Origin of the sequence: Streptomyces millisiae, assembly GCF_031845425.1 — a bacterium.
Lineage (GTDB): Bacteria > Actinomycetota > Actinomycetes > Streptomycetales > Streptomycetaceae > Streptomyces > Streptomyces millisiae.
Genome location: NZ_JAVREM010000002.1, coordinates 1 through 113,593, shown reverse-complemented (window position 1 = coordinate 113,593; position 113,593 = coordinate 1). Strand labels below are relative to the sequence as shown.

At 74.2% G+C, this 113,593-nt stretch carries 96 protein-coding genes (1 of these 96 cut by a window edge); 60 read left to right on the top strand and 36 right to left on the bottom strand.

Features of this window, described 5'->3' with window-relative positions; translation table 11 throughout:
• The 6 genes from RNC47_RS02625 to RNC47_RS02600 all read left to right on the top strand — a co-directional run.
• Positions 1–143 carry the final stretch of a Gfo/Idh/MocA family protein gene (locus tag RNC47_RS02625; RefSeq protein ID WP_311595106.1) on the top strand. Its footprint begins 958 nt before the window's first position, so the window shows 143 of its 1,101 coding nt (coding positions 959–1,101); its start codon lies off the left edge, out of view; it ends in the stop codon at positions 141–143.
• A 226-nt stretch (positions 144–369) separates the two neighbouring features.
• Positions 370–612: a hypothetical protein gene (locus RNC47_RS02620; protein ID WP_311595104.1), complete on the top strand. Its 243-nt coding sequence runs from the start codon at positions 370–372 to the stop codon at positions 610–612.
• Positions 584–1,105 (top strand): DUF6879 family protein, encoded by a 522-nt coding sequence (locus RNC47_RS02615; RefSeq protein WP_311595102.1) that lies wholly within the window; start codon positions 584–586, stop codon positions 1,103–1,105. Before RNC47_RS02620 ends, RNC47_RS02615 begins: the two co-directional genes overlap by 29 nt.
• A 33-nt stretch (positions 1,106–1,138) precedes the next feature.
• The gene (locus RNC47_RS02610; RefSeq protein ID WP_311595101.1) at positions 1,139–1,987 is read left to right on the top strand and encodes a helix-turn-helix domain-containing protein; all 849 of its coding nucleotides are present in this window, start codon (positions 1,139–1,141) and stop codon (positions 1,985–1,987) included.
• 121 nt (positions 1,988–2,108) lie between these two features.
• Entirely contained in the window at positions 2,109–2,597 is a 489-nt protein-coding gene (locus RNC47_RS02605; protein ID WP_311595100.1) for a hypothetical protein, read from the top strand.
• A 77-nt stretch (positions 2,598–2,674) separates the two neighbouring features.
• Positions 2,675–3,343 (top strand): class I SAM-dependent methyltransferase, encoded by a 669-nt coding sequence (locus RNC47_RS02600; protein ID WP_311595098.1) that lies wholly within the window; start codon positions 2,675–2,677, stop codon positions 3,341–3,343.
• Positions 3,344–3,371: 28 nt separating this feature from the next.
• Here the strand turns inward: RNC47_RS02600 and RNC47_RS37550 are convergent, their stop codons facing one another.
• Complete coding sequence (locus tag RNC47_RS37550; RefSeq protein ID WP_394814692.1) at positions 3,372–3,542, bottom strand: DUF397 domain-containing protein; 171 nt, start codon at positions 3,540–3,542, stop codon at positions 3,372–3,374.
• A gap of 237 nt (positions 3,543–3,779) precedes the next feature.
• On the opposite strand from RNC47_RS37550, the gene RNC47_RS37545 reads away from it, so the two are divergent.
• From RNC47_RS37545 to RNC47_RS02560, 9 genes are all read left to right on the top strand, one after another.
• Entirely contained in the window at positions 3,780–3,854 is a 75-nt protein-coding gene (locus RNC47_RS37545) for a putative leader peptide (protein WP_394814695.1), read from the top strand.
• A gap of 116 nt (positions 3,855–3,970) precedes the next feature.
• The gene (locus RNC47_RS02595) at positions 3,971–5,035 is read left to right on the top strand and encodes an ABC transporter substrate-binding protein (protein WP_311595096.1); all 1,065 of its coding nucleotides are present in this window, start codon (positions 3,971–3,973) and stop codon (positions 5,033–5,035) included.
• The gene (locus RNC47_RS02590) at positions 5,032–5,877 is read left to right on the top strand and encodes an ABC transporter permease (protein WP_394814691.1); all 846 of its coding nucleotides are present in this window, start codon (positions 5,032–5,034) and stop codon (positions 5,875–5,877) included. Before RNC47_RS02595 ends, RNC47_RS02590 begins: the two co-directional genes overlap by 4 nt.
• Entirely contained in the window at positions 5,853–6,674 is an 822-nt protein-coding gene (locus RNC47_RS02585; protein WP_311595095.1) for an ABC transporter ATP-binding protein, read from the top strand. The genes RNC47_RS02590 and RNC47_RS02585 overlap by 25 nt, the downstream gene beginning before the upstream one ends.
• Positions 6,671–8,041 carry an LLM class flavin-dependent oxidoreductase gene (locus RNC47_RS02580; protein ID WP_311595093.1) on the top strand — a complete coding sequence of 457 codons (1,371 nt, stop codon included), beginning with the start codon at positions 6,671–6,673 and terminating at the stop codon, positions 8,039–8,041. Before RNC47_RS02585 ends, RNC47_RS02580 begins: the two co-directional genes overlap by 4 nt.
• Before the next feature lie 100 nt (positions 8,042–8,141).
• Positions 8,142–9,284: an LLM class flavin-dependent oxidoreductase gene (locus RNC47_RS02575; RefSeq protein WP_311595091.1), complete on the top strand. Its 1,143-nt coding sequence runs from the start codon at positions 8,142–8,144 to the stop codon at positions 9,282–9,284.
• Positions 9,281–10,066 carry an ABC transporter ATP-binding protein gene (locus RNC47_RS02570; protein WP_311595089.1) on the top strand — a complete coding sequence of 262 codons (786 nt, stop codon included), beginning with the start codon at positions 9,281–9,283 and terminating at the stop codon, positions 10,064–10,066. The genes RNC47_RS02575 and RNC47_RS02570 overlap by 4 nt, the downstream gene beginning before the upstream one ends.
• Positions 10,063–11,076 (top strand): aliphatic sulfonate ABC transporter substrate-binding protein, encoded by a 1,014-nt coding sequence (locus RNC47_RS02565; protein ID WP_311595087.1) that lies wholly within the window; start codon positions 10,063–10,065, stop codon positions 11,074–11,076. Before RNC47_RS02570 ends, RNC47_RS02565 begins: the two co-directional genes overlap by 4 nt.
• A complete protein-coding gene (locus RNC47_RS02560) occupies positions 11,073–11,828 on the top strand; it encodes an ABC transporter permease (RefSeq protein WP_311595085.1) in 756 nt (251 codons plus the stop codon). Before RNC47_RS02565 ends, RNC47_RS02560 begins: the two co-directional genes overlap by 4 nt.
• Here the strand turns inward: RNC47_RS02560 and RNC47_RS02555 are convergent.
• The 7 genes from RNC47_RS02555 to RNC47_RS02525 all read right to left on the bottom strand — a co-directional run bounded on the left by RNC47_RS02555 (position 11,809) and on the right by RNC47_RS02525 (position 21,313).
• Positions 11,809–13,422, bottom strand: coding sequence for a phytoene desaturase family protein (locus tag RNC47_RS02555; RefSeq protein ID WP_311595084.1), 1,614 nt, complete (start codon positions 13,420–13,422; stop codon positions 11,809–11,811). The two genes, RNC47_RS02560 and RNC47_RS02555, sit on opposite strands and share 20 nt — an antisense overlap.
• A 92-nt stretch (positions 13,423–13,514) precedes the next feature.
• Complete coding sequence (gene ssuE / locus RNC47_RS02550; RefSeq protein WP_311595083.1) at positions 13,515–14,066, bottom strand: NADPH-dependent FMN reductase; 552 nt, start codon at positions 14,064–14,066, stop codon at positions 13,515–13,517.
• A gap of 22 nt (positions 14,067–14,088) precedes the next feature.
• Positions 14,089–15,243 carry an LLM class flavin-dependent oxidoreductase gene (locus RNC47_RS02545; protein ID WP_311595082.1) on the bottom strand — a complete coding sequence of 385 codons (1,155 nt, stop codon included), beginning with the start codon at positions 15,241–15,243 and terminating at the stop codon, positions 14,089–14,091.
• A 56-nt stretch (positions 15,244–15,299) separates the two neighbouring features.
• Positions 15,300–16,511, bottom strand: a complete 1,212-nt coding sequence (locus RNC47_RS02540; RefSeq protein WP_311595080.1) for an SfnB family sulfur acquisition oxidoreductase — start codon at positions 16,509–16,511, stop codon at positions 15,300–15,302.
• Between the two features lie 367 nt (positions 16,512–16,878).
• The gene (locus RNC47_RS02535; protein ID WP_311595079.1) at positions 16,879–18,639 is read right to left on the bottom strand and encodes an ABC transporter ATP-binding protein; all 1,761 of its coding nucleotides are present in this window, start codon (positions 18,637–18,639) and stop codon (positions 16,879–16,881) included.
• Positions 18,636–20,465, bottom strand: a complete 1,830-nt coding sequence (locus tag RNC47_RS02530) for an ABC transporter ATP-binding protein (RefSeq protein ID WP_311595078.1) — start codon at positions 20,463–20,465, stop codon at positions 18,636–18,638. Before RNC47_RS02530 ends, RNC47_RS02535 begins: the two co-directional genes overlap by 4 nt.
• Positions 20,466–20,536: 71 nt before the next feature.
• Positions 20,537–21,313 (bottom strand): thioesterase II family protein, encoded by a 777-nt coding sequence (locus RNC47_RS02525; protein WP_311595077.1) that lies wholly within the window; start codon positions 21,311–21,313, stop codon positions 20,537–20,539.
• Positions 21,314–22,232: 919 nt separating this feature from the next.
• Here RNC47_RS02525 and RNC47_RS02520 point away from each other — a divergent pair.
• The gene (locus tag RNC47_RS02520; protein ID WP_311595075.1) at positions 22,233–23,513 is read left to right on the top strand and encodes an FAD-binding protein; all 1,281 of its coding nucleotides are present in this window, start codon (positions 22,233–22,235) and stop codon (positions 23,511–23,513) included.
• 73 nt (positions 23,514–23,586) lie between these two features.
• Entirely contained in the window at positions 23,587–23,829 is a 243-nt protein-coding gene (locus RNC47_RS02515; protein ID WP_311595073.1) for a DUF2630 family protein, read from the top strand.
• A 12-nt stretch (positions 23,830–23,841) separates the two neighbouring features.
• On the opposite strand, the gene RNC47_RS02510 is transcribed toward RNC47_RS02515, so the two are convergent.
• A complete protein-coding gene (locus RNC47_RS02510; protein ID WP_311595071.1) occupies positions 23,842–24,852 on the bottom strand; it encodes an ArsR/SmtB family transcription factor in 1,011 nt (336 codons plus the stop codon).
• 55 nt (positions 24,853–24,907) lie between these two features.
• Between RNC47_RS02510 and RNC47_RS02505 the strand changes: the two genes are divergently transcribed.
• Positions 24,908–26,272 carry an MFS transporter gene (locus tag RNC47_RS02505; RefSeq protein WP_311595069.1) on the top strand — a complete coding sequence of 455 codons (1,365 nt, stop codon included), beginning with the start codon at positions 24,908–24,910 and terminating at the stop codon, positions 26,270–26,272.
• Here RNC47_RS02505 and RNC47_RS02500 read toward each other — a convergent pair.
• Positions 26,217–27,206 carry a helix-turn-helix transcriptional regulator gene (locus RNC47_RS02500; RefSeq protein ID WP_311595068.1) on the bottom strand — a complete coding sequence of 330 codons (990 nt, stop codon included), beginning with the start codon at positions 27,204–27,206 and terminating at the stop codon, positions 26,217–26,219. The genes RNC47_RS02505 and RNC47_RS02500 overlap by 56 nt on opposite strands.
• Positions 27,207–27,303: 97 nt before the next feature.
• On the opposite strand from RNC47_RS02500, the gene RNC47_RS02495 reads away from it, so the two are divergent.
• Positions 27,304–28,422 (top strand): winged helix DNA-binding domain-containing protein, encoded by a 1,119-nt coding sequence (locus RNC47_RS02495; protein ID WP_311595067.1) that lies wholly within the window; start codon positions 27,304–27,306, stop codon positions 28,420–28,422.
• Between the two features lie 97 nt (positions 28,423–28,519).
• Positions 28,520–29,323 (top strand): TrmH family RNA methyltransferase, encoded by an 804-nt coding sequence (locus RNC47_RS02490; protein ID WP_394814690.1) that lies wholly within the window; start codon positions 28,520–28,522, stop codon positions 29,321–29,323.
• Here the strand turns inward: RNC47_RS02490 and RNC47_RS02485 are convergent.
• Positions 29,320–30,177: an AraC family transcriptional regulator gene (locus RNC47_RS02485; RefSeq protein WP_311595065.1), complete on the bottom strand. Its 858-nt coding sequence runs from the start codon at positions 30,175–30,177 to the stop codon at positions 29,320–29,322. The two genes, RNC47_RS02490 and RNC47_RS02485, sit on opposite strands and share 4 nt — an antisense overlap.
• 90 nt (positions 30,178–30,267) lie before the next feature.
• Here RNC47_RS02485 and RNC47_RS02480 point away from each other — a divergent pair, with 90 nt between their 5' ends.
• Positions 30,268–31,104, top strand: a complete 837-nt coding sequence (locus tag RNC47_RS02480) for an NmrA family NAD(P)-binding protein (RefSeq protein ID WP_311595063.1) — start codon at positions 30,268–30,270, stop codon at positions 31,102–31,104.
• 229 nt (positions 31,105–31,333) lie between these two features.
• Here the strand turns inward: RNC47_RS02480 and RNC47_RS02475 are convergent, their stop codons facing one another.
• The 3 genes from RNC47_RS02475 to RNC47_RS02465 all read right to left on the bottom strand — a co-directional run bounded on the left by RNC47_RS02475 (position 31,334) and on the right by RNC47_RS02465 (position 33,460).
• On the bottom strand, positions 31,334–31,588 hold the full coding sequence (locus tag RNC47_RS02475; RefSeq protein ID WP_311595061.1) for a hypothetical protein: 255 nt from the start codon (positions 31,586–31,588) through the stop codon (positions 31,334–31,336).
• Positions 31,589–31,751: 163 nt separating this feature from the next.
• Positions 31,752–32,966: an acyl-CoA dehydrogenase family protein gene (locus RNC47_RS02470; RefSeq protein ID WP_311595059.1), complete on the bottom strand. Its 1,215-nt coding sequence runs from the start codon at positions 32,964–32,966 to the stop codon at positions 31,752–31,754.
• Between the two features lie 17 nt (positions 32,967–32,983).
• Positions 32,984–33,460 carry an SCP2 sterol-binding domain-containing protein gene (locus RNC47_RS02465; protein ID WP_311595057.1) on the bottom strand — a complete coding sequence of 159 codons (477 nt, stop codon included), beginning with the start codon at positions 33,458–33,460 and terminating at the stop codon, positions 32,984–32,986.
• 106 nt (positions 33,461–33,566) lie between these two features.
• Between RNC47_RS02465 and RNC47_RS02460 the strand changes: the two genes are divergently transcribed.
• Complete coding sequence (locus RNC47_RS02460) at positions 33,567–34,235, top strand: TetR/AcrR family transcriptional regulator (RefSeq protein WP_311595056.1); 669 nt, start codon at positions 33,567–33,569, stop codon at positions 34,233–34,235.
• On the opposite strand, the gene RNC47_RS02455 is transcribed toward RNC47_RS02460, so the two are convergent.
• Positions 34,218–35,057 (bottom strand): MaoC family dehydratase, encoded by an 840-nt coding sequence (locus tag RNC47_RS02455; protein ID WP_311595054.1) that lies wholly within the window; start codon positions 35,055–35,057, stop codon positions 34,218–34,220. The two genes, RNC47_RS02460 and RNC47_RS02455, sit on opposite strands and share 18 nt — an antisense overlap.
• Position 35,058: 1 nt before the next feature.
• Positions 35,059–36,372 carry a 3-oxoacyl-ACP reductase gene (locus RNC47_RS02450; protein WP_311595052.1) on the bottom strand — a complete coding sequence of 438 codons (1,314 nt, stop codon included), beginning with the start codon at positions 36,370–36,372 and terminating at the stop codon, positions 35,059–35,061.
• A 70-nt stretch (positions 36,373–36,442) separates the two neighbouring features.
• On the opposite strand from RNC47_RS02450, the gene RNC47_RS02445 reads away from it, so the two are divergent.
• The gene (locus RNC47_RS02445) at positions 36,443–37,777 is read left to right on the top strand and encodes an acetyl-CoA C-acetyltransferase (protein WP_311595050.1); all 1,335 of its coding nucleotides are present in this window, start codon (positions 36,443–36,445) and stop codon (positions 37,775–37,777) included.
• 8 nt (positions 37,778–37,785) lie between these two features.
• Positions 37,786–39,678, top strand: a complete 1,893-nt coding sequence (locus tag RNC47_RS02440) for an AMP-dependent synthetase/ligase (RefSeq protein WP_311595049.1) — start codon at positions 37,786–37,788, stop codon at positions 39,676–39,678.
• On the opposite strand, the gene RNC47_RS02435 is transcribed toward RNC47_RS02440, so the two are convergent.
• From RNC47_RS02435 to RNC47_RS02420, 4 genes are read right to left on the bottom strand one after another with little or no spacing between them, the layout of a single operon-like run.
• Entirely contained in the window at positions 39,663–40,850 is a 1,188-nt protein-coding gene (locus RNC47_RS02435) for an acyltransferase family protein (protein WP_311595047.1), read from the bottom strand. The genes RNC47_RS02440 and RNC47_RS02435 overlap by 16 nt on opposite strands.
• A gap of 33 nt (positions 40,851–40,883) precedes the next feature.
• A complete protein-coding gene (locus tag RNC47_RS02430; RefSeq protein ID WP_311595045.1) occupies positions 40,884–41,480 on the bottom strand; it encodes a dTDP-4-dehydrorhamnose 3,5-epimerase family protein in 597 nt (198 codons plus the stop codon).
• Between the two features lie 14 nt (positions 41,481–41,494).
• A complete protein-coding gene (rfbD, locus tag RNC47_RS02425; RefSeq protein WP_311595043.1) occupies positions 41,495–42,424 on the bottom strand; it encodes a dTDP-4-dehydrorhamnose reductase in 930 nt (309 codons plus the stop codon).
• Positions 42,421–43,668, bottom strand: a complete 1,248-nt coding sequence (locus RNC47_RS02420) for a nucleotide disphospho-sugar-binding domain-containing protein (protein ID WP_311595041.1) — start codon at positions 43,666–43,668, stop codon at positions 42,421–42,423. Before RNC47_RS02420 ends, rfbD begins: the two co-directional genes overlap by 4 nt.
• A gap of 499 nt (positions 43,669–44,167) precedes the next feature.
• Between RNC47_RS02420 and RNC47_RS02415 the strand changes: the two genes are divergently transcribed.
• The 10 genes from RNC47_RS02415 to RNC47_RS02370 are packed head-to-tail and all read left to right on the top strand — an operon-like array spanning position 44,168 to position 64,652.
• On the top strand, positions 44,168–45,367 hold the full coding sequence (locus RNC47_RS02415; RefSeq protein ID WP_311595040.1) for a cytochrome P450: 1,200 nt from the start codon (positions 44,168–44,170) through the stop codon (positions 45,365–45,367).
• Between the two features lie 35 nt (positions 45,368–45,402).
• On the top strand, positions 45,403–53,148 hold the full coding sequence (locus tag RNC47_RS02410) for a type I polyketide synthase (RefSeq protein ID WP_311595038.1): 7,746 nt from the start codon (positions 45,403–45,405) through the stop codon (positions 53,146–53,148).
• Positions 53,145–58,229, top strand: coding sequence for a thioester reductase domain-containing protein (locus RNC47_RS02405; RefSeq protein WP_311595036.1), 5,085 nt, complete (start codon positions 53,145–53,147; stop codon positions 58,227–58,229). The genes RNC47_RS02410 and RNC47_RS02405 overlap by 4 nt, the downstream gene beginning before the upstream one ends.
• Positions 58,226–59,449 (top strand): cytochrome P450, encoded by a 1,224-nt coding sequence (locus RNC47_RS02400; RefSeq protein ID WP_311595034.1) that lies wholly within the window; start codon positions 58,226–58,228, stop codon positions 59,447–59,449. The genes RNC47_RS02405 and RNC47_RS02400 overlap by 4 nt, the downstream gene beginning before the upstream one ends.
• A complete protein-coding gene (locus RNC47_RS02395; protein WP_311595032.1) occupies positions 59,446–61,203 on the top strand; it encodes a fatty acyl-AMP ligase in 1,758 nt (585 codons plus the stop codon). Before RNC47_RS02400 ends, RNC47_RS02395 begins: the two co-directional genes overlap by 4 nt.
• Entirely contained in the window at positions 61,203–61,517 is a 315-nt protein-coding gene (locus tag RNC47_RS02390; RefSeq protein ID WP_311595030.1) for an acyl carrier protein, read from the top strand. The genes RNC47_RS02395 and RNC47_RS02390 overlap by 1 nt, the downstream gene beginning before the upstream one ends.
• A gap of 1 nt (position 61,518) precedes the next feature.
• Positions 61,519–62,568: a beta-ketoacyl-ACP synthase 3 gene (locus RNC47_RS02385; protein ID WP_311595028.1), complete on the top strand. Its 1,050-nt coding sequence runs from the start codon at positions 61,519–61,521 to the stop codon at positions 62,566–62,568.
• The gene (rfbB, locus tag RNC47_RS02380) at positions 62,555–63,574 is read left to right on the top strand and encodes a dTDP-glucose 4,6-dehydratase (protein ID WP_311595026.1); all 1,020 of its coding nucleotides are present in this window, start codon (positions 62,555–62,557) and stop codon (positions 63,572–63,574) included. Before RNC47_RS02385 ends, rfbB begins: the two co-directional genes overlap by 14 nt.
• Entirely contained in the window at positions 63,574–64,446 is an 873-nt protein-coding gene (gene rfbA, locus RNC47_RS02375) for a glucose-1-phosphate thymidylyltransferase RfbA (RefSeq protein ID WP_311595024.1), read from the top strand. The genes rfbB and rfbA overlap by 1 nt, the downstream gene beginning before the upstream one ends.
• Before the next feature lie 11 nt (positions 64,447–64,457).
• A complete protein-coding gene (locus RNC47_RS02370; RefSeq protein ID WP_311595022.1) occupies positions 64,458–64,652 on the top strand; it encodes a ferredoxin in 195 nt (64 codons plus the stop codon).
• Between the two features lie 48 nt (positions 64,653–64,700).
• On the opposite strand, the gene RNC47_RS02365 is transcribed toward RNC47_RS02370, so the two are convergent.
• Positions 64,701–65,291: a TetR/AcrR family transcriptional regulator gene (locus RNC47_RS02365; protein WP_311595021.1), complete on the bottom strand. Its 591-nt coding sequence runs from the start codon at positions 65,289–65,291 to the stop codon at positions 64,701–64,703.
• A gap of 197 nt (positions 65,292–65,488) precedes the next feature.
• On the opposite strand from RNC47_RS02365, the gene RNC47_RS02360 reads away from it, so the two are divergent.
• The 6 genes from RNC47_RS02360 to RNC47_RS02335 all read left to right on the top strand — a co-directional run bounded on the left by RNC47_RS02360 (position 65,489) and on the right by RNC47_RS02335 (position 76,561).
• Positions 65,489–67,702: an MMPL family transporter gene (locus RNC47_RS02360; protein WP_311595019.1), complete on the top strand. Its 2,214-nt coding sequence runs from the start codon at positions 65,489–65,491 to the stop codon at positions 67,700–67,702.
• 46 nt (positions 67,703–67,748) lie between these two features.
• A complete protein-coding gene (locus RNC47_RS02355) occupies positions 67,749–69,236 on the top strand; it encodes an MFS transporter (protein WP_311595017.1) in 1,488 nt (495 codons plus the stop codon).
• Positions 69,237–69,581: 345 nt separating this feature from the next.
• The gene (locus RNC47_RS02350; protein ID WP_311595015.1) at positions 69,582–72,413 is read left to right on the top strand and encodes a helix-turn-helix transcriptional regulator; all 2,832 of its coding nucleotides are present in this window, start codon (positions 69,582–69,584) and stop codon (positions 72,411–72,413) included.
• A gap of 258 nt (positions 72,414–72,671) precedes the next feature.
• Entirely contained in the window at positions 72,672–73,913 is a 1,242-nt protein-coding gene (locus RNC47_RS02345; RefSeq protein WP_394814689.1) for a glycosyltransferase, read from the top strand.
• Entirely contained in the window at positions 73,910–75,544 is a 1,635-nt protein-coding gene (locus RNC47_RS02340; protein WP_311595012.1) for a GMC family oxidoreductase, read from the top strand. Before RNC47_RS02345 ends, RNC47_RS02340 begins: the two co-directional genes overlap by 4 nt.
• Before the next feature lie 9 nt (positions 75,545–75,553).
• Positions 75,554–76,561 carry a Gfo/Idh/MocA family protein gene (locus tag RNC47_RS02335; RefSeq protein ID WP_311595010.1) on the top strand — a complete coding sequence of 336 codons (1,008 nt, stop codon included), beginning with the start codon at positions 75,554–75,556 and terminating at the stop codon, positions 76,559–76,561.
• 18 nt (positions 76,562–76,579) lie between these two features.
• Here RNC47_RS02335 and RNC47_RS02330 read toward each other — a convergent pair whose 3' ends face one another.
• On the bottom strand, positions 76,580–77,794 hold the full coding sequence (locus tag RNC47_RS02330; RefSeq protein ID WP_311595008.1) for a hypothetical protein: 1,215 nt from the start codon (positions 77,792–77,794) through the stop codon (positions 76,580–76,582).
• Positions 77,795–77,835: 41 nt separating this feature from the next.
• On the opposite strand from RNC47_RS02330, the gene RNC47_RS02325 reads away from it, so the two are divergent.
• The 3 genes from RNC47_RS02325 (at position 77,836) to RNC47_RS02315 (ending at position 80,517) form a co-directional block, all read left to right on the top strand.
• Entirely contained in the window at positions 77,836–78,528 is a 693-nt protein-coding gene (locus tag RNC47_RS02325; protein ID WP_311595006.1) for a TetR/AcrR family transcriptional regulator, read from the top strand.
• Entirely contained in the window at positions 78,525–79,334 is an 810-nt protein-coding gene (locus tag RNC47_RS02320) for a phosphotransferase enzyme family protein (RefSeq protein WP_311595005.1), read from the top strand. Before RNC47_RS02325 ends, RNC47_RS02320 begins: the two co-directional genes overlap by 4 nt.
• 103 nt (positions 79,335–79,437) lie before the next feature.
• The gene (locus tag RNC47_RS02315) at positions 79,438–80,517 is read left to right on the top strand and encodes a cellulose binding domain-containing protein (RefSeq protein ID WP_311595003.1); all 1,080 of its coding nucleotides are present in this window, start codon (positions 79,438–79,440) and stop codon (positions 80,515–80,517) included.
• Positions 80,518–80,538: 21 nt separating this feature from the next.
• On the opposite strand, the gene RNC47_RS02310 is transcribed toward RNC47_RS02315, so the two are convergent.
• On the bottom strand, positions 80,539–81,150 hold the full coding sequence (locus RNC47_RS02310; RefSeq protein WP_311595002.1) for a TetR/AcrR family transcriptional regulator: 612 nt from the start codon (positions 81,148–81,150) through the stop codon (positions 80,539–80,541).
• A gap of 115 nt (positions 81,151–81,265) precedes the next feature.
• Between RNC47_RS02310 and RNC47_RS02305 the strand changes: the two genes are divergently transcribed.
• Positions 81,266–82,129 (top strand): SDR family oxidoreductase, encoded by an 864-nt coding sequence (locus RNC47_RS02305; protein ID WP_311595000.1) that lies wholly within the window; start codon positions 81,266–81,268, stop codon positions 82,127–82,129.
• A 10-nt stretch (positions 82,130–82,139) separates the two neighbouring features.
• Here the strand turns inward: RNC47_RS02305 and RNC47_RS02300 are convergent, their stop codons facing one another.
• Positions 82,140–82,994, bottom strand: coding sequence for an NAD-dependent epimerase/dehydratase family protein (locus RNC47_RS02300; RefSeq protein ID WP_311594998.1), 855 nt, complete (start codon positions 82,992–82,994; stop codon positions 82,140–82,142).
• 179 nt (positions 82,995–83,173) lie between these two features.
• On the opposite strand from RNC47_RS02300, the gene RNC47_RS02295 reads away from it, so the two are divergent.
• Positions 83,174–84,400 carry a vanadium-dependent haloperoxidase gene (locus RNC47_RS02295; protein ID WP_311594996.1) on the top strand — a complete coding sequence of 409 codons (1,227 nt, stop codon included), beginning with the start codon at positions 83,174–83,176 and terminating at the stop codon, positions 84,398–84,400.
• A 118-nt stretch (positions 84,401–84,518) separates the two neighbouring features.
• Here the strand turns inward: RNC47_RS02295 and RNC47_RS02290 are convergent, their stop codons facing one another.
• A complete protein-coding gene (locus RNC47_RS02290; RefSeq protein ID WP_311594993.1) occupies positions 84,519–85,361 on the bottom strand; it encodes an oxidoreductase in 843 nt (280 codons plus the stop codon).
• Between the two features lie 231 nt (positions 85,362–85,592).
• On the opposite strand from RNC47_RS02290, the gene RNC47_RS02285 reads away from it, so the two are divergent.
• Together RNC47_RS02285 and RNC47_RS02280 are read left to right on the top strand one after the other, a co-directional pair.
• The gene (locus RNC47_RS02285) at positions 85,593–86,504 is read left to right on the top strand and encodes a helix-turn-helix transcriptional regulator (protein WP_311594991.1); all 912 of its coding nucleotides are present in this window, start codon (positions 85,593–85,595) and stop codon (positions 86,502–86,504) included.
• Entirely contained in the window at positions 86,501–87,349 is an 849-nt protein-coding gene (locus RNC47_RS02280) for an SDR family NAD(P)-dependent oxidoreductase (RefSeq protein WP_311594989.1), read from the top strand. The genes RNC47_RS02285 and RNC47_RS02280 overlap by 4 nt, the downstream gene beginning before the upstream one ends.
• Here RNC47_RS02280 and RNC47_RS02275 read toward each other — a convergent pair.
• Entirely contained in the window at positions 87,295–88,032 is a 738-nt protein-coding gene (locus tag RNC47_RS02275) for an SAM-dependent methyltransferase (RefSeq protein WP_311594987.1), read from the bottom strand. The genes RNC47_RS02280 and RNC47_RS02275 overlap by 55 nt on opposite strands.
• A gap of 60 nt (positions 88,033–88,092) precedes the next feature.
• On the bottom strand, positions 88,093–89,388 hold the full coding sequence (locus tag RNC47_RS02270; protein WP_311594985.1) for an alpha/beta fold hydrolase: 1,296 nt from the start codon (positions 89,386–89,388) through the stop codon (positions 88,093–88,095).
• 154 nt (positions 89,389–89,542) lie between these two features.
• Between RNC47_RS02270 and RNC47_RS02265 the strand changes: the two genes are divergently transcribed.
• The 3 genes from RNC47_RS02265 (at position 89,543) to RNC47_RS02255 (ending at position 92,327) form a co-directional block, all read left to right on the top strand.
• Entirely contained in the window at positions 89,543–90,670 is a 1,128-nt protein-coding gene (locus RNC47_RS02265) for a sensor histidine kinase (protein ID WP_311594983.1), read from the top strand.
• The gene (locus RNC47_RS02260; protein WP_311594982.1) at positions 90,667–91,344 is read left to right on the top strand and encodes a response regulator transcription factor; all 678 of its coding nucleotides are present in this window, start codon (positions 90,667–90,669) and stop codon (positions 91,342–91,344) included. Before RNC47_RS02265 ends, RNC47_RS02260 begins: the two co-directional genes overlap by 4 nt.
• A gap of 101 nt (positions 91,345–91,445) precedes the next feature.
• A complete protein-coding gene (locus RNC47_RS02255; RefSeq protein WP_311594979.1) occupies positions 91,446–92,327 on the top strand; it encodes a nuclease in 882 nt (293 codons plus the stop codon).
• A 37-nt stretch (positions 92,328–92,364) separates the two neighbouring features.
• On the opposite strand, the gene RNC47_RS02250 is transcribed toward RNC47_RS02255, so the two are convergent.
• Positions 92,365–92,994, bottom strand: coding sequence for a flavin reductase family protein (locus tag RNC47_RS02250; RefSeq protein ID WP_311594977.1), 630 nt, complete (start codon positions 92,992–92,994; stop codon positions 92,365–92,367).
• Positions 92,995–93,059: 65 nt separating this feature from the next.
• On the opposite strand from RNC47_RS02250, the gene RNC47_RS02245 reads away from it, so the two are divergent.
• Entirely contained in the window at positions 93,060–93,785 is a 726-nt protein-coding gene (locus tag RNC47_RS02245; RefSeq protein WP_311594975.1) for an ArsR/SmtB family transcription factor, read from the top strand.
• A 25-nt stretch (positions 93,786–93,810) separates the two neighbouring features.
• On the opposite strand, the gene RNC47_RS02240 is transcribed toward RNC47_RS02245, so the two are convergent.
• A complete protein-coding gene (locus tag RNC47_RS02240) occupies positions 93,811–95,247 on the bottom strand; it encodes a BNR repeat-containing protein (protein WP_311594974.1) in 1,437 nt (478 codons plus the stop codon).
• Between the two features lie 172 nt (positions 95,248–95,419).
• On the opposite strand from RNC47_RS02240, the gene RNC47_RS02235 reads away from it, so the two are divergent.
• Positions 95,420–96,316, top strand: a complete 897-nt coding sequence (locus RNC47_RS02235) for a TauD/TfdA dioxygenase family protein (RefSeq protein WP_311594973.1) — start codon at positions 95,420–95,422, stop codon at positions 96,314–96,316.
• A 4-nt stretch (positions 96,317–96,320) separates the two neighbouring features.
• Here the strand turns inward: RNC47_RS02235 and RNC47_RS02230 are convergent, their stop codons facing one another.
• Together RNC47_RS02230 and RNC47_RS02225 are read right to left on the bottom strand one after the other, a co-directional pair.
• Entirely contained in the window at positions 96,321–97,226 is a 906-nt protein-coding gene (locus RNC47_RS02230) for a glutathione S-transferase C-terminal domain-containing protein (protein WP_311594972.1), read from the bottom strand.
• Positions 97,227–97,595: 369 nt separating this feature from the next.
• Complete coding sequence (locus RNC47_RS02225; RefSeq protein ID WP_311594970.1) at positions 97,596–98,702, bottom strand: LLM class flavin-dependent oxidoreductase; 1,107 nt, start codon at positions 98,700–98,702, stop codon at positions 97,596–97,598.
• Positions 98,703–99,193: 491 nt separating this feature from the next.
• On the opposite strand from RNC47_RS02225, the gene RNC47_RS02220 reads away from it, so the two are divergent.
• Positions 99,194–102,355, top strand: coding sequence for a glycosyl hydrolase 115 family protein (locus RNC47_RS02220; RefSeq protein WP_311594968.1), 3,162 nt, complete (start codon positions 99,194–99,196; stop codon positions 102,353–102,355).
• 76 nt (positions 102,356–102,431) lie between these two features.
• On the top strand, positions 102,432–103,286 hold the full coding sequence (fdhD, locus tag RNC47_RS02215) for a formate dehydrogenase accessory sulfurtransferase FdhD (protein WP_311594966.1): 855 nt from the start codon (positions 102,432–102,434) through the stop codon (positions 103,284–103,286).
• A gap of 10 nt (positions 103,287–103,296) precedes the next feature.
• On the opposite strand, the gene RNC47_RS02210 is transcribed toward fdhD, so the two are convergent.
• Positions 103,297–103,902: a TetR/AcrR family transcriptional regulator gene (locus RNC47_RS02210; protein WP_311594965.1), complete on the bottom strand. Its 606-nt coding sequence runs from the start codon at positions 103,900–103,902 to the stop codon at positions 103,297–103,299.
• Between the two features lie 55 nt (positions 103,903–103,957).
• On the opposite strand from RNC47_RS02210, the gene RNC47_RS02205 reads away from it, so the two are divergent.
• Positions 103,958–104,821, top strand: a complete 864-nt coding sequence (locus RNC47_RS02205; RefSeq protein ID WP_311594964.1) for an alpha/beta fold hydrolase — start codon at positions 103,958–103,960, stop codon at positions 104,819–104,821.
• A 6-nt stretch (positions 104,822–104,827) separates the two neighbouring features.
• Here the strand turns inward: RNC47_RS02205 and RNC47_RS02200 are convergent, their stop codons facing one another.
• Complete coding sequence (locus RNC47_RS02200) at positions 104,828–105,826, bottom strand: bile acid:sodium symporter family protein (protein WP_311594963.1); 999 nt, start codon at positions 105,824–105,826, stop codon at positions 104,828–104,830.
• Between the two features lie 146 nt (positions 105,827–105,972).
• On the opposite strand from RNC47_RS02200, the gene RNC47_RS02195 reads away from it, so the two are divergent.
• Both RNC47_RS02195 and RNC47_RS02190 read left to right on the top strand, forming a co-directional pair.
• Positions 105,973–106,815, top strand: a complete 843-nt coding sequence (locus RNC47_RS02195; protein WP_311594962.1) for an aldo/keto reductase — start codon at positions 105,973–105,975, stop codon at positions 106,813–106,815.
• 111 nt (positions 106,816–106,926) lie between these two features.
• The gene (locus tag RNC47_RS02190) at positions 106,927–107,454 is read left to right on the top strand and encodes a GNAT family N-acetyltransferase (protein ID WP_311595584.1); all 528 of its coding nucleotides are present in this window, start codon (positions 106,927–106,929) and stop codon (positions 107,452–107,454) included.
• Here the strand turns inward: RNC47_RS02190 and RNC47_RS02185 are convergent.
• Both RNC47_RS02185 and RNC47_RS02180 read right to left on the bottom strand, forming a co-directional pair.
• Entirely contained in the window at positions 107,451–107,759 is a 309-nt protein-coding gene (locus RNC47_RS02185; RefSeq protein WP_311594960.1) for a 4a-hydroxytetrahydrobiopterin dehydratase, read from the bottom strand. The two genes, RNC47_RS02190 and RNC47_RS02185, sit on opposite strands and share 4 nt — an antisense overlap.
• Positions 107,760–107,797: 38 nt before the next feature.
• The gene (locus RNC47_RS02180; protein WP_311594957.1) at positions 107,798–109,882 is read right to left on the bottom strand and encodes a phage holin family protein; all 2,085 of its coding nucleotides are present in this window, start codon (positions 109,880–109,882) and stop codon (positions 107,798–107,800) included.
• A gap of 182 nt (positions 109,883–110,064) precedes the next feature.
• Here RNC47_RS02180 and RNC47_RS02175 point away from each other — a divergent pair, with 182 nt between their 5' ends.
• Positions 110,065–110,844, top strand: coding sequence for an MBL fold metallo-hydrolase (locus tag RNC47_RS02175; RefSeq protein ID WP_311594955.1), 780 nt, complete (start codon positions 110,065–110,067; stop codon positions 110,842–110,844).
• A gap of 5 nt (positions 110,845–110,849) precedes the next feature.
• Entirely contained in the window at positions 110,850–111,503 is a 654-nt protein-coding gene (locus RNC47_RS02170; RefSeq protein ID WP_311595583.1) for a DedA family protein, read from the top strand.
• On the opposite strand, the gene RNC47_RS02165 is transcribed toward RNC47_RS02170, so the two are convergent.
• Positions 111,500–112,534 carry an MBL fold metallo-hydrolase gene (locus RNC47_RS02165; RefSeq protein WP_311594954.1) on the bottom strand — a complete coding sequence of 345 codons (1,035 nt, stop codon included), beginning with the start codon at positions 112,532–112,534 and terminating at the stop codon, positions 111,500–111,502. The two genes, RNC47_RS02170 and RNC47_RS02165, sit on opposite strands and share 4 nt — an antisense overlap.
• A gap of 129 nt (positions 112,535–112,663) precedes the next feature.
• On the opposite strand from RNC47_RS02165, the gene RNC47_RS02160 reads away from it, so the two are divergent.
• Positions 112,664–113,467, top strand: coding sequence for a methyltransferase domain-containing protein (locus RNC47_RS02160; protein WP_311594952.1), 804 nt, complete (start codon positions 112,664–112,666; stop codon positions 113,465–113,467).
• Positions 113,468–113,593 lie beyond the last annotated feature (126 nt).

The following is a 113,593-nucleotide window of genomic DNA, read 5'->3' as shown; positions in this document are numbered from 1 at the left end:
ACGCGGCCGTGCTCTCCGCCCGCACCGACCGCCGCGTGCTGGTGGCCGAACTCCTCGACGCCGCCCACCGCGAGGCCCTGGCGGCCGCGGGCCCCGAGCGAGAGGCGCTCAGCTCCTGGCCGTCCGCGCGTACCCCGCAATGAGCCGGCTCGCCGCCAGGTACGCTCGGCGCCCCCGGCGGCGGGCGACACGGCGGTGACCCACGAGGGTGCGAGATCACGGCCGACCGCCCCTACCTCTGTTCGACTCCTCATGCTCTCCGCCACGGGCACGAGCCCCCCGTGCTGCTTCTGCGCTCTTGACGCCCTCCGCTGCGCTCGGTGACTGTCGTGCATGGCCCTGCAACTCTCTCGGAAGGCGAGGGCATCCATGGCTCTCCGGTTCATCGGGATCGACCCGAACACCAACGGCGGCAACTGCCCGGGGGTATGGATCGACGACGTGAAGAAGGAAGTGCTCTTCCAAAGCTGGAAACCCGACGCCGAGACGGAGGCGGCCTGCGCCGAGAACAGTCCGCTTCCGTCGTCGGAGGGTGTCGTCCGCCTCCCCTACCGCATGATCCAGCTCATCAGGAAGGCGTGTGATGAAGCCGAAGGCCCCCAGCTTCGATGAACTGCTGGCTTCCGCCCGGCACTCGGCCGTTCACCTGGAGATGAGGGACACGTATGCCGTGCTCGAGGAAGAGGAGGACCTGGCACTCTGGCACGCTGGCAAGTGGACCCACGATCACGCACGCGACGCCCTCGCCGACTGGTTCGCCCTGGTCTCTCGGACGGTCGGGCGCGGCGTTACCGTCCGCAGGGCGCGTATCGTCTCCGAGCCGGTCTCCGAGTACGTCAGGTTCGAGCATTTCACGACGCCACTGAACATCGAGGCCGGCGAGGATGTCCGCTGGCTGCCGCGCCGCCTGGCACTTGACATCCCCCTGCCGGCCGCCGACTTCTGGCTCATCGACGCTCGGCTCGTCCGCTTCAACCTCTTCTCGGGCGACGGTGACGCGGTCGAGCCCGTACTGAGCGACGACCCGACCGTCGCCTCGCTGTGCGCATCGGCCTTCGAGGCCGTGTGGCAGAAGGCTATTGTGCATGAGGACTACTACGTCTAGCCGCTCATCCCCCACGTCCGGACAGTCAACTCCATGCCCGTCTCCCCCTCGTCGAGCGTTCAGGAGGCCCACAAGGCCGTCGCCACCCGCCTCGGACACCTCCGCCGCGACGCCGGTCTCACCGGACGTGAACTGGCCATCCGATGCGGGTGGCACCCCGCGAAGGCGTCGCGCATCGAGAACGCCAGAACCCGCCCGTCGGACGCGGACATCGGCGCCTGGTGTCGGGCCTGCGGTGCCGAGGACCAGATCGCCGATCTCATCGCCGCCTCCCGCACCGCGGATTCCATGTATCGCGAGTGGCGCCACCTGCAGGGCACGGGACTGAAACGCAACCAGACGTCGGTCGTGCCGTTGTACCAACGCACCCGGCACATGCGGGTGTACTGCTCCAACGTCGTCCCTGGCCTGTTGCAGACACATGGCTACGCGGAGGCGCTGCTCGCCACCATCGCCGAGTTCGAAGGCACGGTGAACGACGCGACCGAGGCGGCGACGGCACGTGTCGAGCGTTCAAAGGTGCTGTACGACGGCACGAAACGCTTCGCCCTCCTCATGGAGGAGGATGTCCTCTACTTCCCTTTCGGCGATGCCGAGACGATGGCTGGTCAGCTCGGCTACCTGCTGACCGTGATGGCGCTGCCGACCGTCTCGCTGGGAGTGATTCCACGGACGGCGCCCCGACACATGTGGACACTCGAAGGCTTCCTGGCCTTCGACGACGCCCAGGTACAGGTCGAGACGCTGTCGGCAAACATCAACATCACCGCTCCGAGCGAGATCCGGCTGTATCTGCGAGCGTTCGAGCGCCTGTCCGGAATAGCCGTACATGGGGCAAGAGCCCGGGCGCTCATCCTGGACGCCATGGCCACGTTCGGGTGAACGTCAGCAATCTCGTGCAATATCCTCGCCGGCCGCGCACGCCTCTCCTAACGTGCTTGACACGGGCCCGTACCAACCAACCCTCGCACCTCCACACACCCAAGCCGGAGGCGAAAAGCACATGGGCACAGCCGTCGAAACGAAACCCCTGACCCGCGACCCTCAGATCATCCTGAACGCGCTTCGGGACCGCGTTCCCCACCTCATCACCGATGTCGGCGTCGACAGCCTCTGGGAGCGGGAAGTGCGCCTACTGCTCCGCGACAGCGTCGCCGTCCGGAGCCTCGCCGAACGCATCCTCGGCCAGGGCGTCGCGTATCTCGTCACCGCGATGGAGAACCCGGGCGTCGACATGGGAGTCGGCTACACCGTGGACCTCGGAGTCCATCAGATCATCCTCGACACGCCCCTCTACTTCGCCTTCTGCGACGAGTACAACCGAGGGGTTTACAAACACCACGCGCCGCTGATCGAGCGCCGGCGCGACGGCACCGTGCTGCGCACCGCCGAACTGCTTCGCAGGAGCGGCTTCGCGGTCGACGAGGAACTGTGGTCGGTGGACGCCTCCGACTGCTCACCCTGCGACAACCAGGTGCCCGACAGCCACTGATCCGATCCCCCGACGGTGTCCTGTCACCTCCAGTGAGAGACGTGGCAGGACACCGCCCCCATCGCCAAGGAAGCGTCTTGCCCGCCGAGCACAACATCGACCACGAACGTGAACTGTGGGACGCCTACGCCAGAAGCACCACGAGCAAGGTGTTCGACGCCGATCCCGACTTCGGCTGGACGCAGTACGCCGGGCACGGGCCGGGCCCCGAACTCCTCGGCGAACCGACGACCGTCCTGGAGATCGGCTGTGGCACGGGCCGGGCCCTCGCCTACCTGGCACGGCAAGGGATCAAGGCGACGGGAGTCGACCTGTCACCGGTCATGATCGAGAACGTCACCGAGCGCTGGGCACCGCTGGGCGCTCGGTTCGTGTGCTCCGAGGTCCTGGAACACCTACGGAGCAGCACCGAGACCTACGACGCCATCTACTCGATCTTCGGCGCCATCTGGTTCACCGATCCCGCGGAACTCCTACCGCTCGTCGCTGAACGCCTCAACCCCGGAGGGGTGCTGGTCTTCTCCCAGCCCCCGGCCATCCCGGGCGCCTACGGCCCGCAGGGCATGTACAAGGGCGGCTTCGCCGGCAGGGCGAGGTATACGTATCGCTACAGCTACACGCCGAGGAAGTGGGAGAGGCTACTCCTGAGGGCCGGCTTCCGCACCGCCGAGGCCCAGCTGCTTGACGCGCCCACCCCCGGCCATATCGGGACGCTGATCGTCCGCGCGGCGAAGGGCCGAACCTGATCTCTCCCAGGCCGGCATCGAGACGAGCTCATCCATCCCGCGTCCCGCCCCCTTCAGGAACGTGCGTTCTGGTCATCCTTGAGGTGAGTGACAAAGGTGGACCAGCCGCGCCGGTGAAGGTAAACGCGCCCCTCGCACGGTCCTTGGAGTCTCGAATGGCTATGCCGTTGTCGCCGAGCCGCCGGATCTCAACGCACATCCGTTGAGGTCTCGCGCCAGCCACGTTGCCGAAGCCGCTCGCCGCTGGGATCTCCGCGCGGCGCCCGCCAGCGCTGCGCGGCGGATTTCATGTTCCGTTCGCACGCGTTCATCGAGCCTTCTGACATCGGCGGATCCGCTTCGGATGTTGAAGCCGTGTTACACCGGCCCCACGTCGGAAACTCCCGCCCGTGCACGTCGTTGACCGTTCGCCCAGGTGTTCGCTACTTTCTCGGACATGCGGACCTTCGCCCAGCTCAGCCAGCGGCGCGCCGTCGATCTGATGCGCGTCGCCACCGCCATGTGTCGCTGATCTCTTCTTCTCCGCGTATTTCCCCCCCACGGATCCTCCCTTTCCGGCGACGCCGCGTTTCCGCCGCGTTCTCGCCGGCGTTCGGCTGTTCACGCACACGATTCCCGGGAACCACCATGCCCAGATTTGGACCCATCGCGCTCGCCGCCGCCCTCGTCGCTCCGCTGCTGCTCGCCGGCTGCGCCTCCGACGACGCGGAGGGCGGCGCGAGCGACGAGGAGTTGGCCGCGGCGGAGATTCCAGCGACCGTCGATCCCGAGACGACCCTGACCATCGGCACCCCGGAGGCGCAGGTCGCGCTGGAGCTGTCCGGGCTGATCGACGAGATCCCGTTCACCGTGGAGTGGGCCAACATCAGCGGCGGGCCGCAGTGCTCCGAGGCGTTCCGGGCCAACGCGCTGGACGTGTGCTCGGCGGCCGAGATCCCGTCGATCCACGCGCACTGGACGGGGCTCGACACCAAGCTGGTGGCGACGCAGTTCCGGCAGGACCCGGTCGAGCACCCGATCTACCAACTCGGCGTCGCGCCGGGCGCGGACGTCGACTCGCTGGAGGACCTGCGCGGCAAGCGCATCGCGTTCAGCCCCGGGCAGGCGCAGGGGGCGCTGGTCCTGCGGGTGTTGGACGCGGCGGGCCTCACCACGGAGGACGTGGAGCTCGTGGAGATCCCCAGCACCGGGGATGTGTACCCCACGGCGCTCGGCAACGGCGAGGTGGACGTGGCGCCGCTCGGCGGCGTCAACATCCGTCGCTACCTGGAGCAGTACGGGCCGGACGGCGGCACCACCTTCCACCACGGGCTGCGCGACGACCCGACCCACCTGTGGGTGCCGACGTCGGCCGTGAGCGACCCACAGAAGGCGGCGGCCATCCGGGAGTTCATCGGCCTCTGGGCGCGCGCGCTGACCTGGGCCGACGAGCATCCCGAGGAGTGGATCCAGGGCTACTACGTCGAGGACCAGGGGCTGAGCACCGAGGACGGCGAGTACCTGGTCGAGCAGAACGGGCACCCGGAGTTCCCGGCCGACTGGTCGGGCGCCATCGAGCGGCAGCAGCAGACCATCGAGCTGCTGGCCGCCGAGCTCGACCGCGAGTCGTTCGACGCCGGGACCCTGTTCGACCGGCGCTACGAGACGGTGGCGGCCGACGCCATCGCGGACGCGGAGGGTGGTGGGTCGTGACGGCGACCGAGATCCCGACGGCCACGCCGCGGGCGGCCGAGCCGCCCCCGGCGCCCCGGCGGCGCAGGCGGCGGCTCGGGCCCGGGCGACCCATCCGCTACGGCTGGGCCGTCGGACCGCTGCTGCTGCTCCTTATCTGGTCGGTCGGCTCGGCCGCGGGCTGGATCGACGAGCGGAACCTGTCGGCGCCCTGGGAGGTGGTGACGACCGCCCAGGAGCTGATCGAGGACGGCCGGCTCCAGGAGAACCTGTGGACGTCGGCACAACGCGCCCTGGCCGGGCTCGGGTTCGGGGTGGCGGCCGGCCTGGTGCTGGCCGTGATCGCCGGGTTGAGCCGGCTCGGCGAGGGGGTGATCGACGGCCCCGTGCAGATCAAGCGGTCCATCCCGTCGCTGGCCCTCATCCCGCTGCTGATCCTGTGGTTCGGCATCGGCGAGACCATGAAGATCGTCACCATCACCCTCGGCGTGCTGGTCCCGATCTACGTCCACACCCACAACGGGCTGCGCACGATCGACAGTCGCTATGTCGAGCTGGCCGAGACCGTGCGCCTCGGCCGGGTCGCGTTCCTGCGGCACGTGGTGCTGCCGGGCGCGCTGCCGGGCTTCCTGCTCGGCATGCGGTTCGCCGTCACCAACGCCTGGCTCGCCCTGGTGGTGGTCGAGCAGGTCAACGCCACCAGCGGCATCGGCTACATGATGGAGCTGGCGCGTACCTACGGACAGACCGACGTGATCATCGTGGGCCTGGTGGTCTACGGCCTGCTCGGGCTCGTCTCCGACGGCCTGGTGCGGCTCGTGCAGAGGAGGGCGCTGTCATGGCGACGCACGCTGGCGGACTGAAGGACGGCCTGAAGGGCGGCCTGACGACCGGGGCCGCGGTCCGGATCGAGGGCCTGGTCCGGGCGTTCGGGGACCGGCGGGTGCTCGACGCGCTCGACCTGACCGTCGCTCCGGGCGAGTTCGTGGCCCTGATCGGGCGCAGCGGCTCGGGCAAGAGCACCCTGCTGCGGGTGCTGGCCGGCATCGACCACGACGTGACCGGCTACCAGCGCCTGGACGCGCCCGAGAACGTCTCGGTGGTCTTCCAGGACGCCCGACTGCTCCCGTGGAAGCGGCTGTTGGAGAACGTGACGCTGGGCCTCGACGGTCCTGACGCGACCCGGCGGGGCCGCACCGCGCTGGCCGAGGTCGGCCTCGCCGGCCGGGAGCGCGCCTGGCCGGTGGAGTTGTCGGGTGGCGAGCAGCAGCGCGTGGCGCTGGCCCGCTCGCTGGTGCGGGAGCCGGAACTGCTGCTGGCCGACGAGCCGTTCGGCGCGCTGGACGCGCTGACCAGGATCCGGATGCACGCGCTGCTGCGGCGGCTGTGCGAGGCGCACCGCCCCGCGGTGCTGCTGGTCACGCACGACGTGGACGAGGCGATCGCGCTCGCCGACCGGGTCCTGGTGCTGGACGCGGGCCGGATCGCCGCCGACCTGCCGATCACGCTGCCCGCGCCGCGCGCGCCGGGCAGCCCCGCGTACGCGGCGCTCCGTGCCGACCTGCTGGCCCGCCTCGGGGTCGACGTCGAGCCGGCGGACGCCGACGGGCCGGACGCGGACCGGGGCGGCGTCGAGCCGGCGGAGGGCGGGACACCATGACCGGGACCGCCGAACGCCGGTTGCGGCTCAACCTGTTCATCTACCCGGGCGGCCACCACGAGGCGGCCTGGCGTTACCACGGCTCACGTCCCGACCGGCTTTTGGACATCGGCCTCTACCAGGAGCTGGCCCGCCGCGCCGAGGCCGCCACGCTGGACGCGGTGTTCCTCGCCGACGGGCCCTCGCTGCCGGACAACGTGCGCTACGCCAGCCGGTTCCGCCTGGAGCCGTTCACCTGGCTGGCGGCGGTGGCGGCCGTCACCAGCCGGATCGGGCTGATCGCGACCGCCTCCACCACCTACACCGAGCCGTACAACCTGGCCCGGCTCTTCGCCTCGCTCGACCACCTGAGCCGGGGCCGCGCCGGCTGGAACATCGTCACCACGGGCGCCCCGCAGGCGGCGGGGAACTTCGGCCTCGACGCGCACCCGGTGCACGCCGAACGGTACGACCGGGCACGGGAGTTCGTCGACGTGGTGACGAAGCTGTGGGACAGCTGGGAGGACGAGGCGCTGATCGCCGACCAGGCGTCGGGCGTCTTCGCCGACACCGACCGGATCCACCCGATCGACCACGAGGGCCGGCACCTGAGGGTGCGGGGCCCGCTCAACACGCCGCGCACCCCGCAGGGCCGCCCGGTCTACGTGCAGGCCGGCTCATCCGAGGACGGTCGCGGCTTCGCGGCCCGCTACGCCGAGGCGGTGTTCACCGCGCACCAGACGCTCGGTTCGGCGCGGGACTTCTACGCCGACCTCAAGCGGCGCGCGGCGGCGCTCGGTCGTGACCCCGACCGGGTGCTGGTGCTGCCGGGCATCAGCCCGTTCATCGGCTCGACGGAGGCGGAGGCACGGGCGCTGCGGGACGAGTTCAACGAGCTGACCCAGCCCGAGTACTCGCTGCAACTCCTCGAACGGCTGCTCGGCGTCAGGTTCGATGTCGCCGACCTCGACCGGCCGGTGCCGCGCGAGGCGATCGACACCGGCGGGGAGCGTGGCGCGTCCAGCCGCTTCCAGCTGATCGTCGACGTCATCGAGCGGGAACGCCCCACGCTGCGGCAGCTGTTGCACCGGCTCGCGGGGGCACGCGGCCACTGGGTGGTGGCCGGCACGCCCGAGCAGGTCGCCGACCGGATCGAGGAGTGGTTCACCGGCGGCGCCGCCGACGGCTTCAACGTCATGCCGCCCTGGCTCAGCGGCGGCTTCGACGTGTTCGCCGACGAGGTGGTGCCGATCCTGCGCCGCCGGGGCCTGTTCCGCACCGAGTACACCGGCACGACGCTGCGCGACCACTACGGCCTCCCGCGGCCGCGTAGCACGTTCGCCGGCCGGCGCGCGCCGCTGTCGACCACGGCGGCGCCCGCGCCCTGACCGGCCCGGGCGGCGGACGACCGCCCGGGCCGGCGGCCGGCCACCGATCCCCTCCGGTGTGCCGGCCGCCCACTCATCCGACGCAGCGAAAGGGTGTGCCATGTCCGCGCGGCCCGTGCCACTGTCCGTTCTCGACCTGGTGCCGATCAGCTCCGGCTCCACGGCCTCGGCCGCCCTCGCCAACACGGTCGATCTGGCGCGCCGCGCCGAGGAGTTCGGCTACCACAGGTACTGGATCGCCGAGCACCACCTGGCGCCCGGGGTGGCCGGCTCCCAGCCGGCGCTGGTGATCGCGCTGGTCGCCGGCGCGACGCGGCGGATCAGGGTCGGCTCGGGCGCCGTGCAGCTCGGCCACCAGACCGCGCTGTCGGTCGTCGAGCAGTTCGGCCTCGTCGACGCGCTGCACCCGGGGCGGATCGACCTGGGGCTCGGCCGTTCCGGACACCGCAAGCCGCCGTCGTACGGCGCCCGCCCGCCGGCGCCCCGGGCCGCACCGGCCGAGGCCCGCCGCGTCGGCACGCTGCTGATCCCGCGGCCGTTCGACCCGGCCGGGCTGCTCGACTCGCCCCGCTTCCGGCTCCACCAGGAGCTGCTCTTCCCGCCGGGCGCGGAACCCCGGGACTACGCCGCGCAGGTGGACGACATCCGGGCCCTGCTGGCCGGCGACTACCGCTCCCCCGAGGGCCTGGCCGCGCACGCCGTGCCCGGCGAGGGCGCGGAGGTGCAGTTGTGGATCCTGGGCAGCAGCGCCGGCGAGAGCGCCCGGGTGGCCGGCGAGCGCGGGCTGCGCTTCGCCGCCAACTACCACGTCAGCCCCGGCACCGTGCTGGAGACGGTGGCCGCCTACCGGGCGGCGTTCCGCCCCTCGGCCGACCTCGACCGGCCGCACGTGCAGGTCTCGGCCGACGTGGTGGTGGCGCCGGACGACCACACCGCACGCGAGCTGGCCGCCGGCTACGGCCCCTGGGTGCGGAGCATCCGCGCCGGCGGCGGCGCGCGCCCGTTCCCGGCCCCCGGCGAGGTCGGCGGCGAGCCGTGGACGGAAGCGGACCGGGCGCTGGTCGCCGACCGCGTCGACACCCAGTTCGTCGGCTCCCCGGAGCGGGTCGCGGGGCTGCTGCGCGAGCTGCGCGACGCCACCGAGGCCGACGAACTGCTGGTCACCACCATCACCCACGACCACCGCGACCGGGTGCGCTCCTACGAGCTGCTGGCGTCGGCATGGGCGGAGCTGGGCGCGTGAGCGCCCCCACCGCCCGCCCGGCCTCGGTGGAACTGCGCGGCGTGGCACGGCACTTCGGCGACCACCGGGTGCTGTCGGGCGTCGACCTGACGATCGCGGCCGGCGAGACGGTGGCGCTGCTCGGCGCCTCGGGCTCCGGCAAGTCCACGGTGCTCCGGCTGATCGCGGGGCTCGACCGGCCGAGCGCGGGCGAGGTGCTGGTGGACGGCGCTCCCGTGCGGCGGCCCCACCAGCGGGCGGCGGTCGTCTTCCAGGACGCCAGGCTGCTGTCCTGGCGCGGCCTCGCCTCCAACGTGGCCTTCGGCCTGCCGCCCGGCACCCCGCGGCACCGGCGGGCGGCCGAGGTCGCGTACTGGCTGGGGGTGGTGGGCCTGGCCGACTACGCCGGGCACCGGCCGAGCCAGGTGTCCGGCGGCATGGCGGGGCGCGCCGCGCTGGCCAGGGCGCTGGCGCGGCGCCCCGGGGTGCTGCTGCTCGACGAGCCGTTCGCGGCGCTCGACGCGCTGACCAGGCTGCGCATGCAGGACCTGCTGGACGAGGTCCAGCGGGCCCAGGGCACCACGGTGCTGCTCGTCACCCACGACGTGGACGAGGCGCTGCGGCTGGCCGACCGCGTGCTGCTGCTCGGCGACCGGCCGGCCTCCGTTGTCGCCGCCCTCGACGTTCCGGCGCCGCGTCCGCGCGCCCACGACGACCCCACGCTGCCGCCGCTGCGCGGTGAACTCCTGCGCCGGCTCGGCGTGTCCGACCACCGCTCCGCCTCCCGGGAAGCCCTGCGATGACCACAAGCACCCGCCTCGGCCCCGCCGCCGTCTCCGCCGTCCTGCTGCTCGCCGTCACCGGCTGCGTGGCGGGCGAGGACTCCGGCGGCGGCTCGGGCTCCGACGGCGCGTCCGTCGAACTCCGCCTGGACTGGGCCTACTACAACCCCGAGTCGCTCGTCATCAGGGAACAGGGTTGGCTGGAGGACGAGTTGGCCGACCAGGACGTGACCGTCAGCTGGTTGCAGTCGCTCGGCAGCAACAAGGCCAACGAGAACCTGCGGGCCGGCGCGGTCGACTTCGGCTCGACGGCCGGCACCCCGGCGCTGCTCGCCCGCGCCAACGGGACCGAGCTGCGCACCGTCAGCGTCTACAGCCAGCCGGAATGGTCGGCGATCGTGGTGCCGGCCGACTCGGACATCGACTCGGTCGCTGAGCTCGCCGGCCGCCAGGTGGCCGCCACCCGGGGCACCGACCCGTACTTCTTCCTGCTCCAGGCGCTGCGCGAGGCCGGGCTCGACGCCGCGGACGTGTCCGTCGTCAACCTCCAGCACCCGGACGGCAGGACGGCGTTGGAACGCGGCCAGGTCGACGCCTGGGCCGGCCTCGACCCGTACACCGCGCAGACCGAGCTGGAGGCCGGCTCCCGTCTCGTCTACCGCAACCTGGACTTCAACTCCTACGGCTTCCTCAACGTGTCGGAGGAGTTCCTCGACGCCCACCCCGAGCTGGTGCAGACGGTGGTCGACGCCTACGAGCGGGCCCGCGCCTGGATCCTCGACCACCCGGACGAGGCGGTCGACATCCTGGCCGAGGCCGCCGGCGTCTCCACCGAGGTCGCCGAACGCCAGCTGCTGGACCGCACCCGGCTCGACATCTCCCCGGTGCCGGGCGACGAGCACCGCGCGGTCCTGGAACGCGTGGCACCGCTGCTGGTCGCCGAACGCCAGGTGCCCGACGAGGAGTCCGTGACCGAGGCCCTCGACACCCTCTTCGCGCCGGAGTTCGCGACGGCGGCGGCGGACCGTTGAGCCGTCGTCTCGCGCGCGCCTCGGCCGGGCTGCTGATCCCCCTCCTGCTGCTGCTCGCCTGGCAGTCGGCCGCCGCCTCCGGCGCCTACACGCGCGCCCAACTGCCGCCGCCCGGCGACGTGTGGCGCGCGTTGGGCGACCTGCTGGCCCACGGCGACCTGCGGCACCACGTCGCGATCAGCGTGCAGCGGGTGCTGATCGGTTTCTCGATCGGCACGGTGGCCGGTCTGCTGCTCGGCGGCCTGGTCGGCCTCTCCCGGCCGGCCCGCGCCCTCCTCGCGCCCACGGTGGGCGCGCTGCGCGCCGTGCCCTCGCTGGCCTGGGTGCCGCTGCTGCTGCTCTGGCTCGGCATCGGCGAGTCCCCGAAGCTCACCCTGGTGGCGATCGGCGCCTTCTTCCCCGTCCACACGACGGTCGCCTCGGCCCTCGACCACGCCGACCGCCGCCTGGTCGAACTCGGCCACGCCTACGGCCGGACGGGCCCCGCCCTGCTCGCCCAGGTCCTCCTCCCCGCCGCGGCCCCCGCCGTCCTGTCCGGCGTCCGGCTCGCCCTGGCGCAGAGCTGGCTCTTCCTGGTGGCCGCCGAGCTGATCGCCTCCTCGATGGGCCTCGGCTACCTGCTGATCGACAGCCAGAACACCGGCCGCACCGACGTGCTGCTGCTGACCATCGTCCTGCTCGCCCTGCTGGGCAAGGCGAGCGACGCGCTCCTCGGCCTGGCCGAGCGCCGGGTCAAGCTGCGGTGGGGCTGAGCCCCAGCAGTTCGCGCGCCACGATGTACCCGGAGGCGCCGTTGACGCCGTGGCCCGGCCAGGTGGCGGCGCCGAGGGTGTAGAGGTTCGGCACCACCGTGCGGTGCGAGGGCTGGGCGGGCAGGGGCCGCAGCAGGTAGCTCTGGGCCAGCTCGTGGCTGCCGCCGTAGGGGTCGCCGGGGCCGCAGTTCGGGTTGAACCGGGCCAGGTCGTCGGGCCCGATCACGTACCGGCCGAGGATCGCGCCCGGCAGGTTCGGCGCGTGCCGGCCGGCCAGCGCGATCACCCGGTCGGCGAACGCCTCCTTGATCCCGGTCGTCCAGCCCGCGTCGCCCACCTCGATCTCGCCCGCCGCGTCGCCGCGCGGGCGCAGCGGCACGTCGAGGATCTGCAGGCGCGCCACCGCCGCTCCCGGTGGGCAGCGGGACGGGTCGGCGACGGAGGGGGTGTCGAGGGAGATCGTCGGCTCGGCCGGCAGCAGTCCCCTGGTGGCCTCGTTGACCGCGCGGGACACCCCGTCGAGGCCGGCGGTCAGGTGGTTGAGGCCGGCGGCGGCGAGCCGCTCGTCCGCGAACCGTGGCGGCTCGGACAGCGCCAGGTGCAGCTGCACGCAGCCGCGCCCGTACCGGAACTCGCCCGCCTGCCGCCGGAGCAGCGGCGGGACGGCGTCGGGCTCGTGGGCGAGGAGCCGCAGGTACAGCTGGTCGGGGTTGACCGAGGCGACGACCGCGTGCCGGGCCGCCACCACCTCGCCGTCCGCTGTCCGGACCCCGGCCGCCCGGCCGTTCCGCAGCAGGATCCGGTCCACCCGGCGCCCGGTCTCCACCCGCCCGCCGTGTGCCTCGATCAGCGCGACCAGCGCCCGCACCAGCCGCTCGCCGCCGCCCTCGGGCGTGGGCGAGCCGACCGAGGTCTCCGCGATCAGCACGAGCAGCACCCAGAAGGCGCTGTTCACCTCGTCGGGGCCGCGGCCGAGGTGCAGCGTCCACGGCGCCAGCAGGGCGCGCGACACCGGCGAGCGGAATCGGTGTTCGAGCAGGTCGCGGGCGGTGCGCAGGAAGTCGCGGGCGAACGTGGAATACGTGCGTCCCTCGTGCATCAGGTCGTGGATGACGCGGGCCGACGCGCGGCCGGCCAACTCGGCCCCGAAGAGGCCGAAGACCGGGCCGACATGGGGCTCGAAGTCGGCCAGCAGCTCGGTGAGCGCCGCGCCGTCGCCGGGGGCCAGCCGCTCGAACTCCGCCACGTTCTCGGCCGCGTCCGTGGAGAGGACGGCGCTGCCGCCCGCGCCGGGCAGCGAGACACCGAAGCTGTGGCGGAAGCCGCGGTACGTCAGGCCGAACCGGGCGAGCTCCGGGCCCAGTTCGGCGTAGGCGGGGCCGGAGACGAACAGTGGGTGGAGCGAGGAGTAGGTGTCGTGCAGGAAGCCGGGCAGGGTCAGTTCGTCGGTGCGCACCAGGCCGCCGGCCCGGTCGTTCCCCTCCAGCACGACGACCTCCCGGCCGGCCCTGGCCAGGTAGGCCGCCGCGACCAGCGCGTTGTGGCCGCTGCCGACCACCACCACGTCCGCACGTCGCACACCACCACGTCGCATACCACGGAGTGTGACACGGGCCACCACGCGGCGGAACGGCGCGCACACGGACGGCGACCGCCGGCGCCGCGCGCCGGCCCGCGCGGTCGTCGTCAGGAGACGCGGCGCAGCAGCCGGGCCCCGAGGTGGAGGGAGAACTGGTCGACGACCTGGGTCAACGGCTCGGCGGCCGTGGGGTCGAGGGTGAGCGAGCCGTCGTCGGCGGTCAGGATGTGGCGGTCGAGGACGAACCAGCCGGGGGTGATGTGGGTGGCGCCCATCGAGGAGAGTACGGGGCGCAGCGCGTAGTCGATGGCCAGCACATGGGCGGTGCTGCCGCCGGTGGCCAGCGGCAGCACGGTCTTGCCGGCCAGCGCGTACTGCGGCAGCAGGTCGAGCAGGGTCTTCAGCAGCCCGGAGTAGGCGGCCTTGTAGACGGGGGTGCCGATGACCACCCCGTCGGCCCGGGCGAGGAGTTCGGCGACCTCGGTGATCGCCGGGTGCGCGAGGTCCGCGCCGAGCAGGGCCTCGGCCGGCAGGGTGCGGACGTCGAGCGGGATCACGTCGTGGCCCTGGAGTGCGAGGCGCGCGTCCAGGTGGCGCAGGAGGCGGGCGGTGCGGGAGGTGGGTGAGGGGCTTCCGGATACGGACAGGACGACGGCCATGGTTCTACCTCGCGGTGTCGGGTCAGGGTCGGGCGGCGGCGAACGGGACCTGGGCGGTCACGGGTTCACCGGTGCGGCGGGCCGGGTGCCGCCACAGGCCACGGCGTTCGAGCACGGGGAGCACCCCCTCGCCGAACCAGTACGCGGCCTCCAGGTGGGGGTAGCCGGAGAGCACGAACTCCTCGATGCCGAGCGCGTGGTACTCGAGGATCCGCTCGGCGACCTCCTCGTGACCGCCGACCAGCGCGGTGCCCGCGCCACCGCGCACCAGCCCGATCCCGGCCCACAGGTTGGGGTGGATCTCCAGGCCGTCGCGGCTGCCGCCGTGCAGCGCCAGCATGCGGCGCTGCCCCTCGGACTCGCTGCGGCCGAGGCCCTCCTGGACGGCCGCCACGGTCGCCGGGTCGAAGCCGTCGAGCAGCCGTCGTGCCTCGGCCCACGCCTCCTCGGAGGTGTCGCGGTTGATGACGTGCAGCCGGATGCCGAAGCGCGGGGTGCGGCCGTGCGCGGCGGCCAGCTCCCGCACCCGGGCGATCTTCCGCGCGACCTGGGCGGGCGGTTCGCCCCAGGTGAGGTACACGTCGACGTGGCGGGCGGCGACCTCGAGGGCGGCGGGCGAGGAGCCGCCGAAGTAGACCTCGGGCACCGGTTCCGGCAGCCGGGTCAGGCGCGCGCCCTCCACGCTCAGCCGCTCGCCGGCCAGGTCGACGGTCTTGCCGTCCCACAACTGCCGGACCACGTGCAGGAACTCGCCGGTCCGCTCGTAGCGCGCGTCCTTGTCGAGGAAGTCGCCGTAGGCGCGCTGCTCGGCGCTCTCGCCACCGGTCACGATGTTCAGCAGCAGCCGGCCGCCGGTGTGCCGTTGGTAGGTGCTCGCCATCTGGGCCGCGAGCGTCGGCGAGACGAAGCCGGGCCGGAACGCGACCAGGAACTTGAGGCGTTCGGTGTGCTGGCTGATCATCGCGGTGGTGAGCCACGCGTCCTCGCACCAGGCGCCGGTCGGGGTCAGCGCGCCGACGAAGCCCAACTGCTCGGCGGCGCGCGCGATCTGACCGAGGTAGCCGACCGTCGGCGGCCGGTCGCGCCCGGCGGCCGTGACGGCGGCGCCGTGGCCGCCGCCCACGACGTGCCGGCTGTCGCCGTTGGTCGGCAGGAACCAGTGGAAGGTGAGGGGCACGGAACTCTCCGTTCTTTCGCGGGCGTTGTCAGCGAGGCGGGGTCGGCGAGGGGGCGTCACAGCAGGCCGTGCCGGGGCGGCGGCGTGCCGTTGAGCAGGTGGCGGCCGATGTGCTGCACCTTCCAGCGGGCCGGATCGTGCAGGGTGTGGGTGCGGGCGTCGCGCCAGTGGCGGTGCAGGTTGAGGCCGTTCAGCGCCGCGCGGGTGCCGGCGACCTCGAAGAGCGCGGAGGAGATCTCGACGGCCGCGGTGGCGGAGAACGCCTTGGCGGCGGCGACCGCGATCGACGCCTCGGCGGCGCTGCCGTCGGTGAGCCCGGCGCGCGCCACGTCCACGGCCCGGGCGGCCGTGGTGAGCAGCGCCTCGGCCGCCCGCAGCTGGACGGCGAGTTCGCCGAACCGCTGGATCAACAGCGGGTCGTCGGCGGCCCGCTCCAGCCCGCTCTCGAACCAGGGGCGGCTCCTGGTGCGGACGAACTCGGCGGCCTCGGCCAGCGCCCCGCCAGCGATCCCGACGTCGATCGCGGCGTGCAGCAACTGGGCCGTGGCGCCGTGCAGCTGCGGCCCGGTGAAGGTGCGGTGGTGGGGCACCACGCGGTCGGCGGGCACGTGCACCCGGTCGAGGCGGACGGTGCCGCTCGCGGTGGTGCGCTGGCCCATGCCGTCCCAGTCGTCGACGACGGTCACCCCCGGCTCGTCGCGCGGCACGTAGGCCACGTGCAGCCGGTCGCCGTCGTGGGCCGCCTTGGCCAGCACCGGGATCCAGTCCGCGAACAGCGCGCCGGTCGTGTAGTGCTTGACGCCGGTCAGCGTGTAGCCGTCGCCGTCCGGCTCGGGTTCGAGGCGGGTGCGGAAGTCCTGGACGTGCCGGGTGCCGGCCTCCGACTGGGCGTTGCCGAACCGCCGGCCGGCCAGCACCTCGCCGAGGAGGAACGCCCGCTGCTCCGGGGTGCCCTGCCGGCGCAGCACGTTGACGTAGACGAAGTGGCTCTGCGGGATCTGGGCGAGGCTGGCGTCGGCGGTGGCCAGGAGCCGGAAGATCTCGGCGAGGGTGACGACGGTGACGTCGGCCCCGCCGTGCTCGGTCGGCACGGTGACCGCGAGCAGGCCGCTCGCCGAGAGCCGGTCGAGCTCGGCGCGCGGCAGTTCGCGCTCCGCGTCCCGGCGGGCGGCACCGGCCCGGAAGGCGTCGGCGAGTTCGGCCGCGACCTTCAGCGCCTCGGTGTCGTCCTCGATCACATGGGCGGCGGCAGGGGCGGACCCCGGCATGCGGTCTCCTTACGGATGGGTCCTTACGGATGGGGGTGCGGCGGCGCGCGGGCACGGCGGACCGCCCGGCCGGCGGCGGCGCGCGGGCAGGCGGGAACGCGCTCGGCGGGAGCGAGCGGTAGGTGGGGCGGGACGGCCGGTCGGAGCGTGGTCACGGACGCGCCGGGCGCGGGGGCGCGCACGGCGCGCGGCGCGGAGGCGTCAGCTGGAAGCGCGACAGATCGCGGCGGCCACGCGGAGGAAGTCCACGCAGCGGCGGCGGGTCAGGATCCGGGCACCGGACATGGTTCGATGCAAGCATGACCACCCCTGACCGTCAATGCCCGGTTCGTCATACGAGACGACCGGTCGCCGGGGCGAGGGGTCGTCAGCGGCCGTGCCAGGACCGCCAGAGCGCGGCGTAGGCCCCGTCCGCCGCGACCAGTTCGTGGTGCGGGCCGAGCTCGGTCAGCCGGCCGTCCTGGAGCACCGCGACCCGGTCCGCGTCGTGGGCGGTGTGCAGCCGGTGCGCGATGGCGACGACCGTGCGGCCGCGCAGCACGGCGGCCAGCGCGCGCTCCGTGTGGCGTGCGGTCGCCGGGTCGAGCAGGGCGGTCGCCTCGTCCAGCACCAGCGTGTGGGGATCGGCCAACACCACGCGCGCCAGGGCGAGTTGTTGGGCCTGCGCGGCGTCGGCACGGTGCCCGGTGGGCCCGAGACCGGTGTCGAGGCCGGCCGGCAGCTCGGCGACCCAGTCGGCGCCGACCGTCTCCAGCGCCGCCCACAGCTCGCCGTCCCCGGCGGCCGGCGCGGCGATCAGCAGGTTGTCCCGGACGGTGCCGAGGAAGACGTGGTGCTCCTGCGTGACCAGCAGGATCTGTCGGCGCAGTTGGTCGGGGGCGAGCTCGGCGACCGGCACCCCGCCCACCGTCACGCTGCCGGTGCGCGGCGCGTCGACGCCGGCGAGCAGCCGGCTCAGCGTCGTCTTGCCCGCGCCCGAGGGGCCCACCACGGCCAGCCGCTCGCCGGGACGCACGGTCAGGTCGATGTCGCGCAGCACGTCCCGCCCCGTGCCGTACGCGTAGCCCACGCCCGTCAGCTCGATCAGGTCGCCGTCCGGGGCGCGACCGCCGGCCGCCGGGGGCGGCCCCGCGGCCAGGCCGACGCCCTCGACCCGGGCGAAGGAGGCGCCGCTGCTCTGCAGTTGCTCGGCCCACATCAGGATGACCTCGAGCGGGTTGGCGAGTTGCTGGAGGTAGAGGGCGGCGGCCACGACCGTGCCGAGGCTCACCGCGTCGCGCGCGTGCAGCGCGCCGCCCACCAGCAGCGCCGCGACCACCGGCACCACGAACGACAGGTCGGTGGTGGGGAACAGCACGCCGCGCAGGAACAGCGTGCGCGTCCTGGTGGTCCGGCACCGCTCGACGGCCGCCTCGCAGGCGGCGAGGCGCTGTGCGCGCAGCCCGAGCGCCTCCACGGTGCGGGCGCCCGAGGCGGTGGCGGCGAGCAGCTCGGCCAGCTCCGAGTTGGCCGCGCCCTCGGCGAGGTAGGCGGTGCGGGCCCGGCGCAGGTACCAGCGCAGCGAGAACCAGCAGCCGACCAGGCCGAGCAGGCCGCAGGCGCCGAGCCGTGGGTCGAGGGCGAAGACCGCGCCCAGCACGAACAGCGCCTGGAGCGCGGCGATCAGCACGTCGGGCGCGGCGTCCCGCAGCGTGTAGCCCACCGCCGAGACGTCGGTGGTGCCACGCGCCGCCAGGTCGCCCTGGCCGGCGCGCTCCACGACCGAGGGCGGCAGCGCCAACGCCCGCGTCACGTACCCCTCGCGCACCCGGGCCAGGGTCCGCTCGCCGAACCGGTGCCCGACCAGGCGCGCCCAACGGATCAGCAGCAGCTGCGCGAGCCCGCACAGCAGGATGGCCAGCGCCAGCCGGTCGACGGTCGCCACCCCGGCGCCCGCCCCGACCTCGTCGATGACGCGGCCGAGCAGCCAGGGGGCGACCAGGCCGGCGCCGGCGGCCAGCGCGTTGAGCCCGAGCAGGGCGGCGAAGGCACGGCCGTCCCGGCGGACCAGGCCGACCGCGGCCCGGGCGACGGCGGCGGGCTCGGCGACCGGCAGCCCGGAGGCGGCGTCGCCGGCGCCGGCGCTCATCGGAGGACCTCCCGGGCCGGCGCGCCGTCTCCGTCGAGGTCACCGCGCCGGTCGGCGTCCGCGCCGGCCGCCGGGTCCTCGCCGCGCGCCACGAGACGCCGGTACTCGGGTTCGCCGGCCAGCAGTTCGCGGTGGGTCCCGACGGCCGCGACCCGGCCGTCGACCAGGAGGTACACGGTGTCCGCCCGGTCGAGCAGCAGCGGCGACGCGGTGCCGACCACGGTGGTGCGGCCGGCGCGCGCGGCGCGCAGCCCGGCGGCCATGGCGGCCTCGGTGTGCGCGTCGACGGCCGAGGTGGGTTCGGCCGCGAGCAGCACCTCGGGGCCGGCGAGCAGCGCCCTGGCCAGCCTGATCCTCCCCCAGCTAACGCTGGGCGGTGCCCCCAGCCGCTGGCCGCCCGAGAGGTTCCTGGCCTGGGCCAGCAGCGGGGTGTCGAGCCCGGCCGGCAGGCCGCGCACCACGTCCTCGGCGGCGGCCGCCCGCACGGCGTCGGCGATCGCCGCGTCGTCGGGCCGCCGGCGGCCGGAGAGCACGGCGCGCAGCGGGCCGGCGAAGAGGTCGGCCTCGTTCTCCGCGAGCAGGATCCGGTCCAGGACCCGCGCCCGCGCGATGCCGTCGAGCCGGACGCTGCCCCAGGTCACCGCCGAGGGCGCGAAGCCGGCGAGCCGCGTCAGCACCGCGCCGGTCTCGGCGGTTCTGGCGCTGACCAGCGCGGTCAGCCGTCCCGGCGCCACCCTGACCCCCGAGTCCGGGTCGTGCAGCGGGGAGTCGGCGGGTGGCGGGGCCTGGCCGGGTCCTGTGGTGGTGCCCTCCGGCTCCAGGTCCAGGAAGCGGATGATCCGGCGGGCCGCGACGAGGCCGCGGCTGACGTCGTACGCGCCCTCGATCAGGTAGTTGACGGGGATGGAGAGCACCGCCACGTAGCCGTAGACGGCGACGAGTTCGCCCACGGTGATGGAGCCCTGGGCGGCCATCCTGGCGGCCAGCCAGGTCACGACGGCCAGGAACAGCACCGGCAGGCCGCCGGCGAGCGCCTGGATCCAGCTGGTGACCGCGGCGACCCGGTAGCCCTCGGCGCGCAGCCGCGCCGAGTCGCGCCGGAAGCGCTCGGCGTGCACGTCCTTGCCGCCGAGCCCGCCCAGCACGCGCAGCCCGCCGACGATGTCCAGCACCCGGGCCGTGAGGCCGCTCTCCCGTTCCCGGTAGGCGGCCTCGGAGCCGCGCAGCGGCCCGAGCAGCGGCCCGACGAGCAGCGCGAGCACCGGCACCCCGAGCAGCACCACGGCGGCGAGCGGTGGCGAGACGGTCAGCAGCAGCACGGCCACCGCGCCGAAGGCGAGCACCCCGGACGCGCCGGAGCTGGCCATGGTCAGGGCCTGGCCCGCGACGCCGACGTCGCGCATCCCGATGGTGACCACCTCGCCCGCGGTCACCCGGCGCGGCAGCGTGGCGCCGAGCCGGGTCGCCTGGTCGTTCACCAGCCGCGCGGTGCGGAAGGCGGCGTCCATCCTGACCCGGGTCATGGTGCGGTGTCGCATCATGCCGCACCAGGCGCTCAGCCCGTTGAGGGCGAACAGCGCCGCGCACCAGCCCGCGAGCACGCCGGGACGGCCCGGGACCAGTCCTTCGTCGATGGCGCGGGCCAGCACCAGCGGCGCCAGCGTGAGGCCCGCCATCCAGGAGGAGCCGAACAGCATCCCGGCGGCCACCCGGCCGCGTTGCCGGCGGGCCAGCCACCACAGGTACCGGCCGGCCGAGCGCAGGTCGGGAACCCCGGTGAGCCGCGTGACGTCCGTGTCCAGCGTGGTCTCCCGTTCCGGCCGCATGGCTCACCCCCGGGACGGCACGCTACCCGGTGGGCGTGGATCACGACATGGCGCCGGGAGCCGGCTGCCGCTCACGCCGGCGCGGACCGCAGGGTGGCGGCGACCGTCGCGGTGACCGCCTCCTGATGTTCGGTCAGGTAGAAGTGGCCCCCGGGGAAGACCCGCAGGTCGAAGGGGCCCTCGGTCTCCTCCCGCCACGCCTCGGCCTCGGCCTCGGTGACCTTGGGGTCGGCGTCGCCGGTCAGCACGTGGAGCGGGCAGCGCAGGCCAGGGCCCGGGGGCCGGACATAGGTCTCGATGGCCCGGTAGTCGGCGCGGATGGCGGGCAGCACCATGCGCATGATCTCGCTGTCGGCGAGGAGCTGGGCGTTGGTGCCGCTCAGTTTCCGCAGCTCGGCCACCAGACCCGCGTCGTCGCGCTCGTGGACCGTCTCGGCGCGCCGGGTGGCGGGCGCGCGGCGCCCCGAGGCGAAGAGCGCCGGGGCGACCAGGCCCTTCTCACGCTCCAGCCGGCGGGCCGTCTCGAAGGCGACGATGGCGCCCATGCTGTGGCCGAAGAAGGCGAGCGGGCGGTCGGCCCAGGGCAGCAGGGCCGCGTAGACGGCGTCGGCCAGCTGCGGGACAGTCTCCAACGGCGGCTCCTTGAGCCGGTCCTGACGGCCCGGGTACTGGACCGCCAGCACCTCGGCCGTGCCGGCGAGCGCCCGGGACATCGAGAAGTAGAAGCTGGCCGAGCCGCCCGCGTGCGGCAGGCAGACCAGCCGGACGGGGGCGTCCGGCTGGGGGTGGTAGCGGCGGATCCAGCGGTCGGTGTCGGCCGGGGCCGTCGGAGCGGCTTGGTCGGTCATGGAGGGGTCGCTTTCCTTCGCTCGCGGTGTGCGGTGGTCCGGGGCGTGTGGGTTCGGACAGCCGGGCCTCGCGTCCGTGGCCGCTCGTTCGGAGCGCGAGGCCGGCCGGCCAAGCCGCCTCCGGGCCGGGGCGTCCCCGCCGCCGACCGGGGCCGCGCCCGTGGGGCGGCACCGACCTGCGCGGTGGAACGGTCCGACCGGGCGCTGGGCGTGCGCCGGCACGGAGACGGCGCCCTCCGTGGTGGCCGGAGGGGGCTGGAGAGGGAGGGGGGAGGCGGGTGCGCGGGCGCCGGCTACCCGGCCGGCGCGGATAAGCCGGCGCGTGGACGGCGAGCGGGCAGGGGTGGGCGAGCGCCGCCGGCTGGGGCGCGGCTGTGACGGCGCGCTCCCCCGGCGGCCGCCGTGGCTGTCGGCGCAGCCTCGTTCATGTCAGCCTCTCGCTTCGTGCCCCGCGGGCTCCGCGGGATCTCCCGGACGTCGCTCAACGACCTGAACGCGGCCCTGCCAGGACGTGGTCGGCGCGCGCTCCCACCGCTCGCGCCTTCGCATATCAGAGCGCAGAAACGTCGCCGAACGCAGCACTCTCAGCAGCTTTTCGGACAAGTCGCCCAGCGGGGTTTGTGATCTACCGATCAACGGTAAGCAGACCGTCCGATCGGCGGGGCGCCACGCTTTCCCGTCCTCCGGGCGCCCCGGAGGGGCACCGGGGCCCGCGGGGCGGGGCGGCGGAGGCGGGGAAACTGGCCGGTTCGCACGCCGCCAAATCGTTCCGCCACTCGGATCGGGCCACCTGATCGCATGAACGGCGCGGGCGCCGCATTGACGTCGCGCACCGGATCGTGGCGCTGCCCGCCGGTGCCCCCCGGTGACCGGCGGTGGCCGCTACCCGTCGCACAGGGATTCGTATTACGGTCGCCGCATGCTGACAACCGGGACGCCCGCGCGCAACTGGGCGGGGAACATCACCTTCGGCGCCGCGCGGTCGCACCGCCCGAGCACCATCGACGAACTGCGGCGCGTCGTCGCCACGGCGCGGAGCGTGCGGGTCCTGGGGGCCGGCCACTCGTTCAGCGACATCGCGGACACCACCGAGGACCAGGTGCGGCTCGACGGCCTGCCGCGGCGCGTGGAGATCGACCGGGACGCCGCCACCGTGACCGTGGGCGGCGGGCTGCGGTACGCCGACTTCTGCGCCGAGGTGCACGCCGCCGGTTTCGCGCTGCCCAACCTCGCCTCGCTCCCGCACATCACCGTCGCCGGCGCCGTGGCCACCGGCACCCACGGCTCGGGGAACGAACTGCGCGGCCTCGCCAGTTCGGTGGCGGCGATCGAGCTCATCGGCCCCGAGGGCGACCCGCTGCGGTTGAGCCGGGCCGAGGACCCGGAGCGCTTCGCCGGCGCGGTGGTGAACCTGGGGGCGCTCGGCCCCGTCACCGCGCTCACCCTGGACCTGGAACCGACCTACGACGTGGCCCAGTGGGTCTATACCGGCGTCCCGCTGGACACGGTGGCCGCCGAGTTCGACGACATCAGCGGCGCCGGTCACAGCGTCAGCACCTTCACCGACTGGCGCGGCGGCGAGGGCGGCGTCTGGCTCAAGCGCCGGGTCGACCGGCAGGGCGCCGGCCACCCGGGGGTCGACTGGCACGGCGGCCGGCTGTCCGAGACCGCCATCCACCCCATCCCCGGCATGCCGCCCGAGACCTGCACCCCGCAACTGGGCGTGCCGGGCCCCTGGTACGACCGGCTGCCGCACTTCCGGCTGGCGTTCTTCCAGCGCGAGGGCGACGAGATCCAGTCCGAGCTGTTCCTGCCGAGGTCCGCCGTGCGCGAGGCGTTCGCGGCGCTGCGCGAGCTCGGCGACCGGATCGCGCCTCTGCTGTACGTCTCCGAGGTGCGCACCATCGCCGCCGACGAGCTCTGGCTCTCCCCCACCCAGGGCCGCGACTCGGTGGCCTTCCACTTCACCTGGCACCGCAGGCCCGAGGCGGTGCTCGAGGTGGTCGCCGCCATCGAGGAGCGGCTGCTGCCGCTCGGCGCCCGCCCGCACTGGGGCAAGGTGACGGCGGCCGCGCCGGCCGTGGTCGTGGCCGGCTACGAGCGGTTCGCCGACTTCCGCCGGCTGGTGCTCGACCACGACCCCGACGGCCGGTTCCGCAACGCCTACGTCTCCCGGCTGCTCGACGCCGCGCCGCGGTGACGGCCGGGGCGCCGGCCCTCGGCTGGCTCCCGGCCCGGTGGCCCGGCGTCCGTTTCGCACCTAATCTGACTCAATGGACGACAAGGACATCCTTGCCCGTGTCGGTGAGCTCGTGGCCGAGGAGCGCGCGCTGCGCGAGCGTTCCGTCGGCCACGGGCTCCAGGAGGGCGAGCGGATCCGGCTGACCGACGTCGAGGCCAGACTCGACCAGTGCTGGGACCTGCTGCGCCAGCGCCGCGCCCGCCTGGAGTTCGGCGAGGACCCGGCCGGCGCGACCGAGCGGCCGGCCTGGGAGGTCGAGGGGTACGAGAGCTGAACCGTCCCGGCGTCAGGCGGGCTCGGGGGGCGGCGCCGCGCCCGCGCGCGCGGCCTGCACCACGGTCTCCCCGGCGCGGGTGCGCGCGTAGAGCACCTGGCGGCCCGCGCGGTGGGCGCTGGCGAGTCCCGCGTCGCGCAGGGCGGTGAGGTGCTGGGAGACGCCACCGGGGGTCAGGCCGGTGCGGCGGGCGAGTTCGGTGGTCGAGGCGGGGGCGGTCAGTTCGGTCAGCAGGGTCGCGCGGGAGCGGCCGAGCACCCTCGCGAGGGCGTCGGACACGGCCGGCGGGCGGGTGTGCCAGAGCGTCCCGACGGCGCGCGGCGGGTAGCGGAGCGAGGGCTGCCACGGCTCGTCGAGCACGGAGAACACCCGGGGCCAGACGAAGGCGGAGGGCACCAGGAGCAGTCCGCGCCCGTCGAGTCGGCGCGCCCCGCGCGCGGTGCGGTGCTCCAGCTGCAGGGTGCCGGAAGCCCAGGTGACCTGGGGGTCGAGGTCGCCGAACAGGTGCTGCGCGCCGCCCTCGACCAGCCGTCCCGCGCGGTAGCGGATGTCCCCCTCGAGCAGGGTGAGGACGCGGGACCAGTAGGGGGCGAGGGCCAGCTCCCAGTACGCCTCGATCGCGTCGGCGAGCCGGCCGAGTTCGGTGGCCGGGTCGGCGCGCAGCGCCGCCATCCGGTGCCGCGGCACCGCGGCCGAGGTGCTCAGCAGCGCGGGCGGGGTGGCCCGCACCGAGGCCAGCTCCACGTCGAGCGAGGGCAGCGGCGTCGTGGGCGAGGGGCAGAGGAACCCCGGGACGCTGCCGGCCCACGGCGAACGCGTCGGCACCGGCACGAAGTCGAACAGCGGGCCGAGGTCGAGCCCCGACGCCGCCAGGCGCGGACGCACCTGCCGGACCCAGCCGCGGTGCAGGCCCTGCTCGTCGGCGCCCTTGAGCACCCGGACGCTGGCCATCACCTCCCACAGCGGGGAGATCGCGAAGCGGGTCCTGGCCACGTCCGCCATGCCGAACTCGATCTCGATCATTAAGCCCAGACTAAATCAGTAGGTCGCGGGGCGGCGATCGCGCACGGTGGCCGGCATGACAGACGCGTCCCGTTCCCCGTGGCGGCTGCCCGCCTTCCGCACGCTCTTCGCCGCCAGCGCCCTGAGCCACCTCGGCGGCAACGTCGGCTACGTGGCGATCCCGCTGCTCGCCGTCACCGTGCTCGACGCCGGCCCGGGGCAGGCCGGCGCCCTGGCCGCGCTGTCCACGGCGGCCTTCCTGCTCATCGGCCTGCCGGCGGGCGCCTGGGTCGACCGGCTGTCGGCCCGCCGGGTGCTGGTGGCCGCCGACCTCGCCCGCGCCCTGCTGTTCGCCTCGGTCCCGGTCGCCTGGTGGCTCGACGCGCTGTCGCTGCCGCAGCTGTACGCGGTGGTGCTGCTGACCGGCTGCGCCACGGTGTTCTTCGACGTCGGCTCGCAGAGCGTGCTGCCCGAACTGGTGGGCCGGGACCGCCTGGTGCCGGCGAACGCCGCCGTGGTGAGCCTCATGGCCGGCGCCAACATCGCCGGCCGCGGCGCCGGGGGCTTCCTGGTCCAGCTGTGCACCGCGCCGCTGGCCATCCTCGGCGGGTCCCTCGCCTACCTGGTCTCCGCCCTCGGCCTCGCCGGCCTCCGCTCCGGCCGGGCCTCCGCCGCGGCCCCGGCCGCCGGCCGCCGGCTGCGGGCCGAGATCGCCGAGGGGCTGCGGCACGTCCTCGGCGGCCGCGAGCTGCGCGCGCTGGCGCTCACCGCGACGCTCACCAACCTCGGCGCCCAGCTGACCAACGCCGTGCTGCCCGTGCTGTTCACCCGCGAACTCGGGCTGCCCGCCGGGGCGCTCGGCCTCTACTGGGCGACCGGTGGTCTCGGCATCCTGCTCGGCGCCGGCCTCGCCCGCCGGTTCGCCGCACGGCTGGGCCACGGCCGCGCCCTGGGTCTCGTCGGGCTGTGGTTCGCGCCCGCCGGGCTCGCCGTCGGGCTGATCGGCGAGGGTCCTTGGCTGTGGCTGGCCGGCGCCGGGTGGCTGGCGGCCATGACCAAGACGGGCGTCGACAACGTCCTCGGCGTGACGCTCCGCCAGCATCTGACGCCCGACCCGCTGCTCGGCCGGATGAACGCCACGTTCCGCTTCCTGCTCACCGGGGCCCTGGCGGTCGGCTCGGCGCTGGGGGGCGTGGTCGGCGAGACGCTGGGCGTGCGGGCGGCCGTGTGGGCCGGCGCGGTGTGCCTGTCCTGCGCCTTCCTCCCGGTCTTCTGCTCCCCCGTCCGCCGGCTTCGCGCCCTGCCGACGCCCGCCGCGCCGACCGGCCCTCGCCGCGACGCCCGCCAGCAAGCGGTGAGCGCCGCCACCAGCGCGCCCGGCGGGGCTACTCCGCCGCGGCCCTGGCGAAGCGGCGGGCCAGGCGCGCGAAGGCGTCCCTGAGCTCGCCGGGGCCGACGACCTCGACGTCCGCGTCGAACCTGCCGATGGTGGCGGCGAGGGCCGGCCACGACCACGCCCCGATGGTGAGCCGGCAGCGGCGCGGGCCGAGCTCCGCCACGACCCCGTCCCCGACGAACGGGGACACCTCAGAGGCCGGCAGGTCCAGGATCACCTCGCCGCGGCAGGGCCAGTCGCCGGGGCCGTCGGAGGAGCCCCGGAACCTGCCGGCGACGAAGGCGGTCACCTCGCCGCCTGGCAGCTCGCGCGGCGCGAAGCGGGGCCCGGTGGGGACGCGCGGGGCGATCCGGTCGACCCGGAAGGTGCGCCAGTCGCCCCGGTCCAGGTCCCAGGCGACGAGGTACCACCGCCCGCCCCGGGTGACGAGGTGGTGCGGCTCCGCCCGACGCGGCGGCGCCGGTTCCGGCCCCGCGGCGCCCGTCCCGGAGGCGGCGGCGTAGTCGAAGCGCAGCACCTCACGGGCCCGGACGGCGTCGCCGACCGCCATCAGCACCCGGGGGTCGGCCTGCGGGCGGGGCCGGCCGCCGGCGGGTTCGACGGCCGTGACCCGGAGGGTGTCCACCCGGTGCCGCAGCCGGGCCGGCATGACCTGCCGCACCGTCTGCAACGCGCGCGCCGCCGCCTCCTCGATGCCGGCGCCGGTGGTGGTGGCGATCCCGAGCGCGACGGCGAGCGCGACGGCCTGCTCGTCGTCGAAGAGCAACGGCGGCAGCCGGGTGCCGGCGTCCAGCCGGTACCCGCCGTCGGGCCCCTTCACGGCCACGATCGGGTAGCCGAGCTCGCGCAGGCGGTCGACGTCGCGGCGCACGGTGCGCGGGCTGACGTCGAGCCGCTCGGCCAACACGGCCCCCGGCCAGTCCCGGCGGGCCTGGAGCAGCGAGAGCAGCGACAGCAGCCGCGCTGAGGTCTTCGGCATGGCCCCGATCCTGCCCGGAGAAGCGGACACCTTCTGTCCTCTTCGGCTGCGATCGTGGGCGGTGCCCGACGAAGCGAACCCCGGAAGGCCCACCCACGTGACCACCACGACCACGTCGCCCGTGCTCGACACCCGGGCGCTGAACCGCGCCACCCTCGCCCGGCAGCTGCTGCTCGACCGCGCGGACCTGCCGGTGCTCGACGCCGTCGCCCACCTCGGCGGCCTCCAGGCCCAGGAGCCGCAGGAGCCGTTCGTCGGACTCTGGTCGCGACTGCGCGCGTTCGACCCGACGGTGCTCTCCGAGCTGCTGACCGGGCGGCGGGTGGTGCGCACCCGCGTCATGCGCGGCACCGTCCATCTCCTCACCGCGGACGACGCGTTGGCCTGGCGGGCCCGGCACGACGCGATGCTGCGGCAGCGGGTGACCAGCGCCTTCCGGCGCGAGCTCGTCGGCGTCGACCTCGACGAACTCGCCGCGGCGGGCCGGGCTTTGGCCGCGGACGGCGAGCCCAGGTCGATGGCCGAGCTGGGGCGGGCGCTCGCCGCACGCTGGCCGGCGGCCGGGCCGCGCGGCCTCGCGGAGGTCCTGGTCGCCGCGCTCGTCCCGATGGCGCAGCTGCCACCGCGCGGCCTGTGGCGCGCCCGGGGCGGGGCGCGCTACCTGCCGCTCGCCACCTGGCTCGGCCGTGAGATCGGCCCGCCCGACCCGGACGGCACCGACCCGGTCGGCCGGGCGCTGGTGCGGCGCTACCTGGCCGCGTACGGCCCGGCCGCCGTCGCCGACGTGCGCGCCTGGTCGGGCCTCGCCGGGCTGCCGGCCGCGGTGGCGGCGATCCGCGGTGAGCTCGTGACCTTCCGCGACGAGCGCGGCCGCGAACTGGTCGACCTCCCGGACGCGCCCCGCCCCGCCCCGGACACGCCGGCGCCGGTGCGGTTCCTGCCGGCGTTCGACAACGCGATCCTCGGCTACGACGACCGCGGCCGGATCATCGACGACGCCCACCGCGGTCTCTCGGTCGCGGGTGAGCGCGTGGTGCTGGTCGACGGCCGGGTCGCCGCGACCTGGAAGGTGGCGGCGGACACCGTGACGGTCGCCCCGCTGCGCCGCCTCTCGAAGGCCGAGCGTGCCGAGGTCGCCGAGGAGGGACGCGAGGTGGCCGCCTTCCTCTCGGACGGCGAGAGCGACCGGGTGCGCGTCCCGGCGTCCCCGGACTAGGTCCTGGCGGCCGCGCGGCGGAACCCGTCCGCCGGGATAGCCTGCTGACCGGCGGAGACCGAGCGGACGGAACGGAGCGGGAGCGCAGGTGGCGGGGTTGCGGATCACGACGCGGAACGCCCGGTTCCAGCAGTGGCAGGCACAGCTGGCGAACCGGAGCAAGCGGCAGCGGGCGCGGGAGTTCCTGGTGCAGGGGGTGCGGCCGATCAGCCAGGCCGTGGCCCACGGCTGGCCGATCAGGGCGCTGCTGTTCGACGCGGACCGGCAACTCTCACGGTGGGCCAGGGAGTTGTTGGCCGAGGCGCGGGCCGAGAAGGTCGCGATGTCCGCCGAACTCCTCGCCGAGCTCGGCGAGAAGGACGAGGGCGCGCCCGAGCTGGTCGCCGTCGCCGAGCTGCCGGCCGACGAGCTGTCCCGCATCCCGGTCGGCCCCGACTTCCTCGGGGTGCTCTTCGACCGCCCGACGAGCCCGGGCAACATCGGCACCATCGTCCGCTCGGCGGACTCCTTCGGCGCGCACGGCCTGGTGGTGACGGGCCACGCGGCCGACGTCTACGACCCCAAGTCGGTGCGGGCGAGCACGGGTTCGCTGTTCGCGCTGCCGGTGGTGCGCGCCCCGGGACACCGCGAGGTGTCGGCCTGGCTGGCCGGCGTCGGCACGCCGGTCACCGTGGTCGGCCTCGACGAGGACGGCGAGGCCGACGTCGCCGACTTCGACCTGACGGGTCCCGTGCTGCTCGCGGTCGGCAACGAGACGGTCGGGCTGAGCGCCGGCTGGCGCGAGCGGTGCGACGCGGTGCTGCGGATCCCGATGACCGGCTCGGCGAGCTCGCTCAACGCGGCCAGCGCCGCCACGGTCGTCCTCTACGAGGCCGCGCGCCAGCGGGCACGGGGGCGTTAGACCGGCGCGCACTCCCGCTCCGGCTCCCGGCAGGCGCGGTACTCGCTCGGGCTCACCCCGTGGACCCGCTTGAAGGCGGCGCTGAAGCCGAACGCGTCCGCGTAGCCGACCTGGCGTGCCACCGCGCCGACCGTGTCGGCGGTCTCGGTCAGCAGTTCGGCGGCGACGGTCATGCGCCATGTCGTCAGGTAGGTGAGCGGCGGCTCGCCGACCAGCCTGGTGAAGCGGCTGGCCAGCGTGGTGCGCGACACCCCGGCCTCGCGGGCCAGGGCGGCCAGCGTCCAGGGGCGTTCGGGCGCGGCGTGTATGGCGCGCAGCACGGGCCCGATCACCTCGTCGCCCAGCGCCCGCGCCCAGCCGGGCGACAGGGCGTCTGGGCCGTCGAACCAGGCCCGCAGCGTGCACACCAGCAGCCAGTCGAGCAGCCGGTCGAGCACCACCTGCTGCCCCGGCGGGCACGCGGCGAGCTGGGTGTCGAGGGCGTCGGTCAGCGCCGCGCAGTCGTCGCCGCCCGGCACCACGAGCACCGGCGGCAGCACGTCGAGCAGCCGCCGGGCGGCCCGGCCCCGCACGTGGTACGCCGCGACCAGCAGCGCCGCCGGCTCGGTGGTGCCGGGCGGGTCGGAGAGCACGAACGGCGCCGAGCCGCGCACGAGCACCGCGTCGCCGACCCGCACCGCACGTGCCTCCTCGCCCGGTCCCGGGGACGCCCACGCCTCGCCGCGCAGCGGCGCGTACAGCGTGAGCGGCGCGCCGTCGGTGGCGCGCACCGACCAGGGCGGCGCGAGATCGGCCCGGCGGAAGCCGGTGCTGTCGGCGCGGACACCGCGCAGCAGTTCGTCGAACGGGTCCATGCTCTTCACTCTAGGCGACCGGACGATCGGACATGGCCCGCGTACGGGCGGCCATGTCCGCCGCCCCGGGCCGCGGGTTGACTGAGCGGCATGACGACACACGACGACGACATCCTGGTACTCGGCGCGACGGGCAAGACCGGGCGCCACCTGGTCGGCGCGCTGCGGGCGGCGGGCCGCCGCGTCCGTGCCGCGTCCCGCTCCGCCGAGACGCGCTTCGACTGGTCGGACCAGGACACCTGGGCCGCCGCCCTGGACGGGGCCTCGGCCGTCTACCTCGTGGCCCCCGAGGACCCGGCGCCGGTCGACGCGTTCGTGAAGCAGGCGACCGAGGCGGGGGTCCGCCGCTTCGTGGCGCTCTCCGGGCGGGGCGTCGAGCGGCTGTCGGCCGAGGCGTTCCAGGGCATGGCGGCGGCGGAGCGGGCCGTGCGCGACTCGGGCGTGGAGTGGAGCGTCATCCGCCCGAACAACTTCAACCAGAACTTCGACGACGACGCCGCCTGGCGCCCCCCGCTGCTGGCCGGCCGCCTCGCCCTGCCGATCGGCGCCACGCCCGAGCCGTTCGTGGACACCCGGGACATCGCCGACGTGGCGGCGGCCCTGCTCACGGCGGACGGCCACCAGGGGCAGGTCCACGAGCTGTCGGGGCCCAGGGCGCTCACCTTCGCGGACGCGGTGCGGACGATCGCCGAGGCGGCCGGCCGGGACATCGAGTTCGTGGAACTCGACCCCGCGGAGTACCGGGCGGAACTGCTGGCCGAGGGCGTCCCGGAGGAGGTCGTCCGGGATCTCGACGAGATGTACGCCAACATGCGCGCCGGCCATGTCGCCGAGCCGGTCGACGGGGTGCGGCGCGTGCTGGGCCGGGAACCGGTCGACTTCGCCGCCTACGCGACCGAGGCCGCCGCGGCGGGCGCCTGGGCCTGACGGTGATCGGCCCCCCGGCCGCGCGTCGCGGCGGGGGGCCGACCGGCCGTACGGGCTCAGTCGCCGTCGATCTCCACGTCGACGCCGACCTCCTCCAGGGCGTCCTCCGTCTCGTCGAGGACCTCGCCGACCACGTCCTCCAGGAAGTCGTCCATGGGTAACCCACCTCTCACGCGGCAACACCCCACAGTCCGGGGCGGGTTGATCCTATAGACGGCGGCCGTGAGCGCTAACGCGTGTAGCACATCAGGGCCCGCACCATGTGGCAGGTGGCGGCGGACGGTGGGTGGATGCCGATGCGCGCGGCCATGTCCCGTATGACGCGGTCCCGCGCCTGGATCGGGGTGCGGACGCCCGCGTCGAGCAGGGCGATGGTGAGCCGCATGGCCTTCAGCCTGCGGTTGTGCGCGATGTACCACTCCCGCGGCTGCCCGGCCGGCAGCGGCGCCTTCGCGAGCGGCGCGTACGGAAGATCGAAGAGCACGGGCGTCGGAGTGGGTGCGGAAGCCGTCACAGGGGTCCTCCCGTTCGTCGTCGAGAGCCTCCGGATCGCTCCGGAGAACTCTCTCGAACACTGCTTCAAGTTTACCGGCGGGCACTGACAAAGCCGCTGGTCACCACAGGAGTTGACGGCCGTCACGGCCCCCTCAGCGGATCTGTCGCCCGGTGATGGCGCGGGCGATGACGAGGCGTTGGATCTCGCTGGTGCCCTCGAAGATCGTGTAGATCTTGGCGTCCCGGTACATCCGCTCCACCGGGTGGTCCCGGCTGTAGCCGGCGCCGCCGAGGATCTGGACGGCCTGCTCGGTGGCGCGGACGGCGAGTTCGCCGGCGCGGAGCTTGGACATCGAGCCCTCGGCCGCGGTGAAGGGCTTCTCGTTGCGGCCCATCCAGGCGGCGCGCCAGATGAGGAGGCGGACGGCGTCGATCTCGGTGCGCAGGTCGGCGAGGGTGAAGGCGATGGCCTGGTTCTCGACGACGGGGCGGCCGAACGCCTCGCGCTGGCCCGCGTACTCGAGGGCGTACTCGTAGGCGGCGCGGGCGATGCCGAGGGCCTGGGCGCCGACGGTGGGGCGGGAGACCTCGAAGGTGGCCATCGCCGCCTGCCCCTTGGCCTGACCGCCCTCGCGGGCGCGGGCCAGGCGGTGCTCGAGGCGCTCGCGGCCGCCGAGCAGGCAGTGTCCCGGGACGCGGACGTCGTCGAGGAAGACGTCGGCGGTGTGCGAGGCGCGCAGCCCGAGCTTCCTGATCTTGCGGTTGCCGGTGAGCCCCCTGGTGCCTGGTGGGACGACGAACGCGGCCTGGCCGCGGGCGCCGAGCGCCGGTTCGACGGCGGCGACGACGACGTGGACGTCGGCGATGCCGCCGTTGGTTATCCACGCCTTCTGGCCGTTCAGCACCCACTCGTCGCGCGCCTCGTCGTAGCGGGCCCTGGTGCGCATCGCCGAGACGTCGGAGCCGGCCTCGGGCTCGGAGACGCAGAACGCGGCCACCTTCGGGTCTTCCGCGTCGCCGAAGCACCGCGGGACCCACTCGGCCAGCTGGTCGGGGGTGCCGGCGGCGAAGATGCCGGCGACGGCGAGGTGGGTGCCGAAGACGGCCATGCCGATGCCGGCGTCGCCCCAGAACAGCTCCTCGTTGGCGAGTTGGAGGGAGAGCCCGGTGGGGTCGCCGTACATCTCGGCCAGCGACTCGAAGCCGTAGAGGCCGATCCTGGCCGCCTCCCTGATGACGGGCCAGGGGGTCTCCTCGCGGTCGTCCCATTCGGCGGCGGCCTGGCGCACCACCTCGGCGGCGAAGCCGTGCACCCAGTCCCGCAGGTCGCGTTGTTCCTCGGTGAGGTCGAGGGAGAAGCCGCTCATCTCGCTCCGGTCCTCCGTCAGTTCTTCGTGGGCTTGGGGATGTCGAAGAGGCGGGCGAGCCCGGAGGCCAGCGCGACGTCGCCGGTGGCCCTGAGTTTGCGCGTCATGAACATCAGCACGGGGCTCGCGTTGCCGGAGACCAGGCGGAGGAAGTCGGCGTCGCCGAGGGCGAGGGTGACGCGCGGGGTGGCGTCCGTGGGGCCGGGGGTGGCGGTGCAGACGCCGTCGGCGACGGACACGTCGTAGACGGCCGTGGGCTCCCCCTTGCCGCCGGTGAGCTCCCAGCGGATGAGGGCGGTGAGCGAGCCGGCGCTCTCCGGGCGGAACTGACGGGTCATCCGGCTGAAGATCTCGGCGAGCACCCGCTGGCGCAGCTCGCCGCGCATCAGCTCGTCGAGCTCCGTGGCCGACGACTGCTTCACCAGGGCGGCGAAGTCCTCCGGGGTGACGCTGGAGAAGTCGTGGTCCTCCAGGTTCTGCGTGGGCTCGGCCACGGCGCTCATCTCACTCTCTGACCAACGGGGCACGGACACCGTTAGCTTACTCCGAAGTAGACTTACTTGCGAGTAAGGTCGGCGGGCCACTGGGTAGTGTGGCAAGGTGACCGACAAGCCAGACGACAAGCCGGACAAGCCGCGACGCCGACTCCCCAGGAGTGTGCGCGAGCAGGAGATCCTGGACGCCGCGGTCCAGGTCTTCTCCAAGCGCGGCTACCGCGCCGCCGTGGTGGACGAGATCGCCGAACTGGCCGGGATCTCCAAGCCGATGGTCTACCTCTACCTGGGCTCCAAGGAGGGCCTGTTCGTCGCCTGCGTCAGGCGGGAGTCGGCGCGCCTGGTGGCGGCCTTCCGGGAGGCGGCGGACGCCGGCGGCCCGCCCGAGGGTCGGCTGTGGGCCGGGCTCGCGGCGTTCTTCGGCTATGTGGCCGAGCACCGGGACAGCTGGGTGGTGATGCACCGGCAGGCGCCCGAGCAGGGCGAGGAGATCGCGGGCGAGCTGGCGGCGGCCAGGCGCTCGGTGATGGCGGAGGTGACGGGCCTGGTGGGCGCCGGCATCGCCGAGGGCGGCGGCGGCCCGATCAAACTCGGCGCCGAGGACGCCGAGTTCGTGGCGCACGCGCTGGTGGGCGCGGCCGACTCGTTGACGGACTGGATGGAGCGCCACCCCGGCGAGTCGCCCGAGGCGGTCACGGTGCGGCTGATGAACGTGATGTGGGTCGGCATGCGGAACGTGCTGGCCGGCGAGGTCTGGTCACGACCGGAGGGTTAGGGCCTGGAGGAAGCCCCGCAGGTGGACGGGGCCGGCGTCGGCGGCGCGCAGTTCGAAGGCGCGGCCCGCGTCGCGTGGCCCGGCGCGCAGTTCGGCGCGGGACGGCAGCGGCAGCGGGGCGTGGAAGGTGACGGACACGGCGAACGCGTCGGGCAGCGGCTCGGCCCCGGCGAGGAGGGCGAGGCAGCGGGCCTTGGCCCACATGCCGTGCGCGATGGCGCGCCGGAAGCCGAAGGGGCGGGCGGTCAGCGGGTGGAGGTGGATCGGGTTGCGGTCGCCCGACACGGCGGCGTAGCGGCGGCCGATGCCGGCCGGCACGGTCAACCGCTCGACCACCGGGCCGGGTTGGGGCTGCTCGGGGCGTGGTCGAGGGCCGGGCGCGGCCGGCCGGTCGCGGTGCAGGTAGGTGCTGACGGACCGCCAGACCGGCTCGCGTCCACCGGTGGTGGCCTCGGTGACCACGTCGAAGGCGCTGCCCCTGCGGTGCGGCCGGGCCGCGGTGAGCGCCACGCGCAGCCCGAGCGGTGCGTCGGCGCCGATCGGTCTTGACCGCTCGATCCGGTTGGCCAGGTGGACGAGACCGAGCGCGGGGAACGGGAAGTCGCGGCGGGTGAGCAGGGCGAGCGCGTGCGGGAACGCCAGCAGGTGCGGGTAGGTGGCGGGCAGCGTGGCCGGTTCCGGTGGGAAGCCGCAGAGCTCGGCGTAGCGGGCGATCCGCGTCGGGTCCTGGGGCGCGGCCGGCACCACGAGTTCGCGTTGCGGGACGACGCCGGTGCTGGCCGGTCGCTTGGGCAGCAGCGCTCTGGCGTAGCTGGCCAGCATCTCAGGCCCCCAGCAGGGCCTGGCCGCAGACCCGCAGCAGCTGGCCGGTGACGGCGCCGCTGCCCGGGGAGGCCAGGTAGGCGACGGCCTCGGCGACGTCGACGGGCAGCCCACCCTGGCTCAGGGAGTTGAGCCGGCGGCCGGCCGCCCGGACCGGGAACGGGACGGCGGCGGTCATCCGGGTCTCGATGAAGCCGGGGGCGACGGCGTTGACGGTGACGGCGCGGTCGGCGAGCACCGGGGCGAGGGCCTGGGTCAGGCCGATCAGCCCGGCCTTGCTGGCCGCGTAGTTGGTCTGTCCGACGTTGCCCGCGATGCCGCTGATGGAGGAGGTGAACACGATCCGGCCGCCCTCCGGCAGCGCCGGGGCCAGCCGCTCGGTGAGCCGCTCCACGGCGACCAGGTTGACGTCGAGGACGGCGCGCCAGCGGTCGGCGGCCATCCGGCCCAGCGTGCGGTCCCTGGTGATGCCGGCGTTGTGCACCAGGATGTCGAGGCCGGCGACCCGCTCGGCGAGCCGGTCGGGTGCGTCGGCCGCGGTGATGTCGAGTTCCACCGCGGTGCCGGCCAACGGCCGCATGGTGGCCCGCAGTTCGGCACCCATCGCCGGCACGTCCACGCCGATCACCCGGGCGCCGTCGCGGTGCAGCACCTCGGCCACGGTGGCCCCGATGCCCCGGGCCGCGCCGGTGACCAGCGCGGTGCGGCCGGCCAGCGGGCGCTCCCAGTCCTCGGGCACCGTGGCCCGCCGGCCGGGGCCGATCCGCACGGCCTGGCCCGAGACGTAGGCGGAGCGGGCGGAGAGCGCGAAGCGCACGGTGGACTCGATGGCGTCCTCGGCGCCGGGGGCGACGAGCAGCAGGTGGGCGGTGGCTCCGGCGCGCAGTTCCTTGGCGGCGGAGCGCACGAACCCGTCCAGCGCCCGCTGGGCCGCCGACTCGCCCGGCGAGGCGGCCAGTTCGGGCGGGGTGCCGAGCACGAGCAGCCGGCCGCAGGGGGCCAGGGCGCGGATCCTGGGGTGGAGGAACGCGTGCAACTGGTCGAGCCGGCCGGTCTCGCGGATGCCGGTGGCGTCGAAGACCAGGGCGGCCGGTGCCTCGGCGTGGGGCACCAGCTCGGCGCCGCAGGAGTCGAGGGCGGCGCGCAGCGCCGTGCCGAGCCGACCGCCGTCCGACTCGCCGAGCAGCACGGGCCCGCGCGCCACCGGGAGCCCCGGGCGGTGCCGGACGAGGCGGGCCGGGCTGGGCAGGCCGAGCCGGCCGACGAGCGCGGCGCCGACCCGGCTGGTGGCGAAGGAGAGATAGCGATCGGCCATTGATTTCCTCCCTACTGCGGGGTAAGTCTACTGAAAAGTAAGACAAGCGCGGTACGACGAGAGGTGGCAGATGACGACGACGCGCCGGGTGGCGATCCTCGGGGGCAACCGCATCCCCTTCGCCAGGGCCGACGGTCCCTACGCCACCGCCTCCAACCAGGAGATGCTGTCGGCCGCGCTGGCCGGCCTCGTGGACCGGTTCGGGCTGCGCGGCGCGTTGGTCGGCGAGTTCGCGGCCGGCGCGGTGCTCAAGCACAGCCGCGACTTCAACCTGGCCAGGGAGACCGTGCTCGGCAGCGCGCTCGACCACCGCACCCCGGCGCTCGACCTGCAACGGGCCTGCGGCACGGGCCTGGAGGCGGTCATCCAGGTCGCCAACAAGATCGCGCTCGGGCAGGTCGACTGCGGCATCGCGGGCGGCGTCGACACCGCGAGCGACGTGCCGCTGGCGCTCGACGACCGGATGCGCCGCACCCTGTTGCGGGCCCGCCGCGCCCGCACCCTGCCGGGCAGGCTGCGCGCCCTGGCCGGCGCGCGGCCGAGCCACCTGCTGCCGGAGATCCCGCGCAACGCCGAGCCGCGCACCGGGCTCTCGATGGGCTACCACGCCGCGCTCACCGCCGCCCGGTGGGGCATCACCAGGGCCGACCAGGACGCGCTGGCCGCCACCAGCCACCGTCGGCTCGCCGCCGCCTACGACCGGGGCTTCTTCGCGGAGTTGGTCACTCCGTTCCGCGGCCTGGAGCGGGACCAGAACCTGCGCCCCGACAGCACCGTCGAGCAACTGGCACGACTGCGCCCGGTGTTCGGCCGGGAGCTGGCCGAACCCACCATGACGGCGGGCAACTCGACGCCGCTCACCGACGGCGCGGCCGTCGTGCTGCTGGCCACCGAGGAGTGGGCGGCGGCCCGCGGGCTGCCGGTGCTGGCCTACCTCACCCACGCCCGCACCGCCGCCGTGGACTTCGTCCCGGGCCCCGACGGGCCCGAGGGGGCGGAGGGGGCCGAGGACGGGCTGCTGACCGCGCCGGTCTTCGCCGTCCCCCGGCTGCTGGCCGACGCCGGACTCACCCTGGCGGACCTGGACTTCGTCGAGATCCACGAGGCGTTCGCGGCGCAGGTACTGGCCACCCTCGCCGCCTGGGCCGACCCGGCGTTCTGCGAGAGCCGGCTCGGCCTCGACAAGCCGTTGGGCACCGTGGACCGCGACCGGCTCAACGTGGTCGGCTCCTCGCTCGCCACCGGACACCCCTTCGCCGCCACCGGCGGCCGTATCGTGGCCACCCTCGCCGCGCTGCTGCGCGAGCGCGGCCACGGGCACGGCCTGATCTCGGTGTGCGCCGCCGGCGGCCAGGGCGTGACCGCCGTCCTCGAACGTCCACGGGAAGACCAGCAAGGGAGCTGACAGCCGACATGGGTGCTCGTGGGGATCTCAGAAGGGCCAGGGCACAGGCCGCGCGCGAGGCACGCGCGCCCGCCGAGGTGGTCACGGAGGACGGCGTGGTGCGCGAGGTCCGGGTGGCGCCGCTGGTGCCGCGGCCGAGCGCGGGCAGCACCGCCGACCTGCCGTTCGACAACGCGGCCGAGGCCCCGGACGCGGTGGTGCTGCGCCGCAGGACACCGGACGGCTGGCGGCCGGTCACCGCGGCCGCCTTCGCCGCGGAGGTGTCCGGCCTGGCCAGGGGCCTGATCGCGGCCGGCCTCGGCGCCGGCGACCGGGTCGCGCTGATGTCGAGCACCCGTTACGAGTGGACCCTGTTCGACTTCGCTATCTGGGCGGCCGGCGGCCAGAGCGTGCCCGTGTACGCCACCTCGTCCGCCGCCCAGGTCGAGTGGATCCTGCGGGACTCGGGCGCCAGCCTGCTCGTGGTGGAGACCGCCGAGCACGCCGAGGTGGCGCGGGCCGCGTTCGCCGAACTCGACGACGCGCCCGACCTGTTGGTCATCGACGAGGGCTGTGTGGCGCGGCTGACCTCGGCCGGCGAGCGGATCCCGGCGGCCGAGGTGGCGGCCCGCCGCGCCGCCCTCACCCCGGACACGATCGCCACCGTCGTCTACACCTCGGGCACCACGGGCCGGCCGCGCGGCTGCGCCATCAGCCACGCCAACCTGCACGCCCAGACCGCCAACCTGGTCGCCCTGCTCAAGCCGGTGTTCGAGGAGATCACCCGGCAGACCCCGGAGACCCTGGTCTTCCTGCCGCTCGCCCACATCCTGGGCCGCACCATCCAGGTCGCCTGCGTGTCGGCGCGCATCGTCATCGGCCACTGCCCGAGCGTCAGACCGGACGACCTGCGGCCCGAACTCGCCTCCTTCCGACCCACGTTCATCGTCGGGGTGCCGTATCTCTTCGAGAAGATCCACCACACGGGCCGCGCGACGGCCGAACGGCTCGGCCGGGGCGCCTCGTTCGAGCGCGCCGACCGGATCGCCGTGGCCTACGGCGAGGCGGCGCTCGCCGCCCACCTCGGCACGGGAAGGGGACCCGGGCTGAGGCTGCGGCTCGCCAAGGGCCTGTACGACCTGCTGGTCTACCGGCGGATCAGGGCGGCACTCGGCGGCCGGCTGCGCTACGCCATCAGCGGCGGCTCACCGCTCGACCGCCGCCTCAACCTCTTCTTCTACGGCTGCGGCATCGTGGTCTACGAGGGCTACGGCCTGACCGAGACCACCTCGGCCGCCACCCTGATCCCGCCGCTCGCGCCGCGCCCCGGCACGGTGGGCCACCCGGTGCCCGGCACCGCGGTGCGGATCGCGGACGACGGCGAGGTGCTGGTGCGCGGCGACACGGTCGCCGCCGGCGCCACCGAGCCCGGCTCCTGGCTCGCCACCGGCGACCTCGGCTCGCTCGACGAGGACGGCTATCTGCGCATCACCGGACGCAAGAAGGACATCCTCGTCACCACCGGCGGCAAGAACGTCTCCCCCAGCGTGCTGGAGGACCGGCTGCGCGGCCGCCCGCTGATCGGCCAGTGCCTGGTGGTCGGCGACCAACGCCCCTTCGTGGCCGCGTTGATCACCCTGGAGGCCGACCAACTCGCCCACTGGCTCGCGGTCCGCAAGCGGCCACGCGACACGCCGTTCGCCGAGCTGCGCGACGACCCCGAGCTCCTGGCCGACGTCCGACGCGCCGTGGACCATGCCAACGAGGCCGTCTCCCGCGCCGAGTCGATCCGCGCCTTCGCCCTGGTCGAGGGCGAGTTCAGCGAGGCCAACGGCCTGCTGACCCCCTCGATGAAGGTCAAACGGCAGGCGGTCGCCGAGGCGTTCGCGGACGAGATAGCGAAGCTCTACGCCGGACGGTGAGTCCGCCGGCGGCTTCGCCCGAAGCGGCGCATCACCGGATCCTCGACCTGGCGGTAAAGCAGCCAGCCGAGCGACAGGTTGAGCCCGAAGAGCAGGACCACGATGCCCGTCCCGGCCGCGACGCCGTAGGTCTCGGTGCCGAACAGGGCGTCCCGCAGGTAGAAGATCCCGACGGTCTGGACCATGTAGAAGGCGAAGGAGACCTGCCCCAACCAGATGGTGACGGGCCGGTTCAGCGGGGTGCGCGCGCCCCGCAGGTCGGCCGTGGCCGCCGCGCCGATGACGGCCGCCACCGGCACGATGGTGGCCAACGCGAAGTAGTAGGGCGCGGGCCCCTCGGTCGCCACCACGTACCCGGCCACCGCGAGCGCCACGACCCACGGCACGGGCAGCCGCGGCCACCGGCCGGCGACCACCAGCCGCGCCAGCACGACGCCGAGCACGAACTCGAAGAGGCGGGAGGGCGGGAAGAAGTACGCGAACCACAGCTGGCTGAGCCCGAGATCCAGGTCGGTGCCCAGCGCGCTGGCCGCGCCGGCCGGGATGACGTGAGCGGACAGCAGCGACACGGCGGCGACGCCGGCCACCGCGGCGCCGGCCGCCGGCCACAGAAGGCGCTCGGGTATCCGCAGCAGCGGGCGTACCAGGAACGGGAAGAGCAGGTAGAAGAGCAGCTCGCAACTGAGTGACCAGGAGAGCGAGTTGACGCTGGTCAGCAGCTCGACGTCGGGGACGAACGCGTGCACGAGGAACAGGTTCGGCAGCCAGGCCCGGACGGGGGTGACCTCGGCGGCGAACAGGGCCATCACCAGGGCCCAGACCACCAGGTGGTTGGGGAAGACCTTCAGCAGCCGGCGCCGCCAGAACGCGAGCACCCCCTCCGCGGGGCGCCGGGACCAGGTCAGGACGAACCCGCTCAGCACGAAGAAGAAGGAGACGCCGACATAGCCGCTGTGTCCGAACCAGTGGCCCAGGCCGTCGGCGATCGTCTCGTTCGCGAAGGGGTTGACCGGCGCGACCTGGTTGACGAGGTTCACCGGCATGACGACGTGGGCGAAGAAGACCAGCAGCGCCGCGAAGAAGCGCAGCCCGGTCAGGGACGGGAGGCTCGGGGGCCGGGCGGGGCTCTCCGCTCGCTCGACGCCGGTTCGGGAACGGGCCGACAGGTCCACGGTGCTCTCTTTCGTCGATCGAGGTGAACGGCGCTAGCGCGCGCTGAGGCTGCTGCGGAACGCGGCGCACCGCTCGTAGGAGGGCAGCAGCCCGCGACGCTCCGCCTCGGCCAGCGACGGAGCCGAGGCGTCCTTCGGCGAGAGCAGCGGTTCGATGCCCTCGGGCCAGGCGATTCCCAGCTCCGGGTCGAGCGGGTCGATGCCGTGCTCGCGACGCGGCGCGTAGCCCTCCGAGCAGAGGTACACGACGGTGGCCTCGTCGGTGAGCGCGAGGAAGCCGTGCCCCAGGCCCTCCGAGAGGAAGACGGCGTCCCGGGTCTCGTCGTCGAGCCTGACCGCCTCCCACCGCCGATATGTCGGCGAACCGGTCCTGACGTCGACGACCACGTCGAGCACCGCGCCGCGCACGCAGGTGACGTACTTCGCCTGCCCGGGCGGCACGTCGGCGAAGTGGATGCCGCGCAGGGTGCCACGACGCGACACCGAACAGTTGGCCTGGGCCAGGCCGAGGTCGTGGCCGGTCGCCTCGCGGAAGTCGACGCCCCTGAACCACTCGTGGAACGAGCCTCGGCCGTCGGGGAAGATCCGCGGTCTGGTCGACCAGGCGCCCTCGATGGCAAGTGGTCGCATGTTCCTCGTCCTCCTCAGTCTCCTCGTGCTCCGTGGGTCGCCGTCGTCGCGGCCTGGTCGCCGGGCCGCTCGGCCCGCAGCAGGGCCGGGAACGCCTCGGCCAGCGCCGCCCGCCAGGGGCGGATCGCCTCGCCCCCGCCGGCGCGCCAGCGTTCGTGCCCGAGCACGCTGTAGGCGGGGCGCGGGGCGGGGCGTGCGAAGGCGGCGCTGGTGGTGGGCCGCACCCGGTCCTGGTCGGCGCCGTACAGCCGGAAGATCTCGCGGGCGAAGCCGTACCAGGTGGTCTCGCCCGCGCTGGTGGCGTGGTAGACGCCGGCCGGGGCGGAACCGGCGAGGGCCGCGTCCCCGAGCCAGACCAGGCGGTCGGCGACGTCCACGGTCCACGTCGGCTGGCCACGCTGGTCGTCGACCACGTCCGGGGCCCGACCGGCGGCCGCCAGCCTGATCATGGTCCGCGCGAAGTTGCCGCCGCCCGCCCCGTAGAGCCAGGCCGTGCGCAGCACGAAACCGGTGTCCGGCAGCGTCGCGCGCACCGCCGACTCGCCGGCCAGCTTGGTGCGCCCGTAGGCGCTGCGGGGCGCCGGCACCGCGTCCTCCGGGTACGGGGACGTGGCGTCGCCGGCGAACACGTAGTCGGTCGACACCTGGAGCAGCACGGCTCCGTGTGCCGCGCACGCCTCCGCGAGGTGGCGTGGCCCCGCCGCGTTGACCCGGGCGGCCGCCGCCTCGTGCCGCTCCGCGTCGTCCACGGCCGTCCACGCGGCGCAGTTGACGACGACGGCCGGCCGATGGTCGCGCAGCGCGGCGCGCACGGCCGCGCGGTCGGTGATGTCCAGGCCCCGCCGGTCGAGGCCGGCGACGACGCGCCCCTCGGCGGCCAGGCGAGCCAGGACGTCCCGCCCGAGCATGCCGCCGGCTCCGGTGACCAGCCACCGGGCGCTCATGACGCCCGCACCCCCGCGACCTCCAGGATGACCTCGGCCGCCCGCCGGGCCCCCGGGTGGCGCGCGTACGCGGCCCGCAGTCGGCCCGCCTCCGCGCGGTACCGCGGATCGGCGAGCACCTCGGTGACCGCGGCGCGAAGCCGCGCCGGCTCCGGTCTCCAGGTCCGCAGGAAGACGCCCGCACCCGACCAGCGGACCCGGTTGTTCGACTCCAGTCGGTTGTCGCTCACCCCGAAGGTCACCAGCGGCACCCCGTGGGCCAGCGCCAGTTGCACGCTGTCGTACCCGCCGTTGGTCACCACCAGGTCAGCCGTGGGCAGCAGTTCCACGGGCCGGACGAACCGTTCGAGGCGCAGGTTGGCCGGTCGCCGTGCGGCGGGCAGCACGTCCTCGGGGTCACGGTCGCCGGTCGTCGCGACGACCAGGACGTCCTCGTCGGCGAGCGCCGCCGCGGCCGGCAGGATCAGGGACGCGGGATCGGCGGTCCCCGGCTCCCGGGTCACGAGCACCACGGGAGTTCCCGCCGCGCGCGCCCGTGCCACGTCCGGCCGGCAGGCCACCGGGGTCGGGGCCCGGGGCGGGCCCGGCAGCGTGGGGCCGACGAACTCGACCACCGGCGGCAGGTCGCCGCGCGGGTACTCGAACTCGGGGACGGTGAGGACCAGATAGCGGTCGGCCAACCGGACCGCCCAGTCCATGAAGAAGCCGTCGACCCGCGGCACGCCGAGCCCGGCCGTCGACCGGCGCAGGGCCCGCCGCACGTCCCGGAACAGCACGTGGGACGCCAGCCACCGCAGGCCGCGGTCGCGGACCCGCCCGAGCGGCGAGGCGGCCGGGAGCAGGCCGGAACCGGGTGGCGGGACGCCCGCGCCGGTCAGCGGGAGCGGCCCGCCCACGAAGAGGACCGTCCGCGTCCCCCGCCGCCTGGCCAGCACCGGGGCGGCCAGGAGGCTGTGGTCCGAGAACACGACGTCGGGCCGGAACGCGCCGAGCACGGGCCCGATGTCGGCCACGTGTCCGGGAACGGATTCGATGAAGAGCGGCATGAGCACCTTCTTGAATCCCGGTATTCCGGGTTTCCGCTCGTCGAGGGTCCGCAACGCCGATGAATTCTCGTCGAAGTCGAGATGCGGTGCGATCGGCACGAAGGCGGCACCGGTCGCGGTGATCCGCTCCTCGAATTTCCGACCGCAGCGCCAGAGCACGTCGTGCCCTTTGTCCACCAGTTCTCCGGCGATCGGCAACGCCGGTAGTACATGACTGGTGATGGGCATTGTCGCCAGGAATACACGGGTCATGACGAAGCCTTCCAGCGTTGTCTCTCAACGGTGTCGGTGCGCTTCGTATCCCCGATGCTAGCGATTACCAGGGCGGCACAAATCCCCTAGCTTTTCCCGAACTCCCCTACTCGCCGCCACAGGGGCCGGGTAGGGGTTGCCCGCCCCGTCCACGTCCGCAGGATGGGAATGCGGCGCCGTTTTCTCTCGCCGGAAGGGCGCCGGAACTCGTGACCAGCGACGGGGGTGGTCACGGCGGGCCTCGTGCCATCGGTGAGGCCCCGGGCGCGTGACACGCCGCGGCCCGGGCCGCCGGCCCGCGTCCTCGACCCACTCTCTCCGAGCCGACGTGTGCGCCGGCCCTTCTGCCGTGTGTTCGTCACGCCGTGGGCCGCCGCCGTCGTCGTCGCGTCCGCCGGTGCGGACGACCGTTCGGAACGCTGGAAAGCAGAGAAAGGTGAATCGCATGACGGTGGACACGGATGTGCCTCAACTGCCGTTCCGGCGGTCCAACGTGCTGGATATCGCGCCGACCTACCGGGCGCTGCGGGACCGTGGCCCGCTGGTGCGGGTTCGCACGCCCGCCGGTGACCTCGCCTGGCTGGCGACCCGCTACCAGACGGCGAAGCAGCTCTTCGCGGACGACCGACTCGGACGGTCGCACCCGGACCCGGAGAACGCGCCCCGCATCTCGAACTCCCTCCAGTTCGGTGGCCCCTCGGGTGACTTCGAGACCGAACCCGAGCTGCACCGCCTGCACCGCAAGGTCCTCGCGCCCGCCTTCTCCGCGCGGCGCATGCGGCTGATCGCCGACCACATCGCCGCGCTCGCCACGCGGATGCTCGACGAGCTGGCCGCTCTCCGGCCGCCCGTGGACCTGCACGAACACCTGTCCTTCCCGCTGCCCATCGTGGTGATCTGCGAGCTGCTCGGCGTCCCGGTGGCGGACCGGGACCGGTTCCGCGAGTGGTCGTGGCGGTTCTCCAGCCTCGTCGACCAGCCGGGCGCGATGCAGGCGGCGATGGAGATGCACCACTACATGCGCGAACTGGTGGCCGAGAAGCGGAAGGAACCCGGCGACGACCTCATCACCGACCTGGTCGCCGCGGCCGCGGCGCACCCGTTGCTGACGGACGACGAGATCGCCGACATGGGGGTGCACCTGCTGTTCGGCGGGCACGAGACCACCGTCTCCAGAATCGACTACGGCACGCTTCTGCTGCTTCGGAATCCCGCTCAGCGCAAGGCGCTTCAGGACGACCCGTCGCTGGTCGAAGCGGCCGTGGAGGAGATCCTGCGGGTCAGCATTCCGGTGGAGGACCTCTTTCCGCGGTACGCCCGCTCCGAGATTGAGGTGGCGGGCGTCACCATCGAAGCCGGTGAGGCCGTGCTCCTCTCTCCGAGCGTCGCCAACATGGACGAGCGTGTCTTTCCCGATCCTGGACGTTTCGACATCTTCCGCAAGTCGGAGTTCCCGCACGTCGGATTCGGACACGGACTGCACTTCTGCGTCGGTTCCGCGCTGGCGAGAACGGAGTTGCGGACCGTTTTCGGCATGCTGTTCCAGCGCTTTCCCGGACTGGAACTCGCGGTGCCGTTCGAGGAGCTGCGCTGCAACGAGGAGCACTGGACCGGCGGCCTGGTGACGCTGCCGGTGACCTGGTGACTCGCGTACGCCGTCGATCTTTCTCAGGGGGACGTATGAGTTTTTCCGGAACACACACCCCGCCCTCCGCCCCGATCGCCGTGGTGGGCATGGGGTGCCGTTTTCCCGGTGGCGCCACGGGAATCGAGAAGTTCTGGGATCTGCTGGTGTCGGGGCGGTCAGGCGTGGTGGAGGTGCCCGCCGACCGTTGGAACCTGGAGGACTTCTTCGATCCCGATCCGGACGCCGCCGGGCGGAGTTACTCCCGGCACGGCGGATTCGTGGACGGCGTACGGGAGTTCGACGCCGGCCTGTTCGGCGTGGGCTCCGAGGAGGCGCTCGGGGTCGACCCGCAGCACCGGTTGGTGCTCGAGGTGGCGTGGGAGGCGCTGGAGCACGCGGGCATCGCCCCGGACTCGCTGCGTGGCACCCGCACCGGCGTCTTCGTCGGCATGGGCGGCAGCGACTTCGAACGGCTGCGGCTCTCCGCCGGCGACGTGTCGGCGGTGGACGGCTACTTCGCCACGGGTTCGGCCCAGAACATGGCGGCCAACCGGCTGTCGTTCGCGCTGGGCCTGGAGGGTCCGAGCCTGGTGGTGGACACCGCCTGCTCCTCCTCGCTGGTCGCGGTGCACCTGGCCTGCCAGGCGCTGCGGTCCGGCGAGTGCGACACCGCGCTGGTCGCCGGCGTCAACCTGATGCTCTCCCCCGGGACGACCGTCGCCCTCTCGCAGGGGCGGTTTCTCTCCCCCACCGGGCGCTGCAACACCTTCGACGCGACGGCGGACGGCTATGTGCGCGGCGAGGGCTGCGGGGTGGTGGTGCTGCGCCGCGCCGACGTGGCGCGCGAGGCAGGACAGCGGGTCTGGGCGGTCGTCCGGGGCAGCGCCACCAACCAGGACGGCCGCAGCAACGGGCTGACGGCGCCCAGGGGCGGCGCCCAGGAGGAGGTGATCCGGCGGGCGTTGGCGGCCGGCGACGTGCGCCCGGCCGAGGTCGGCTACGTCGAGGCGCACGGCACCGGCACCGCGCTCGGCGACCCCATCGAGGTCCGGGCCCTCGCCGCGGTACTCGGCGACGGCCGCACCGAGGCGGGCACCGGACCCGTCGCGCTCGGCTCCGTGAAGACCAACATCGGCCACCTGGAGGCCGGCGCCGGCATCGCCGGCCTCATCAAGACCGTCCTCGTCCTCGACCGGGGGGTCGTCCCACCCCATCCGCACCTGACCCGGCCCAATCCCTACATCCCCTGGGCCCAGCTGCCCGTGACCGTGCCCACGACGGCCACGCCCTGGCCGGACGAACGCCGCGTCGCCGGGGTGTCCTCGTTCGGCTTCGGCGGCACCAACGCGCACGTCGTGCTGGAGTCCCCACCGCCCGTGGCGGCGGACGGCCCGGCCCGGCCGTCGGGCCCCGTGCTGGTGAAGGTGACGGGCCGTGGGCGGGCCGCGGTGGCGGCCGGCGCGGAGCGGCTGGCCGCCTGGGCCCGGGACGCCGAGTCCGACGTGACCACGCTGGCCTGGGCCGCCGGCACCGGCCGGGCCGACCTCACCGACCGCGCCGCCGTCGTCGCGGAGACCCTGGGCGAGGCCGCGGAACTACTCGACGCCGTGGCCGCCGGGCGACCCGCGCCCGGCGTCGTCCAGGGCCGCCGGGGAACGGGCGGCGCGCCCCGCGTCGGCTTCGTCGTCCCCGGCCAGGGGCCGCGGCTCGCCGGCGCGCTGGCCGGGGTGTACGGGCGGGTGCCGGTGGTGACCGAGGTCGTCGACGAGGTGGCCAGGTCGGTCGGCCCGGTCTCCGGGCTGCCGCTCTCGGTACTCCTCGACGACAGCGAGGAGTCGGCCGCCGCGCTCGCGGACACCGCGGTGGTGCAGCCGGCGCTCTTCACCGTGGCCGTGGCGCTCGGCCGCTGGTGGCAGTCGATCGGCGTGCGACCGGCCATGGTACTCGGGCACAGCGCGGGGGCCTACGCCGCCGCGGTGCTGGCCGGCGTGTTCTCGCTGGAGGACGGCATCCGGCTGACCAGCGCCCGGGCCCGGCTGATGGGCGGTCTGCCGCCGGTCGGTGCGATGGCCGCGGTGTTCTGCCCGGCCGAGGAGTTGGCCGAGGTCGACGTGGTCCGCGACGGCCGGGTGGTGATCGCCTCCTACAACGGCCCCCGGGAGACCGTGGTCTCGGGGCCGACGGAAGCCGTGCTCGCGCTCCTCGACGAGATGGCGGGGCGCGGCGTGAAGAGCGTGCGGCTGCGGGTCTCCTACGCCTCGCACGGGCCGCTGATGGAGCCCGTGCTCGGGCCGCTCCGCGAGGCCTTCGAGGGCGTGGAACTCCACCGTCCCACCACGGAGTTCGTCTCGGACTCCACCGGCGAGCTCGCCGGGCCCGAGGTGGCGACCGTCGACTACTGGGTCCGGCACACCCGCCGACCGGTGCTGTTCTCCACGGCCATGCGGACGATGCTGGACCGCAGGATCGGCGTGGTGATCGAGCTGGGGCCCGGCGGGCTGCTGCCGCTGTTCCTCAGCGTGGCCGGGGAGCGCGAGCTGGTGTGCGCGCCCTCCGTGGTCGTCGAGGGCGGTGTGCCGCGCGGGCTGCTCGAGTCGGCCGGCCGGGTCTGGGCAGCAGGCGTGGACATCGACTGGAGCCGGGTCAACGGCTCCCGCCCAGTCGGCCCGCCGCCCGCGCTGCCCACCTACCCGTTCCAGCGCCTGAGCTACTGGCCCGACCTGGCCGAGGGCCCCGCCCCGGCCGCGGTCCGCGCGTCCGGCCGACCCGAACTGGCGGCCGTCGCCGAGCCGGTCGACGTGCCGTCCCCGGCGACCCGCCCCGCGCGCGACGAGCGGGAGGACGCGCGACGCGTCGCCGCCCTGGTGAGCTACCTGCGCGGCGGGCTCGCGGACGTGATGGAGCTGCCCGAGGGCGACGAACTCGACGCCGACACGGGCCTGTTCGACCTGGGGCTGACCTCGGCCATGGTGGTGAGGCTGCGGGCCCGGTTCGAACGTGACCTCGGCCGGCGGGTGCCCACCACGGCGGTGTTCGAGCACCCGACGATCAGCCGGCTCGCCCGCTACCTGGCCGACATGGGCGCGGTCCTCGTCGACTCCCGCGCCACGACCGAGCCGCCGGTCGACGCGCCCGAGGCGGCCCCTTCCCCCGCCGACGCCCAGGAACCGATCGCGATCGTCGGCATGGCGTGCCGGTTCCCCGGCGGCGCCAACGACCTCGACAGCTACTGGCGGCTGCTGCGGGAGGGCCGGGACGCCACCTCGCCCGTGCCCGCGGGCCGCTGGGACGGGTACGCGGACCCCGCGTCCACCCCGTCCCTCGCCGGCTTCCGCGGCGGTTTCCTCGACGTTCCCGTCGACGCCTTCGACGCCGAGGCGTTCGGGATCACCCCGCGCGAGGCCCGCACCATGGATCCCCAGCAGCGGCTGCTGCTGGAAGTGGTCTGGGAGGCGCTGGAGGACGCCGGACTTCCGGTCTCGGACCTGGAGGGCTCCCCGACCTCGGTGTTCGTCGGGATGACGACCCTCGACTACCTGCAACTGCTGTCGGCCGACGCCACCTCGGGGGCCGACGCCTACCAGGCCACCGGCAACACGTTCAGCGTCGCGGCCGGACGCCTCTCCTACTTCCTCGGCACGCGGGGCCCGAGCATGGCCGTCGACACGGCGTGCTCCTCGTCGCTCGTCGCCACCCACCTCGCCATCCGCAGCCTGCGGTCCGGCGAGTCGAACCTGTCGATCGTCGCCGGCGTGAACCTGCTGCTCTCGCCGGCCACCACGACAAGCCTGGCCAACCTCGGCGCGCTCGCCTCCGACGGCCGGTGCAAGACCTTCGACGCGACCGCCGACGGCTACGGGCGCGGCGAGGGGGCGGGCGTCGTGATCCTCAAGCGGCTGCGGGACGCGCGGGCCGACGGCGATCACGTCTGGGCCGTGCTGCGCGGCTCCGCCGTCAACCAGGACGGCCGCAGCGCCGGTCTGACCGTCCCCAACGGGCAGGCGCAGCAGTCGGTGATCCGCGAGGCCCTGCGGGACGCGGGCGCCGAGGCGAGCTCGGTCGGCTACGTCGAGGCGCACGGCACCGGCACCGCGCTCGGCGACCCCATCGAGGTCGACGCGCTGATGGCGGTGCTCCGCCCGGACCGGGGCGATCAGGCGCCCGCGCTGCGCGTCGGCTCGGTGAAGACCAACCTCGGGCACCTGGAGGCGGCGGCCGGCGTGGCCGGCCTGATCAAGACCGCCCTCACCCTGCACCACGGCGAGATCCCGCCGCACCTGCACCTGAACACCCCGAGCCCGCACATCGACTGGGACGGACTGCCGCTGGAGATCCCCGACCGGCTGACGGAGTGGGCGCCGGGCGAGCCCCGGCTTGCCGGGCTCAGCGCCTTCGGCTTCGGCGGGACCAACGCGCACGTGGTGCTCGGTGCGGCGCCACCCGACGCCGAGCCCGCCAGCGTCCCGGAACCGGCCGAGGGTCCCGCGCTGCTGGTGTTGTCGGCCAGGACCCGGCCGGCCCTGGCCGAACTGGCCGAGCGGTACCGGGAGTCGCTGGTCGCCGGCCAGGGGACCGGCGCGGCGGCGGGCTGGCCCGCCGTGGCCTGGCACGCGGCGACGCGCCGCACCCACCTGCCGGAACGGCTCGCGGTGACCGCGCCCTCGGCGGACCGGGCCGCGGAGCTGCTGGCCGCCGCGGCGCGGGGCGAGCAGCACCGCGAGCTCTCCGTCGGCCGGGTGGTGCCCGGGGACCGGCGGCGGCTCGTCCTCGCCTACAGCGGCCAGGGCAGTCAGTGGGCCGGCATGGGCGTCGACCTGCTCTCGGAGCCCGTCGCGGGCGACGTGCTGCGCCGGTGCGACGAGTTGGTCCGCGACCTGGCCGGCTGGTCGCTCCTGGACGAACTGCGCGCGCCGGCCGCCTCGTCGAGGCTGGCCGACACGGCGATCGCGCAGCCCGGCATCTTCGCGGTCCAGGCCGCGCTCACCGAACTGTGGCGGCGGTGGGGCATCAGCCCCGACGCGGTCGTCGGCCACAGCGTCGGCGAGGTCGCGGCGGCCCACGCCGCCGGCGCTCTCACCCTGGAACAGGCCGTCTCGGTGGTCGTGCGCCGGGGCGAGGTGATGGCGTCGACCCGGGGCAGCGGCGCCATGGTGGCCGTGGGCCTGTCCGCCGAGTCGGCGGCCGAACTCATCGAGCCCTACGGCGATCTGCTGTCCCTCGCCGCGGTCAACGGCCCCGGCAGCGTCGTCGTCGCCGGGGACCCGGCGGCCCTGGCCGACCTCGAACCCCTGGTGCGCGGCCGGCGGGCCCACTGGGCAAGGATCCAGGACGAGTACGCCTTCCACACCCCGCGGATGCTCCAGGCCAGGCCGGAGCTGCTGCGGGCGCTGGACGGCCTCACCCCGGCGGCACCGGCCGTGCCGGTCTTCTCCACGGTCACCGGCGAACCGGCCGGCCCCGGTTCCTTCGACGCCGCCTACTGGGCCGAGAACATGGTGCGCCCCGTCCGGTTCGCCGACGCCCTGCGCGCGGCGGCCGACCCGAAGGCGCACCACGTCGTCCTCGAGGTCGGACCGCACGCCGTGCTCGGCTCGGCCGCCGCCCAGTCCCTCGGCGACCGCTGCGCCGCGGTGACCACCGTCGCCTCGCAGCGGGCCCGCCGCGACGGACGGGCCACGTTGCTGACGGCCGCCGGGCAACTGCACGTGCTCGGCTACGAGCTCGACCACCGCGCGCTGTTCGGCGCCGGGGGCACGGAGGCGCCGGGCGGCGTCGGCCGGGGACGCGTGTCCCTGCCCACCTACCCGTGGCAGCGCGGGCGCCACTGGCTGCCCCGCCCCCCGGCCAGGACCGCAACGCCGCCCGGCACCCAGGGCACTGACGACTTCGAGGACGAACTCGCCGACGCCCTCTACGAGTTCCAGTGGCAGCCGGCCGAAGGACCGGCGCCGGAGGCCGTCGGGACGGCGCCCGCGAAGGGCGACTGGCTGGTGGTCGCCGACCGGGGCGGCGTGGCCCGGCACATCGCGGAGCGGCTGACGGCCGGCGGCGGGCGGTGCGTGGTCGTGCCCCCGGAGAAGCTGGACCCGGCCGCCCCCGACACCGCCCGGGAGCTGCTGTCCGGCCTGGACGCGCTCCGCGGACTCGTCCACTGCGGGGCGCTGGACGCGGGGCACACCACCGCGCCCGGCTCCGAGACGGCGGACGCGCTCGCCCTCTCCTGTGGCCCGCTGTTGACGGCGGCCCGGGTCCTGCCCGGCGCCGACGCCGGGGCCGCGCCCCGCGTCTGGGTGGTGACCAGGGGCGCGACGGGGGCCGAGGGCTCCGCCGTGACGCCGTCGCAGGGCCCGGTCTGGGGCCTCGGCCGGGTCGTCGCCCTGGAACGGCCGGAGCTCTGGGGCGGCCTGGTCGACCTCGACCCGGCCGCCGAGAACCCGGCGGCGGACGCCGACGCGGTGGTGGCCGAGCTGCTGCGCCCCGGGGGCCCGGGCGACGAGGACCAGATCGCCCGCCGGGCCGGCACCCGCCTGGTCGCCCGCCTTCGCCGGGCCGACCGGCTGCCCCCGGCCGAGGGGCCGACGATCAGCGGGACCGCGAGCTACCTGATCACGGGCGGCCGGGGCGCGCTCGGCCTGCGCGTCGCGGAGTGGCTGGTCGGCAGGGGCGCCAGGCACCTGGTGCTGACGGGCCGTCGCCCGCTCGCCGAGGACGCCGACGACCCCGTGGTCGCGGCCGTCCGCCGGATGCGCGAGGCCGGCGCCACCGTGCACACCCCGGACGTGGACGTGGCCGACCGCGAAGCGATGGCGGCGCTGTTCGCGCCGGAGGCGCCCTGGCCGCCGGTGCGCGGCGTGGTGCACGCGGCCGGCACGTTCAACCCGTGCGCGGCGGCGGAGTTGGACTGGGACCGGTTCCGCGCCATGTGCCGGGCCAAGGTCGACGGCACCCTGGTGCTGGACGCCCTCACGCGCGACGCCGAGCTCGACTTCTTCGTGATGTTCTCCTCGGCCTCGGCGGTCTGGGGATCCGCGCTCGCCGGCCACTACGCGGCGGCCAACAGCTTCCTGGACGCCATGGCGCACCATCGGGCCTCGCGCGGCCTCCCCGGGCTCGCCGTCGACTGGGGCTGGTGGTCGGGGAGCGATCTGGTGGCCGGCGAACACCTGGACCACTTCGAGGCGATGGGCCTGCACGTCCTGCCGGACCGGGTCGGCTTCGCCGCGCTCGAACGGCTGCTCGGCTCGGACCGACGTCAGCTCACGGTGGCGCCGGTCGACTGGGCGCGGTTCCGGCCCGTGCTGGAGGCCAGGCGACGCCGGCCCCTGCTCGAACGGCTGGGCGCCGCGTCCGACCCGGTCACGGCGGACGAGGGACTGCTGGACGCGCTGCGTGCGGCCAGGGGCGGGGCGCGGACGCGGCTGCTGGAGGAGCGGCTGCGCCGGGAGGTCGCGGCGGTGCTGGGCCTGGACGCCGGACACCCGGGGCTCGACCGGGACTCCGGCTTCTCGGACGCCGGCATGGACTCCGTCATGAGCGTGGAGCTGAAGAACCGGCTGGACCGGGTCCTCGGCGTGGTCCTGCCGGCCACCGCCGCGTTCGAACACCCCACGGTCGCGGCCCTGTCCGAGTACCTGCTCACCCTGCTCGCCCTGCCCACCGAGGAACCGCCGGCCGGGGAGATCGACGAGGATCCCGCGGCCCGGCTCGACGGCCTGTCCGAGGCGGAACTCCTGGAGTTGCTCGACCAGGAGCTCGACCAGTCGCCCGCATCCACCGAGAGCCCACTGGAGACGTCATGACGAACGTGGTCGCACCCGACGCGGAGCACCGCTCCAACGTGTTACGCCGCGCCCTGGTCGAGCTGAAGGCCGCGCGGGCCGAGGTCGCCGAGGCCCGGCGCCTGGTGAACGAGCCGATCGCCGTGGTGGGCATGGGGTGCCGTTTTCCCGGTGGCGCCACGGGAATCGAGAAGTTCTGGGATCTGCTGGTGTCGGGGCGGTCAGGCGTGGTGGAGGTGCCCGCCGACCGTTGGGACCTGGAGGACTTCTTCGATCCCGATCCGGACGCCGCCGGGCGCACCTACGCGCGGCACGGCGGATTCGTGGACGGCATACGGGAGTTCGACGCCGGCCTGTTCGGCATCCCGCCCCGGGAGGCGGTCGGCGTCGACCCGCAGCACCGGTTGGTGCTCGAGGTGGCGTGGGAGGCGCTGGAGCACGCCGGCATCGCCCCGGACTCGCTGCGTGGCACCCGCACCGGCGTCTTCGTCGGCATGGGCGGCAGCGACTTCGAACGCCTCAAACTCTCGACCGGCGACGTGTCGGCGGTCGACGGCCACTCGGCGACCGGCGGGGCGCTCAACATGGCGGCCAACCGGCTGTCGTTCGCGCTGGGCCTGGAGGGGCCGAGCCTGGTGGTGGACACCGCCTGCTCCTCCTCGCTGGTCGCGCTGCACCTGGCCTGCCAGGCGCTGCGGTCCGGCGAGTGCGACACCGCGCTGGTCGCCGGCGTGAACACGCTGCTGTCGCCGGGCACCACGGTGGCGCTGTCCAAGGGTCGCATGCTCTCCCCCGAGGGCCGGTGCAAGACGTTCGACGCCACCGCCGATGGCTATGTGCGCGGCGAGGGCTGCGGGGTGGTGGTGCTGCGCCGCGCCGACGTGGCGCGCGAGGCAGGACAGCGGATCTGGGCGGTCGTCCGGGGCAGCGCCACCAACCAGGACGGCCGCAGCTCGGGGCTCACCGTGCCCCGGGCGGACGCCCAACAGGAGGTGATCCGGCGGGCGTTGGCGGCCGGCGACGTGCGCCCGGCGGACGTCGGCTACGTCGAGGCGCACGGCACCGGCACCGCGCTCGGCGACCCCATCGAGGTCCGGGCCCTCGCCGCGGTACTCGGCGACGGCCGCGCCGAGGCGGGCACCGGGCCGGTGGCGCTCGGCTCCGTGAAGACCAACATCGGCCACCTGGAGGCCGCGGCGGGCATCGCCGGCCTCATCAAGACCGTGCTCGTCCTCGACCGGGGTCTGATCCCGCCGCATCTCAACCTCACCCGGCCGAGTCCCCACATCGCGTGGGCCGAGCTGCCCGTCACGGTGCCCACGACGGCCACGCCCTGGGCGGACGGGCGGCGCGTCGCCGGGGTGTCCTCGTTCGGCTTCGGCGGCACCAACGCACACGTGGTGCTGGAGTCCCCACCGCCCCCCGAACCGGCCGGACCGCCGCGCCCCGCTGCCCCGGTGCTGGTGAAGGTGACCGGGCAGGGAGCCGAGGCGTTGCGGGCCGGCGCGGAGCGGCTGGCCGCCTGGGCCAGGGACGCCGAGTCCGACGTGGCCACGCTGGCCTGGGCCGCCGGCACCGGCCGGGCCGACCTCTCCGACCGCGCCGCCGTCGTCGCGGAGACCCTGGGCGAGGCCGCGGAACTGCTCGACGCCGTGGCCGCCGGGCGACCCGCGCCCGGCGTCGTCCAGGGCCGCCGACGCTCCGAGGGTCCGCCGCGGGTGGCGCTCGTCGTCCCGGCGGCCGGGGCCCTGCCGGTCGGCCTCCTGGCCGCGCTGCACCGGCGGACCCCGGCGGTGGCCGAGGTCGTCGACGAGATGGCCGAGGCGCTGGGGCCGGCGGCCGAGGCGTCCCTGGGGGCACTGCTCGGGGGCACCGACGACGGCCCCGGCCAGGGTGCGCCGACCGCCGGGGACCTCGTCCGGTATGTCACGTCCGTGGCCCTCGGCCGCTGGTGGCGGTCGATCGGCGTCCGCCCGGACCTGGTGGTCGGGCGCGGCACCGGCGCCTTCGCGGCGGCCACCCTGGCCGGCGTCTGGTCGCCGGCCGACGGCGCCCGTCTCGTGTCCGCGCTCGCGGCGGGTGAACCGTTGGACTCCGTGCTCGACAAGGTGGGGCTGCGGGCTCCGGGCACCGAGTTGCTGCTCGACACGGACCTCACGGGCGACGGCGCGGAGGTGGCCACCGCCGGGTACTGGCTGCGCCGGGCCGGTGACCCGGCGCCCGCGGCGGAGACCGTCCGCGCCGTTCTGGAGCGTCGGGTGCAGGCGGTGGTCGAGCTCGGGTCCGCCGAGTTGGGGCCCGGTTTCCTGGCGGCGACGGACGAGCAGGACATGCTGGCCGTCGCGGCGCCGGCCGCCGCCTCGGACGCGCCGCTGCCCGGGCTGCTGGAGGCGGCCGGTCGGCTCTGGGCGGCCGGCGCGAGCCTCGACTGGGCCCAGGTCAACGGCCCCCGCCCGGCCCATCCGCCGCTGCTGCCCACCTATCCGTTCCAGCGCCGGACCTTCTGGCCCGGCGCCGACCCCCGGGCCTCGCTGGCCCGTGCCGCGCACCCCGCGGGAGGCACGGGGCTGCGGCCGCGCGTGCTCGGCACCGCGACCGGCGTCACCGTGGGCGAGACCGAACTCTCGCTGCGCCAGGTGCCGTTCCTGGCGGAGCACCGGGTGCACGGCCGACTCGTGGTGCCCGGGGTGATCTTCCTCGAACTCGTGCTCAGGTGTGCCGAACACGCCTTCGGCGGGCCGGCGCGGGCCCAGGACCTCTCGGTCTCCCGGCCGCTGGTGCTCGGCGACGAGGACACCGCCACGGTCCAGGTCGTCATCGACCCGCCGACGGCCGGGCGGGCCCGCGCGCGGCTCTTCAGCGGCAGCCACGCGACGGGCTGGCGGCTGCACTTCGAGACCGTGCTCGACGGTGGTGAGCTGGCGGCGGAGCCGCCAGCCGGCGCGGTCGCCGAGGAGTCCTTCGCCGCCGGTGCCGCCCGCTGCCACCGTGCCATCGGCGAGGACGAGTTCTACCGGCGGGCCTGGCACCCGATGTTCCGGCTCGGCCCGAGCTTCCGCCTGGTGCGCGGCGCCCGCACCGGTCCCGGCGCCGCGGTGGGCACCCTCGTCCGGCCGGCGCCGGACGCGGCCGGCGTGGTCGCCGGAGTCCGTCCGGAACTGCTGCTGCTCGACGCCTGCATCCAGTTGGTCGCGGTCGCCGCGCTCTCCGGGGAGGGCTTCACCGACCGCCCCGTGCACCTCGGCACCGGGTACCAGCGGATGTCGGTCGGCGACGTGGGCGCCGCCTCGGAGTTGGAGTGCGCCGCCGTGCTCCGGGAGTCGGCGGACGGCTCCGTCCTCGGTGATCTCCGGCTGACGGACGCCGAGGGGCGGCTGGTCGCCGAGATCTGGGGCGCCTCCTTCCGGCCGGTCACCGAGCGGATGCTCCAGCGCATGGTCGCCGGCCCGGCCGCGGCGGACGGCCCACCGGCCGCCTCGGACGTCCCCGCGGGGCCGGACGTGGCCGAGCTGCGGGCGGCCGAGGAACCGGCGCGCTCCCGACTCGTCGTCGACCTCCTCACCCACGGCCTGGCCCGCGTCCTCGGCGCGCGGCCCGCCGAGATCGACCCCAGGGCGCCGGTGGAGACCCTGGCCGACTCGCTGATGATCGCCGAACTCCGCACCGACATCGAGCGCCGGCTCGGCGTCACCGTGCCCATGGAGGCCTTCTTCGCCGACGCGACCCTCACCACGCTCGCCCGCTACGTCACCGAGGAGTGGGCGACCGAGGCCCCGCCGGCCGCGCCCACGCCGGAAGCGGCACCGGCACCGGCACGGAAGGCCGCCGGTCCGGCGGCGAAGGCGCCCGCCCCACGTCCGGCCCGGCCCTCCCGCGTCACGTTCATGTCCGTCCCCGAGATGACCGAACTCGCCGAGCTGGACGCGTCGATCACGGTCACCGGACCGCCCGAGCCCTGGGAGCGCACCTCGGGCGCGACGCTGCTCACCGGCGCCACCGGCTTCGTCGGCGGCTTCCTGCTCGCCGAGCTGCTGAACCGGCGGCCGGGCGACGTGCACTGCCTGGTCCGGGCGAGCGACCCCGCCCACGCCATGCGGCGCCTCACCGACAACCTCCGCTCGTACGGCGTCGATCCGACCCCGCACCTGTCCAGGATCGTGCCGGTCGTCGGCGACCTCGCCAAGCCCAGGTTCGGCCTCGACGAGGCGCGCTTCGCCGCCCTGCACGACGGGATAGGGGACATCGTCCACTGCGGCGGCATGGTCAAGTGGACCTACCCCTACCAGGGGTTGCAGGGCGCCAACGTCGCCGGCACCCGCGAGGTGCTGCGCCTCGCGACGCTCGGCGCGCCGCGCCCGGTGCACTTCATCTCCACCGTCGGGGTCTTCTCCTCCAGGGACTTCACCGCCGACGTGGTGTACGAGACCGACGACATGCACACCAGCGGTTCGCTGGTGGTCGGCTACGCCCAGACCAAGTGGGTGTCGGAGCGCATGGTCAGGTTCGCGCACGAACGCGGCCTGCCCGTCACCATCCACCGGATCAACACCGGCGGGCACAGTGTCACCGGTGCCTTCAACCGCCTCGACCACCTGACCCTGATCCTCAAGGGCTGCGTCCAGGCGGGCATCGCGCCGCACAGCGTGGCGGTCATGCCGGTGCAGCCGGCGCCGATCGACTACGTGGCGAGCGCGGTCGTGGAGGTCGCCAAGCGGCCGGAACTGCTGGGCGGCACCTTCCACCTCGTCAACGAGCGAGCGCTGACCTGGAAGGAACTCTTCGACGCCGTCGAGACATTCGGCTACCCGCTGGAGCGGGTCCCGTTCGAGGACTGGCGCCGGCAGGTGACCGGGCGCAACCCGGGCACGCTCGCGCTCCTCGGCCTCGCGCCGTTCCTCCACGACAGCCTGGAACACACCCGCCTGCCGTTCTCGGACTCCGAGCTCACCCGGCGGGCGCTGGCGGGCGCCGACCTCAGCTGCCCGCCCCTCGACGACGCCCTGGTGCACACCTTCCTCAGGGGCTTCGTCGAGGCCGGCTTCCTGGAACCCCCGGCCGGTGCCCGACGCACCACCCCCCGCCCCGAAGGGAGTGACTCATGACCGCCATCACCATCGACCTGACCGACCTCGAGTACCGGCTCAACCCGTGGCCGACGTACGAGGTGCTGCGGGACCAAGCGCCCGTCCACCACGTGCCGGGCGGGACCGCGGCAGGCGAGGACCTCTATGTGATCAGCCGCTACGACGACGTGTCGAACACCCTGCGCGACAAGAAGACGTTCTCCAACCAGGTCATCACCGACGAGCGCTTCAACGTGCCGGTGCTGGTCAACCGGGACGCCCCCGAACACACCAGGCTGCGCAGGAACGCCAACCGGGCGTTCAACGCCAAGCTCGTCCGCAACCTCGGCAGTTGGGTGCAGACCGTCATCGACGAGGTGCTGGCGGACGCGCTCGCCGGTGACCGGGTGGAGTGGGTCGAGGCCTTCACCACCACCCTGCCCCTGCGCGTGGTCAGCGACATGCTCGGCATCCCCCGCGACCGGAAGGACGACTTCCGCCGCTGGACCCAGGCCGTGATGAACATGTTCGCGGTGGCCGCCGGCATGGACCCGGACGAGGTGCCCGGATTCCTGGAGGACCTTCTGGAGTTCGGCAACTACATGGGCGAACTGGCCCAGGAACGCAAGGGCAAGCCCAACCGCGGCGACATCCTCGGGGCACTGGTCGAGGAGCACGAGGCCGGCCAGCTCTCCCAGGACGAACTGACCATCATGGCCTGGTCCTTCATCGCGGCCGGCTACGAGACGACGATGAACCTGCTCGGCGGCGGGCTGCGGATGCTGCTGACCGACCCGGCCCTGGCCAAGCGGCTCACGACGGAACCGGACAGGACCGAGGATTTCATCGAGGAGTACCTGCGGGTATACAGCCCGATCCAGTGGACGCTGCGCCGGCCCACCGAGGACACGGAGTTGCACGGCGTCCGCATCCCCCAGGGCGCCCTGGTGCACGTGGTGATCGGCGCGGCCAACCGCGATCCGCGCAGGTTCCCCGCTCCCGACGCCTTCGACATCGACCGCGACAACAAGTCGGAGCACCTGGCGTTCGGCGCCGGGCCGCACTTCTGCCCCGGCTCGGCGCTGGCCCGGCTGCTCGCCGGCCTGGCGTTCCGCTCCTACTACCCCGTTCTCGACCGGCTCTCGATCGACCCCGAGGACCCGCCGCGGCTGCGGACCCAGCAGGGCGCCTACGGCCTCGCGCGGATGAGCCTCCTGGTGTCGCGGGGACCGGACGACCGGAAGGACAGGACCTCATGACGACGACGACCGTTCCCACCCTGACTCTGCTCGGTCGGCTGCGCGAGCACGCGACGCGGAAGCCCTCGGTCCCGGCGTGCGTCTTCACCTCGGACGACGGGGAGGACGAACAGACACTGACGTACGCGGAGTTGGACCGCGACATCAGGACCATCGCGACCGGGCTGCGGGCCCGCCTGGACCCGGGCGACCGGGCCCTGCTGCTGTTGCCCGAGGGCGCGGACTTCGTCCGTGGCTTCCTCGGCTGCATGCGGGCGGGCGTGATCCCCGTGCCGGCGTACCCCCCGCTGCCGGTGCAGTCCCGCCAGCGGGTCGAGACGCTGCGGGCCGTCGTGGCCGACTGCGGGCCGCGCGCCGTTCTCAGCGCGGCGTCGACGGAGGACAAGGACGCGATCCGCCGGGTCGTGCCCGACCTGGGGGACGTGTGGTGGAGCGGCCCCGGGGAACTGCTCGACGGCGGGGCGCCGGACGAGGCGGCCGAGTACCAGGCCACCCCCGAGGACATCGCCTTCCTCCAGTACACCTCGGGCTCCACCTCCACCCCCAAGGGGGTGGTGGTCACCCACGGGGCGCTCGCGCACAACGTGGAGATGATCAGGACGGCCTTCGGGCTCGACGAGGAGCCCCGGATGGCCAGTTGGCTGCCGCTCTTCCACGACATGGGCCTGATCGGCAACGTCCTCCATCCCCTGTGGGCGGGCGGGACCACGATCCTGATGACGCCGATGACGTTCCTCAAGCGGCCGGCGCGGTGGCTGCGCGCCATCTCCCGGCACCGGGCCAACGTCACCGGGGCACCGAACTTCGCGTACGACCTGTGCACCCGCAGGGTCAGGGCGAGCGAGAGCGCCGATCTCGACCTCAGCAGTTGGCGGGTGGCGTACAACGGCGCCGAGCCGGTGCGCGCCGCCTCCCTGGACGCGTTCGCCGAGCGGTTCGCCGCCCACGGCTTCGACCCGAGGTCCTGGTGGCCCTGCTACGGCCTCGCCGAGGCGACGCTGCTGGTCACCGGCGGGGACCCGAGGCGGGAGCCCAGCCGGCTCACCGTGGACCGCGACGCCTTCCAGCGGGATGTGGTGGTCCCGGCCGACGAGGGCACGGTGCTGGTCAGCAGCGGGTTCACCAGCATGGAGCGGACGGTGCTGATCGTCGACCCCGAGACCCTGCGGCCCGTGCCGCCCGGCCACGTCGGGGAGATCTGGATCGGCGGCCCCCATCTGCCGATCGGCTACTGGGGGAACGCCCGGGCCACCGAGGAGACCTTCGCCGCCCGGCCGGTCGGCGGTCCGCCGGAACCCTACATGCGCTCCGGCGACCTCGGGTTCCTCCACGACGGCGAGCTGTACGTGACGGGTCGCTGCAAGGACCTCCTCATCGTCGGCGGTCGCAACCACTACCCGCAGGACATCGAGGCGACCGTCGAGGAGTCGCACGACGCCGTCCGCAAGGGCTGCGTGGCGGCCTTCGCCGTCGACGACGGCGACCGCGAGCGGGTGGTGGTCGTCGTCGGCGCGGGGCAGGGCGCGGTCGGCGTCGGCGAGGCGGCGGCGGCCAAGCGCGCCGCGATCGTCCGGGCGGCGACCGTCGCGGTCGCCGCCGAGCACGGCATCACGCTGGACGACGTGGCGGTCGTCGGTCCGAACGCGGTGCCGAAGACATCCAGCGGGAAGCTGCGGCGCGGCGCCTGCAGAACCGCCTACCTGCGCGGCGAGTACCTGCTCGGCGCGAAACCGGAGAGGACGGAGGAGACGTGATGGACGCGGCGCTCACCCCCTGGCAGGTCCAGGACTGGCTGACCGCCCGGGTCGCCGAGCTGCTGCGGGTCGACGTGGCGCAGGTCTCGTCGGAGGCGATGTTCCGCGATCTGGGGCTCTCCTCCGTGCAGTTGGTCGAGATGACGGCGGACCTGGAGGACTGGAGCGGACGTCCGCTGCCCGCGACCTTCGTCTTCGACTGCCCGACGATCGAGGATGCCGTGGCGCACCTCACCCGCCCGGCGACGCCGGAGCCGGCGGTTGGGCGGGACGCGGTGGCGGCGGGCGGAACCCGGGAAGGCGAGGGTGGCTGACATGGCGCTCGGCACCGCCCCCGGCGCCGCCCGCGGCGCCCAGATCGCCTCGCTCGGCCACTACCTGCCGGAGGCGGTCGTCTCCACCGAGGAGGTGGCCGGACGGCTCGGCATCGACCCCGAGTGGGTGGTGGCCAGGACCGGCATCAGGGAGCGTCGGCAGGCCGCCAAGGACGAGACGGTCGTCGACCTGGCGACGGCCGCCGCCACGCACGCGCTGGCCGGGCTCGACGCCGACCCGCGGTTCTCCGGCGCCGCCTCGCTGGTCGACACCGTGATCGTGGCGACCTCCACCCCGGAGTCCACCATGCCGAGCGTCGCGGCACGCGTGGCGGCCCGTACCGGGCTCGGCCACCCCGCCGCCTTCGACCTGAACGCGGCCTGCGCCGGCTTCTGCCACGGCCTGGCGACCGCCGACGGGCTGGTCCGCTCCGGCACCAGCCGTGGGGTCCTGGTGATCGGCGCGGACAAGGCCACCGCCTGGCTCGACTGGGACGACCGCGACACGGCCATCCTGTTCGGGGACGGGGCCGGCGCCGCCGTGGTGCTGCCGCACGATCGCCGGGCCATCGGCCCCGTGGTGTGGGGCAGCGTCGGCGAGGAGTCCCATCTGATCTCGATCGGCGAGGAGGACCGGGTGCTGCGGCAGCAGGGACGCACCGTGTACCGCTGGGCGACCGGCCTCGGCGACACGGTCGCCCGGGTCTGCGAGCGCGCCGGTGTCGAACCGGGCGGGCTCGCGGCGTTCGTACCGCACCAGGCCAACCTGCGGATCGTCAACGCGCTGGCGAAACACCTCGGCGTGGCCGGCGACGCGGTCGCCACCGACGTGGTCGGGTCGGGGAACACCATCGCGGCGACCATCCCGCTGGCACTCTCCAGGATGCGGCACCGGCCGAACCTGGCGAACGGCGGCGACGTGCTGCTGTTCGGCTTCGGCGCGGGCCTCTCCTACGCCGGGCAGGTCGTCACACTGCCCCCGCTGCCGACGGCGTGCCCCGTCGGCGGGGCGGCGGGCACGGCGTGGGGAGAGTTCCGTGACGTCCGGTAGCGGAGACCGGTGGTTGGTCACCGGTGGGGCCGGGTTCATCGGCTCGGCCCTGGTCCGGATGCTGCTCTCGGAGCCGGGACCGGTGGCCCGGGTGACCGTCCTGGACAAGCTGACGTACGCGGGGAACCCGGCGAACCTCGCCCCGGTGGCGGCCGATCCCCGGCTGCGGTTCGTCCGGGGCGACATCTGCGACGCCGCCCTGGTGGAAGAGGTGATGCGGGGCCAGGACCGCGTGGTGCACCTGGCCGCCGAGTCGCACGTGGACCGGTCGATCGAGTCCGCCGCCGAGTTCGTCACCACCAACGTCCTCGGCACGCGGACGCTGCTCGACGCGGCCCTGCGCGCCGGCACCGCCACGTTCCTGCACGTCTCCACGGACGAGGTGTACGGCTCGATCGAGTCGGGGTCGTGGCCGGAGAGCGCTCCGGTGTCGCCCAACTCCCCCTACTCGGCGAGCAAGGCGGCGGCCGACCTGCTGTGCCTGGCCTACGCCCGCACGCACGGGTTGGACGTCCGGGTCACCCGCTGCTCCAACAACTACGGCCCCTACCAGTTCCCCGAGAAGGTCGTCCCGCTGTTCGTCACGAACCTCCTGCGGGGGCGTCCGGTGCCGCTCTACGGCGACGGCGGGAACGTCCGGGACTGGCTGCACGTCGAGGACCACTGCCGGGGCCTGCTGCTCGCGGTGGCGCACGGCCGCCCGGGCGAGGTCTACAACCTGGGCGGCGGCGCCGAGTTGTCGAACCTCGACCTGACCCGGACGATCCTCGGCCTGGTGGGCGCCGGCGAGGAGATGATCGACCGGGTCGCGGACCGCAAGGGCCACGACCGCCGGTACTCCGTCGACTGGGGCAAGGCGGCGGGCGAGCTCGGGTACCGCCCGCGGCACTCCTTCGCGTCGGGGCTCGCGGACACGGTCGCCTGGTACCGGGACAACCCCGGCTGGTGGGAGCCGCCGCGCGCGGTCCCGGCGGCCCCGGGACGACGAGCGGGGGCGGGCGTCTGATGCGCGGGATCATCCTGGCGGGCGGCTCCGGCACCCGGCTGCGCCCGCTGACCCAGGTGCTCTCCAAGCAGCTGCTGCCGGTGTTCGACAAGCCGCTGATCTACTACCCGTTGTCGGTGCTCATGTTGTCCGGCATCAGGGACATCCTGGTGATCAGCGGCCCCGGCCATCTGGACCAGTACCGCGCCCTGTTGGGGGACGGCGACCGGCTCGGCATCCGGCTGGCCTACGCCGAACAGGACCGGCCGCGCGGCATCGCCGACGCGCTGCTGATCGGCCGGGACTTCGTCGGTGACGAGCAGGTCGCGCTGGTGCTCGGTGACAACGTCTTCCACGGTCACGACCTGGCCCCGCTGCTGCGCGAGCAGGTGGCGAAGCTGTCGGGCGCGACCCTCTTCGGCTACGCGGTGGCCGACCCGCAGCGCTACGGCGTGGCGGTGCTCGACGGCGACGGGCGGTTGGTCGACATCGAGGAGAAGCCGCGGCGGCCGCGCTCCAACCTGGCGGTCACCGGCCTGTACCTCTACGACAACGAGGCGTTGGACCACGCGGCTCGGCTGGCGCCCTCGGCACGCGGCGAGTTGGAGATCAGCGACGTCAACCGCCGGTTCGTCGCGGAGGGCAGGGCCCAGTTGGTCAATCTGGGGCGGGGCACGATGTGGCTCGACGCGGGCACCCACGAGAGCCTGATGGAGGCCGCCAACTACGTGCGGGTCGTCCAGCAGCGCCAGGGCACTCGCATCGCCTGCATCGAGGAGGTCGCCTACCGGATGGGCGCCCTGGACCGGTCCGGGCTGCACGCGGCGATCGAGAGCGTGGGCGTGACCTCCGACTACGGCCGCTATCTCAGACAGGTACTCGACGAGCATTGAGGAGGACATCCGTGCGGGTCAGCGTGGACCAGGACAGGTGCGTGGGTGCGGGGCAGTGCGCGCAGACCTCGGAGGAGGTGTTCGACCAGAGCGAGGAGGACGGCCTCGTCGTCCTCCTCGCGGAGAACCCGCCGGCGGCGGCCCGGGAGGCGGTCAGGCGGGCGGCGGCGGGGTGCCCGGGAGGGGCCATCTCGATCGCCGAATGAGGAATCGACCGTGGGTGGCCCGGCCACGCCGGGCCACCCCTTCGGCTGTCAGGCCGAGGTGACGATCGCCGCCGAGGCCCGCAGGTAGCCGAGGAGGTCGTCGACGAGGCCGTCCGGGTCGGCGTTTCCCTTGCCGCCGACGGCCAGGTGCCCTATCACCGCCAGGTCGACGGCGCCGTGGACGACGGCCTGGAGCAGGCCGGTCACTCGCTCGGTGTCGCCGGAGGGGAGCTGTCCCGCCCGCTGGGCGGCCTCGACGATGCCGAGCAGTGTGCTCCGGCTGGAGTCGGCGGCGGTGGCAAGATCGCCGAACTCGGCGGTCCACGGGCTGAACACCAACGCGAAACGGGCGGGATAGGCCAACGCCCAGCCCACGTACTCCCGAAGGGCCGCGCGCAACACCGCGTCCGCGGGCAGGTCCCGCTGCGACAGGGCGGCCAACGACGCGCCGAGCTGGGTGAGTTCGCGTGCGGCGACGCCGGCGAGCAGCGCCTCCTTGTTGGCGAAGTGCTTGTACGGGGCGTTGTGCGACACGCCGGCGCGGTGCCCCACCTCGCGCAGGGTCACAGCCTCGCGCCCGCCGGCGTCGAGCAGTTCGGCCGCGGCGGATATCAGCAGTTCACGCGTACGGGGGGCCACATTTCGACTATACCGCGCACCCCTCGGGAAGGCGCCGGGTTGACGTCGTACACCTCGGCTGTTAGGTTGACATCGTCAACCCCCTTGGTGGGGGCCGGAGTTCCGGTCGCCCTCCGGTTGCCTCACGTCGAGCCGGCGCTCGACTTCCCCTCGGATCAGCTCCGTTCACACATGACGACACATCAGGTGGCATCGCTATGTTCTCATGGCTGGGGCGCTTCGCCTACGGGCGGAGGCGCGGGTTACTCGTCGCGGCGGCCCTCTTCGTGGTCGTCGCCGGCGCCTGGGGCAGCGGGGTGTTCAACGCCATGGGGAGCGGCGGCTACACCGCTCCCGAGGCCGAGGCCAACCGGGCCAACGCGCTGCTCGAGGAACACTTCGGACACCAGCCGGGGGACGTGGACGCCGCGGCGGTGTACACCGATCCCACCGGAGAACTGACGGTGGACGACGCCGAGTTCGAGCAGGCCGTGACCGAGGCACTGGCCCGGCTCCCGGAGTCCGAGGTCATCTCGTCGACCAGCTACTGGAGCCCGGAGCTCACCCCTGAACAGCGCGCCGAGTACGTCGCCGAGGACGGCCGCTCCGTGCTGGCGACGATCACCCTGCGGGGCGAGGACTCGGCCGAGCGCCTGGAGTCCTACGGCGACATCCAGGACGAGGTGCGCGCCAGCGGCCTGGAGACCTACCTCGGTGGCGGGTTCACCAGCGAGTACCAGCTCCAGCGCCTCGCCACCGAGAACCTGGCCACCGCCCAGCTGATCTCGCTGCCGATCCTGCTCGTCCTCCTCCTGGTCATCTTCCGGGGCCTGGTGGCCGCCGCCATCCCCGTCGCCCTCGGAATCATGGCGATCCTGGGCTCGATGGTCCTGCTGCGCGGCCTCACCTACGTGACCGACGTCTCGATCTTCGCCCTGGAGATCTCCACGCTGCTCGGCCTCGGACTCGCCATCGACTACGGCCTCTTCATGGTCAGCAGGTTCCGCCAGGAGCTCGAACGCCGCGACGGCGAAGTGGCCGAGGCGCTCGCGGCGACGATGAACACGGCGGGGCGCACGGTCGCGTTCTCCGGCCTCACCGTCGTCATCGGGCTCTGCGGGCTGCTGTTCTTCCCGCAACCGGTGTCCCGCTCCTTCGGCTTCGGCGGCATCACGGTGGTGCTCTTCGACATCGCGGCCGCGCTGCTGGTGCTTCCCGCGGCGCTCGCGGTCCTCGGCCCGCGGATCAACGCGCTGAGCCTCCCGTGGCCGCGCCGCGCCGCCGCGACCGTCAGCCGGGAGGACCGGGCCTGGGCGCGGCTGGCGCGGGCCGTCACCCGGCGCCCCCTGCCGTGGCTGACCGGCGGGCTGCTGGCGCTCCTGGTCGCGGCGGCCCCGCTGCTCTCACTGGAGCCGGGCATGACCAACCACCGCTACCTGCCGGTCACCAACGAGGGCCAGGTGGTCGCCGGGATGCTGAACGAGGAGTTCCCGCCCGACGGCCCGGCCGGCACCCGGGTGGACATCGCCGTGTCGGGCCCCGTCGAGCGCGGCGCCATCGACGACTACCTGGACACCCTGGCTGGTCTCGACGGTGCGACCGAGACGGCCGTGCACCGCGCCGACGCCGAACTGACCTGGGTGACGGTCGCCCACCGGGGCGAGGCCGACGACGCGGCCAACCTCGACCTGGTACGCGAGATCAGGGCCCTGGATCCGCCGGCCGGCGCCACCGAGGTCCTCGTCGGCGGTCTCGGTGGGCCGGCGCTCAGTCTCGACAACACCGAGGCGACCACCGACTCGCTGCCCTGGGCGCTGGTCTTCGTCGGCCTCTCCTCGCTGGTCCTGCTGTTCCTCGCCTTCCGGTCGGTGCTCGTGCCGGTCAAGGCGGTGCTCGTGGCCTTTCTCTCGCTCGCGGCCTCGCTCGGCATCATCGTCTGGGGCTTCCAGGAGGGTGGACTCGCCGGCCTGCTGGACTTCCACGAGGTGGGCACGACGGACGTGTGGACCCTGGGGCTCATCGTCACGATCGCCTTCGGCCTGGTCACCGACTACGAGATGTTCCTGGTGAGCCGGGTGAGCGAGGAGTACCAGGCCACCGGCGACAACCACCGGGCCATCGACGTGGGCCTGCGGAGCACCGGCTCGGTCATCACGCGGGCGGCGCTGCTGATGATCGTCGTGCTCGCCGCGATGGGGTTCACCGCCACCTCGCTGTTCCTGATGACCCTGGGCATCGGGCTGACGCTCTCCGTGGTGATCGACGCCACCGTGGTCCGCTCGATCATCGTGCCCGCCGCCATGCAGTTGCTCGGGCACGCCAACTGGTGGCCGGGACGGCCACGGCGGTCGGACGACCGACCGGACCCGCCGTCCGACGCCCACCCGGCGCGGGGGGCCGTCGTGGAGGGCGAACCGATCCGCAATGCCTGACAACCGCACCTACGAGGAGACCGCGGAAGCGCGGCGGGAGACGACAGTGACACAGGTGGAAGCGCACGCCCCGGAGGTCGCCGGGGGATCGCCGCGACGGCGCACGGCCGCGCTGACCGTGCTCCTCATCGGCATGTTGATGGACCTGCTCGACACGGGGATCGTCAACGTGGCGCTGCCCCCCATCCAGGAGGACCTGAACGCGAGCAGCGCCGCGCTCCAGTGGCTGATCGCCGGCTACTCGCTGCCGTTCGCCATCGGCCTGATCACCGGCGGGCGCCTGGGCGACCTGTACGGCCGCAAGCGGGTCTTCATGGCCGGCATGGGTCTCTTCGTGCTCACCTCGCTGCTGTGTACCGTGGCCCAGACCGGCGGTCAGCTCGTCGCCTTCCGGGTGGCTCAGGGCCTGGCCGCCGCGCTGATGGTGCCCCAGGTGATCGCGACCATCCAGGTCATGTACGCCCCGCACGAGCGGGCCAGGCCGCTCACCGCGGCCGGCGCGATGTACGCGGTCAGCTCGGTGTGCGGCCCCGTCGTGGGCGCGCTCCTGACCGAGAGCGACATCGCCGGCCTGGGCTGGCGGCTGATCTTCCTGGTGAACGTGCCGGTCGGCCTGCTGACGCTGGTGGCCGCCCACTTCCTGCTTCCTGAGTCGCGGTCGGCGACCGCGACCAGGCTCGACATCGTGGGCATGGTGCTGGTGGCGATCGGGCTGCTGCTCCTGCTCTATCCGCTGGCGGTGGGGCACGAGGAGGACTGGCCGGCCTGGACGTTCGTCAGCATGGTGCTCTCGGTGCCGGCCCTCGCCCTCTTCGTGGTCCACCAGCGGCAGCGGGCGTCCTCCCCTCTGCTGCCGATGTCCCTGTTCCAGCACCGCTCGTTCACCGGCGGCATGGCGATCCTGCTGCTGGGCTTCGGCGCGGTGTTCGGCTTCTTCCTGACCTTCACCGTCTACCTGCAGAACGGGCTCGGCTACAGCGTCATGCGGGCCGGCGTCGCCGGGATCTGGTGGGGGCTGGCGGCGGCGGTGTTCGCCGGGCTGGCCATCAACGTGCTGGCCCAGCGGTTCGGGCGGCGGATCGTCCAGGTGGGGCTCGTGGTGACCACCCTGGGCCTGCTCGCCATGCTGCTGGTGATCCGGCAGCAGGGCCCGGACGCGAGCGCGGTGGCGCTGGCGTTGCCGCTGCTCCTCGGCGGGGCCGGCATGGGCTTCTCCATCTCGATCGTGATGGACTTCGCGCTTTCCGACGTCCCGGTGACCGAGGCCGGTTCGGCGTCCGGCGTGCTGAACGCCCTGCAACAGACCGGCGCCGCGATCGGGGTTTCCGCCATCGGCGCGCTCTTCTTCGGTCTGCTGCCGAGCGAGCCCACTCCGGCTGAGTGGGCGGATGATTCGAGCCGGGCATTCGAGCTCACTCTGCTGCTGCCCGTCGGCATGATGATCGTGGCATTCGCGGCCAGTTTCCTGCTGCCGCGACTGGCGGCCCATCGCGAGGCGCCGTCGGTGACGGCCGACGCGGCCACGTCGGGCTGAATAACCCCCGGTTCAGCCCCGCGGGTGAGCCCCGCCGCCTTGTCGAGGCGGCGGGGCTCACCATGTTTCCGTGTGCGAACTCCACGCGACCACAGGGAAACAAACGCAAGATTCGTCCCGTTTCCGAGCCAGTTCAATTCAGAAATGGTTGCGATATCACCGGGAGACATTCAAACTGGAGTACGGCGCGGAGCACGGCTCCGTCACGCGTGCGCCAGACCATCGCACGCCTCACTCCTGACGCTCGAAGACCACCGCCAGGGCGCGACAGATCGGAAAACCACGGGGAACCGCATCTGACATCTCACGACTCAGCAGGTGAAGCACGTTCCTAAGGGGGAGGACATGATCCCGGTCGATCGTGAACACGATGTGCACATCTTATGCGAGGCGTACACGACCTGTCTCAAGGGATGGGGCCAACTCGTCGTGGTCAGCGGAGGGGTGGCCTGCGGCAAGACGGAGCTGACCCGCGCGTTCGCCAGATACGCCGTGGACGAGGGAGCGGTGCTGCTCTCCGCGACCGGCTCGCACGCCGAACAGACCCTTCCCTTCGGCCTGCTGAGGCAGCTGTTCCACGGCGTCGAGCCGTTCCGGATGACCGACCTCTCCGCCGACTCGCTGGGCTCGGCGGCCGAGTCGCCGACCATCGACCGCGACTGCGCCGGAGTGCTCGACGAGCTCTGCGAGGACCTGATCCGGCTGGCCAGGAGCCGGCCCGTGGTGATCACCGTCGACGACATCCAGTTCGCCGACAAACCCTCCTTACGCGCGTTGCTCTACCTCGAACGCCGGCTCCGCACCTCCCGGGTGCTGCTGGTCTTCACCGAGTGGACGCTGCCCAACCCCGGCTACGACCTGTTCCGTTCGGAGATCGTCCGCCCGCTGCAGACCGTCCACCTCCAACTGGCACCACTCTCCAAGGCCGGCATCGGCCGACTGCTCGAGGAGGCGCTCGGCCCCGAGATGGCCGAGTTGCTCACGGCGGAGTGCCACGCCCTCAGCGGCGGCAACCCCCTCCTGGTGCGGGCGCTGATCGACGACCAGCGCGCGCGGCGCCACCGGGCGGCGATCCCGCTGACGGACGGCACGATCGCCGTGGGCCAGCAGTTCACCCGCGCCGTGATCGCCTGCCTGCGCCGGTGGGGACGCACGCCCTTCGACGTGGCGTGCGGACTCGCCATCCTGGAGGACACCGGATCGAGCGACCCGCTGCTCGGCGAACTGCTCGACATGGAGCCGGTCGACGTCCGGCGGGCGCTCGACGTGCTGGAGACGGCGGGCCTGGTGACCGGCGGCCAGCTCCGGCACCCGGCGGTCAGAACCGCGGTCCTCGACAGCGTGAGCCCGGCCGAACGGGCCGCGTTGCACCTGAAGGCGGCCGAGTTGCTGCACGGCCGGGAGGCGAGGTGCGCGGACATCGCGGCCCAACTGATGGCCGCCGACCGGCTCGGCGGCACCGTGCGGGGGCGGTGGGCGGTGGACACGCTGCGCCAGGCCGCGCAGGACCACCTGCTCAGCCACCGGTTCGACGCGGTCACCGGATGGCTCGACCTCGCGGCCCGCAGCAGCACCGAGGGCAGCGAGCGGGCTGAGGTGCTGAGCCTGCTGCTGCGGGTCGAGTGGGCCCGTCGGCCCTCGGCGGCGGCCCGGCATCTGGCGGCGCTCGAAGCGGCGCGCGCGGACGGCGACCTGTCCCAGGACGACGTCCTGTACCTGGCGAAGTACCTGCTGTGGTACGGCCACCTGGACGAGCTGGGCGAGGTGCTGACCGCCATCGCAGCCTCGGCGTCCGGCGATCCGGCGGCGCCCGGCAGTCTCGGCCTGACGGTGGAGTGGCTCAGGTTCCTGTGCCCGCCGGCCGGTCAGGGCCTCACCCGGCACATGGCGGCGCCCCAGGTGGTCTCCGGCACCACCTGGGCGCGGGCGGTGGACATGCTGGAGCGCATTCGTTCCGGTGACTGCCGGGAGAAGATCATCGCGGCGGCGGAGCAGGTGCTCGGTGGCTCCCCGCTGCGCGAGGAGACCATCGACCTCCAGTTGTCGGCCCTGTTGGCCCTGCTCTACGTCGACGGTGACCAGCGCGCCGAGGAACTGTGCCAGGCGCTGCTCACGGACGCGATCAGCCAGCACGCCCCGGTGTGGCGGGCGATGATCGGGGCGATCTACGCGCTCATCCTGGCGCGCCGCGGTGACCTCGGCGGCGCCGCGCGCCAGGCGAAGACGGCCCACGGGCTGTTCACCGCCCAGGGTTGGGGGGTGGCGATCGGTATTCCGCTGGCCGTGCAGGTGGCCACCGCGACGAGGGCCGGCCGGTACGACGAGGCGTCCGCCCTGCTGCATCTGCCCGTACCGGACGCCATGTTCCAGACCCAGTTCGGGCTCTTCTACCTCTACGAGCGGGGGTTGTTCTACCTGGCCACCAACCGGGTGCACTCCGCGATGGCGGACTTCACGCGGTGCGGCGAGTTGATGCGCCGGTGGGAGCTGGATGTCCAGACGCTGGTCCCGTGGCGGCTCGGCGCCGCCAGGACCCACCTCGCCATGGGCAATCCGCACACCGCCCGGGCCCTGGTCGAGGAGCAGTTCGCGGGCTCGGCCCCGATCGGCCCCCGCACGCGGGGGATGTTCGTCCGGGTGCTCGCCGCCGCGTCCCCGCCCGAGGAGCGGGTGCCGTTGTTGCGTAAGTCGGTCGAGTTGCTGGACGCGAGCGGCGACCAGTTCGAACTGGCGGGTGCCCTGCGCGAGCTCAGCCAGGAGCTGGAAGCCGCCGGGGAGGCGGCCGAGGCCCGGGACGTCGGCGCCCGGGCGACGCGGCTCGACAGGTGGTACGGCAGTGGGCCGTCGTTCCCCGATCCGCTACCGGCGGGCACGCTGGCCCTCGCCGGCCCGATGGACCATCACCTGCCCTCCTCGCTGTGGAAGGTCGGTGAACTGAGTGAGGCCGAGCGTCGCGTCGCCGTGTTGGCGGCCCTGGGGCTGACCAACCGGGAGATCAGCGCCAAGCTCTACATCACCGTGAGCACGGTGGAACAGCACCTCACCCGGGTCTACCGGAAACTCAATGTGAACAGACGCACGGATCTGCCGACCGACCTCGACCAGTACGCCACCGTAGAACTGGCGGCGGCGTCCCCGGCCTCGCCACGCGGCACCAGGCGTCCCCGCGGACGGTGAACGCCCACATTACCAGGGGGGACGTGGATTCCGTTTCGTGCCGGAATTCACGTCCCCTGTCGCCCCTATCGCCCCTATCGAATTCGGCGCGGCCCGTAGGGGCTTGTCGCCTCTCCGACGCGATGCCACAGTGTTTTCCACAGGGTCCGCAACCGACCGCGTCTGGTGAGGAACGAGGGGCTCATGACCCGAATTCTCTTTGCTACCATTCCCATAACCGGCCACGTCCGTCCAGGACTTCCGGTCGCGCGCGAACTCGTGAAATCCGGCCACCAGGTCGCCTGGTACACCGGCCGGAAGTTCGAGCCACTGGTGAGCCGCGTCGGCGCGAAGTTCGTTCCCAGCGCCCCGGGAACAGACGGCGACGTGCTCCAGGACATGACCGGCAACCGGAGCGGAATCGGCGGCTTCAAGAGAATCATCCGAGAGCTCTTCGTCGAACCCGTACCGGAATACGCCCGGGAGCTGTCGAGGGTCATCGACGACTTCCGTCCCGACGTGGTCGTCTCGGACCACTGCTTCCTCGCCGGCCCCATGGTCGCCAGCCGGCGCGGGATCGCCAGCGTGGTGTACGTCGTCGGTCCGCTCGCCGTGTCGAGCGTGGACACCGCGCCGTCCGGGACCGGCCTCGCCCCCTCGTCGTCGCCGCTCGGGCGGCTGCGCAACCGAGGCCTCCAGTGGCTGGTCACCCACGTCCTCTTCCGGGACGCGCAGCGCGCCCTGCGCCGGGCGGCCCGCGCCGTCGACTTCCCGGTCCTCGACGACTTCCTCACCGACTGGACGGTGCGGATCGCCGACCGCTACCTGGTGGCGGCGATACCGGAGTTCGAGTACCCGCGCAGCGACCTGCCGGCCGCCGTCGAGTTCGTCGGCCCGATGCTGCCGACCGGCGTGGACGACTGGTCCCCGCCCGACTGGTGGCCCGAGTTGCGGGCGGCGCGGGCCGCCGGCCGGCCCGTGGTGCTGGTCACCCAGGGCACGGCGGCGACCGACCCCCGGCAGCTCGTGCTGCCCACCGTCTCGGCCCTCGCGGACACGGACGCACTGGTCGTGGCGACCGCCCTCGGCGACCTCCCGGACGACGCGCTCCCCACGCCGCGCCCGGCCAACCTCCGCGTCGAGCGGTTCGTGCCCTACACCGAACTGCTGCCGCTGACCGACGTGATGGTCACCAACGGCGGCTACGGCGGTGTGCAGATGTCGCTCGCCCACGGCGTCCCGCTGGTGACCGCCGGCCGCAGCGAGGACAAGATGGAGGTCGGTCGGCGGGTGGCCTGTTCGGGCGCCGGCATCTCGCTGCGCACGTCGAACCCGCGCCCGGCACGGATCCGCTCGGCCGTCACCCGCGTGCTCCGGGAGCACGGCTATCGGGAGCGCGCCCAGCAGTTGAGGGCCGCCTACGCGCGCTACCCGGGGGCACCTCGCGCCGCCGAGGCCGTCCTGGAGACGGCCGCCGGCTCCCCCCGGCTGTCCGCGGGCGCCGAGGGCCGGCCGAGATGAGCGCCGTCGAGGAGCTGGAGGGCGTCACCTGGGACGCCGTCGTCGTGGGCACCGGCATGGGTGGCGGGACCCTCGGCCACGAACTGGCCCGCCTCGGCAGACGCGTGCTGTTCCTGGAGCGGGGCTACGCGAACGCCGGGGCCGGGGCGCTCGTCGGCGGCTACCCGGAGGAGGCGTTCGACCTCGCCGGGGTGACGGACGCGGAGCACGACGAGCACCTGGCCCGCGGTGGTCGGAACGCCCAGTGGTTCGAGGACACCACCCCCGGCAGGCGACCGAAGCCGTTCCGCCCCATCGTGGGCTCCGGCGTCGGAGGCTCGTCCGCCCTCTACGGGATGGTGACCGAGCGCTTCTTCCGCGAGGACTTCACCCCGCGCGAGAACTTCTCGGACACCGGCGACTCCACCGTCCCCGAGACCTGGCCCGTCAAGTACGAGGAGCTGGTGCCCTGGTACCGGAAGGCCGAACGGCTCTACCGCGTCCGCGGCACCGCCGACCCGCTCCGCCCCGACGACGACACCGCGGCGCTGCTCCCGCCGGGCCCGGTCACCCCCGCCAACGCGGCGCTCGCCGAACACCTCACCGAGCGTGGCATGAACCCCTACGGCCTGCACGTCGCCTGCGAGTACCAGGACGGCTGCCAGGCGTGCCAGACCTTCCTGTGCGCCTCGGGCTGCAAGAACCACGCCGGCAACATCTGCGTGGAGCCCGCCGTCCGCGCGTACGGCGCCCACCTGCTCGACCGCACCACCGCGGTGCGGCTGGAGGCCACGAGGACCCGAGTGACCGGAGTCGTCGCCAGGCGGCTCGGCAGCACCCACGTGTTCCGCGGCCGGGTCGTCGTGGTGGCGGCCAGCGCGCTCATGACGCCGGTCCTGCTGCTCAACTCGGCGTCGAAGGAGTGGCCGCACGGCCTCGCCAACGACCACGACCTGGTCGGCCGCAACCTGATGCGGCACTTCGTGGACGTCTACCTGTTCCGGGCCGGCCGGGGAGAGCCCGTGCGCGGCCAGGTCAAGGAGCTGAGCGTCAACGACTTCTACCGGGTGGACGGCGAGAAGTACGGCACGTTCCAGTCGATGGGACACGTACCGCCCTACGCTTTCCTGGTGAACTCCACCCGGCAGAACCGTCGTCGGCTCGGCCCGCTGCGCCCGCTCGCGGACCGGCGCTGGCGGCCCTCGGTCCAGGAGCGCTTCGTCACGATGGCCGCCATCATGGAGGACCTGCCCTACGCCGACAACCGGGTCCTGCCCGGGCCGGGCAGCACCGGCGGGAACGGTCCGTTCCTCGAACTGCGGTACACCGTGGGGGCGCCGGACCGCAGGCGGCACCGCGAGTTCACCCGGCTGCTGCGTTCCCGCCTCGGCCGCCGGCCCGGGTCGTGGCTCCCGCCCGTCCATCTCTCGGGGGCCGACATGAACAGCGCCCTGGGCCACCAGTGCGGAACCTGCCGCTTCGGGGACGACCCGCGGACCAGCGTGCTCGACCGCGACAACCGCGCCTGGGGCCTGGACAACCTGTACGTGGTCGACACCTCGATGCTGCCGTCGAGCGGCGGCATCAACCCGAGCCTCACCGTCGCGGCCAACGCGTTACGCGTCGGCCAGGTCATCCACGAGTCGTTGTAGCCGGAGGCGATGGTGGGAGAAGCCCGGAAGACCGTGCGGATCGGCGTCCTCGGCGCCGCCCGGATCGTGCGGCGCGCGCTGGTGCTGCCCGCCCGTCGGGTGCCCGAGGTCACGGTGGCGGCGATCGCCGCCCGGGACCGGCACCGGGCCCATGCCCACGCCCGCCGCCTCGGCATCCCACGCGTCCACGAGGACTACGACGCGCTGCTCGCCGACCCCGACCTCGACGCCGTCTACGTGCCGCTGCCCAACTCCCTGCACGCCGAGTGGAGCGTCCGGGCGCTGCGCGCCGGCAAGCACGTGCTGTGCGAGAAGCCGATCGCCGGCAACGAGGCGGAGGCCCGGCGGCTGGCGGACGTGGCGGCCCGCACCGGGCGGATCGTCTGCGAGGCGATGCACCCCGCCTACCACCCACTCACGGACCGGGTCAGGACGCTCGTCGCGGAGGGCGCGATCGGCGAGGTCGGGCACGTCGAGGCCCGGATCGCCTTCCCGATCCCCTCCACCGGGGACATCCGCTGGAGCTACGAGCTCGGTGGCGGCGCCGTCATGGACCTGGGCGTCTACGCGGTGGCGCTGCTGCGCACGCTCACGGGCGCCGAGCCGACGGAGGTGACCGGGGCCGAGGCCAGGATCCGAACCCCGGGCGTCGACCGCCGGGTCGACGCCCGGCTGCGCTTCCCGAACGGCGCGACCGGCCGGATCGTGACCTCGATGTGGGGCTGGCCGTTGCTGGCCGGCCACTGCCGCGTCGAGGGCTCCGCAGGACGGTTGACGGTGCTCAACCCGCTCGGGCCGCACCTGTTCCATCGCATCGTCCTCGACACCGGCAGCCGACGCCGGCACGAGAGGGTGGCCGGGCGCCCGGACACCTACACCTGCCAACTGCGGGCGTTCGCCGAGGCGATCACCCACGGCCGGCCGCTGCCGACCGGTCCCGAGTACTTCCTGGCCAACACCCGGGTCATCGACGCGATCTACCACGCCACCGGACTGCCGCTCCGGGGGGCGGGCTGACGCCGGGACGCCGCCGCGCTACGCGCCGCCGGCACCGGTCAGGTCCGCCGGCAGCAACTGCTCGGTGAGCAGCCGCCGCACCCGCGCCGCCCGGTCCCCGCCGCGCCCGAGGTACTCCCCCACCACCCGGTGCCCGTGGTGGTAGCCCAGCACGTACAGGCCCATGCCGGGCGCCCGCAGCGAGGTCAACGCGGCCGCGACGCCGGCCTCGTCGAGCAGCGCCCACCGGCCGAGGTAGCCGGCGACCTCGGCCTCGGGCCTGCCCTCGGCGGCCAGCAGCGCCGCGTTGGCCCAGGCGCCCCAGAGCACGTTGCGCGCCCGGTGCACGGCGGCCAGGTCCGTGCCGTCGGGGGCGATGCCGTAGGTCGGGAACACCCGGTCCGCCAGCCAGCGGCGGGCCTCGTCGCCGGGGAACACGAGCTCCTGGGCGTGCAGCCCGAGCCCCTCGCTGACCACGAACGAGGGCGAGAGCATGAACCGCACCCACTGGTCCGTCCAGCCGCGCCGCTCCAGGAGGTGGATCTCCTTCAGCAGCGACTCGGCGATGTGGCCGGGATGCCCCTCGTGGGCGACGACGTAGAGCAGGTCGGCCAGGTTGAACGGCAGGCTCCGGTTGATGTGGATCGTCGAGCGCGACCCGCCGTCGTAGGAGCCGGCGGCCAGGAAGTGCGCCTGGTCCACCAGCCGCACGCCGACCCGCTCGTCCGCCGGGAGCGACACGAACGCGCCGGTGCGGGCGCGCGTCTCGGCCACGGCCAGCCGGACCAGCCCCGGGAGGTCGGCGCGGCGCGCCTCGGGCAGGGCGTGGGCGGCCTCCCAGGCGTGCAGCCGGTCGGCCAACGACCCCGGGCCGCGCGGCAGCGCGGCGTCCAGCGCGTCGTGCGCCGCGCCGAGCACCGGCTCGTCCACCGGGTCCGCGACGACGCCCAGCGTCTCCCGCGCGTACTCGGCGAGCGGCGGCACCGTCCCGTCCAGGGTCCGCGCCACCGCGCGCAACGCACGGACCTGCGCGGCGAGGTAGCGGGCCCGTGGCGGGCCGAACGGCAGCCCGTCCAGCAGACGTTCCGCGTCCTCCACCAGCCGCCCGGCCGGCGGCTCCTCCTCCGCCGCCACCTCCCGCTCCCAGGCGGCCGGGCCCCGGTAGATCACCATGCCACCCACGCGCCGCGCGACCCGCAGCGCCAACCGCGCGTAGCCGCGCACCCATGCGTCCCGCACCGTTCGCTCATCCATACGACCGACGCTAGGTGTACGAACTTCCGTACACTGTACGGATGACGACGGAAAGCCTGTGGCTGCGCGAGGAGGACGACCGGCCGCCCCGGCCCCGGCTCTCCAGGGAGCGGATCGTGGCGGCGGCCGTCGCCCTCTTGGACGCGGAGGGCGTCGCCGGCTTCTCCATGCGCCGGCTGGCCGCCCGCCTCGACGCCGGCACGATGTCCCTCTACGGCCACGTCGGCAGCCGCGAGGACGTCCTCGACCTGGCCCTGGACGCGGTCTTCGACGAGATCCCGCTGCCGGCGCCCGGCTCGCCGTGGCGGGCCGTGCTCACCGAGCAACTCGTGGAGAGCCGGCGGACGATGCGCCGCCACCCCTGGGTGCCGGAGCTGCGCGCCACCCGGCCGCTGCTCGGCCCGATCGCGCTCGCCCACTCCGAGTGCTTCTACGCCGCGCTGGCCGGGGCGGGGCTCACGGGCCCCGGCCTGATCGCCGCCGTCAACGCGCTGACCTCCTACGCCCACGGCCACTCGGCCGCCGAGAACGTCTGGCGCGCCACCGTCCGCGCCCCGGAGCGCGAGGCCGCCCTGCGCCGCCGCGTCCAGCACCATCTGACCCGCCATGCCGACCGGTACCCGACGCTGGCGGCCCACGCCCAGGTCGAGTACGCCGACTTCGACGGCTCCTTCGAGCTGGGCCTCGACCTCGTACTCGACGGCATCGAGGCCCGGTTGCCGCCGGTAACGTGACCGCCGTGACGACGGACGGGGAGCCGCTGCCGGGCGGCATGGCCAACGCGGGCGCGGTACGACGGCGGGGCGACGTGGTCGTCCGCCCCGCCCCACCGGGCGCGCGGGCGCTCCACGCCCACCTCCACGCCCTGCGCCGGGCCGGTTTCGACGGCGTCCCGGCCCCGGTCCGGCTCACCGACGAAGGGCAGGAGGAGCTGTCCTTCGTCCCGGGAGACGTCGCCCTGCCGCCGTTCCCCGACTGGGCGTTGACCGACACCGCCCTGGAGTCGGTGGGCCGGCTGCTGCGGCGCCTGCACGACGCGAGCGCGACCGTCCCCGTCGACACCTCGGCCGACTGGTCGCGCGAGCTGTCCGACCCCGAGGGCGGGCCGCTGCTCTGCCACAACGACGTCTGCCCGGAGAACGTCGTCTTCACCGACGGCCGGGCCGTCGCCCTGATCGACTTCGACATGGCCGCCCCGGGGCGCCCGATCTGGGACCTCGCCATGACCGCCCGCTACTGGGTGCCCATGCTCGACCCCGACTCCGCGACCGCCGCCTATCCGCGACAGCCGGAGCCCTTCGCCCGGCTGCGGCTGCTCGCGGACGCCTACCGGCTCTCCTGGCCGGAGCGCGCCGCACTGCCGCTGGTGATCGAGCAGGCGACGGACGTCTGCCGGGCCTTCGTCGCCGCCCGGGTGGGGCGCGGCGACCCCGGCTATCTGGCGGCGCTCGCCAGGAACGGCGGCTGGGAGCGCTGGGACCGGCTGCGGGCCTGGCTCGCCGGGAACCGGGAGAGGTTCGCGGCGGCGCTCACCGAGTGACCTGAGGCCGGGGACGCGGCGGGGATTGACGGTCTTCACCGGTGGCTCGATAGTCCGCCTTGGGAGCGCTCCCAAAACCTGTCCCCGACTCCGAGGAGCGTTCATGTCCGCCTCACCACGGCGCCGGCTCGGTCGGCTCCTGACGCTGTTGCTCACCCTGCTGCTCGCGGCCGGCACCGGCCTCGCGGCGCAGCCCGCCGCGGCCGCCACGCCCACCCGGGTCATGCTGCTCGGCGACTCCATCACCGGCAACAACGGCTGCTGGCGCGCGCTGCTCTGGCAGCACCTGCAGTCCACCGGTCACACCGACGTCGACTTCGTCGGCACCCTCCAGAACCCCTACTGCCAGGGCTCCTTCGACGTCGACAACGAGGGACACGGCGGCTTCCTGGCCACCGGCATCGCCAACAACAACCAGCTGCCGGGCTGGCTCTCCGCGACCCAGCCGGACATCGTGCTGATGATGCTCGGCACCAACGACGTGTGGAGCCACCTGCCGCCGGCCACCATCCTGGACGCCTACCGCACGCTGCTGGGCCAGATGCGGGCCCAGAACCCGGACATGAGGCTGATCGTGGCGCAGATTCCGCCGATGAACCCGGGCGGCTGCGCCGACTGCGCCCAGGGCGCGGTGAACCTCAACAACGCCATCCCGGGTTGGGCCGCCACGCACAGCACCGAGCGCTCGCCGATCACCGTGGTCGACCAGTGGACGGGCTTCGACACGGCGGCCGACACCACCGACGGGGTGCACCCCAACGAGACGACGGGCATCCAGAAGTTGGCGAGCCGCTGGTACCCGGCGCTGGCCGCGGCGCTCGGCGAGGGCGGCACCGACCCGGGCCCGGGCCCCGATCCGGGCACCGGCGCCTGCCGCGTCGCCGTCACCACCAACAGCTGGAACACCGGCCTGACGGCGTCCATCAGCGTCACCAACACCGGCACCACGACCGTCAACGGCTGGTCACTCGGCTTCACGCTCGCCGGCGGCCAGCGCATCACCTCGGGCTGGAACGCCACCTACAGTCCGAGCAGCGGCGCGGTCACCGCGACCAACGCCGCCTACAACGGCACCATCGCGCCGGGAGCCAGCGTCTCCATCGGCTTCCAGGCCACCCACACCGGCGACGCGTCCGGCCCGACCGCCTTCGCCCTCAACGGCTCGGCCTGCGCGACGAGCTGACCGACCACCCCGCTGCGCGTCCTACGGCTCCCGCGGCCGGAGGCCGCGCAGCGCCGTGTCGACGACCTGGTCGGCGTACTCGGCGGTGAGGGGTCCGGTGCGCTGGAGCCAGCGGTTGAGGACGGGACCGAACAGCAGGTCGACGGCCACGTCCAGGTCCACGTCCGCCGCCAACTGCCCCGCGTCCCGCGCCGATCGCAGGCGCTCCTTCTTCAACTCCCGCATCGGCTCGTCCAACCGTTTCGCGTAGTCGGCGGCGAGGGCCGGGTCGTGGACGATCTCCGTGTGCAGGGCGCGCATGGGCTGGTCGTAGCGCGGGTCGTTGAGCTCCTCGACGGTGGCCCGCAGCACCAGCTTCAGGTCGGCGGCGAGGTCGCCGGTGTCGGGCAGGGCCGCGCTCTGCCCGTCGTCCCCCTCACCGGCGAGGGTGAGGAAGGCGTCGAAGAGCAGCGCGCCCTTCGAGGGCCACCAGCGGTAGATCGTCTGCTTGCCGACGCCGGCGGCGGCCGCGATGCCCTCGATGCTGAGCTTCGCGTATCCCACCTCTCCGACGAGGTCGAGGGCGGCGGTGAGGATGGCGCGCCGCGCGGTCTCGCTGCGGCGGCTGGGGTCGGGGGCGGCCTTCTTGGACATGGGTCCACCCTAGCAATGCATGAGACGAGACGGTCCGTCTTGACGGGCGGCGCTCGGCGACTCTATGGTTCATGCCAGCGAGACGGAACGGACCGTCTCGCCAGAAGGGAACACCATGGAAACCCCGAACACCGCCGCCTCCTCCCGGGTCTGGTTCATCACCGGGGCGAGCCGCGGTCTCGGCCGCGCCTTCACCGAGGCCGCGCTCGACGCGGGCGACCGCGTGGTCGGCACGGCCCGCGACATCTCGCCGCTCGACGAGCTCGCCGCCCGGCACCCGGGCCGCCTGCTCGCGCTGCGGCTCGACGTCACGGACCGGCAGGCGGTCTTCGACGTCGTCGGCGAGGCCGCCGCGCACTTCGGGCGGCTCGACATCGTCGTGAACAACGCCGGGGCGCTCTTCGCCGGCATGGTCGAGGAGTTCACCGAGGAGCAGGCACGCGCCCAGCTCGACGTCAACTTCTTCGGCCCGCTCTGGGTCGGCCAGGCCGTGCTGCCCCAGCTGCGGGCCCAGGGCAGCGGGCACATCGTGCAGATCTCCAGCATCGGCGCGCTCGGCGGCTTCCCCAGCACCGGCCTCTACAGCGCGAGCAAGTTCGCCCTGGAGGGCATGAGCGAGGCGCTGGCCGCCGAGGCCGCCCGGTTCGGCGTCAGGGTCACCATCGTCCAACCGGGCGGCTACTGGACGGACCTCTACGCCAACACCACGGCCACCCGTCCGGATCCCCACTACGACGAGCTGCGCGCGGAGCTGGAGAAGCAGTGGGCCGAGGGATCGGTGGACAGCGAACCACGGCTGGCCGCCGAGGCGTTGATGAAGCTGGTCGCCAGCGAGGACCCTCCGCTGCGGCTCCTGCTCGGCAGCATGGTCTACGACGTGGCCTTCGCCATCTCCAGGCAGCGCATGGAGACCTGGGCCGGCTGGGAGTCGGTGAGCCGCGCGGCGGAGCGGGCCGTCCCGGGCCCGCGGTCACAGTAGCGGCAGGCGGCTAGACGTGGTCGCGCCAGCTGTGCGCCGGCGCGTAGCCCAGCAGGCGGCGGGCCTTGGCCGTGGACATCAGCGACTCGTGGCGGCCGAGTTCGGTCCTGACCTCGACGTCCGGGAACTCGGCGGCGGCCAGCTCGGCGGACGGCGTGGACATCACCGTGTCGGGGCTGGCGATGACGAAGACCTCGACGCCCGGCGTCCGGTACTCCAGGCCCTTGCGGACGGCCTGGGCGCCGTCCCTGGCGTCGATGTAGGACCACAGGTTCCAGCGGCGCAGCCCCGGGTCCGCGTCGAAGGAGGGGAAGCGGGCGTAGTCCGACACCTCCATCACGTTGGAGAAGCGCAGGCCGACCATCGTCAAGGTCGGGTCCCAGCGGCAGAGTTGCGCGGCCAGCTGCTCCTCCAGGTGTTTGGCGAGCGAGTAGTTGCTCTCCGGCCGGGCCGGGTACTCCTCGTCCACCGGGAGGTAGGGCGGCGGGGTCTCGAAGGGCAGTCCGAGCACCGTCTCGCTCGACGCCCACACCACGTTGCGGATGCCGGCGAGCCGGGCGGCGGTGAAGACGTGGTAGGTGGACGTGATGTTGTTCCCGAAGACGGCCGTGTTCGGGACCAGCCCCGGCGCCGGGACCGCCGCGAGATGGGCCACGGCGTCGACGCGGTCGTAGCGGTCGTCCACCGCCGTGAGAGCCCCCACGACCTGGCCGTAGTCGGTCAGGTCGACCCGGACGAACGGGCACAGCGGCTCGGTCGGGGGCACCCGGTCGAGGTTGACCACGTCCCAGCCGTGGTCGAGCAACTCCCTGACGACGGCGCGGCCGAGCTTGCCGCTCCCGCCGGTGACGGCGACACGGGGCATGGGGGATCACGTACCTTCGTTCAGGATCATCGGTTCGGGTCGGGGGCCAGCCAATCACAGATGGCGCGAACCGCAATGGCGGCGTCACGCGCGGCCAGGACCGCGCAACATCGGGGTGCGACGATGACGAGCGCGGTGGCCGCCGTCCCCCTTGTCGATCTCCGTCCCTGGAGCCTTCGTTGAGCAGAACTCCCGCACGCCTGCCCGTACGCCTCCCCGCGGCCCTCGCGTTGGCCGCCGTCGGCGCCCTGGCCCTGCCGTCCGGCGCCGCCACCGCCGCCGAGGAGCCGGTGGACGTCGCCGTCGAGTGGTACGACGTGACGGCGGACACCGTCGCCGCCGCCGGCGCGTCCACACAGGTCACCAACAACCGTACCTGGGCCATCGGTTGGACGGCCGCCGCGCGGGCGCTCCGCGGTGACGGCCGGGCCGAGTTCCAGGAGGCCGCCCTGGCCGGTGCGGTGCACGAGGCGCTGAGCGCCCTCGCCCCCGCGCGCGCCACCGAGTTGGACGCCGCGCTGGCGGAGACCCTGGACCGGGTGCCCGACGGCCCGGCCGAGGACGCCGGCCTGGCGGCCGGTCGCGCCGAGGCCCGGGCGCTGTTGGCCGAACGCGAGGGCGACGGCCTCGACCCGGCCTCGGTCAACGTGACCTTCCCCGTGCCGCAACCGGCGCCCGGCGTCTGGCAGCCGACGCCGCCGGCCTTCGGCCCCGCGCTCCAGGCCGGCACCAGGAACGCGCGGCCCTTCCTGCTGTCGGACGGCGACCAGTACCGGCTCGCGCCGCCGCCCGCCGTCGACTCGGCGCGCCACCGGGCCGACCTGGCCGAGGTCGCGGCCTACGGCTCGGCGGACAGCACGGTGCGCACCGAGCAGCAGACGGAGACCGCCGCGTTCTGGTACGGCTCCTCGCTGACGCTCTACACGGAGCCGCTGCGGGTCGCGCTCAGCCGGTCGACGGAGGACCTCGGTGAGCGGGCCGAGTTGGTGGCGCTGTTCCACGTGGCGCTGGTGGACACCGCGATCGCCACGTCCGACAGCAAGTACGCCTACCTGGCCTGGCGCCCGGTCACCGCGCTGCGCGCGGCGGGCGACGCCGACTGGACCCCGCTGCACGTCACGCCGTCCCACCCGGACTACCCGAGCGGCCACGGCACCTACTCGGGCGCGGCCGAGGGCGTGCTCACGGCGCTGGTCGGCGCCCGCACCGCGCCGTTCGAGCTGACCAGCCCGACCGCGCCGGGCGTGACCCGCACCTACACCACCTGGCGGCAGCTGTCGCGGGAGAACATCGACGCCCGGGTGTTCTCCGGCATCCACACCAGGACGGCGGACGAGGCCGGTGTCCGGCTCGGCCGGACGGTCGCGGCGCACACTCTGCGTGCCGCCGAGCGGCTGTTCGGCTGATCCGCACCGCCGAGCGCCGCCGGGGCCGGCGGGCGGCGACCGGAGGCCGTTGGGCACCCGGCCGCCGCCCGCCGCGCCGACGAGTCGACGACCTGGCGGGGCGAACGGGAGGCGGGCCCTAGTGCTGGGCGGGGAAGTCCGCGCCGCGGGCGAGGTCCTCCCAGGCGGTGAACTCGGCACGCAGCTCGTCGAGCTTCTCCAGCGCCATGTCGTAGGCGGGGCTGCCGAGCAGCAGCCGGTGGGGCGGGTTGTCGGCGGTGACCGCGGTGACGATCGCCTCGGCGGCGCGGGCCGGGTCGCCGGGCTCGCGGCCGGTGTTCTCGCGGAAGGAGGCACGCGCGGCACCCGCCGTGGCGGCGTAGTCGGCGATCTCGTGCCCGGGCAGCGTCTCGTTCGCGGAGCGGCCGGCCCAGTCGGTGCGGAACGGTCCTGGCTCGGCCAGCAGCACCCTGATGCCGAGCGGTTCGACCTCCTGCCACAGCGCCTCGCTCAGCCCTTCGACGGCGAACTTGGTGGCGTTGTAGTAGCCGACGGCCGGGAAGGAGCGCAGGCCGCCGATGGAGGAGAAGTTGACGATGGTGCCGCCGCGGCGGGCCCGCATACCCGGCAGCACGGCCCGGACCATCGCGGACAGGCCGAAGACGTTGACCTCGAACATGCGGCGGATCTCCTCGTCGGTGCTCTCCTCCACCGCGGCGAAGTAGCCGATGCCCGCGTTGTTGACCAGCACGTCGACGCCGCCGAAGCGGTCCTCGGCCGCGGCGACGGCGGCCTGGATCCGGGCGGGGTCGGTGACGTCCAGGGCCAGGCCGAGAGCCCGGTCGGGCGCGGCAGCGACCAGGTCCTCGACCTGCTCGGGGCGGCGGGCGGTGACGACGGCCTGGTCGCCGCGGGCCAGCACGGTGGCGGCCAGCTGGCGGCCGAAGCCCGTGGAGCAGCCGGTGATCAGCCAAGTGGTCATGAGAGGTCCTCGCATCGTGGGTGATCTCGGAGAGTCGGCGCCGGGTCGAGCCCGGTCGGGCCCGGTCCACCGGGTGCCTCAGCCACGAAATCACCACCGGAACGGCCTTCGGCCCGCGATTCCAGGGCCGCTTCGCCCCAGGGACGCGGCTTCCCGGGACGCGGCTTCCTGGGACAAGCCGACCCACCCACCGCGCTCGCCGCGCCCCTACCGCGGCGGGACGATGGGTCCATGGCCGGCAACGTGGACCTCTCCCAGTTCCTGCGCCGCTGCCGGGACCGAATCGACCCCGAGTCGGTGGGCCTCCCGCACAGCGGCGCCTACCGCCGCGTGCCAGGGCTGCGCCGCGAGGAGGTCGCCCAGCTCGCCGGGGTGAGCACCGACTACTACACCCGCCTGGAGCAGGGCCGTGACATCACCCCCTCCGACGACGTCCTCGACGCGGTCGCCCAGGCGCTGCGCCTGGACGAGGCGGAGCGGTCGCACCTGCACGACCTGGTCAAGGCCCGGCCCGGCCGCCGTGCCCGGCGCGCGCCGCCCAGCGTGCAGCGGGCCCGCCCCGGTCTGCGGCGGTTCGTGGACTCGTTCCACGACCACGCCGCCTTCGTCCTCGGCCGACGCGGCGACGTCCTGGCCACCAACCACCTGTGCCGGGTCCTGATCGCCGACTTCGACGCGATGCCCTACCGGGAGCGCAACCTCACCCGGTGGATCGTCCTGTCGCCGGAGGCCCGCGAGCTGTACGTGGACTGGGAGCGGCTGGCCGCGGAGATGACGGCGATCCTGCGCCTGGACGCCGGCCGGTACCCGGACGACGCCCGCACCGCCGAACTGGTCGGTGAGCTGACGATGAAGAGCGAGCACTTCCGCCGCTGGTGGGACGACCACCGTGTCCTCACCCGCACCCACGGCCAGAAGCGCTTCAACCACCCGACGGTCGGCGCGCTGACCATCGACTACCAGGCCCTCGTCCCGCCCGGCGAGGAGGACCAGACCCTCTTCCTCTACATGCCCGCCCCCGACCGCGCCTCCCAGGAGGCATGGCGCCTGCTCGCGGACTGGAACACTCCCGCCCCCCACCGCCCCGAGCCGGACGGCGCCCCCCGTCCGCCCTCCCCCTCCGACGACAGGAGCAGTCTGTGAGCACCCCCTCCCCCCGCCCGCTGGCCCTGGTCACCGGAGCCTCCAACGGCATCGGCTACGAGATCGCCCGCCTGTGCGCGCGGGGCGGCTTCGACCTGGTCGCCACCGGCCGCAGCGCGAAGATCGAGGAGGCCGCCGAGCAGTTCACCCGCGATGGCGCCCAGGTCGTCCCCGTCCGCGCCGACCTCGCCGAGACGCAGGGAGTCGAGACGGTGTGGCGGGCCGTGGAGGAGACCGGCCGTCCGCTGGCCGCGGCGGTGCTCAACGCCGGACGCAGCATCGGCGGTGCGTTCCTCGACACCGATCTGGACGACGAGCTCTCGCTGATCTCCCTGAACGTCACGTCGGTCGTCCACCTCGCCAAGCACGTCGCCCGGCACATGGCCGCCCACCACGAGGGCAGGATCCTCATCACCTCGTCGCTGTCCGCGACCCTGCCCACCCCCTACGAGACCGTGTACGGGCCCTCCCGCGCGTTCACCCGCATGTTCGCCCTCGGCCTGCGCGAGGAGCTGAAGGAACACGGCGTCACCGTCACCACGCTCATGCCCGGCGCCACCGACAGCGACTTCCACACCCGGGCCGGCATGGACAACACCGCGTTCGGGCCCGGTATGAAGAAGAACAGCCGCCGGGAAGTCGCCCGCCAGGGCTTCGTCGCCATGATGAAGGGCCGGGCCGAGGTCGTGGGCGGCGACGCCGCCACCAGGCGCACCGCCGTCGAGCACCGCTTCCTGCCCGAGACCTACAAGGCCGCCCGCCACGCCACCAAGGCCAGGCCCCGCTCTGGTCAGCCGTTCGTCGGCCGCAGCACCAGGCAGACGAAGCCGAACGCGTCCCGGTAGCCGCGCAGCCACTGGTCGCGGTGGGTGGTGGCGCGGGTCAGGGCGGTCGCGGCGCCCGGGTCGTCGGGGTGGTCGAGGGCCCAGGAGGCGAGGGAGCCGGTCCAGGACCACTCGTAGCCGTCGAGTTCCCGGCGGGTGCTGAGGTGGCCGTGGACGGGGGTCCAGCCGTCCGCGGTGACCGTGTCGACGGTGGTCGGCAGGTCGGCGAGGTCGCCGAGTATCTCAACGGCCTCGGGCGTGGGCCGGTGCGCCCAGTAGCCGTCGCCCACCAGGACCCGGCCGCCCGGCGTGAGGTGGGCGCGGGCGGCGGCCAGCGTGGGGAGCAGGCCGCCGAAGGCGTGGGTGGCGCCGACGCACAGCACCACGTCGAACGCGTGCGAGGCGGGGAAGTCGGCGGCGTCCCGGTGGTGCAGGGTGAGGCGGTCGTCGACGCCGAGCCGCCGGGCGGCGGCGCGGGCCTCGGCCAGCGCGCTCTCAGCCGTGTCCACGCCCTCGGCGCGCAGTCCGGGGTGCGCGGCGAGGGCGCGCAGCAGCCATTCGCCGCGGCCGCAGCCGAGGTCGAGGACGCGCTCGTCGCCGCGCCGGATGCCGTGGTGGAGGAGGCCGCGCACGGCGTCGTCGTCGAGCGGCGCCGCGACCGGATGGTCGGCGTGGGCGAGCCTGGAGATCTGTTCCCGGTCCATGGGGCGGAGAATGTCATGGCGCGCTCCGCCCCGCATCTCGAATAGGAGCCGCCGGCACGCTCACTGGCGGGGCGTCAGGAAGTCCAGGATCGCCTCCCGGTAGGCGTCCGGCTGGTCGGACTCGATGACGTGGCCGGCGTCGGGGATGGTCACCAGCCGGGCCTCCGGCAGGACTTCGGCGTACTCGGCGGCGATCTCGGGGCGCTTGTAGTCGCAGTCGCCGCGCAGCACCAGGGTGGGGACGTGGCTGGAGCGCAGCGCGGGGCGCGGGTCGGGGACCGTCGACTGGTCGGCGCTGACGAGCTGGTTGGCGTAGAAGCCGGGCAGGGCGGCGGAGGTGACCGTCAGCGGCCGGGTGGGGTCGCAGGCGGCGGCCGGGGCGGCGATGTCGAGGAGTTCGGCGAAGAGCGGGTCGATCTCGGCGTCCGGGACGAGCGCGTGGGCGGCCCGTGGGTTGACCCCGGTCAGCAGCGACCAGGCGACCAGTCGCGGGTTGTTCTCCAACTCCGCGATGCGGCGCTCCTGTTCTGGGGTGAGGCGGTCCCAGATGTCGCCCTCGCCACGGTCGGCCCAGGCGGGGGCCCAGAGCGTGCCGGGCGAGGTGAGGACCATGGCGGCGACCCGGCCGGGGTGGGCGGCCAGGTACTCGGCGGCGAGGCTGGCGCCCCAGGAGCTGCCCAGCAACACCACGCGGTCGGCGCCGAGTTCGACGCGGATCGCCTCCAGGTCGGCGACCTGGCGGGCCACCGTGTAGCCGGTGGGGTCGGACAGCCGGGTGGAGCGCCCGGAGCCCACCTGGTCGTAGGTGTAGACGTCGTAGCCGCGACTCGCCAGGGCCCGGTCGACGTCGCTCGGTCCGTCGCCCGGGGTGCCGGGGCCGCCGTGCAGGACGATCACGGGGGTGGGACGCGGCGGTCCGACGGCCGGCAGGTGGTGGTGGGCGAGGCGGGAGCCGGTCGGCAACTCCCAGTAGCCGGTGGGCTCGAAGCGTGGTCGCGGCGCGGCCACGTCGAGCGGGCGCAGCACGGTGGCCGCGGCGAGCAGCACGGTGGCCAGCGCGACCAGGCCGGTGACGGTCACGGTGACGTGCCGGCGGCGCACGGCGGCGTGCACCGGGAGGCCGCAGCCGAGCAGCAGGGCGACGAGCGCCGCCGCGTACAGCGACGGGAGCCGGTCGGTGACCGTGGCGGCGCCGAGGAAGGCGGCCGCGGCGGCGACGGGGCCGAGCAGCACGCCGAGCGGAACCAGCAGCACGCCGGCGAGCACCCGCGGCCAACGGCGGCGGGCGTCGGCGGCGGGCGCGGTCTCGTCCGAGGTCTCGTGCCCGGCCTCGGGAGGTGTGGTCGTGGAAGTCATGGGGCCAGGCTCGGGGCGCCCGCGCCCGGGGATCGTCAGCCGCGCGGCTCGACCGCGTCCGCCGCGCGGTGGACGGCGGGTCCGCCCGCCGGGGGACGCGCCCGGCCGGCCGGGGCTCGTACTGTGGGACGGCCGAGGGCGGGGAGGGGTGGCGGTGCGCGAGGCGTCGAGAGCCGGGTGGCGGGCCGAGGGACCGGTCGAGCGGGGCGTGCTGTGGGTGCTGCTGGACGTGGCGGTGGCCTATGTCTCGGCCGTGATCGCGATCGGTTCCTCCGACCACACGGCGTCGGTCGCCGAGGGGCCCGTCGTCGAGCGGGCGTGCGCGGTGGTCTGGTTCCTCGCCATCGCCGGGCGGCGCTTCGCGCCCGTGCCGGCGCTGTGGGCCGGCGCGGCGGCCACGGTGGTGGCGGTCGCGGCGGGGCTGCCGGTGACCAACGCCTCGCTGGCCTCGGCGCTCGCCCTGTCCCTGGTGCTGCGGGTCCTGGCCCCGCGCCCGGCGCTCGAACTGGCGGCGGCGCCGGTGGCGGCCGCGCTCGGCGCGCTGGCGTTCCGCCCCGAGTCCTTCGTCCCGGCGCTGGTCGTGCACGTCGTGGCCTGGCTGGTGGGCCGGGACGGCAGGCTGCGGCGGGAGGCGGACGCGGTGCTGCGGGAGCGGGAGCGGGAGCGGGTGCTCGCCGGGGAACGCGCGCGGCTGGCCGGGGAGTTGCACGACGCGGTGGGGCACGCGGTGACGGTGATGGTGACCCACGCCGGGGCGGCCAGGCTGCTGCTCGGCGACCGGCACGCGGAGGCGCGGCAGGCCCTCGTCCAGATCGAGCGGACCGGGCGGGAGGCGATGGCCGACCTCGACCAGGTGCTGGGGCTGCTGACCGGCCCCGGCGGCCGCCCGCCCGACCTCGCCGGAGCCCTCACCTCGCTGGCCGCCGCCCTCCCGCCCGCCGTCACGGCGGAGCTGCGGCTGCCGGCGTCGCTCGACGCGCTGAGCCCGACCACCGCGGAGGCGGTGCGCCGGCTGGTCCAGGAGTCGCTGACCAACGTGGTGCGCCACGCCGGCGGCGCCCGTGTCGTGGTCGAGCTGCGGCTCGACGCCGACGCCGTGCGGGTGGCGGTGTCGGACGACGGCCGGGGCGGCGCCGCGGCCTCCGGAGGGGGCCGGGGCCTGGCGGGGATGCGGCGGCGCGTCGGCCGGCTCGGCGGCACCGTCGAGGCCGGCCCCCGCGAGCACGGCGGCTGGTCGGTGCGGGCCCGCATACCGTTCGTCCCGCCGAAGGAGGCCGCGTGATCCGGGTGTTGCTCGCCGACGACGAGGCGCTGATGCGCGCCGGGCTGCGGATGATGCTGCACACCCAGCCCGACATCACGGTGGTCGGCGAGGCGGCCGACGGCCGGGAGGCCGTGGAGCTGGCCCGCGCCACCGCGCCGGACGTGGTCCTGATGGACGTGCGCATGCCCGGCCTGGACGGCATCGCCGCCACCCGGGCGTTGACGGCGGCGGGCGACGCTCGGGTGCTGGTGCTGACCACCTTCGAGCTCGACGAGTACGTCTTCGGCGCCGTGCGCGCCGGGGCCAGCGGCTTCCTGCTCAAGCGCAGCCCGCCGGAGACGCTGATCGAGGGGGTGCGGACGCTGGCCGCCGGCGAGGCCCTGCTCGGGCCGAGCGTCACCCGCCGGCTGCTCGCCGAGTTCGCCAGGTCGGGACCCGCCGAGCCGTCGCCCGAGGTGGCCCGGCGCCTGGCCCGCCTGACCGAGCGCGAGCACGAGGTGCTGTTGCTGCTCGCCCGCGCCCTGTCCAACGCCGAGATAGCCGGCCGGCTGCACGTGGGCGAGGCCACGGTCAAGACCCATGTGGCCCGGGTGCTGACCAAGCTCGGGCTGCGCGACCGGGTGCACGCCGCGGTCTTCGCGTTCGACCACGGCCTGGTCCGCCCGGGCCGGGGCCCCGGCCCGACCCGGTGACGTCGTGGCACGGACGGATCTCCCGGCGCGCACCGTGCGCGGTCGGCGATTACCTTCGGTGAGGTAGCCACCGACGTCGTCTCACGTTGACCGGAGTCGCCATGTCCATGTTGCTGATCAGGGGTTCCTTCCGGCCGTCGGGGGGCGCCAAACCGGACGGCGACACCGTCCCGTTCATCCCCGACACCGTCGCCGACTGGAAGCTCGTGCCCGGCACCCCGATCCGGCCCGGGGTGGACGGCCAGGCGGCCGTGCGCCTGGAGGCCGTCGACGCGCTGGAGACCCACTACGCCAGACCCGGCACCACGGTGCAACACCAGCCGCTCGGCCTCGCGCACCAGGCGGCGGACGAGCTGCTGACCTGGCTCGGCTTCACCGACATCCACCGTGCGGAGAACGAGACCGTCACCACCACCCCCGAGACCGTCCCCGGCTTCATCCTCACCCGCGGCGCCGACGTCTACGGCCGGTGCGTGGCCCTGGTCGGCCGTGGCAGGCCACCCGCCTGCAGCGGCTACGAGATCGACGTCGACGAGGGCCTGCTCAAGAAGACCGCCAACCACCACCTGCTCACGGTCGGCCTGGCCTACCCGACCTTCTACGCGGGCTTCCCCTCCCGCCTGCGCGCGGTCATGACCGCCGCGGCCAAGGAGGCGAGGGACGCCTCGCCGAAGAAGGGTGTGTGGCTGAAGGACGCGACCACCGAGGGGGCGAAGATCACCGGAATGCCCTCGCTCACGGCCGACGACGGGGCGGTCATCCTCCCGAAGCTGTTCCGCCGGCTGAAGGACTACTTCGACCTCAACCCGGCGAACCCGCCGCTGGACTGTTTTCCCGCCTTCCTCGCCGGGGCGGGTGACCGGTTCCGCGTCACCGGCCGGCCCAAGGAGATCACCGGGCTGCAGCACGTGGTCGAGATCACCAACGAGGCGACTCTGAGGATGACCGAGCGGCCGGAGGACCTCCTCTTCGTGGAGAAGTAGCCGCCACGCACCCGGCCGTACGGGACGTGCCGGCCGGTCAGGCCGCCCCCGGGGTCTGGCTGCGGTAGGAGTGGCCGAGCTGGGGGCCGAGGCCGAAGTAGTGGCGGAAGTTGTAGATCAGCGGGCTCCAGGCGCCGGGGTCGACGTGGTCCGTGCCGGGCACCACGATGGCCCGGTCCGCGTGGACGGCCAGCACGACGGCCTCCACGATGACGAAGCCCTCAGGCACGCCGGGACGCACCCGCTCCGCGCGCGCCTCCAACTGCAGGGGGCACTCGGCGACCCGCGGCGGCCCGACCAGCCGGGACGGCTCCGGGCACAGGCCGGCCGCGGCGAACTTGTCCGGCTCGTGGCGGCAGCCCGGCGCCTTGGTCGCCGGCACCGGGTACCGGCCGGTCAGCGGGGCCAGCCGCTCGACCGCCGGCCACTGGGCGGGCCCGGGCAGGTTGATCACCAGCTCGGGGCGCGCTCCCAGGTTCCGCGCCGTCTGCCCCTCCTCGCCGAGGCCGAGCACCACCGTCCGCCCCAGGGCCCAGGCGGACGACATCGGGGCGAGGTTGACCGAGCCGTCCGCGTTCTCCGTGGACAGCAGGACGACCGGCGTCCCGAAGTAGAGGATGCTCGGCTCGATCGTGACGTGGGCGGTGTCCTGTGGCGCGACGTTCATGCTCCGGCACACTAGGCCGCAGTCGTTTCGGCCGCCGCCGAAGCGTCGTCGGCGACAATGGCCTCATGGACACCACGCAGGCCCGCGCCGCCGGCCCCGACCTGGCCGCCGTGGCCAGGCTGCTGGCCGACGGCACCCGCGCCGGCTTCTGCCTGGCGCTGCTGGACGGCCGGGCGTGGACCGCGGCGGAGCTGGCGCGACACCTGGGCGTCGCCGCCTCCACCGCGACCGAGCACCTGCACGCGCTGGTGGGCGGGGGCCTGCTCGCCGAGGAGCGGCAGGGGCGGCACCGGTACGTCCGGCTCGCCGGCCCCGAGGTGGCCCAGCTCGTCGAGGACCTGGCGGCGCTCGCGCCCCGGCGCGCCGGGCCGCCCGCGACCCTGTCGGCCGCCGGCCGGCGCGACGCGCTGGCGCACGCCCGCACCTGCTACGACCACCTGGCGGGCACGGTCGGGGTGGCGATCACCGACGCGATGGTCGAGCGGGGCCTGCTGGAACTGGCGCACGGGTTCGGCCTGACCGCCGCGGGACACGACTGGCTCGGGGAGCTTGGCGTCACGGTCCCGGCCGGCGGCCGTCGCCCGGCCGTCCGGCCCTGCCTGGACTGGACGGAGCGCCGCCCGCACCTGGCCGGCGCGGTGGGCGCCGCGCTGTGCCGTCACGCGTTCGACGCCGGTTGGATCTCCCGGGTGGGCTCGACCCGCGCGGTGCTCGTCACGGCCGCGGGCCGTGCGGCGCTCACGGCGCGCCTCGGCCTCTCCGACCGGCTGCTCGTGCGGAGCCGGGCCTGAGCCGGTCGCTCCATGCGAACGGACGTCAGCCGCGCGGGAGTTGGAAGTCGATGACGCGCAGCGGCGAGGGCGTGGTGCCGGTGGAGCGCTCCTGGTAGAGCACGGAGAGCACGCCGTCGACGGGGACCCGGGTCGAGTCGACGACGACCTCGCCGAAGGCGTTGAGCGTCGAGGTGCCGTCGTGGAGCAGGGTCCAGTCGGTCCAGCCACTGGCGGCCGAGGCGGCGACGACCCGGACGTACGGCATGACGACGTAGGCGTTGTCGAGGGCGTCGAACACCAGCTGGGAGCGCTGGCTCGACCGCAGCGGGACCGGGATCTCCCGCTTGTGCCAGGCGCCGGCCGCGTCCTGGTGGACGTGGAAGTTGTAGGCGTTGGCGATCCGGCCGGCGACGTAGTCGCGGACGCACTGCCCGAACCGTCCCGGGACGTAGCTGATCAGCGCGTGCGGCCGGCCGGTCGAGTCGACGGCCTGGGACTCCTGGTTCATCAGCGCGTGGTCGGGGCTCAGTGGATCGACCACCAGGCCGGGTGAGGTGACGGAGACGAGCTGGGCGCCGGTGGTGCCGACGACCGCGCCCGCCGCGTTGGTCCAGGTGCGGCCGGCGTCGGCGCTGCGCAGGTAGACCGTGTCGTGGTTGGTGAGGTTGGCGCCGCAGGTCACGGCGGTCGACTGTTCGCGCCAGGTGCCGAAGACGTGCAGCCGGCCGTCGCGGCCGTAGTCGAGGCCGTGGAGGTAGAGGTTGCGGGAGCCGCTGCTGCCGTAAGCCGTGGTGTAGGTGCCGGTGGCGCTCGACCAGGCGCCCAGGTTGGTCCAGCGGGTGCCGTCGTACTCGGCGAGCGCGGCCTGACCGTTGCCCGAGTAGCCGGTGCGGTAGCTGAGTTGGAGGCGCCCCGCCGGCGAGACGAGGAACTGCGGGTACGTGAAGGTGGCGGTGAGGGCCGTACCGTCCATACTGGTCTGGACGGGGCCGAAGCGGTCGGCCCGCCAGGGGTGGGCGGCCGGTGAACCGGCAAGGCCCGCCACCGACTTGACGTAGAAGTAGCCGCCGCTGTGCGAGTCCATCACGAGGTGGAGCCGGCCGTCGCCCGGCGAGACGCCGGCCGAGATGACGTTGTGCGAGTCGTCGGCCGTGAGCGCGTGGCCGACGGTGGTCCTCGACCAGGTGGTCGACGTCAGGGCGCGCCGGGCGACGGTGGCCTGGCGGTCGGCGGCGTACCAGACGGCGTACTGGTGGCCGTTGTGGGTGAGCAGCCCGTGCTTCTGGAAGGCGTTGTTGTTGACCAGGCCGTCGTAGGAGACGAAGTAGAGGGCCGTCGCGTCGAGCAGGGTGCTGCCGCGCACGGTGACGGACGGGCCGGCCGCCGCCGCGGCGCCGGCGCGGCCGGCGGCGAGTCCGCCGAGGGCGGCGGCGCCGATGGCGCTCTGGATCACGCTTCTGCGGTTGGGCGTGCGGGGCATGGCGCACTCCACGCTCTCCGGCTGAATGGATTCAACCCGTCACGGTACCGGACCGGGGCCGCTCGGGGCGAGGGACCGGGAAGTGAATTCCCCGACGCCGGAAACGGGTTTATCGCGCCACGCGTTTTACAAGATCGAGGCAGAGTCGCACCTCCGCACGAAGGGCCCGCGCATGACCACCGCACCCCCCACTCTTCGCATCACCCGCCTCGGCGGCCGGATAGGCGCCGTCGTCGAGGGCGTCCGGCTCGGCGGCGACCTGACGCCCGCGACCGTGGCCGAGATCAGGGCCGCCGCGCTGGCCCACAAGGTGATCTTCTTCAGAGACCAGCACGCCTTGGACGAGGAGGGGCACGAGGCGTTCGGGCGGCTCTTCGGCCCGCTCTTCGCGCACCCCACCGTGCCGGCGGCCGACGGGCGTTACGCGTTCCCCGTCGACTCCGAGCACGGCGACCGGGCCAACCGCTGGCACACGGACGTCACCTTCGTGCCGGCCTACCCGGCGTTCTCCATCCTGCGGGCGATCACCATCCCGCCCTACGGGGGCAACACCGTCTGGGCCAACACGGCCGCCGCCTACGCCGGCCTGCCCGAGCCGCTGCGGGCGCTCGCCGACGGCCTGCGGGCCATCCACACCAACGAGTTCGACTACGCCGCCGTCCGGCCGGAGGCCGACGCCAAGCAACTGGCCCGGTTCCGCGAGGTGTTCGCGGCCACCCGGTTCCGCACCGAGCACCCGGTGGTGCGGGTGCACCCGGAGACCGGCGAACGCACCCTGCTGCTCGGCAACTTCGTGCAGCGCCTGGCGGGAGTGCGGGCCAGGGACTCCCAGTTGCTGTTCGAGCTGTTCCAGGGGCACATCGAGCGCCCGGAGAACACGGTCCGCTGGCAGTGGCGGGCCGGGGACGTGGCCATGTGGGACAACCGCGCCACCCAGCACTACGCCGTCGACGACTCGGACGGCCACCAGCGCTCGCTGCGTCGGATCACCGTGGACGGCGAGCTGCCGGTGGCCCCGGACGGCTCCACCAGCCGCCTGCTCGAACCGGCCGAGCTACCGGCCGGCTGAGCGCTCAGCGCGGGCGGCGCTGCCTGGCCGGCGAGGCCAGCAGGTCGTCGGTGGCCGTCCAGTCGATGATCTGGACGGCCGCGCCGGCCGCCTCCAGGCCCCGGCAGTCGTGGTGGTGGCGGCGCTCGATCTCGTCGAGACGCAGCTGCCGGGCGAAGGCCGGGTTCGCCAGCAGCCGGCGGGCGAACGCCCACAGCCGGGGGTGCGCGGCGATCCGGTGCACCGCCTCCGCGTCCAGATGCCAGCGGTGCACCGTGTCCAACTGCACCAGCGTCACCCACAGGTGGACGTCGGCGGCGGTCAGCGCGTCGCCGACCAGGTGGGGCCCGGTCGCGAGCCGTTCCTCCAGCGCGCCGAGCGCGCCCAGCAGGGTGTCGAGCGCCGCGGCCCGGCTCGCGTCGTCGCCGCCGGCCTGCCCGGCGCGCTGCGCCGCCGCGCCGATGTCCCGCTCGCAGAGCAGGTCGAGCTCCCGGATCTCCCGCTCGGCCGCCGCCGGGTAGAGGTCGGGCCCGCCCGCGCCGCCGAACCGCAGGCAGAGGTCGCGCAGGATGTCGGGGGTGTGGTTGCTGACCACGCGGCCGGTCCAACGGTCGGCCAGCACCGGGGCCCTGGCGGCCCCGCGGTAGCCGTGGGCGGTCGCCTCGTAGGGCGCGCGCAGCGCCGCGTAGCCGGCGCCCGGGCCGTCGGGCACGGGCGGCAGCAGGGTGCGGGAGATCCGGTCGTCGAGGCCGAGCAGGGCGTGGGTGACGGCGATGCGCAGACAGCCGGGACAGGAGAGCGACAGGTACAGGTGGTAGCGGTGGGCCACCGGGTAGAAGCCGTGGTCGGCGTCGGGACCGATCCGGCCCCTGATGGCGGGCTCGGGCGGACGGACGGGCGGCGCCGAGGTCGTGGAACGGGACGTGGACATGGTTCTCCCTCGCGGGCGCGGACGGGAACGGGCGGGAGGCCGCCGGCCGGGCGAGCGGCGGGAGGGGTTCGCCCGGGCAGGCGGGAGCGACGACTCGCGGCGGGGCGCCGCGGTTAATCAACCTCGTTGGTAGGAGCTGCAGACCCGGAGCAGATCGATGTGGCGCCGGGACGTCAACAGCCAGCCGGGCGGGACGGGGAGCCACGCGGCGGAAGCCGGGGAAACCGGGGGTGCCGCCGGGGCGGGCGACGGCGGGGCGGGACAGTCGGCCGCGAGACCTCCGTCACCCATCCTGCCCGCCGCCCCTCGGTCTTTCGGTGCCCGTCAGCATGCGCCGGTCACGTCCGCTCGCGCGGCCCCCCGGGCGCCTCATCCGGCCGCGGCGGCCGGCGCGCGCCGGGCCGCCAACTCCGCGTCGCGCCTGGCCACCTCCTCGCGGACGAGGGGGATGACGTGTCGCCCGAAGTCGATGGCGTCGCCGAGCAGGTCGTAACCCCGCGCCGAGATGATGTCCACTCCGAGGTCGTAGTAATCCAACAGCGCGGCGGCGACCGTCTCCGGGGTGCCGACCAGGGCGTTGGAGTTGCCCGCGCCGCCGGTGGCGGCCGCGGTCGGGGTCCACAGCGCGCGGTCGTAGCGTTCGCCCCGCTCCGCGATGGCGAGCAGTCGCTGCGATCCGGTGTTCTCCGGGGCGAACCCGCCGTCCCCGCCGCGCCGTTGCCTGATCGCGCCGACCGTGCGGTACGCCTTCTCCCAGGCGAGTTCCTCGGTCGGGGCGATGATGGGCCGGAACGCGACCTGGATGCGCGGCACTTCGCGGCGGCCGGCGGCGGCCGCGGCCTGCCGCACCGCCTCGATCTGCTGGGCGGTCTCGGCCAGCGGCTCGCCCCACAGGCAGTAGATGTCGGCCTCGGCGCCGCCGGCGGCGAGGGCGGCGGGTGAGGAGCCGCCGAACGAGACGCCGGGGCGCGGCTGTTGGACGGGGAAGACGTCGCTCACGTAGTCGTGGAAGGTGTAGTGCTCGCCCTCGTGGTCGAAGGGCTCGTGGCTGGTCCAGATCCGCTTGACGATCTGGATGTACTCGCGGGTGCGGGAGTACCGCTGGTCCTTGGTGAGGGTGTCGCCCTCACGCCGCTGTTCGTGGTCGTTGCCGCCGGTGATGAAGTGGACGGTGAGGCGGCCGCCGCTGATCTGGTCGAGGGTGGCGAAGGAGCGGGCGGCGAACGTCGGGTAGGAGACGTTGGGCCGGTGGGCGAGCAGGATGTTCAGCCGGTCCACCCTGGCGGCCAGGAAGGCGGCCGCGGTGGCCGGGTCGGGGGAGCCGGAGCCGTAGGCGAACAGCACCCGGTCCCAGCCGTGGTCCTCGTGGGCGCGGGCGAGGCGGAGGGTGTAGTCCGGGTCGAACGCGGCGCCGGAGCGCGCGGTGGTCTCCGAGCCGTCGTTGGTGGCGGCGATACCGAGGAACTCGACGGGCATGGCGATGGGCCCCTTCGAAGGCGGGATGCGACAGGGCGGATGCGCTGGGGAGGGACGGCCGGGCCGCGCGGGGCGGCGGGCGGCGGCCGGTCAGGCGGCCACGCCGGGAAGGGCGGGAAAGGCGGGAGCGGCCGGCCGCGTCAGGCGCGGCGACACGCGGCGGACCACACTCGACCGAAGTCGATGTGGTCGCGGGTGGTCAGGCGTCGCTCGCCGCTCATGCTCTCAGTGGAACAGCGCCCGACGTGGGCGTCAACCAGGTGGTCGGGATGTGGACCCGGCCGCCGTGGGCGGACCGAAAGGTTTTCAGACCTCGGAGGGGGGCGCGTGCCGCCCGGCACGCCCCCAACTCCCTTTCCTGACGGCCGCCATGACAGTCGGGAACCGAGTATTGACCTGGGCATGCCCCGTCGTTAGCTTCATCCGGAGTCACGGCCAGCATCTTCCGGAACCATCCCGAAAATTATCGGATCCCCGCACGGAGATTGATCATGACGAGCCGTCGCGCATTCCTCGGTCTCCTGCCGCTCACGGTGGCGGCGGCCGGCACCGCACCCACGGTCGCCGAGGCGGCCCCCGCCGGCGCGGTCGCCACCCCGCCGGCGACCGAGCGGCGCAGCACCTTCGTGTCCACCGTCTGGCAGCCGGGCAGCCTGCCCCTGTCGACCGGGGGCAGGACCGTCCCGATCCTGGTGAGTTCGGCCGACCACCCGGGCGTGCTGCGGGCGGTGCGCGACCTGCGGACCGACCTGGAACGGGTCACCGGTGCCGCCCCCGACATCAGCCACGACCGGGCGCCGGCGGGCCAGGACGAGCTCGTCATCGTCGGCACCATCGGCCGCAGCCCGCTGATCGACCAGCTGGTCGCCGCCGGGAAGGTGGACGTCGCCGGCATCGCCGGGAAGTGGGAGACCACCCGCGAGCAGCTCGTGCACAATCCGCTGCCCGGGGTGCGGCGCGCGTTCGTGATCGCCGGGAGCGACCAGCGCGGCACCATCTACGGCGTCTACGAGACCTCGCGCCAGCTCGGCGTCTCGCCGTGGCACTGGTGGGACGACGTGCCGGTCCCCCGCCACGAGCGGGTCTACCTGCTGCCCGGCCGGTTCACCCAGGGCACCCCCGCCGTGAGGTACCGCGGCTTCTTCATCAACGACGAGAACCCGGCGCTCGGCACCTGGGCCCCCGCGTTCTTCGGCCCGGGCCACGCCCCCGGCTTCCCCAACGGCTTCAACAGCGCCTTCTACGCCCGGGTGTTCGAGGTGATGCTGCGGCTGCGGGCCAACTACCTGTGGCCCGCCGTCTGGGGCCGCGCCTTCGCCGAGGACGACCCGGCCAACCACGCCACCGCCAGGGAGTACGGGATCGTCATGGGCACCTCGCACGAGGCCCCCATGATGCGCGGCATCGAGGAGTGGAACCGGCACGCGGTCCCGGCCCGGCGCGACGCGGCCGGGAACGTCGTCACCCCCGGCAGCGACCCGTACGGCGGCACCGGCGAGTGGAGCTTCCGCCGCAACGGCGAGGCCATCAGGCGCTACTGGGCGGACGGCGTGCGCCGCATGGTCGAGGAGGACTTCGAGGGCGTGGTCACCCTCGGCATGCGCGGCAACGGCGACGTCAGCCTGCCCGACGGGGACGGCATCGAGCTCATGCAGTCCATCCTGGCCGCGCAGCGCGAGATCCTGGCCGAGGTGACCGGCGCCGAGGACCTGACCGCCATCCCCCAGGTGCAGACGCTCTACAAGGAGGTGCAGCGCTACTGGGACCAGGGTCTTCGCCCGCCGGACGACGTGACCGTCGTCTTCTGCGACGACAACTGGGGCAACATGCGCAAGGTCCCCGACCCCCGGCTGCCGGAGCGGTCCGGCGGCTACGGCCTCTACTACCACTTCGACTACGTCGGCGGCGGCCGCAACTACAAGTGGGTCGACACCGTCAACCTGGCCTCCACCTGGGAGCAGTTGCACCTGTCGTACCGGTACGGCATCGACCGCCTCTGGGTGGTCAACGTCGGCGACCTGAAGGCCGAGGAGCTGCCGTTGCAGTTCTTCCTGGACTACGCCTGGGACCCGGAGCGTTGGCCGATCGAGCGGCTCGGCGAGTGGGAACGCCAGTACGCGGAGCAGAACTTCGGACGCCGGCACGCCGAGGCCATCGCCGGGGTCCTGCACGACTACGGCGTCCTCCAGGCGCGCCGCAAGCCGGAGTTGCTCAACCGGCGGATCACCGTCGACCCGACGAAGGACCCGGCCACCGACGCCTCCGCGATCGTCTACGACGACCAGGCGACGCCCTTCAGCCTCACCGACTACCGGGAGCTGGAGCGGGTCACGGCCGAGTGGGAGGAGCTGGACGCGCGGGCGCAGCGGATCGGTGAGGCCCTGCCGGACGAGTACCACGACGCGTACTACCAGTTGGTGCAGTACCAGGTGGAGGCGACCGCCAACCTCTACGCCCTGCGGGCCGCCGAGTTCACCAACCTGCACTACGCGCGGCAGGGCAGAACCGCCGCCAACCAGCTCGCCGACGACACGGACGCCAGGTTCGCCGACGACCAGGCGATGTCGGACTACTACAACAACACGCTGCGGGACGGGAAGTGGGCCGGCTTCCAGACGCAGCCGAAGATCGGCTACGGCGACGTCGCCCGCTACGGGCAGGACGCGCCGTGGCAGCAGCCGCAGACCCCCGACCACGTGGCGCTGCCGGACGAGGTGTTCCCGCCGGTCACCAGGATCGACCCGCCGGCCGGCGCCGAGCTCGGCGTGGCGATCGACGGCTCGGCCGAGTGGTGGCCGGCCGCCCAGGGCCCGGCCGTGCTCCCCGAGTTCAGCCCCTACCAGTCGCAACCCGCCCAGTATGTCGAGGTGTTCAACCGGGGCCGGCAGCCGTTCGACTTCCGGATCGAACCCGGCGTGCCGTGGCTGCGGGTCTCCCCCGCCGCCGGCACCGTCACCAGCCAGGTGCGGGCCGAGGTGACGGTGGACTTCGGCGCGGCTCCGCTGGGCACCACCCGGGTGCCGCTGACCGTCACCGGGGCCGGCGGCGCGAGCGTCGAGGTGACGGCGGTGGTCACCAACCCGGGCGTGCCGCTGCGCCGGCTCGCCGGCTTCGTCGAGGCCAACGGCTACGTCTCCATCGAGGCCGGGCACTTCGACCGGGCGGTGGGCGGCGCCGGAGTCCGCTGGCAGCGCGTCCCCGACCTGGGCCGCACCGGCGACGGCGTCACGCCGTTCCCGGTCACCGCGGACCGCCAGACCCCGGGCGGCCGCGGCCCGCGCCTCGAGTACGACCTGACGCTGTTCACGGCGGGCCGGGTGCGGGTGCTCGCCTACCTCTCGCCGCGCAACAACGTGCTGCCGACGGACGGCCTGAGCTACGCGGTCTCGTTCGACGGCGCCGCCCCGGTCCCGGTGAACGTCACGGCGGTCAGCGGCGCGGACGACACCTCCATGAACCGGCAGTGGGAGCACGGGACTTCGGACAACGTCCGGATCACCACCACCGAGCACACCATCGCGGAGCCGGGGCGGCACGTGCTGCGGTTCTGGATGGTGGACCCGACCGTGGTGCTGCAGAAACTGGTCGTCGACACGGGCGGGCTGCGCCCCAGCTACCTGGGCCCGCCGGAGAGCAGGCGCGCCGATGGCTGACACGTTTCGGTCGATTGTCGACGGTATCCCGTACACAGCGGGCGCTTTCCGGCTCGCTTCGGGGCATGATGAACCCATGGGACGAGTCACCGAACGCCGCCGCGTCGTCCGGATCCGGGACGGTGCCGTCAGCCGGCGGGCCGACACCCTGGTGGGTGAGGAGCCCCTGGAGATCCGGGTCAACGGACGCGCCATCGCCGTCACCATGCGCACGCCGGGCGACGACTTCGCGCTCGCCGCCGGATTCCTCGTCAGCGAAGGGGTGTTGGGCCGGCCCGAGGAGCTGGCCCGCATCACCTACTGCGCCGGCGCCCAGGGCCCGGACGGCAGCGGCAACACCTACAACGTGCTGGACGTCCGCCTCGCGGACGGCGTCCCGCTGCCGGACATCACGCTGGAGCGGAACGTCTACACGACCTCGTCCTGCGGCGTCTGCGGCAAGGCCAGCCTGGACGCGGTGCGGACCACGGCCCGCTGGCCGCTGCCGCTGACCGGCGGCCCGCGCCTCGACCCGGGCCTGCTGGCCGAGCTCCCCGACCGGCTGCGGTCCGCGCAGCGCGTCTTCGACCGCACCGGCGGCCTGCACGCCGCCGCCCTCTTCGCGGCCGACGGCCGACTCCTCGACGTCCGGGAGGACGTGGGCCGCCACAACGCGGTCGACAAGGTGGTCGGCCGCGCCCTGGAGCGGGGGCTGCTGCCGCTCACGGACACGGTGCTCCTGGTCTCCGGCCGGGCCTCCTTCGAACTGGTCCAGAAGGCGGTGATGGCCGGCATCCCGGCCCTCGCCGCCGTCTCGGCGCCGTCCTCCCTCGCCGTCGACCTGGCCGAGGAGTCAGGACTCACCCTCGTCGGCTTCCTGCGCGGCACGTCCATGAACATCTACGCGGGCACGGACCGCGTGGTCCTCCCCGAGGCCGCCGCCACGGTCTGACGGGTCGCCGTCACGGCGATCGGAACAGCTCGTCCAGATGATGGGTGAGGATCGTCAGCGCCGACTCGCCGGAGCGCTGGCCGCCCAGCACGCTCGAGCCCAGGCCGTTGACCATGGCCAGCAAGCCGGCGGCGGTCATCTCGGGGTCCCTGCCCGCGTCGATCTCCCCGGCCTGTTGTGCCGCGCGGACCTGCTTGGCCAGGAAGGACTCCAGCAGGTCGGGCTGGGCGGTGCCGCGCTTCCCCGTCAGTTCGGGATCGCTGAGGACCAGCGTGTAGTAGGCGGCGTAGGTCCTGGTGATCCGGCGGCTCTCCTGGTCGGTCGGCAGGATGCTCGACAGGACCGCGGTCACGAGGCCGCGCGGCGTGGCCGGGGCCCCCACCGCGGCGATCCACCTCTCCATGCGGGCCCGGAGTTGGCCGCCGAGCCTGTCCAGCGCGTCCAGCAGCAGCGCCTCCTTGGTGGTGAAGTAGTACTGCACCAGCCGCAGCGAGACGCCGGCCTCCGCCGCGACGGCCCGCATGCTGGCCGACTGCAGGCCCTGCGTGTCGGCGATGCGCAGCAGCGCCTCGGCGATCTGCCGCCTGCGCTCCTCGTGATCGACCCGGACGGGCACGGCGCCCACCTCCCTCGCGGTACACCCGTATCATAAAATGTGATACACCTGTACCATGAAGCTGAGCGAGTTCAAGGACGAGAAGGCCAGGGCCCGCTACCACCGCGCCTACGAGCACGCCCTGGCCCGCCTGTGGCCGGGGCCGCGCACCGCGCTCGACATCCCGACCGCCTTCGGCACCACCCGCGTCTACCGGACCGGCCCCCGGCACGGCGAGCCGATCGTGCTGCTCCCGGGGTCGGGGGGCAACGCGCTGATGTGGCACCGGTACGTCGACGTGCTGGCCCGACGCCATCCGGTCATCGCCGTCGACACCCTCGGCGAACCGGGCGCGAGCACGCAGACCGCCCCGCTCGAGGACGGTCGGGACGGCGCGGCCTGGCTGGACGAGCTCCTGGTCGCGCTGGAGGCGACGGATCCGCACATCGTCGGCTGCTCCTACGGCGGCTGGCTCGCCCTCAACCACCAGATCCACCACCCCGGCCACGCGGGCGGCCTCACGCTGGTGGACCCGGCGGGCTTCGCCGACTTCGGCCCGCGCTTCTACGCCTGGCTGATCGCTGGCGGTCTCGCCGCGACGGCACCGCGACCGCTGCGCCCGCGTCTGGCACGCCTGGTCGGCAACTCCGCCATCCTGGAGCGTGAACTCATGGGCCTGATGCGCGCCTCGCGGGGGTTCCGCCGTGCGCTCCCCGTGCCACCGGTCTTCTCGGACGAGGAACTACGCCTGGTGCGCGCCCCGGCGCTCTTCCTGCTCGGGGCACGCAGCGCCATGCACGACTCGCGCGAGGTCGCCGACCGCCTCGGCAGGACCGTGCCCGCCGCCCGGGTCGAGATCGTGCCCCGGGCCGGGCACGCGTTGCCGACCGACGAACCGGCCCTGGTGGCGGACCGCATCCTCAGCGCCGTGGAGCGGTAGTGCCACTCAGCGGTGGGCCGGTTCCTGGGCGGCCACGGTCGTCGTCGGCCGGGGTTCCTTCGAGCCGGGCGCCGGCAGGCGCGCCCAGCGGCGGGCGATGAACGCGCACACGATCAGCTGCAGCTGGTGGAAGATCATCAGCGGCAGCACCGCCATCGCCGCCTGCCCCTGGAAGATCACGCCGGCCATCGGGAGGCCGGCCGCCAGCGACTTCTTCGAGCCGGCGAAGACGATCGCCACCCGGTCGTCCCGCTCGAAGCCCAGCCGCCGCGAGCCCCAGGTGGTCAGCAGCAGCATCACCGCGAGCAGCACCACCAGCACGCCGAACAGCGCCACCAGACGCCGCCAGCTGACCTCCCCCCAGACGCCCTGCGTCATGCCCTCGCTGAACGCCGCGTAGACGACGACCAGCACCGAGCCACGGTCCACCAGGGACAGCACCCGCCGGTGCCGTTTGACGAAGCCGCCGATCCAGCGGCGCAGCAGCTGCCCGAGCACGAAGGGCAGCAGCAGCTGCCCGCCGATGGCCAGCAGCGTGTCCGGGGAGAAGCCGCCGCTGGCGCCGATCAGGCCGGCGGCGAGCAGCGGTGTCACGATCACGCCGAGCAGGCTGGAGAAGGAGCCGGCGGCGATGGCACCCGCGACGTTGCCCCGGGCGATGGAGGTGAAGGCGATGGAGGACTGGACCGTGGAGGGCACCAGGCACAGGAACAGCAGGCCCGGGTAGAGGGGGTCGCTGACCAGCCACGGCACCAGGCCGCGCGCGGCGAGGCCGAGCAGCGGGAAGACGACGAAGGTGCAGGTGATGATCGTCAGGTGGAGCCGCCAGTGACGCAGCCCGTCCATGGCCTCGCGGGTGGAGAGCCGGGTGCCGTAGAGGAAGAAGAGGAGCCCGATGATGCCGACGGTCGCGTCGTCCACGCCGTCCGCGACCCGGCCGCTGGCGGGGAACAACGCGGCCAGCCCGACCGTCGCGAACAGCAGCACGATGAAGGGGTCGATCATTCGGGCCAGTCTGCGCACGTTCGCCATTGTCTCTCCTCGACCCGCGTGATGCGGCACGGGGGCCGGTCGGGGACGATGGGCCGAGAGATCCACCAGAAGTTCGCACGAACTCGCGAACTCGCACGAAGAAGGACTGAGGTACCCCCGTGAGCAGCGTCCCGAACGTGACCCTCGGCAACGGTGTGGCGATGCCGCAACTCGGCTTCGGCGTCTGGCAGGTCCCGGACGACCAGGCGGAGACGGCCGTGGCCCAGGCCCTGGCCGACGGCTACCGCAGCGTCGACACGGCGCAGATCTACGGGAACGAGGAGGGCACGGGGCGGGCGCTGGCCGCCTCGGGGGTGGACCGTGGCGAGTTGTTCGTCACCACCAAGCTGTGGAACAGCGCGTCGGAGACCTGGACCCGCGACGCCGTGCTGCGGGAGTTCGACGCCTCCCTGGCCCGCCTCGGGCTCGACTACGTCGACCTCTACCTCGTCCACTGGCCGCGCGCGATGCGCGACGACTACCTGACCATCCTCCGGACCTTCGGTGAGATCGCCGAGAGCGGCCGCGCCAGGGCGGTCGGCACCTCCAACTTCCACCCGCCGCAGCTGCGGCGGGTGGTGGAGGAGACGGGCGTGGTGCCGGCGGTCAACCAGATCGAGCTGCACCCCTACCTCCAGCAGTCCGAGCTGCGCGCCCTGCACGCGGAGCTCGGCATCGCCACCGAGGCGTGGTCGCCGCTCGGCCAGGGCAAGGGGCTGCTCGACGACGCGGTGATCGGCCGGATCGCCGAGAAGCACGGCCGGACCCCGGCCCAGGTGGTGCTCCGCTGGCACCTGCGGATCGGCAACGTGGTGATCCCCAAGTCCGTGACGCCGTCCCGGATCAGGGAGAACATCGACGTCTTCGACTTCGACCTCGACGAGGACGACCTGGCCGCGTTCGCGACGCTGGACCGGGGCACCCGCTTCGGCCCCGATCCGGACACCTTCGACTGGAACTGACGAGAGGGGCCGGGGCAAATCCGCTGGACGCCGGTCGGTTGTTCGGTGACCATCTGCACGGTGACAGATGAAGCCGATCGCCAGGACGCACCCCCCGCTGCCCCGAGGCGGGTGCGCTTCGTGGAACTGTCCGGCGGAGCGATGTCCGCGCTGCTCGAAGGGGACCTCTCCGCGGCCGGCAGGACGGCCGGAGTCACGCTGAGCGATTACTTCGTGACGGACCGGGCTCGCTGGCTGTGGAGGTTCCGGCTCGGCCAGATCGCCGCGGACCCCGGTCACGCACGGTGGATGGCGCGGCAGGCGGTGATCGGGGAGGAAGGCGTCGTCATCGGCCACTGCGGGTTCCACGGGCCACCCGACGAGGTGGGCATGGTCGAGATCGGTTACTCGGTCGCGCCTGACTTCCGCCGTCGGGGCTATGCCCGGGCGATGCTGGTCGAGTTGCTGCGCCGGGCCGCTGCCGAACCCGCGGTCAGGACCGTGCGGGCGACGATCAGTCCCGACAACGTGGCGTCCCTGGCCACGATCTCCGGGTTCGGCTTCGTCGAGGTCGGAGAGCAGTGGGACGAGGAGGATGGCCGCGAACTCGTCTTCGAGGCCCCCGCCGACCTCGCCTCCGGCGGTGGGCACGAGGGCTAGGACCGTACGCCGTGCGCGGGCGCGATCTCCTCGATGCGGCGGGCCAGCTGGACGTCGAGTTCGGTCACCCGGCCGCCGACGCTGTGGGTGTTGACGGCGATGTGGAGCCGGTTGTAGGTGACGGTCAGCTCGGCGTGGTGGTTCAGCTCCTCCTGCACGGCGGCGACGTGCGTGAGCAGCGCGACGGCCGGCAGGTGGCCGGCGAGCGTGTAGCCGCGCTCCAGCCGGTCGTCGCGCACGGTCCAGCCGGGCAGGCCGCTCAGGCACTCGGCGATCTCCAGCTCCGTCAACGGCTGCGGTGCCATGGTGTGTCCCTCCTCCGCGTCGGACGCCGGTGACCAGCCTAGGACGGCGCGCGGGTCGTCGCCCGCGGGCGGGGTTCGGCGGGGTGGGCCGCCGCCTCGGCGAGCCAGCGGCGCAGCACGCGGTGGACGGCCTCGGCGCCCACCAGCTCGTCGTCGGGCGGGGACAGCGCGAGGGGCGACATCAGGAAGGCCCGGCTCTGCTCGCCGCCGAGGCCGCCGTGTGAGCCGAGCTGGTCCTCGAAGGCGTGCACCTCGCCGGTGTCCGGGTCCACGGCGGAGTTCACCATGATGTCGGCGGCGTGCGGGAAGCCGGCGGTGCGGCGGACGGCGTCGGCCGCGCCGGGGCCGAAGGGCGCGAGGGGGTCGGCGCCGAGCACCTCGCCGGTGGCGAGCCGGTGCTGGGCGCCGCCGGCGCCCAGCACCACGGGGCCGTGCCGCTCGCTGTGCACCAGCAGGAAGCCGATCCCCCGGTGGTCCGCGAGGGTGCGCAGCAGGTCGGGGTAGCGGGCGGTGATCGCCTCGGCGGAGGCCCGTCCTGGCAGGTCGGGGAAGGAGATCAGGCCGAGGTTCCCCGAGCCGAGCACGATGGGCGCGCCGCGCCCGCGCGCCGGGCCGCCGGGCGGCTCGGGCGGCTCCTCCGGGCGGTGCAGCGCGACCCTGGCCACCCCGCGCGCCTCGGCGCCCGCCGGCTCGCGCTCCCCCGCGGCGCCGGTCCTGCACGCCTGGCGCGGCACGGGGGGTCGGCCGCAGCCGGCGCGCACCAGTTCCTCGAGCGAGAGGCCGTACCTGGACCTGAAGGTCTCGCCCTGGCTCTGTCCGTGGTCGGAGAGCAGCACCAGGTGGTAGGGGCGCGGCGCGTACCTGATGGCCTGGGCTATCGCGGCCACGCAGCGGTCGATGCCGGCCAGCACCTGCCGGGTGTCCCGGCCGCGCGGGCCCGAGTGGTGGGCGACCTCGTCGTAGGCGACGAGGTCGGCGTAGACGGCGGTGCGCCCGTTGATGATGTCGCCGGCTACGGCGGCGGTGACCACGTCCCGCTGGACGACCGTGGCGAAGGCCCTGATCAGCGGGTAGAGGCCGCCCCTGGCGACGCGGGGGTGCTCGCCGCGCAGCCGGGCGCCGAGCGACTGGCCGACCTCGCGCGCCAGCTCGGCGAGGAAGGAGAGCGCGGTGCGGGCGGCGTGCGCCGGGTCGGAGAAGTAGGCGAAGTAGCCGGCGCGGGAGCGCTGGCCCGGGCCGCGCCTGGCCACCGAGAGCACCAGCGCCACCTGGTCGGCGCCGCCGCTGAACAGGTTGCCGCGGCTGGCGCCGTCGTGGGCGAGCAGTCCGGGGTGGCCGCTGCGCGCGGTGGCGCGGCGCTGGAGTTCGGCGGCGCTCGACGGCCGGTTGCTGACGATCAGCTCGCCGGTGTCCTTCTCGTACCAGCGGAAGGCGGGCACGTCCTCGTTGCTGCCGTGCAGGATGGCGAGCTGGGAGGCGCCGGTCTGGCTCGACCAGTCGGTGCGCCAGGGCGTGAGCCGGTGGGTGGTGCCGCACAGGGCGGCGAGCGTCGGCATCAGGGGGCGCTCGCCGGCGATGGCCTCGCACAGCAGCTCGTAGCCGACGCCGTCGAGCTGGAGGAAGACGGTGCCGGGGGTGCCGGAGGGGGGCGCGGGCTGGCCCCGGGTGGCGCGCCAGCCGGCGAGCCGGCGCATCCTGCGGCGCTGCGCGCCGGTGTCGCGGACGGCGAGCAGGGTGCTGGTGCCGGAGGAGGCGATGGACATCACGGCGGCCACCACGGCGGCGACGGCGGGGCTCGCGGCGCCCCGCCCCTCGGGGACGGCGCTGAGCGCGAGCAGCAGCAGCGAGCCGTTGAGCAGGAAGACCAGCAGGCCGAGCACCAGCGCCGGCACGAGCAGCAGGGCGCGCACCAGCCAGGGCCACACCAGCGCGTTGAGCAGGCCGAAGAAGCCGGCGCCGAGCGCGGCGGTGAGGCCGAGCCGGGTCAGGCTGTCGCCGTCGGCCGACTGGAGGCGGAAACCGGGCAGCAGCAGCGCGAGCAGCACCATCGTGAGCGTGCTGACCGCCCAGACCGCGAGCACCCGCAGCAGCGCGGCACCCGCGCGCCAGGCCGTGACCGGCATCGCGCCTCCTCCCTTGCTGGCTTCGACGACCGCTCTCCCATTCTCCCTGCCCCGCCAAATCATCCCCTGGCGTCCCCTTCGCCCCACCGGCCACGGTGGCCTCGCCGGCCGAGCGCGGCGGCCTGGCATCCTGGAAGGCGACGGCCGTCCGAGGAGCGTCCGGCGGCCGGGAGGAGTTCCTGATGCCGGTGGAGATCACCTGGTGGGGCCACGCCACCGCGACGGTGCGGGACTCCGGGACGACGGTGCTGACCGACCCGGTGCTCACGCTGCGCTGCGCCCACCTGTGGCGGCGCCGCGGCGCCCTGCCGCCGCCGGCCGCGCACCGCGCGGACGCGGTGCTCGTCTCCCACCTGCACGCCGACCACCTGCACCTGCGCTCGCTCTCCCGGGTCGCCGCCGGCGCGCTGCTCGTGCTGCCGCGCGGCGCGCTGCGCGCGGTGCCGCGCCTGCGGCGGCTCGCCGCGGGGCTCGAGGTGTGCGAGCTGACCCCGGGGGACAGCGTCCCGGTGGGCGGGGTGACGGTGCGGGCGGTGCCGGCCGCGCACGACGGGCGGCGGCTGCCGTTCCTCCCGCGCCGGATCCAGCCGCTCGGCTATGTGATCGAGGGGGAGGCGAAGACGTACTACGCGGGCGACACCGACCTGTACGAGGCCATGGCCGCGGAGACGGGCCCGGTCGACACGGCGCTGCTGCCGGTGGGCGGCTGGGGGCCGCGCCTCGGGCACGGCCACCTGAACGCGGAGCGTGCGGCCGAGGCGCTGGTCGCGCTGCGCCCGCACAGCGCCGTGCCGGTGCACTACGGCACGTTCTGGCCGGTGGGCATGGCGGCGGTGCGGGCGTACGAGTTCCACTCGCCGGGGGACGAGTTCGTGCGGCACGCGGCGCGGCTCGCGCCCGGGGTGCGGGTGCACCGGCTCGGCCACGGCGAGAGCGTCCGGCTGGCGGTGACCGGCCGGTGAGCGCGATAGCCGCGACGGCCGCCGCCACCGAGGCCGTCTCCACCAACCCCGCCCCGCAGGTCGTGGGCTACCCCTCGTTGTTCCTGCTGGTGCTGCTCGGCGCGCTGCTGCCGGTCGTGCCCACCGGGGCGCTCGTCAGCTCGGCCGCCGCCGTGGCCCTGCACCACCCGCGGCCCGCGCTGCCGACACTGCTGGTCTTCCTGGTGGCGACGGCGGCCGCCTTCCTCGGCGACGCGCTGCTGTACTGGCTCGGCCGGCGTGGCGTGCGCTCCCGCAACGGCTCCCGCTGGCTCGACCGGATGCACCAGCAGGTGGCGCCCGAGCGTCTGGCCAGGGCCAGGGCGCGGCTCGCGGCCGGCAGCACCACGGTGCTGCTGGTGTCCCGCCTGGTCCCGGCCGGCCGGATACCGGTGATGCTGGCGTGCCTGCTGGCCAGGATGCCGATGCGTGCCTACCTGCGGGCCGACCTGCCGGCGGCGCTGGCCTGGGCGGCCACCTACCAGCTGCTCGGCATGCTGGGCGGGGCGCTCTTCCCGCACCCCTGGCAGGGGGTGCTCGCGGCGGTCGTCCTCACGCTGCTGGTCGCCGCCGCGCCACCCGCCTGGCGCCGACTGCGCCACCCGCGCGGCGGCCACCCGGCGCCGGCCAAGCCGAGCTAGTCGCCGCTGGTTCCCGTCAGGATCCGGGAGCCGCCGACCGGCAGGTCCCAGAGGTCCTCGGGGCGGCGGCCGGCGTCCCGCCAGGCGGCCCGCACCCTGGTCAACGGTTCGAGCGGCGGCTCGGCCGAGAGCGCGAAGGTGGCCCAGTGCATCGGCGCCATTCGGGCCGCGCCGACGTCGCGGCAGGCGCGCACCGCCTCCTCCGGGTCGGTGTGCACGGCCCGCAGCAGCCAGGGCGGGTCGTAGGCGCCGATCGGCAGCAGCGCCACGTCGATGCCGGGGAAGCGGGCGCCGATCTCCGCGAACCAGTGCCCGTAGCCGGTGTCGCCGGCGAAGTAGACCCGGCGGCCCGCCGGGTCGGTGAGCAGCCAGCCGCCCCACAGCGTGCGGCAGGTGTCGGTCAGGGTCCGCTTGGACCAGTGGTGGGCCGGCACGAAGTCCAGCCGGACGGCGCCGTCGGGCGCCGGCAGTTCGACGGCCTCCCACCAGTCGAGCTCGGTGGTGCGGTGGAACCCGCGACGCCGGCACCAGGCCCCGAGCCCGGCCGGCACGAACAGCGCGGTGTCGCGCGGCAGCCGCCTGAGGGTGGGCGCGTCGAGGTGGTCGTAGTGGTTGTGCGAGATCAGCACGGCGTCGATCGGCGGCAGGTCCTCCCAGGCGACGCCGACCGGCGTCAGCCGGGGCGGCGTGCCGAGGATGCGGCGCGACCAGACGGGGTCGGTCAGCACGGTGAGGCCGCCGATCCCGACCACCCAGCTCGCGTGCCCGGCCCAGGTCAGCGCGACGGTACGGGCGTCCGGCGCGGGCAGCGGCGCCGGCCGGTACGGCAGCGCGCTCGCCTCGCGCAGCGCGGTGGCCGGGGGGCGCAGCGCGCCGTGCCGCAGGGCGCGGGCGAACGGCCGCAGCCCGGGGAGCGGCGACGTGAGCCGGTCGGCGAAGCCGCGCGGCCAGGTGCGGCGCTCGAACAGCGGCCGGGGCTCGGCCGGCGCGGGCCGGTCGGCCCCCGCGGGGTGCTCGGTCCGTTCCGTCATAAGGACCAGATCAGCACGCGGCCCGCGCCCGGCAATCCAGCGCGCCGGACCGCTGGGCCATGCCGGTGAACGTGTCCACACTGCGGAATGGACTTGCTCGACATGCGAGACAACAGGCAGGCTTCGCACATGTCGGAAGCCGTGTACACCCATGGACACCACGAGTCGGTGCTGCGGTCACACCGCTGGCGCACCGCGGAGAACTCGGCCGCCTACCTGCTGCCCGAGCTGGGCCCGGGGCTCTCGCTCCTCGACGTCGGCTGTGGCCCCGGGACCATCACCGCCGACCTGGCGGCCCGGGTCGCCCCCGGCCAGGTGACGGCCGTCGACCAGGCGGCGGACATCCTCCGGACGGCGCGCGCCGAGGCCGAGTCCCGTGGCCTGACCAACCTGCGGTTCGCCACGGCCGACGTGCACGCCCTGGACTTCCCCGACGACTCCTTCGACGTGGTCCACGCGCACCAGGTCCTGCAGCACGTCGCCGATCCGGTGCGGGCGCTGCGCGAGATGCGGCGGGTCTGCCGCCCCGGCGGCGTCGTCGCCGTCCGGGACGTGGACTACGCGGCGATGACGTGGTTCCCCGAGGTGCCGGGGCTCGCCGACTGGCTCGACCTCTACCGCCGCGTCGCCCGCGCCAACGGCGGCGAACCGGACGCCGGCCGCCGTCTGCTGTCCTGGGCACGCGCCGCCGGCTTCACGGACGTCCGCGCCTCGGCCACCACGTGGTGCTTCGCCACGCCGGAGGACCGTGCCTGGTGGGGCGGCCTTTGGGCGGACCGCACACTCTCCTCGGCCTTCGCCGAACGGGCGGTCGCCGACGGCCACGCGACGCAGTCCCAGCTGGCCGAGCTCGCCTCGGCCTGGCGCGCGTTCGCCGCCTCCGAGGACGGCTGGTTCACCAGCCTCCACGGCGAACTCCTCTGCCACGCCTGACACCCACCCGGCCGGTCTCCCCCACCCACCCGCGCTTTTCGCGCGAAGCGCGCGAGGTGGGCCTGCGGCCGTGCGGTGCCGCGCCCACCCACCGCCCTTGGCGGTGGCCTTGCGCGGCAGCCGCAC

Bases quoted from the DNA above. Each gene is read 5' to 3' on its own strand.
- RNC47_RS02470 (WP_311595059.1), bottom strand. From the start codon at position 32,966: ATGAGCGGCTTCTCCCTCGACCTCACCGAGGAACAACGCGACCTGCGG.
- RNC47_RS02395 (WP_311595032.1), top strand. From the start codon at position 59,446: ATGACGACGACGACCGTTCCCACCCTGACTCTGCTCGGTCGGCTGCGC.
- RNC47_RS02615 (WP_311595102.1), top strand. From the start codon at position 584: ATGAAGCCGAAGGCCCCCAGCTTCGATGAACTGCTGGCTTCCGCCCGG.
- RNC47_RS02410 (WP_311595038.1), top strand. From the start codon at position 45,403: ATGAGTTTTTCCGGAACACACACCCCGCCCTCCGCCCCGATCGCCGTG.
- RNC47_RS02400 (WP_311595034.1), top strand. From the start codon at position 58,226: ATGACCGCCATCACCATCGACCTGACCGACCTCGAGTACCGGCTCAAC.
- RNC47_RS02430 (WP_311595045.1), bottom strand. From the start codon at position 41,480: ATGCGACCACTTGCCATCGAGGGCGCCTGGTCGACCAGACCGCGGATC.
- RNC47_RS02580 (WP_311595093.1), top strand. From the start codon at position 6,671: ATGACCGGGACCGCCGAACGCCGGTTGCGGCTCAACCTGTTCATCTAC.
- RNC47_RS37550 (WP_394814692.1), bottom strand. From the start codon at position 3,542: ATGTGCGTTGAGATCCGGCGGCTCGGCGACAACGGCATAGCCATTCGA.
- RNC47_RS02250 (WP_311594977.1), bottom strand. From the start codon at position 92,994: ATGAACGTCGCGCCACAGGACACCGCCCACGTCACGATCGAGCCGAGC.
- RNC47_RS02505 (WP_311595069.1), top strand. From the start codon at position 24,908: ATGACAGACGCGTCCCGTTCCCCGTGGCGGCTGCCCGCCTTCCGCACG.
- RNC47_RS02575 (WP_311595091.1), top strand. From the start codon at position 8,142: ATGTCCGCGCGGCCCGTGCCACTGTCCGTTCTCGACCTGGTGCCGATC.
- RNC47_RS02255 (WP_311594979.1), top strand. From the start codon at position 91,446: ATGTCCATGTTGCTGATCAGGGGTTCCTTCCGGCCGTCGGGGGGCGCC.
- RNC47_RS02390 (WP_311595030.1), top strand. From the start codon at position 61,203: ATGGACGCGGCGCTCACCCCCTGGCAGGTCCAGGACTGGCTGACCGCC.
- RNC47_RS02360 (WP_311595019.1), top strand. From the start codon at position 65,489: ATGTTCTCATGGCTGGGGCGCTTCGCCTACGGGCGGAGGCGCGGGTTA.
- RNC47_RS02480 (WP_311595063.1), top strand. From the start codon at position 30,268: ATGACGACACACGACGACGACATCCTGGTACTCGGCGCGACGGGCAAG.
- RNC47_RS02275 (WP_311594987.1), bottom strand. From the start codon at position 88,032: ATGGACCGGGAACAGATCTCCAGGCTCGCCCACGCCGACCATCCGGTC.
- RNC47_RS02285 (WP_311594991.1), top strand. From the start codon at position 85,593: ATGGCCGGCAACGTGGACCTCTCCCAGTTCCTGCGCCGCTGCCGGGAC.
- RNC47_RS02180 (WP_311594957.1), bottom strand. From the start codon at position 109,882: ATGCCGGTCACGGCCTGGCGCGCGGGTGCCGCGCTGCTGCGGGTGCTC.
- RNC47_RS02415 (WP_311595040.1), top strand. From the start codon at position 44,168: ATGACGGTGGACACGGATGTGCCTCAACTGCCGTTCCGGCGGTCCAAC.
- RNC47_RS02235 (WP_311594973.1), top strand. From the start codon at position 95,420: ATGACCACCGCACCCCCCACTCTTCGCATCACCCGCCTCGGCGGCCGG.
- fdhD (WP_311594966.1), top strand. From the start codon at position 102,432: ATGGGACGAGTCACCGAACGCCGCCGCGTCGTCCGGATCCGGGACGGT.
- RNC47_RS02305 (WP_311595000.1), top strand. From the start codon at position 81,266: ATGGAAACCCCGAACACCGCCGCCTCCTCCCGGGTCTGGTTCATCACC.
- RNC47_RS02620 (WP_311595104.1), top strand. From the start codon at position 370: ATGGCTCTCCGGTTCATCGGGATCGACCCGAACACCAACGGCGGCAAC.
- RNC47_RS02525 (WP_311595077.1), bottom strand. From the start codon at position 21,313: ATGACCGACCAAGCCGCTCCGACGGCCCCGGCCGACACCGACCGCTGG.
- RNC47_RS02325 (WP_311595006.1), top strand. From the start codon at position 77,836: ATGACGACGGAAAGCCTGTGGCTGCGCGAGGAGGACGACCGGCCGCCC.
- RNC47_RS02310 (WP_311595002.1), bottom strand. From the start codon at position 81,150: ATGTCCAAGAAGGCCGCCCCCGACCCCAGCCGCCGCAGCGAGACCGCG.
- RNC47_RS02385 (WP_311595028.1), top strand. From the start codon at position 61,519: ATGGCGCTCGGCACCGCCCCCGGCGCCGCCCGCGGCGCCCAGATCGCC.
- RNC47_RS02330 (WP_311595008.1), bottom strand. From the start codon at position 77,794: ATGGATGAGCGAACGGTGCGGGACGCATGGGTGCGCGGCTACGCGCGG.
- RNC47_RS02565 (WP_311595087.1), top strand. From the start codon at position 10,063: ATGACCACAAGCACCCGCCTCGGCCCCGCCGCCGTCTCCGCCGTCCTG.
- RNC47_RS02185 (WP_311594960.1), bottom strand. From the start codon at position 107,759: ATGGCACCGCAGCCGTTGACGGAGCTGGAGATCGCCGAGTGCCTGAGC.
- ssuE (WP_311595083.1), bottom strand. From the start codon at position 14,066: ATGGCCGTCGTCCTGTCCGTATCCGGAAGCCCCTCACCCACCTCCCGC.
- RNC47_RS02240 (WP_311594974.1), bottom strand. From the start codon at position 95,247: ATGCCCCGCACGCCCAACCGCAGAAGCGTGATCCAGAGCGCCATCGGC.
- RNC47_RS02595 (WP_311595096.1), top strand. From the start codon at position 3,971: ATGCCCAGATTTGGACCCATCGCGCTCGCCGCCGCCCTCGTCGCTCCG.
- RNC47_RS02300 (WP_311594998.1), bottom strand. From the start codon at position 82,994: ATGCCCCGTGTCGCCGTCACCGGCGGGAGCGGCAAGCTCGGCCGCGCC.
- RNC47_RS02540 (WP_311595080.1), bottom strand. From the start codon at position 16,511: ATGCCGGGGTCCGCCCCTGCCGCCGCCCATGTGATCGAGGACGACACC.
- RNC47_RS02510 (WP_311595071.1), bottom strand. From the start codon at position 24,852: ATGATCGAGATCGAGTTCGGCATGGCGGACGTGGCCAGGACCCGCTTC.
- RNC47_RS02225 (WP_311594970.1), bottom strand. From the start codon at position 98,702: ATGCCCGTCGAGTTCCTCGGTATCGCCGCCACCAACGACGGCTCGGAG.
- RNC47_RS02605 (WP_311595100.1), top strand. From the start codon at position 2,109: ATGGGCACAGCCGTCGAAACGAAACCCCTGACCCGCGACCCTCAGATC.
- RNC47_RS02515 (WP_311595073.1), top strand. From the start codon at position 23,587: ATGGACGACAAGGACATCCTTGCCCGTGTCGGTGAGCTCGTGGCCGAG.
- RNC47_RS02160 (WP_311594952.1), top strand. From the start codon at position 112,664: ATGTCGGAAGCCGTGTACACCCATGGACACCACGAGTCGGTGCTGCGG.
- RNC47_RS02440 (WP_311595049.1), top strand. From the start codon at position 37,786: ATGGGTGCTCGTGGGGATCTCAGAAGGGCCAGGGCACAGGCCGCGCGC.
- RNC47_RS02220 (WP_311594968.1), top strand. From the start codon at position 99,194: ATGACGAGCCGTCGCGCATTCCTCGGTCTCCTGCCGCTCACGGTGGCG.
- RNC47_RS02165 (WP_311594954.1), bottom strand. From the start codon at position 112,534: ATGACGGAACGGACCGAGCACCCCGCGGGGGCCGACCGGCCCGCGCCG.
- RNC47_RS02555 (WP_311595084.1), bottom strand. From the start codon at position 13,422: ATGCGACGTGGTGGTGTGCGACGTGCGGACGTGGTGGTGGTCGGCAGC.
- RNC47_RS02530 (WP_311595078.1), bottom strand. From the start codon at position 20,465: ATGCGGCCGGAACGGGAGACCACGCTGGACACGGACGTCACGCGGCTC.
- RNC47_RS02205 (WP_311594964.1), top strand. From the start codon at position 103,958: ATGAAGCTGAGCGAGTTCAAGGACGAGAAGGCCAGGGCCCGCTACCAC.
- rfbD (WP_311595043.1), bottom strand. From the start codon at position 42,424: ATGAGCGCCCGGTGGCTGGTCACCGGAGCCGGCGGCATGCTCGGGCGG.
- RNC47_RS02485 (WP_311595065.1), bottom strand. From the start codon at position 30,177: ATGGACCCGTTCGACGAACTGCTGCGCGGTGTCCGCGCCGACAGCACC.
- RNC47_RS02500 (WP_311595068.1), bottom strand. From the start codon at position 27,206: ATGCCGAAGACCTCAGCGCGGCTGCTGTCGCTGCTCTCGCTGCTCCAG.
- RNC47_RS02335 (WP_311595010.1), top strand. From the start codon at position 75,554: ATGGTGGGAGAAGCCCGGAAGACCGTGCGGATCGGCGTCCTCGGCGCC.
- RNC47_RS02535 (WP_311595079.1), bottom strand. From the start codon at position 18,639: ATGAGCGCCGGCGCCGGCGACGCCGCCTCCGGGCTGCCGGTCGCCGAG.
- RNC47_RS02315 (WP_311595003.1), top strand. From the start codon at position 79,438: ATGTCCGCCTCACCACGGCGCCGGCTCGGTCGGCTCCTGACGCTGTTG.
- RNC47_RS02350 (WP_311595015.1), top strand. From the start codon at position 69,582: ATGATCCCGGTCGATCGTGAACACGATGTGCACATCTTATGCGAGGCG.
- RNC47_RS02340 (WP_311595012.1), top strand. From the start codon at position 73,910: ATGAGCGCCGTCGAGGAGCTGGAGGGCGTCACCTGGGACGCCGTCGTC.
- RNC47_RS02585 (WP_311595095.1), top strand. From the start codon at position 5,853: ATGGCGACGCACGCTGGCGGACTGAAGGACGGCCTGAAGGGCGGCCTG.
- RNC47_RS02175 (WP_311594955.1), top strand. From the start codon at position 110,065: ATGCCGGTGGAGATCACCTGGTGGGGCCACGCCACCGCGACGGTGCGG.
- RNC47_RS02200 (WP_311594963.1), bottom strand. From the start codon at position 105,826: ATGATCGACCCCTTCATCGTGCTGCTGTTCGCGACGGTCGGGCTGGCC.
- rfbA (WP_311595024.1), top strand. From the start codon at position 63,574: ATGCGCGGGATCATCCTGGCGGGCGGCTCCGGCACCCGGCTGCGCCCG.
- RNC47_RS02455 (WP_311595054.1), bottom strand. From the start codon at position 35,057: ATGCTGGCCAGCTACGCCAGAGCGCTGCTGCCCAAGCGACCGGCCAGC.
- RNC47_RS02290 (WP_311594993.1), bottom strand. From the start codon at position 85,361: ATGACCACTTGGCTGATCACCGGCTGCTCCACGGGCTTCGGCCGCCAG.
- RNC47_RS02245 (WP_311594975.1), top strand. From the start codon at position 93,060: ATGGACACCACGCAGGCCCGCGCCGCCGGCCCCGACCTGGCCGCCGTG.
- RNC47_RS02520 (WP_311595075.1), top strand. From the start codon at position 22,233: ATGCTGACAACCGGGACGCCCGCGCGCAACTGGGCGGGGAACATCACC.
- RNC47_RS02230 (WP_311594972.1), bottom strand. From the start codon at position 97,226: ATGTCCACGTCCCGTTCCACGACCTCGGCGCCGCCCGTCCGTCCGCCC.
- RNC47_RS02270 (WP_311594985.1), bottom strand. From the start codon at position 89,388: ATGACTTCCACGACCACACCTCCCGAGGCCGGGCACGAGACCTCGGAC.
- RNC47_RS02610 (WP_311595101.1), top strand. From the start codon at position 1,139: ATGCCCGTCTCCCCCTCGTCGAGCGTTCAGGAGGCCCACAAGGCCGTC.
- RNC47_RS02450 (WP_311595052.1), bottom strand. From the start codon at position 36,372: ATGGCCGATCGCTATCTCTCCTTCGCCACCAGCCGGGTCGGCGCCGCG.
- RNC47_RS02405 (WP_311595036.1), top strand. From the start codon at position 53,145: ATGACGAACGTGGTCGCACCCGACGCGGAGCACCGCTCCAACGTGTTA.
- RNC47_RS02445 (WP_311595050.1), top strand. From the start codon at position 36,443: ATGACGACGACGCGCCGGGTGGCGATCCTCGGGGGCAACCGCATCCCC.